Origin of the sequence: Geobacter sulfurreducens PCA (assembly GCF_000007985.2) — a bacterium.
GTDB classification, from domain to species: Bacteria; Desulfobacterota; Desulfuromonadia; order Geobacterales; family Geobacteraceae; genus Geobacter; species Geobacter sulfurreducens.
The window spans coordinates 1,864,385-1,979,727 of sequence record NC_002939.5 but is presented as its reverse complement, the minus strand read 5'-3'; the positions used below and the strand labels follow the sequence as shown (position 1 = coordinate 1,979,727).

At 56.9% G+C, this 115,343-nt stretch carries 111 protein-coding genes, 9 tRNA genes, 1 other RNA gene and 1 riboswitch (2 of these 122 running past the window's edge); of the genes, 90 read left to right on the top strand and 31 right to left on the bottom strand.

Annotation, left to right across the window (positions count from 1 at the left end):
• The 53 genes from argS to GS_RS08835 all read left to right on the top strand — a co-directional run.
• A protein-coding gene (gene argS / locus GS_RS09095; RefSeq protein ID WP_200858945.1) for an arginine--tRNA ligase crosses the window boundary here: on the top strand, positions 1–1,448 show its 3' portion. 238 nt of this gene lie to the left of the window's left edge; only the last 1,448 of its 1,686 coding nucleotides appear in the window; the start codon falls outside the window, past its left edge; it ends in the stop codon at positions 1,446–1,448.
• A 14-nt stretch (positions 1,449–1,462) separates the two neighbouring features.
• Positions 1,463–2,245, top strand: coding sequence for an SPOR domain-containing protein (locus GS_RS09090; RefSeq protein ID WP_010942456.1), 783 nt, complete (start codon positions 1,463–1,465; stop codon positions 2,243–2,245).
• 62 nt (positions 2,246–2,307) lie between these two features.
• Positions 2,308–2,384, top strand: a tRNA-Met gene (locus GS_RS09085).
• A 52-nt stretch (positions 2,385–2,436) separates the two neighbouring features.
• Positions 2,437–2,513, top strand: a tRNA-Met gene (locus GS_RS09080).
• Between the two features lie 75 nt (positions 2,514–2,588).
• Positions 2,589–4,004, top strand: a complete 1,416-nt coding sequence (tilS, locus tag GS_RS09075; RefSeq protein ID WP_010942455.1) for a tRNA lysidine(34) synthetase TilS — start codon at positions 2,589–2,591, stop codon at positions 4,002–4,004.
• A gap of 123 nt (positions 4,005–4,127) precedes the next feature.
• Positions 4,128–5,960 (top strand): ATP-dependent zinc metalloprotease FtsH, encoded by a 1,833-nt coding sequence (ftsH, locus tag GS_RS09070; RefSeq protein WP_010942454.1) that lies wholly within the window; start codon positions 4,128–4,130, stop codon positions 5,958–5,960.
• Positions 5,961–6,082: 122 nt separating this feature from the next.
• Complete coding sequence (folP, locus tag GS_RS09065) at positions 6,083–6,868, top strand: dihydropteroate synthase (RefSeq protein WP_235044855.1); 786 nt, start codon at positions 6,083–6,085, stop codon at positions 6,866–6,868.
• Positions 6,869–6,919: 51 nt separating this feature from the next.
• Positions 6,920–7,705: a diadenylate cyclase CdaA gene (gene cdaA, locus GS_RS09060; protein ID WP_010942452.1), complete on the top strand. Its 786-nt coding sequence runs from the start codon at positions 6,920–6,922 to the stop codon at positions 7,703–7,705.
• Positions 7,702–8,118: a CdaR family protein gene (locus GS_RS09055; RefSeq protein ID WP_010942451.1), complete on the top strand. Its 417-nt coding sequence runs from the start codon at positions 7,702–7,704 to the stop codon at positions 8,116–8,118. The genes cdaA and GS_RS09055 overlap by 4 nt, the downstream gene beginning before the upstream one ends.
• 4 nt (positions 8,119–8,122) lie before the next feature.
• The gene (glmM, locus tag GS_RS09050; protein ID WP_010942450.1) at positions 8,123–9,478 is read left to right on the top strand and encodes a phosphoglucosamine mutase; all 1,356 of its coding nucleotides are present in this window, start codon (positions 8,123–8,125) and stop codon (positions 9,476–9,478) included.
• Positions 9,479–10,198: a pyridoxine 5'-phosphate synthase gene (locus GS_RS09045; RefSeq protein ID WP_010942449.1), complete on the top strand. Its 720-nt coding sequence runs from the start codon at positions 9,479–9,481 to the stop codon at positions 10,196–10,198.
• Positions 10,195–10,575 (top strand): holo-[acyl-carrier-protein] synthase, encoded by a 381-nt coding sequence (locus tag GS_RS09040; protein ID WP_010942448.1) that lies wholly within the window; start codon positions 10,195–10,197, stop codon positions 10,573–10,575. Before GS_RS09045 ends, GS_RS09040 begins: the two co-directional genes overlap by 4 nt.
• On the top strand, positions 10,572–12,131 hold the full coding sequence (locus GS_RS09035) for a bifunctional ADP-dependent NAD(P)H-hydrate dehydratase/NAD(P)H-hydrate epimerase (protein WP_010942447.1): 1,560 nt from the start codon (positions 10,572–10,574) through the stop codon (positions 12,129–12,131). Before GS_RS09040 ends, GS_RS09035 begins: the two co-directional genes overlap by 4 nt.
• Entirely contained in the window at positions 12,131–12,580 is a 450-nt protein-coding gene (locus GS_RS09030; RefSeq protein WP_010942446.1) for a CBS domain-containing protein, read from the top strand. Before GS_RS09035 ends, GS_RS09030 begins: the two co-directional genes overlap by 1 nt.
• Positions 12,581–12,585: 5 nt before the next feature.
• On the top strand, positions 12,586–13,071 hold the full coding sequence (tsaE, locus tag GS_RS09025; RefSeq protein WP_010942445.1) for a tRNA (adenosine(37)-N6)-threonylcarbamoyltransferase complex ATPase subunit type 1 TsaE: 486 nt from the start codon (positions 12,586–12,588) through the stop codon (positions 13,069–13,071).
• A gap of 76 nt (positions 13,072–13,147) precedes the next feature.
• Positions 13,148–14,365, top strand: coding sequence for an aspartate kinase (locus GS_RS09020; protein WP_010942444.1), 1,218 nt, complete (start codon positions 13,148–13,150; stop codon positions 14,363–14,365).
• A gap of 116 nt (positions 14,366–14,481) precedes the next feature.
• Positions 14,482–16,068, top strand: coding sequence for a citramalate synthase (gene cimA, locus GS_RS09015; RefSeq protein ID WP_010942443.1), 1,587 nt, complete (start codon positions 14,482–14,484; stop codon positions 16,066–16,068).
• The gene (locus GS_RS09010; protein ID WP_010942442.1) at positions 16,065–16,634 is read left to right on the top strand and encodes a ComEA family DNA-binding protein; all 570 of its coding nucleotides are present in this window, start codon (positions 16,065–16,067) and stop codon (positions 16,632–16,634) included. The genes cimA and GS_RS09010 overlap by 4 nt, the downstream gene beginning before the upstream one ends.
• Positions 16,635–17,090: 456 nt before the next feature.
• Entirely contained in the window at positions 17,091–18,191 is a 1,101-nt protein-coding gene (locus tag GS_RS09005; RefSeq protein WP_010942440.1) for a DHH family phosphoesterase, read from the top strand.
• Positions 18,192–18,224: 33 nt separating this feature from the next.
• Positions 18,225–18,941 (top strand): ribonuclease PH, encoded by a 717-nt coding sequence (rph, locus tag GS_RS09000; protein WP_010942439.1) that lies wholly within the window; start codon positions 18,225–18,227, stop codon positions 18,939–18,941.
• On the top strand, positions 18,938–19,537 hold the full coding sequence (locus tag GS_RS08995) for an XTP/dITP diphosphatase (RefSeq protein ID WP_010942438.1): 600 nt from the start codon (positions 18,938–18,940) through the stop codon (positions 19,535–19,537). The genes rph and GS_RS08995 overlap by 4 nt, the downstream gene beginning before the upstream one ends.
• 47 nt (positions 19,538–19,584) lie before the next feature.
• Positions 19,585–19,662, top strand: a tRNA-Pro gene (locus GS_RS08990).
• Positions 19,663–19,667: 5 nt separating this feature from the next.
• Positions 19,668–19,744: transfer RNA gene (locus tag GS_RS08985), tRNA-Arg, on the top strand.
• 25 nt (positions 19,745–19,769) lie between these two features.
• Positions 19,770–19,846 (top strand) — tRNA-His (locus GS_RS08980).
• A 62-nt stretch (positions 19,847–19,908) separates the two neighbouring features.
• Positions 19,909–19,991: transfer RNA gene (locus GS_RS08975), tRNA-Leu, on the top strand.
• 115 nt (positions 19,992–20,106) lie between these two features.
• On the top strand, positions 20,107–21,402 hold the full coding sequence (gene tig / locus GS_RS08970) for a trigger factor (protein ID WP_010942437.1): 1,296 nt from the start codon (positions 20,107–20,109) through the stop codon (positions 21,400–21,402).
• A gap of 21 nt (positions 21,403–21,423) precedes the next feature.
• On the top strand, positions 21,424–22,023 hold the full coding sequence (gene clpP, locus GS_RS08965; RefSeq protein ID WP_010942436.1) for an ATP-dependent Clp endopeptidase proteolytic subunit ClpP: 600 nt from the start codon (positions 21,424–21,426) through the stop codon (positions 22,021–22,023).
• Positions 22,020–23,273 carry an ATP-dependent Clp protease ATP-binding subunit ClpX gene (clpX, locus tag GS_RS08960; protein ID WP_010942435.1) on the top strand — a complete coding sequence of 418 codons (1,254 nt, stop codon included), beginning with the start codon at positions 22,020–22,022 and terminating at the stop codon, positions 23,271–23,273. Before clpP ends, clpX begins: the two co-directional genes overlap by 4 nt.
• A 14-nt stretch (positions 23,274–23,287) precedes the next feature.
• Complete coding sequence (gene lon, locus GS_RS08955) at positions 23,288–25,711, top strand: endopeptidase La (protein WP_010942434.1); 2,424 nt, start codon at positions 23,288–23,290, stop codon at positions 25,709–25,711.
• A gap of 139 nt (positions 25,712–25,850) precedes the next feature.
• Positions 25,851–25,927: transfer RNA gene (locus GS_RS08950), tRNA-Asp, on the top strand.
• A gap of 11 nt (positions 25,928–25,938) precedes the next feature.
• Positions 25,939–26,014, top strand: a tRNA-Val gene (locus GS_RS08945).
• Positions 26,015–26,073: 59 nt separating this feature from the next.
• Positions 26,074–26,150 (top strand) — tRNA-Asp (locus tag GS_RS08940).
• A gap of 225 nt (positions 26,151–26,375) precedes the next feature.
• Positions 26,376–27,095, top strand: coding sequence for a polyprenol monophosphomannose synthase (locus GS_RS08935; RefSeq protein WP_010942433.1), 720 nt, complete (start codon positions 26,376–26,378; stop codon positions 27,093–27,095).
• Between the two features lie 191 nt (positions 27,096–27,286).
• Positions 27,287–28,351, top strand: a complete 1,065-nt coding sequence (locus GS_RS08930) for a 6-bladed beta-propeller (protein WP_010942432.1) — start codon at positions 27,287–27,289, stop codon at positions 28,349–28,351.
• Positions 28,348–29,187 (top strand): cytochrome c, encoded by an 840-nt coding sequence (locus tag GS_RS08925; protein WP_010942431.1) that lies wholly within the window; start codon positions 28,348–28,350, stop codon positions 29,185–29,187. The genes GS_RS08930 and GS_RS08925 overlap by 4 nt, the downstream gene beginning before the upstream one ends.
• A gap of 8 nt (positions 29,188–29,195) precedes the next feature.
• A complete protein-coding gene (locus tag GS_RS08920; RefSeq protein ID WP_010942430.1) occupies positions 29,196–30,287 on the top strand; it encodes a multiheme c-type cytochrome in 1,092 nt (363 codons plus the stop codon).
• Between the two features lie 3 nt (positions 30,288–30,290).
• Entirely contained in the window at positions 30,291–30,734 is a 444-nt protein-coding gene (locus tag GS_RS08915) for a cytochrome c3 family protein (RefSeq protein WP_010942429.1), read from the top strand.
• 102 nt (positions 30,735–30,836) lie between these two features.
• Positions 30,837–32,045 (top strand): type II secretion system F family protein, encoded by a 1,209-nt coding sequence (locus tag GS_RS08910; protein WP_010942428.1) that lies wholly within the window; start codon positions 30,837–30,839, stop codon positions 32,043–32,045.
• 45 nt (positions 32,046–32,090) lie between these two features.
• Positions 32,091–33,815: a GspE/PulE family protein gene (locus GS_RS08905; RefSeq protein ID WP_010942427.1), complete on the top strand. Its 1,725-nt coding sequence runs from the start codon at positions 32,091–32,093 to the stop codon at positions 33,813–33,815.
• Positions 33,816–33,817: 2 nt separating this feature from the next.
• Positions 33,818–34,741, top strand: coding sequence for a type IV pilus biogenesis protein PilM (pilM, locus tag GS_RS08900; RefSeq protein WP_010942426.1), 924 nt, complete (start codon positions 33,818–33,820; stop codon positions 34,739–34,741).
• Complete coding sequence (locus tag GS_RS08895) at positions 34,741–35,280, top strand: PilN domain-containing protein (protein ID WP_010942425.1); 540 nt, start codon at positions 34,741–34,743, stop codon at positions 35,278–35,280. Before pilM ends, GS_RS08895 begins: the two co-directional genes overlap by 1 nt.
• Positions 35,277–35,822, top strand: coding sequence for a type 4a pilus biogenesis protein PilO (pilO, locus tag GS_RS08890; protein WP_010942424.1), 546 nt, complete (start codon positions 35,277–35,279; stop codon positions 35,820–35,822). The genes GS_RS08895 and pilO overlap by 4 nt, the downstream gene beginning before the upstream one ends.
• Positions 35,822–36,442 carry a type II secretion system protein PulP gene (locus GS_RS08885; protein ID WP_010942423.1) on the top strand — a complete coding sequence of 207 codons (621 nt, stop codon included), beginning with the start codon at positions 35,822–35,824 and terminating at the stop codon, positions 36,440–36,442. The genes pilO and GS_RS08885 overlap by 1 nt, the downstream gene beginning before the upstream one ends.
• Before the next feature lie 28 nt (positions 36,443–36,470).
• Positions 36,471–38,939 carry a tetratricopeptide repeat protein gene (locus GS_RS08880; protein ID WP_010942422.1) on the top strand — a complete coding sequence of 823 codons (2,469 nt, stop codon included), beginning with the start codon at positions 36,471–36,473 and terminating at the stop codon, positions 38,937–38,939.
• A 16-nt stretch (positions 38,940–38,955) separates the two neighbouring features.
• Positions 38,956–39,459, top strand: coding sequence for a type II secretion system protein (locus GS_RS08875; RefSeq protein WP_010942421.1), 504 nt, complete (start codon positions 38,956–38,958; stop codon positions 39,457–39,459).
• 6 nt (positions 39,460–39,465) lie between these two features.
• Positions 39,466–39,879 carry a type IV pilin protein gene (locus GS_RS08870; protein ID WP_010942420.1) on the top strand — a complete coding sequence of 138 codons (414 nt, stop codon included), beginning with the start codon at positions 39,466–39,468 and terminating at the stop codon, positions 39,877–39,879.
• Positions 39,880–39,933: 54 nt separating this feature from the next.
• Positions 39,934–40,614: a cell division ATP-binding protein FtsE gene (ftsE, locus tag GS_RS08865; protein ID WP_010942419.1), complete on the top strand. Its 681-nt coding sequence runs from the start codon at positions 39,934–39,936 to the stop codon at positions 40,612–40,614.
• A complete protein-coding gene (gene ftsX, locus GS_RS08860) occupies positions 40,592–41,542 on the top strand; it encodes a permease-like cell division protein FtsX (RefSeq protein ID WP_010942418.1) in 951 nt (316 codons plus the stop codon). Before ftsE ends, ftsX begins: the two co-directional genes overlap by 23 nt.
• Positions 41,539–42,714 carry a murein hydrolase activator EnvC family protein gene (locus GS_RS08855; RefSeq protein ID WP_010942417.1) on the top strand — a complete coding sequence of 392 codons (1,176 nt, stop codon included), beginning with the start codon at positions 41,539–41,541 and terminating at the stop codon, positions 42,712–42,714. The genes ftsX and GS_RS08855 overlap by 4 nt, the downstream gene beginning before the upstream one ends.
• A 26-nt stretch (positions 42,715–42,740) precedes the next feature.
• Positions 42,741–44,072 carry a S41 family peptidase gene (locus tag GS_RS08850; protein WP_010942416.1) on the top strand — a complete coding sequence of 444 codons (1,332 nt, stop codon included), beginning with the start codon at positions 42,741–42,743 and terminating at the stop codon, positions 44,070–44,072.
• Positions 44,073–44,217: 145 nt separating this feature from the next.
• Positions 44,218–44,865 (top strand): AfsR/SARP family transcriptional regulator, encoded by a 648-nt coding sequence (locus tag GS_RS08845; RefSeq protein ID WP_010942415.1) that lies wholly within the window; start codon positions 44,218–44,220, stop codon positions 44,863–44,865.
• Between the two features lie 380 nt (positions 44,866–45,245).
• The gene (locus GS_RS08840) at positions 45,246–46,604 is read left to right on the top strand and encodes a hypothetical protein (protein ID WP_010942414.1); all 1,359 of its coding nucleotides are present in this window, start codon (positions 45,246–45,248) and stop codon (positions 46,602–46,604) included.
• A gap of 206 nt (positions 46,605–46,810) precedes the next feature.
• Positions 46,811–47,683 carry a divergent polysaccharide deacetylase family protein gene (locus tag GS_RS08835; protein ID WP_316445018.1) on the top strand — a complete coding sequence of 291 codons (873 nt, stop codon included), beginning with the start codon at positions 46,811–46,813 and terminating at the stop codon, positions 47,681–47,683.
• Positions 47,684–47,691: 8 nt separating this feature from the next.
• Here GS_RS08835 and GS_RS08830 read toward each other — a convergent pair whose 3' ends face one another.
• The gene (locus GS_RS08830) at positions 47,692–49,092 is read right to left on the bottom strand and encodes a ParA family protein (protein ID WP_010942412.1); all 1,401 of its coding nucleotides are present in this window, start codon (positions 49,090–49,092) and stop codon (positions 47,692–47,694) included.
• Positions 49,093–49,190: 98 nt separating this feature from the next.
• Here GS_RS08830 and xseA point away from each other — a divergent pair, with 98 nt between their 5' ends.
• The 6 genes from xseA (at position 49,191) to GS_RS08800 (ending at position 55,303) form a co-directional block, all read left to right on the top strand.
• The gene (gene xseA, locus GS_RS08825; protein WP_010942411.1) at positions 49,191–50,534 is read left to right on the top strand and encodes an exodeoxyribonuclease VII large subunit; all 1,344 of its coding nucleotides are present in this window, start codon (positions 49,191–49,193) and stop codon (positions 50,532–50,534) included.
• 66 nt (positions 50,535–50,600) lie between these two features.
• Entirely contained in the window at positions 50,601–50,831 is a 231-nt protein-coding gene (locus GS_RS08820) for an exodeoxyribonuclease VII small subunit (RefSeq protein ID WP_010942410.1), read from the top strand.
• Between the two features lie 43 nt (positions 50,832–50,874).
• Positions 50,875–51,768, top strand: a complete 894-nt coding sequence (locus GS_RS08815; RefSeq protein WP_010942409.1) for a polyprenyl synthetase family protein — start codon at positions 50,875–50,877, stop codon at positions 51,766–51,768.
• Positions 51,768–53,648: a 1-deoxy-D-xylulose-5-phosphate synthase gene (gene dxs / locus GS_RS08810; RefSeq protein ID WP_010942408.1), complete on the top strand. Its 1,881-nt coding sequence runs from the start codon at positions 51,768–51,770 to the stop codon at positions 53,646–53,648. Before GS_RS08815 ends, dxs begins: the two co-directional genes overlap by 1 nt.
• 78 nt (positions 53,649–53,726) lie before the next feature.
• Positions 53,727–54,017 (top strand): J domain-containing protein, encoded by a 291-nt coding sequence (locus tag GS_RS08805; protein WP_010942407.1) that lies wholly within the window; start codon positions 53,727–53,729, stop codon positions 54,015–54,017.
• A 23-nt stretch (positions 54,018–54,040) separates the two neighbouring features.
• Positions 54,041–55,303: a peptidase MA family metallohydrolase gene (locus GS_RS08800; protein WP_235044853.1), complete on the top strand. Its 1,263-nt coding sequence runs from the start codon at positions 54,041–54,043 to the stop codon at positions 55,301–55,303.
• A 68-nt stretch (positions 55,304–55,371) separates the two neighbouring features.
• On the opposite strand, the gene GS_RS08795 is transcribed toward GS_RS08800, so the two are convergent.
• The 4 genes from GS_RS08795 to purM form a co-directional block, all read right to left on the bottom strand.
• Complete coding sequence (locus GS_RS08795; RefSeq protein ID WP_010942405.1) at positions 55,372–56,907, bottom strand: c-type cytochrome; 1,536 nt, start codon at positions 56,905–56,907, stop codon at positions 55,372–55,374.
• 94 nt (positions 56,908–57,001) lie between these two features.
• Positions 57,002–57,077, bottom strand: a riboswitch (cyclic di-GMP riboswitch).
• A gap of 237 nt (positions 57,078–57,314) precedes the next feature.
• On the bottom strand, positions 57,315–57,587 hold the full coding sequence (locus tag GS_RS08790) for a cytochrome c7 (protein ID WP_010942404.1): 273 nt from the start codon (positions 57,585–57,587) through the stop codon (positions 57,315–57,317).
• A 46-nt stretch (positions 57,588–57,633) separates the two neighbouring features.
• Positions 57,634–58,254 carry a phosphoribosylglycinamide formyltransferase gene (purN, locus tag GS_RS08785; protein WP_010942403.1) on the bottom strand — a complete coding sequence of 207 codons (621 nt, stop codon included), beginning with the start codon at positions 58,252–58,254 and terminating at the stop codon, positions 57,634–57,636.
• A 27-nt stretch (positions 58,255–58,281) separates the two neighbouring features.
• Positions 58,282–59,328, bottom strand: coding sequence for a phosphoribosylformylglycinamidine cyclo-ligase (gene purM / locus GS_RS08780; protein WP_010942402.1), 1,047 nt, complete (start codon positions 59,326–59,328; stop codon positions 58,282–58,284).
• A gap of 133 nt (positions 59,329–59,461) precedes the next feature.
• Here purM and rimI point away from each other — a divergent pair, with 133 nt between their 5' ends.
• The 4 genes from rimI (at position 59,462) to GS_RS08760 (ending at position 62,834) form a co-directional block, all read left to right on the top strand.
• Entirely contained in the window at positions 59,462–59,944 is a 483-nt protein-coding gene (rimI, locus tag GS_RS08775) for a ribosomal protein S18-alanine N-acetyltransferase (protein ID WP_010942401.1), read from the top strand.
• Positions 59,934–60,749, top strand: a complete 816-nt coding sequence (locus GS_RS08770) for a dihydroorotate dehydrogenase electron transfer subunit (protein WP_010942400.1) — start codon at positions 59,934–59,936, stop codon at positions 60,747–60,749. The genes rimI and GS_RS08770 overlap by 11 nt, the downstream gene beginning before the upstream one ends.
• A 22-nt stretch (positions 60,750–60,771) precedes the next feature.
• Entirely contained in the window at positions 60,772–61,689 is a 918-nt protein-coding gene (locus GS_RS08765; protein WP_010942399.1) for a dihydroorotate dehydrogenase, read from the top strand.
• Positions 61,690–61,772: 83 nt separating this feature from the next.
• The gene (locus GS_RS08760; protein WP_010942398.1) at positions 61,773–62,834 is read left to right on the top strand and encodes a KamA family radical SAM protein; all 1,062 of its coding nucleotides are present in this window, start codon (positions 61,773–61,775) and stop codon (positions 62,832–62,834) included.
• Here GS_RS08760 and epmA read toward each other — a convergent pair.
• From epmA to infA, 3 genes are all read right to left on the bottom strand, one after another.
• A complete protein-coding gene (epmA, locus tag GS_RS08755) occupies positions 62,815–63,738 on the bottom strand; it encodes an EF-P lysine aminoacylase EpmA (protein WP_010942397.1) in 924 nt (307 codons plus the stop codon). The genes GS_RS08760 and epmA overlap by 20 nt on opposite strands.
• Before the next feature lie 5 nt (positions 63,739–63,743).
• Positions 63,744–64,307, bottom strand: coding sequence for an elongation factor P (gene efp, locus GS_RS08750; protein ID WP_010942396.1), 564 nt, complete (start codon positions 64,305–64,307; stop codon positions 63,744–63,746).
• Positions 64,308–64,594: 287 nt separating this feature from the next.
• On the bottom strand, positions 64,595–64,813 hold the full coding sequence (gene infA / locus GS_RS08745) for a translation initiation factor IF-1 (protein WP_010942395.1): 219 nt from the start codon (positions 64,811–64,813) through the stop codon (positions 64,595–64,597).
• A gap of 281 nt (positions 64,814–65,094) precedes the next feature.
• Between infA and GS_RS08740 the strand changes: the two genes are divergently transcribed.
• From GS_RS08740 to GS_RS08700, 9 genes are all read left to right on the top strand, one after another.
• Positions 65,095–65,493 carry a hypothetical protein gene (locus GS_RS08740; RefSeq protein WP_010942394.1) on the top strand — a complete coding sequence of 133 codons (399 nt, stop codon included), beginning with the start codon at positions 65,095–65,097 and terminating at the stop codon, positions 65,491–65,493.
• A complete protein-coding gene (rlmD, locus tag GS_RS08735) occupies positions 65,486–66,802 on the top strand; it encodes a 23S rRNA (uracil(1939)-C(5))-methyltransferase RlmD (protein WP_010942393.1) in 1,317 nt (438 codons plus the stop codon). The genes GS_RS08740 and rlmD overlap by 8 nt, the downstream gene beginning before the upstream one ends.
• A 91-nt stretch (positions 66,803–66,893) precedes the next feature.
• Positions 66,894–67,919, top strand: a complete 1,026-nt coding sequence (locus GS_RS08730; RefSeq protein WP_010942392.1) for a hypothetical protein — start codon at positions 66,894–66,896, stop codon at positions 67,917–67,919.
• 121 nt (positions 67,920–68,040) lie between these two features.
• Positions 68,041–68,319, top strand: a complete 279-nt coding sequence (locus tag GS_RS08725) for an HU family DNA-binding protein (protein WP_010942391.1) — start codon at positions 68,041–68,043, stop codon at positions 68,317–68,319.
• 72 nt (positions 68,320–68,391) lie between these two features.
• Positions 68,392–69,966, top strand: a complete 1,575-nt coding sequence (locus tag GS_RS08720; protein WP_010942390.1) for an OmpA family protein — start codon at positions 68,392–68,394, stop codon at positions 69,964–69,966.
• A gap of 4 nt (positions 69,967–69,970) precedes the next feature.
• Complete coding sequence (locus GS_RS08715) at positions 69,971–70,414, top strand: hypothetical protein (protein ID WP_010942389.1); 444 nt, start codon at positions 69,971–69,973, stop codon at positions 70,412–70,414.
• A gap of 109 nt (positions 70,415–70,523) precedes the next feature.
• Positions 70,524–71,165 carry a lipoprotein gene (locus GS_RS08710; RefSeq protein ID WP_010942388.1) on the top strand — a complete coding sequence of 214 codons (642 nt, stop codon included), beginning with the start codon at positions 70,524–70,526 and terminating at the stop codon, positions 71,163–71,165.
• Between the two features lie 17 nt (positions 71,166–71,182).
• Complete coding sequence (locus GS_RS08705) at positions 71,183–72,814, top strand: Na/Pi cotransporter family protein (RefSeq protein ID WP_010942387.1); 1,632 nt, start codon at positions 71,183–71,185, stop codon at positions 72,812–72,814.
• Entirely contained in the window at positions 72,814–73,737 is a 924-nt protein-coding gene (locus GS_RS08700) for an exopolyphosphatase (RefSeq protein WP_010942386.1), read from the top strand. Before GS_RS08705 ends, GS_RS08700 begins: the two co-directional genes overlap by 1 nt.
• Position 73,738: 1 nt before the next feature.
• On the opposite strand, the gene GS_RS08695 is transcribed toward GS_RS08700, so the two are convergent.
• On the bottom strand, positions 73,739–74,062 hold the full coding sequence (locus GS_RS08695) for a c-type cytochrome (RefSeq protein WP_010942385.1): 324 nt from the start codon (positions 74,060–74,062) through the stop codon (positions 73,739–73,741).
• A gap of 219 nt (positions 74,063–74,281) precedes the next feature.
• On the opposite strand from GS_RS08695, the gene iorA reads away from it, so the two are divergent.
• The 11 genes from iorA to GS_RS08640 all read left to right on the top strand — a co-directional run bounded on the left by iorA (position 74,282) and on the right by GS_RS08640 (position 85,512).
• Positions 74,282–76,039 (top strand): indolepyruvate ferredoxin oxidoreductase subunit alpha, encoded by a 1,758-nt coding sequence (gene iorA, locus GS_RS08690; protein WP_010942384.1) that lies wholly within the window; start codon positions 74,282–74,284, stop codon positions 76,037–76,039.
• Complete coding sequence (locus GS_RS08685; RefSeq protein ID WP_010942383.1) at positions 76,036–76,614, top strand: indolepyruvate oxidoreductase subunit beta; 579 nt, start codon at positions 76,036–76,038, stop codon at positions 76,612–76,614. The genes iorA and GS_RS08685 overlap by 4 nt, the downstream gene beginning before the upstream one ends.
• A gap of 15 nt (positions 76,615–76,629) precedes the next feature.
• On the top strand, positions 76,630–77,937 hold the full coding sequence (locus GS_RS08680; protein ID WP_010942382.1) for a phenylacetate--CoA ligase: 1,308 nt from the start codon (positions 76,630–76,632) through the stop codon (positions 77,935–77,937).
• Between the two features lie 41 nt (positions 77,938–77,978).
• The gene (locus GS_RS08675) at positions 77,979–78,410 is read left to right on the top strand and encodes an ACT domain-containing protein (protein WP_010942381.1); all 432 of its coding nucleotides are present in this window, start codon (positions 77,979–77,981) and stop codon (positions 78,408–78,410) included.
• Between the two features lie 21 nt (positions 78,411–78,431).
• Positions 78,432–79,568 (top strand): ABC transporter substrate-binding protein, encoded by a 1,137-nt coding sequence (locus GS_RS08670; protein ID WP_010942380.1) that lies wholly within the window; start codon positions 78,432–78,434, stop codon positions 79,566–79,568.
• Between the two features lie 18 nt (positions 79,569–79,586).
• A complete protein-coding gene (locus GS_RS08665) occupies positions 79,587–80,729 on the top strand; it encodes an ABC transporter substrate-binding protein (protein WP_010942379.1) in 1,143 nt (380 codons plus the stop codon).
• Between the two features lie 86 nt (positions 80,730–80,815).
• Complete coding sequence (locus GS_RS08660; protein ID WP_010942378.1) at positions 80,816–81,700, top strand: branched-chain amino acid ABC transporter permease; 885 nt, start codon at positions 80,816–80,818, stop codon at positions 81,698–81,700.
• A gap of 20 nt (positions 81,701–81,720) precedes the next feature.
• On the top strand, positions 81,721–82,701 hold the full coding sequence (locus tag GS_RS08655) for a branched-chain amino acid ABC transporter permease (protein ID WP_010942377.1): 981 nt from the start codon (positions 81,721–81,723) through the stop codon (positions 82,699–82,701).
• A complete protein-coding gene (locus GS_RS08650) occupies positions 82,694–83,446 on the top strand; it encodes an ABC transporter ATP-binding protein (RefSeq protein WP_010942376.1) in 753 nt (250 codons plus the stop codon). The genes GS_RS08655 and GS_RS08650 overlap by 8 nt, the downstream gene beginning before the upstream one ends.
• A 16-nt stretch (positions 83,447–83,462) precedes the next feature.
• On the top strand, positions 83,463–84,206 hold the full coding sequence (locus tag GS_RS08645; protein WP_010942375.1) for an ABC transporter ATP-binding protein: 744 nt from the start codon (positions 83,463–83,465) through the stop codon (positions 84,204–84,206).
• Positions 84,207–84,210: 4 nt separating this feature from the next.
• Entirely contained in the window at positions 84,211–85,512 is a 1,302-nt protein-coding gene (locus tag GS_RS08640; RefSeq protein WP_010942374.1) for a phenylacetate--CoA ligase, read from the top strand.
• Positions 85,513–85,518: 6 nt separating this feature from the next.
• On the opposite strand, the gene amrS is transcribed toward GS_RS08640, so the two are convergent.
• Positions 85,519–86,529 (bottom strand): AmmeMemoRadiSam system radical SAM enzyme, encoded by a 1,011-nt coding sequence (gene amrS, locus GS_RS08635; RefSeq protein ID WP_010942373.1) that lies wholly within the window; start codon positions 86,527–86,529, stop codon positions 85,519–85,521.
• Between the two features lie 23 nt (positions 86,530–86,552).
• Positions 86,553–86,945, bottom strand: a complete 393-nt coding sequence (locus tag GS_RS08630) for a TraR/DksA family transcriptional regulator (protein WP_010942372.1) — start codon at positions 86,943–86,945, stop codon at positions 86,553–86,555.
• Positions 86,946–87,141: 196 nt separating this feature from the next.
• Here GS_RS08630 and GS_RS08625 point away from each other — a divergent pair, with 196 nt between their 5' ends.
• Positions 87,142–87,759 carry a hypothetical protein gene (locus GS_RS08625; RefSeq protein WP_010942371.1) on the top strand — a complete coding sequence of 206 codons (618 nt, stop codon included), beginning with the start codon at positions 87,142–87,144 and terminating at the stop codon, positions 87,757–87,759.
• Between the two features lie 252 nt (positions 87,760–88,011).
• Here GS_RS08625 and GS_RS08620 read toward each other — a convergent pair whose 3' ends face one another.
• Both GS_RS08620 and GS_RS08615 read right to left on the bottom strand, forming a co-directional pair.
• A complete protein-coding gene (locus GS_RS08620; protein WP_010942370.1) occupies positions 88,012–90,453 on the bottom strand; it encodes an AAA family ATPase in 2,442 nt (813 codons plus the stop codon).
• The gene (locus GS_RS08615; RefSeq protein ID WP_010942369.1) at positions 90,453–91,709 is read right to left on the bottom strand and encodes a metallophosphoesterase family protein; all 1,257 of its coding nucleotides are present in this window, start codon (positions 91,707–91,709) and stop codon (positions 90,453–90,455) included. The genes GS_RS08620 and GS_RS08615 overlap by 1 nt, the downstream gene beginning before the upstream one ends.
• Positions 91,710–92,022: 313 nt before the next feature.
• Here GS_RS08615 and GS_RS08610 point away from each other — a divergent pair, with 313 nt between their 5' ends.
• Positions 92,023–93,660, top strand: coding sequence for a mechanosensitive ion channel family protein (locus GS_RS08610; protein WP_010942368.1), 1,638 nt, complete (start codon positions 92,023–92,025; stop codon positions 93,658–93,660).
• Positions 93,661–93,712: 52 nt separating this feature from the next.
• On the opposite strand, the gene GS_RS08605 is transcribed toward GS_RS08610, so the two are convergent.
• From GS_RS08605 to queD, 3 genes are read right to left on the bottom strand one after another with little or no spacing between them, the layout of a single operon-like run.
• Complete coding sequence (locus tag GS_RS08605) at positions 93,713–94,432, bottom strand: creatininase family protein (RefSeq protein ID WP_010942367.1); 720 nt, start codon at positions 94,430–94,432, stop codon at positions 93,713–93,715.
• A gap of 22 nt (positions 94,433–94,454) precedes the next feature.
• Entirely contained in the window at positions 94,455–95,207 is a 753-nt protein-coding gene (locus GS_RS08600; RefSeq protein WP_010942366.1) for a 7-carboxy-7-deazaguanine synthase QueE, read from the bottom strand.
• Positions 95,200–95,568, bottom strand: coding sequence for a 6-carboxytetrahydropterin synthase QueD (gene queD, locus GS_RS08595; RefSeq protein WP_010942365.1), 369 nt, complete (start codon positions 95,566–95,568; stop codon positions 95,200–95,202). The genes GS_RS08600 and queD overlap by 8 nt, the downstream gene beginning before the upstream one ends.
• Positions 95,569–95,744: 176 nt before the next feature.
• On the opposite strand from queD, the gene GS_RS08590 reads away from it, so the two are divergent.
• The gene (locus GS_RS08590) at positions 95,745–96,119 is read left to right on the top strand and encodes a plasmid partition protein ParG (protein ID WP_010942364.1); all 375 of its coding nucleotides are present in this window, start codon (positions 95,745–95,747) and stop codon (positions 96,117–96,119) included.
• A gap of 53 nt (positions 96,120–96,172) precedes the next feature.
• On the opposite strand, the gene GS_RS08585 is transcribed toward GS_RS08590, so the two are convergent.
• Genes GS_RS08585 through GS_RS08575 form a run of 3 tightly spaced genes read right to left on the bottom strand, consistent with a single transcriptional unit; the run spans position 96,173 to position 99,296 of the window.
• The gene (locus GS_RS08585; protein ID WP_010942363.1) at positions 96,173–97,723 is read right to left on the bottom strand and encodes a sulfate adenylyltransferase subunit 1; all 1,551 of its coding nucleotides are present in this window, start codon (positions 97,721–97,723) and stop codon (positions 96,173–96,175) included.
• Between the two features lie 27 nt (positions 97,724–97,750).
• On the bottom strand, positions 97,751–98,554 hold the full coding sequence (gene cysD, locus GS_RS08580; RefSeq protein ID WP_010942362.1) for a sulfate adenylyltransferase subunit CysD: 804 nt from the start codon (positions 98,552–98,554) through the stop codon (positions 97,751–97,753).
• Between the two features lie 34 nt (positions 98,555–98,588).
• Positions 98,589–99,296 carry a phosphoadenylyl-sulfate reductase gene (locus GS_RS08575; protein WP_010942361.1) on the bottom strand — a complete coding sequence of 236 codons (708 nt, stop codon included), beginning with the start codon at positions 99,294–99,296 and terminating at the stop codon, positions 98,589–98,591.
• Between the two features lie 984 nt (positions 99,297–100,280).
• On the opposite strand from GS_RS08575, the gene GS_RS08565 reads away from it, so the two are divergent.
• The 3 genes from GS_RS08565 to GS_RS08555 all read left to right on the top strand — a co-directional run bounded on the left by GS_RS08565 (position 100,281) and on the right by GS_RS08555 (position 101,597).
• On the top strand, positions 100,281–100,529 hold the full coding sequence (locus tag GS_RS08565; protein WP_010942358.1) for a hypothetical protein: 249 nt from the start codon (positions 100,281–100,283) through the stop codon (positions 100,527–100,529).
• Between the two features lie 196 nt (positions 100,530–100,725).
• Entirely contained in the window at positions 100,726–101,031 is a 306-nt protein-coding gene (locus GS_RS08560) for a BRO-N domain-containing protein (RefSeq protein WP_262421267.1), read from the top strand.
• A 155-nt stretch (positions 101,032–101,186) separates the two neighbouring features.
• Positions 101,187–101,597 (top strand): antA/AntB antirepressor family protein, encoded by a 411-nt coding sequence (locus GS_RS08555; RefSeq protein WP_010942357.1) that lies wholly within the window; start codon positions 101,187–101,189, stop codon positions 101,595–101,597.
• A 61-nt stretch (positions 101,598–101,658) separates the two neighbouring features.
• On the opposite strand, the gene GS_RS08550 is transcribed toward GS_RS08555, so the two are convergent.
• Entirely contained in the window at positions 101,659–101,910 is a 252-nt protein-coding gene (locus GS_RS08550; protein ID WP_010942356.1) for a hypothetical protein, read from the bottom strand.
• Between the two features lie 339 nt (positions 101,911–102,249).
• Between GS_RS08550 and GS_RS08545 the strand changes: the two genes are divergently transcribed.
• A complete protein-coding gene (locus tag GS_RS08545) occupies positions 102,250–102,822 on the top strand; it encodes a recombinase family protein (RefSeq protein WP_010942355.1) in 573 nt (190 codons plus the stop codon).
• Positions 102,823–103,486: 664 nt separating this feature from the next.
• Here GS_RS08545 and GS_RS08540 read toward each other — a convergent pair.
• From GS_RS08540 to GS_RS08490, 11 genes are all read right to left on the bottom strand, one after another.
• A complete protein-coding gene (locus GS_RS08540; RefSeq protein WP_010942354.1) occupies positions 103,487–105,157 on the bottom strand; it encodes a site-specific integrase in 1,671 nt (556 codons plus the stop codon).
• Positions 105,158–105,241: 84 nt separating this feature from the next.
• Positions 105,242–105,597: a transfer-messenger RNA gene (gene ssrA, locus GS_RS08535) on the bottom strand.
• A gap of 13 nt (positions 105,598–105,610) precedes the next feature.
• Entirely contained in the window at positions 105,611–106,072 is a 462-nt protein-coding gene (smpB, locus tag GS_RS08530; RefSeq protein ID WP_010942353.1) for an SsrA-binding protein SmpB, read from the bottom strand.
• 78 nt (positions 106,073–106,150) lie between these two features.
• Positions 106,151–107,413: an amidohydrolase family protein gene (locus GS_RS08525; protein ID WP_010942352.1), complete on the bottom strand. Its 1,263-nt coding sequence runs from the start codon at positions 107,411–107,413 to the stop codon at positions 106,151–106,153.
• A 60-nt stretch (positions 107,414–107,473) separates the two neighbouring features.
• Positions 107,474–109,132 carry a pyridoxal-dependent aspartate 1-decarboxylase PanP gene (gene panP / locus GS_RS08520; protein ID WP_010942351.1) on the bottom strand — a complete coding sequence of 553 codons (1,659 nt, stop codon included), beginning with the start codon at positions 109,130–109,132 and terminating at the stop codon, positions 107,474–107,476.
• A 55-nt stretch (positions 109,133–109,187) separates the two neighbouring features.
• Positions 109,188–110,039 carry a pantoate--beta-alanine ligase gene (panC, locus tag GS_RS08515; RefSeq protein ID WP_010942350.1) on the bottom strand — a complete coding sequence of 284 codons (852 nt, stop codon included), beginning with the start codon at positions 110,037–110,039 and terminating at the stop codon, positions 109,188–109,190.
• A 1-nt stretch (position 110,040) separates the two neighbouring features.
• Entirely contained in the window at positions 110,041–110,844 is an 804-nt protein-coding gene (gene panB, locus GS_RS08510) for a 3-methyl-2-oxobutanoate hydroxymethyltransferase (RefSeq protein WP_010942349.1), read from the bottom strand.
• 245 nt (positions 110,845–111,089) lie between these two features.
• Positions 111,090–113,081 carry a methyl-accepting chemotaxis protein gene (locus GS_RS08505; RefSeq protein ID WP_010942348.1) on the bottom strand — a complete coding sequence of 664 codons (1,992 nt, stop codon included), beginning with the start codon at positions 113,079–113,081 and terminating at the stop codon, positions 111,090–111,092.
• 162 nt (positions 113,082–113,243) lie between these two features.
• The gene (locus GS_RS08500; protein WP_010942347.1) at positions 113,244–114,335 is read right to left on the bottom strand and encodes a 6-phosphofructokinase; all 1,092 of its coding nucleotides are present in this window, start codon (positions 114,333–114,335) and stop codon (positions 113,244–113,246) included.
• Positions 114,336–114,380: 45 nt separating this feature from the next.
• Positions 114,381–115,337, bottom strand: coding sequence for an ROK family protein (locus tag GS_RS08495; RefSeq protein WP_010942346.1), 957 nt, complete (start codon positions 115,335–115,337; stop codon positions 114,381–114,383).
• Positions 115,334–115,343, bottom strand: partial view of an HIT family protein gene (locus GS_RS08490; RefSeq protein WP_010942345.1) — the 3' end only. The gene runs 479 nt beyond the window's last position; 10 of the gene's 489 nt are visible here — the last part of the coding sequence; the start codon falls outside the window, past its right edge; it ends in the stop codon at positions 115,334–115,336. Before GS_RS08490 ends, GS_RS08495 begins: the two co-directional genes overlap by 4 nt.

The following is a 115,343-nucleotide window of genomic DNA, read 5'->3' as shown; positions in this document are numbered from 1 at the left end:
TTGAAATTGCCGGCCCCGGTTTTATTAATTTCAGAATGCGCACCAGTGCCTGGTGTCGGGTACTTCGCAGAATCGAACGCGAAGGCGGGGACTACGGCAAAAGTGAGGCCGGCGCAGGGAAGAAAGTACAGGTGGAGTTCGTCAGTGCCAATCCCACCGGGCCTCTGCATATCGGGCACGGTCGCGGCGCTGCCATCGGCGACACCATCTGTCGTCTTCTTGCCGCAATCGGCTGGGATGTGACCCGCGAGTTCTACTACAACGATGCCGGTCAGCAGATCGCCAACCTGGCGCTGTCGGTGCAGGCCCGCTGCCTCGGTGTTGAGCCGGGAGGTCCCTTGTGGCCCACGGACGGCTACCAGGGTGAGTATATAAAGGACGTGGCCCGCTCCTATCTGAACCGCGAAACCGTTGATGCCGGCGACCAGCATGTAACAGCGGCCGGAGACCCCCACGACGTGGAGGCGATCCGCCGCTTTGCCGTCGCATATCTGCGGCGGGAGCAGGACCAGGATCTGCGGGCATTCGACGTGGGATTCGACGTCTACTTCCTCGAGTCGAGCCTCTATGCCGAGGGACGGGTTGACGACGTGGTGCAGCGCATCATTGCCAAGGGCCATGCCTACGAGCAGGACGGCGCTCTCTGGCTGAGGACCACCGAGTTCGGCGACGACAAGGACCGCGTCATGCGCAAGTCGGACGGCAGCTACACCTACTTCGTGCCTGACGTGGCCTACCACCTCAACAAGTGGGAACGGGGATTCATCCGGGTCGTCAACGAGCAGGGGGCCGATCACCACAGCACCATCACCCGGGTGAGGGCCGGCCTCCAGGCCCTTGACGCGGGGATCCCCAAGGGATGGCCCGAGTACGTTCTCCACCAGATGGTCACGGTCATGCGTGGTGGCGAAGAGGTCAAGATCTCCAAACGGGCCGGAAGCTATGTTACTCTGCGCGATCTCGTCGACGAGGTGGGTCGTGACGCCACGCGGTTCTTCTTTCTCATGCGCAAGCCCGATTCCCAGTTGGTGTTCGATATCGATCTAGCCAAGCAGCAGACCCTCGAAAACCCCGTTTACTATGTGCAGTATGCCCATGCGCGCATCTGCAGCATCTTCGAGAACGCGGCCGACAAGGGTGTTGTCCCGCCAACCGTTGATCAGGCCAGCCTGGAAAGCTTGGGGACTCCCGAAGAGCTGACACTCGTGAAGCTGCTGAGTTCGTTCCCCGAGATCGTGGAAGGAAGTGCGCTTAATTTCGAACCCCACCGGATCACCTACTACTTGCAGGAACTTGCCGGTGCCTTCCACTCGTTCTATAACAAGAACCGGGTCATTACCGAAGATGCAGACCTGACCGGTGCGCGCCTGCTTCTGCTGCACAGCACGGCAACCGTGATCAGAAACGGCCTCGGGCTACTGGGTGTGTCTGCTCCCGAGAAGATGTAGCGGAGCGCGGTCAGATGGTTCTGGATTATCGCGAACGAAAGACGGTCAGTAAGAACCGTCCCAAATCAAAGCCGATTGGGCTCCTTGCGTGTGCCTTCCTGCTCGTGGCACTGATCTCCTTTGCGCTCGGAGTGCTGGTCGATCGCTTTCTTCTCCCCCCTCGGGGAGGGCAGAAAGAAGCGTTGTCGGCACCTCCTCAGAATGCGATTACACCGAAGGCGTCCGCTACTCAAGCTCAGCCCGGTGAAGGAAACCCTCCTGTGGTTCCCACTCCTCCTCGCCCTGCGGGAGAGCCTTCGCTTACGTTCTACGAGACACTGCCCAAGGGAGGAAAGGCCATTCTGGGAAGCGGCATCAATCTTAGAAAAGATGAGTCGGCGCCCAAGAGTCCCGCTGTACCCCCTGCGGTTAAGGAGCAGGGGGGAGGAGCCCAGAAGCCCACTGCCAATCTTCCCGAAGCAAAGGGCGTGGAGGCGCGGCGAAGTGACGAGCCGTCAACCGCTGCGGGTGCCTCAGTAAAGAATGCCGCCCCTGCAGTTAAGGTTCAGCCTTCTCAGTCTGCATCCGCGGCGAAGGAAACCTATTCTGTCCAGGTCGCCTCTTCCAAGGAACGCAAAGACGCTGATGCAATCAGGGCCAAGCTGGCTGAAAAGGGGTTTTCGGCCTACGTCACCGAATCGACCATTCCCGGCAAAGGTACCTGGTACCGCGTTAGGGTTGGCCGGAAGCTGGACCAGCCGGCCGCAAGCAACCTTGCCGAAATGCTCGGAAAGGGAGCAATTCTTATTCCGGAATGATTAAAATTAAAATTTGCGATTGACAGTCTTGAATCGGCTGTGGTACATATTGGTTCTCACGACGCGGGGTGGAGCAGTCTGGTAGCTCGTCGGGCTCATAACCCGAAGGTCAGAGGTTCAAATCCTCTCCCCGCAACCAAACAAAACAAAGGCGAATCGCTTGAATGGCGATTCGCCTTTTACTACCATAAGGCGGTGTAGCTCAGCTGGTTAGAGCATACGGCTCATATCCGTAGTGTCCGGGGTTCAAGTCCCTGCACCGCCACCATTAACAATAACCCCTCCGGTCAGGAGGGGTTTTTTGTTTTGTGTCCCTACACGGCTTTGACGCGAGACTCACTTCATGAAAACGCTATCCCCGGTTGATGCGGTCTTGAAAAAAGTACGAGCCTTTAACGCTGAACACGGGATGTTCCGCCCGGGGGACAGGGTTGTCGTTGCCGTATCGGGCGGTGCCGACTCGGTTGCGCTGGTGGATATCCTTGTTTCGCTTAACGAGTTGCGGCTTGATCTGGTTGTTGCACATCTGAACCATAAGCTGCGTGGAGCGGCGTCTGACGAGGATGAGCGATTCGTGGAGCAGTGCGCTCAGACATACGCCCTTCCGTTCGTAAGTCGGGGCGAGCAGGTAAAAGCACTAGCCGAATGGGAACGACTGTCCCTCGAAGATGCCGGCCGACGGGCGAGGTATGCATTTTTTGATGACGTTGCCGCCGCGTGCGGAGCTCGAACCGTCGCTCTGGCCCACCATGCCGACGACCAGGCTGAAACGCTGCTCATGCGGCTTGTGAGAGGGGCGGGAGGCCTGGGGTTGTCTGCCATGCAACCCGTCGGGGCCGGCGGGAAGTATGTGAGACCCCTTCTTGCGCTGGGTCGACAGGAAATCGAGGCTTATCTCGATGCGCGCGGACTGGCGTTCCGTCAGGATCAGAGCAATACCGACGTGGCCTTTCTGCGTAATCGTATCCGGCACGAACTCGTTCCGTATCTGGGGCGGCTGAATCCGGGCGCCGCTTCCCGACTTGCCAGAACAGCCGAATTGCTTGCTGACGACGAAGCGTTACTGAGCCGACTCGTCGAAGAGGCATTGAGGCGGCATGTTATGGTAACGGAGCAGGGGGGGGCGATTTGCTCTGTCGACACCCTGCGCAGAGAACCGCGTGGACTTCGGCGTCGGCTGTACCGCAAGGCGATCGCGCTGGCCAAGGGTGATCTGGCGCGGATAAGCTTTGACCATGTGGATGCGATAGATCGGCTCGTGTTGTCAGAGAACCCATCCGGACGGCTCCATCTGCCCGAAGAAATTCTGGTAACCCGTTCCTACAATGAGGTTGCCTTTGCCCGGAGAATGGCTGACATCCCATCGCTTCAAGAACTGTGGATCGACGGTCCCGGCTGTTGGCCGCTGTCCGGCGGAGGGGAGCTCGTTGTCGAAATTGCTACGGGTCCTCCACCGTGGGGTGAGCTTTCGACTACCGAGTCCTGGTTCGACCTGGAGCTGGCCCCGTTTCCCTGGCTTATCCGCGGTTGGAGGCCCGGCGACCGCATGATTCCCCTTGGCATGACCGGAGAGAAGAAGGTGAAGGACATCTTTATCGACCAAAAGGTTCCCCGCGAACTCCGTCGAAGTATCCCGCTCTTATTCAGGGGAGATTCCCTTCTTTGGGTATGCGGCTGTCGTCGAGGAGAGTCTGCAAGGATAACAGCCGGCAGTCGGGCGATGGCTGTTGTGCGGATACGCGGCAGGCGCCTGAAATGACCTGAAATCGCTTGTCAACCCGTTCCTTCTATGATAGTTTTTTTCAATTAGTGGTCTGAAACCAGTAACCATCAGCGTTCGCGGGCGTTCGTCCATTGCCCGAACCACATCATGGGGGTACCCTTGAACCAGTTCTACAAGAACCTTGCGCTCTGGCTCGTCATAAGCCTTATGATGATCCTCCTCTTCAACCTCTTCAACAAGCCGCGCACCACCCAGGAACGGCTCGGCTACAGCGACTTCATTGCTGCGGTTGATGCGGGGAAGGTCAGCACGGTTACGGTCCAGGGGAACGAGATCATCGGCAAGTATTCCGACGGCAAGGAATTCCGCAGCTACAAGCCGACAGATGCCATGCTCTCCGAAAAGCTTCTGGAGAAGAAGATCAATGTCTCTGCCAAGCCCGAGGAAGAGAAGGTCTCGTGGTTCTCCATCTTCATCTCCTGGTTCCCGCTCCTTTTTCTGGTGGGGGTCTGGATTTTCTTCATGCGCCAGATGCAGGGAGGGGGTGGCAAGGCCATGGCATTCGGCAAGAGCCGCGCGAAGCTTCTGACAGAAGCCCAGGGGCGCGTGACCTTCGAAGACGTGGCCGGTGTAGACGAAGCAAAGGAAGAACTGGAAGAAATCATCCAGTTTCTGAAGGATCCCAAGAAATTCACCAAGCTAGGAGGCCGTATCCCCAAAGGTGTTCTGCTCGTGGGCCCTCCCGGCACGGGCAAGACGCTCCTGGCACGGGCCGTAGCCGGAGAGGCGGGAGTTCCTTTCTTCTCCATTTCGGGATCCGACTTTGTCGAAATGTTTGTTGGGGTCGGCGCGAGCCGGGTCCGCGATCTTTTCGTGCAGGGAAAGAAGAATGCGCCCTGCATTATCTTCATCGATGAGATCGATGCGGTTGGACGCCATCGGGGTGCGGGACTCGGCGGCGGCCATGACGAGCGGGAACAGACACTGAACCAGCTGCTGGTTGAGATGGACGGCTTCGAATCCAACGAAGGGGTCATTCTTATCGCGGCCACAAACCGGCCCGATGTCCTCGATCCGGCACTCCTACGGCCGGGACGGTTCGACCGCCAGGTGGTCGTTCCCCAGCCCGACGTGAAGGGGCGGGAGATGATTCTGAAGGTCCACACCAAAAAGACCCCGCTTGCTTCCGATGTGGACCTGGGAGTAATCGCCCGCGGCACGCCCGGCTTCTCGGGAGCGGACCTGTCCAACGTGGTGAACGAGGCTGCTCTGCTGGCGGCGCGTAAGGACAAGAGCTTTGTCGAAATGAAGGACTTTGACGACGCCAAGGACAAAGTCCTCATGGGTGTCGAGCGTCGCAGTATGGTGATTTCGGAGGAAGAGAAGAAAAATACCGCCTATCACGAAGCCGGCCATACCCTTGTTGCCAAACTGATCCCGGGCACCGATCCGGTGCACAAGGTTTCCATTATTCCGCGGGGACGGGCGCTTGGCGTTACCATGCAACTGCCTATCGAGGACAAGCACAGCTATAACAAGGAGTCGCTCCTGAACCGGATCGCGGTGCTCATGGGAGGCCGGGCTGCCGAAGAGATCATCTTCAATGAGCTTACCACGGGCGCCGGTAACGACATTGAACGTGCAACGGAGATCGCACGCAAGATGGTGTGCGAATGGGGTATGAGCGAAAAGATGGGGCCGGTCACCTTCGGTAAGAAGGAGGAGTCGATCTTCCTTGGCCGTGACATGTCCATGCACAAGAACTACAGTGAAGCGACGGCGGTGGAAATCGACGAGGAGATTCGTAAAATCATCGACGGCAGCTACTCGCGGGTCAAGCAGCTCCTGAATGAGAATCTGAGCGTGCTCCACTGTCTGGCAACACAGCTTATCGAGAAAGAGAACCTGACCGGCGACGAAGTTGACCGGATCATCAAGGATGACTGCGCGGCCAGCCGCGCTGCAGTCGAAGAGGCCCCCGTGGCTCCATGACTCCATTGACTGCCCAATGCTCCGGAACCTTACTTTGCGCGGAGCACGCCACCGGACAGCACCATGCCGGGGTATGGCGACTGCGTAGCCGGCGCATTGACCTTACATCCCGTCCTTGTATCATGGGGGTCCTTAACGTGACCCCCGATTCATTTTCTGACGGCAATTGCTACCTGGACCCCGCTGCGGCGGAAGATCGGGCTCTTGCCATGGTGGCTGAAGGGGCAGATATTGTTGATATCGGCGGTGAAAGCACCCGCCCAGGTGCACCTTCGGTCAGCGAAGCTGAAGAAATGCAACGGGTGGTGCCTCTTGTGGAGCGCCTTGCCGCAAAACTGCCGGTTCCTCTTTCCGTCGATACCTACAAGGCTGCTGTAGCCCGCGAGGCTCTTGCCGCCGGCGCAGAGGTCATCAACGATATCAGCGGCCTGACCTTTGACCCGGGCATGGCGACCACCGTGGCCGAGGCCCGGGCGGGACTCGTGGTCATGCACACACGCGGCACCCCGGCGATGATGCAGCGCGATACGGCCTATGACGATCTGATTGCCGAAGTGCTCGGATCGCTGCGCTACTCTATGGGTCGCGCACAGGCGGCGGGAATCCCCAATGAGCAGATCGTAGTGGATCCGGGCATCGGTTTCGGCAAAAGCGTTGACGGGAATCTGGAAATTCTCCGGCGTCTTGCGGAGTTTGCCAGCCTGGGACGGCCCATACTCGTCGGTACTTCCCGCAAGTCGTTCATAGGCGCCGTTCTTGACAGGGAGGTAGCAGATCGCCTGTTCGGAACCGCCGCCACGGTGGCGGTGGCCGTGGCAAACGGCGCCTCCATACTGAGAGTTCATGATGTTCGGGCCATGCGGGATGTGGCCCTGATGACCCGGGCGATTCTTGCTCCGCGACGCTGATCACACCCCATTTACCGTACTGATTCAGCCCACCCCTGTCAGGTGACGACGATGACCGAGCCACTCCAGATCTTCGGTTGGCGCGACGCAATCGATATCGCGATTGTGGCATGGATCATTTATCGCCTGATCATCATGCTCAGGGGACGGGTCGCCAACCGTCTTCTGCTAGTCCTGGCCTTTCTCGCGGCGCTGTACTCCCTGTCGCGGCTCGCGGGATTCGAGGCGTTTCACTGGATCGTCGGATCCCTGTTCAGCTCACTAATCCTTATTCTCGTCATCCTCTTCCAGCATGACATCCGGAGGGCGTTGGTGACGCACGGCAAGCATCGCCATGCCCTCACGGAAGACCGGGACGAGCAGGAGGAGCGAGACCATGCCTCACTGATTGTCGGTGAATTGATCGCCGCCGCTACATCGCTTTCCTCCCGCCGGATAGGAGCCCTGATCGTCATCGAACGCGAAATGGGTGTCATGAGTCATGTTGAAACCGGCACCGAAGTTGATGCCAAGATTACGAGCGAAATTCTTACATCCATTTTTCTTCCCTATTCTCCTATTCACGATGGTGCAGTGATCATCCGGCGCGGCAAGCTGACGCGGGCCGGGTGTTTTCTGCCCCTTTCGCAGGACCCGACCATCAACAAAAACCTGGGGACCCGCCACCGGGCCGCTCTTGGTCTCACAGAATTGGTGGACTGCGTCGTTCTGGTAGTTTCCGAGGAAACGGGAACCATATCCGTGGCTGTGGGGGGAAGAATCATTTCTGTCAGCGATGCTGCGAGTCTGCGGAAAATTCTTAAAAAGCTCCTTGAACCCAGGTGGCTTACTGAATGAACGTGACGGATCTTGTGAAAAACTGGGATGTCAAGCTCCTCTCGCTAGTCCTCGCCGTCAGCCTCTGGCTCGGTGTTGCCGGGGGGAGGGAAGGGGAGCTTGTCATGCGGGTCCCACTTGAGCTTCGCAACGTTGCCACCGGCTATACCGTGGCAGATAAAGGCCCCGGGGAGTTGGTCGTCACCCTTAACGGACCGAATATTCTTTTGTTGAAGCTCCGTGACGAAAAGATTATCATGCCGCTCGACATGACGGGGGTCGGGGCGGGTACTGTCCTGTTCACCGGTTTTGAGGCCCGCCTGTCTGTTCCCTCCAAAGTTCGGGTGACGCGAGTATACCCAGCTGAAATTTCGGTCCGGGTGGAGCAGTCGCCCGCACGGCCTGAATCCCCCAAGACACATGAAAGCAGGTGAAGCGATGAAGAAATTATTCGGAACGGACGGTGTCCGCGGTGTTGCCAATGTCTACCCAATGACCACGGAAATGGCCATGCAGATCGGCCGGGCTGCAGCCTATCTGTTCAAGGACGGTAATCGCCGTCATCGTATCGTGATCGGCAAAGACACGCGCCTGTCCGGTTACATGCTGGAAAATGCCCTGGTGGCCGGCATCTGCTCCATGGGGGTCGACGTCCTTGTGGTCGGCCCTCTTCCCACGCCGGGAATTGCAAATATCACCTCCTCCATGCGGGCCGATGCAGGGGTTGTCATTTCTGCTTCACACAACCCCTTTCAGGATAACGGCATCAAGTTTTTTTCCCGCGATGGGTTCAAATTGCCCGACGAAATGGAGCTCAAAATCGAGGATCTCATTTTTTCCGGGAAAATCGACTCGCTCCGTCCGGTGGCCACCGAGGTGGGCAAGGCCTACCGGATCGATGACGCAGTGGGGCGGTATGTGGTGTTTCTGAAGAACAGCTTTCCCAAGGACCTCGATCTTGCGGGGATGAAGATCGTCCTCGACTGTGCCAATGGTGCCGCCTACAAGGTTGCGCCGGCCGTTCTTGAGGAGCTGGGCGCCGAGGTCATCCCTTATGGCGTCAAGCCTAACGGAACCAATATCAATGCCGGTTGCGGCTCCCTCTATCCGCAGGTCATCAGCGAAGCGGTCAAAGAGCACCGGGCAGACCTCGGCATTGCCCTTGACGGTGACGCCGACCGGGTCATCTTCGTGGACGAGTTCGGCAACGAGGTGGACGGCGATCACATCATGGCCATCTGCGCTACTCAGATGTTGAAACAGAAAAAACTGCGCAAGAACACACTGGTAGCAACGGTCATGAGCAATATGGGCCTCGATATCGCAGTGAAGCGGGCCGGCGGAAAAGTAGTCAAAACTGCGGTTGGAGATCGCTACGTGGTGGAGGAGATGATCAAGGGGGGGTACAATCTTGGCGGGGAGCAGTCGGGGCACATGATTTTCCTCGACCCCAACACCACCGGCGACGGCGTCCTGTCTGCCCTCCAGGTGTTGGCCACCATGCGCCGGGCCGACAAGAGTCTCTCCGAACTGGCGGAGGTCATGATTCCGTTGCCCCAGGTGCTGGTCAACGTGCGGGTCAAGGAGAAGAAGGACATAACAACCATTCCGGAAGTGGCGTTGCTCATCGGAGATATAGAGAAAAAGCTCGGCGACGAGGGACGCATCCTTATCCGCTATTCGGGTACCGAACCGCTGTTGCGTATTATGCTCGAAGGCCAGGACAAATATCAGATAACCGGGTGGGCAAAGGAAATTGCCGATCTGGTCGAGAAGAAGATCGGAGGGAAGTAGGTGGCAAAGCTCGGAGTCAACATTGATCATGTAGCAACAATCCGCCAAGCCCGGGGCGGCGTTGAGCCCGACCCGGTGGCGGCCGCCGCCATTGCCGAGTTCGCCGGTGCCGACGGGATAACGGTGCACCTGCGCGAGGACCGGCGGCATATTCAGGACCGGGACCTGCGTCTGCTCCGTCAGACCGTTAAGACGAAGCTCAATCTGGAAATGGCCGCCACCGACGAGATGGTGGGTATAGCTTTGTCGGTCAAACCCGACATGTGCACCCTGGTACCGGAGCGACGCCAGGAGCTTACCACTGAGGGGGGGCTTGATGTGAGAGTCGGCATGCAGGCGCTTGCCGATGCCATTGGACGCCTTCAGGACGGCGGCATTGTAGTGAGTTTGTTCATTGATCCCGATGCGGATCAGGTCAAGGCATCCAGCAAGGTGGGGGCCGACTACATCGAAATCCACACCGGAACCTTTGCCGAGGCACGGGAGTGGAAAAAGGAGCAGGCCGAACTTGAGCGCATCGAAAACGCCATCAAGCTCGGCACAAAGCTCGGGCTCGGCATCAATGCCGGGCATGGCCTCAATTATACCAATGTTCGCAAAGTCGCGGCCCTCGGAGGTATCGAGGAATTCAACATCGGACATTCCATAATCTCACGCGCAGTGTTTACCGGGCTCGACCGTGCCGTGCGGGACATGGTAGACCTCGTCAAGTACGCATGATTTTCGGTACCGGCATCGATATCGTCGACATTACCCGTTTCGACCGCCTGGTCGAAGAAGGGAACGTGCGTCTCTTCGAGCGGCTCTTTACGCCTCATGAAATGGAGTACTGTGCCGGCAAGGCCCGGAGCTCCCAGCACTATGCCCTGCGGTTCGCGGCCAAGGAGGCGTTTCTCAAGGCCTGCGGTCTCGGCCTGCGTGAAGGGATGACCTGGCATGACGTGGAGGTCGTCAATGATACTCTCGGTAAGCCCGAGCTCAAGCTCCACGGCAAAGCCCTGAAGCTGGCCACCGACCTGAGCCTCAGTCGGACTTTCGTTTCCCTTTCCCACGACGGAGCATACGCCGTCGCCCTAGTTGTGCTGGAGCGCCCATGAAGGTGGTGAGCGGCGAAACCATGCAGCGGATGGACCGTCGCGCCATCGACGAGTTCGGTATCCCCGGCCTTGTCCTCATGGAAAACGCCGGCCGCGGATGTGCCGACGCCATCAGAGAGATGTTCGGCCGCGACGGCTGCATACCGGTCCTTGTGGTCGCGGGCAAGGGTAACAACGGCGGCGACGGCTATGTGATCGCTCGACTGCTGGCTGGGGAAGGGTGGCCGGTGCATACGGTTGTGCTTGCCCGTAAGGACGAAATTGGCGGTGATGCCCGCGAGAATCTGGACCGCCTCGACCCGTCGACGGTTTCTTACCTCCCTGCAGGGGGAACTCTTTCGTCCCTTACGGCTAGGCTCGACGCTGCGGCATTGGTGGTGGATGCCCTGCTGGGGACAGGGCTGAAGAACGAGGTGCAGGGCGCGTATGCCGAAGCGATCAGGCACATCGCAGCTTCAGCTCGGCCGGTTGTCTCGGTCGACATCCCGTCGGGTATCGACGCCGCAACGGGCAAGGTGCTCGGGGTTGCGGTCACGGCCAGTCTGACGGTAACCTTCGCCCTTGCAAAATACGGACACGTTCTTTATCCGGGGGCGCTGCACTGCGGCCGGCTGAGAGTTGTCAATATCGGTATTCCGGAGTCAGTCGCCCGGGAAGCGGACGGCATTCTCTACGTTGACGCGGCTGAGGCGGCAGCAGTGGTTAAGCGGCGGGACCCATGCTCCCACAAGGGGAGCTTCGGGCACAGCCTCGTTATAGCCGGGTCTGTCGGGAAGACGGGAGCCGCGGCAATGGCCGCGAACAGCGCCGTTCGAAGCGGAGCAGGCCTCGTTTCGCTGGCAGTTCCGGCAAGCCTTAATGCAATTCTCGAGTTAAAGACCACCGAGGCTATGACAATCCCGCTGGCTGACGGTGGGGTCGGTTTCCTCGGGGATGAGTCACTTGTTCCGCTGAGGGACGCGATTCGAGGCCGGGATGCGATAGCCCTTGGTCCCGGCCTGTCGTGGCAGCCAGCTACTGCCGCCCTTGTGCGGCACCTGCTGGCTGATATTATGGTGCCCCTCGTCCTTGACGCCGATGGCCTCAATGCAATTTCCGAGCAGACCGAACTCTTGAAGGGCGCGCGCCCCGACACCGTTGTCCTCACGCCCCATCCTGGGGAGATGGCGCGTCTTGCGGGAACCACCACTGCGGCGGTCGAAGCGGACCGTATCGGCGTTGCGCGAGACTTTGCCGCACAGTTCGGCGTCTATCTTATCCTCAAGGGCGCACGGTCCGTCATCGCGGCGCCCGATGGGCGCATCGCCCTCAACGGCAGCGGCAATCCGGGCATGGCCTCGGGGGGGATGGGGGATGTGCTCACTGGTGTTGTCACGGCACTCCTTGGACAGGGGTACGAACCATTCGACGCCTGCATACTGGGTGCTTTCGTTCACGGTCATGCCGCTGACCTGGTTGCTGCGGACAAGGGCGAGACAGGCATGTCCGCTCTCGATGTCCAGGAGCGGCTACCCTATGCATTCAATTCACTGATCCGTTTGAAGGGAGAACAATAATGAAGACTGTGCGCGACATAATGACAACCAACGTTGTTACAGCCAGGCGTGAGACCACCATACGGGAGCTTGCCGAGCTTTTTTCGAAATACCGGATCGGGAGTATCCCCGTTGTCGACGAAGCGGGCAACCTGGCGGGCATCGTCACCGAGTCCGACTTGATTGAGCAGGACAAAAGCCTGCACATTCCGACGGTCATATCGCTTTTCGATTGGGTTATCTATCTGGAAAGTGCCAAGAAGTTTGAACGGGAGATCCAGAAGGTAACCGGCCAGACCGCCGGAGATATCTATACCACCGAGGTTGAGAGCGTGACGCCGGAAACCCCGGTGAGCACGGTCGCTGATATCATGGCCAACAAAAAGCTCCACACGCTTCCGGTGGTTGAAGGGAAGAAGCTCGTGGGAATTGTCTCCCGTATTGATCTCATCAGAACCATGGTGGGGTAGGACGCGTGGTGTTTAATGTCACTTCGCGGTGCGAGGAGGAGACCGAGCGACTCGGGGAACTTCTGGGCAGAGAGCTGTCAGCCGGGGCATTCGTTGCCCTGGCGGGGGAGTTGGGAAGCGGAAAAACCCGGTTTGCCCGCGGAGTGGCGCGCGGACTCGGCGTTGCTGAAACGGTCCCCATAACCAGCCCGACCTTTACCCTCCTCAATGAATACCGAGGCCGTATTCCCCTCTACCATTTCGATCTGTACCGGCTGGGCGGCGTTGACGACGCAGCGGCTCTCGGTTTCGACGAATACTTCCATGGAACAGGTGTTTGTCTCGTGGAATGGGCCGAACGTCTGGGTGATGATCTGCCTGTGGAGCGGATTGACATCACCTTTCGACACGAGGATGAAACCATCCGTCTTCTGGAGTTCGTTCCTTACGGCATAACCTATGAAGCTTTATTAAAAAAATGTTTTGACCACTGGTCTGATTCCTGCTATTAAGTGACGACCTGCGGTCGTGTCCTGTATACAAACTGCAGTATGACACATATGATCCAGAGCAAAGGAGGAACGGTAGATGGCACTGGTGGTCCAGAAATACGGCGGCACCTCGATGGGGTCCATCGAGCGCATCCGCAATGTTGCCAAACGGGTCGCCAAGACCTATGACGCCGGAAACGATATGGTTGTTGTCGTTTCCGCCATGTCGGGAGAAACCAACAAGCTCGTGGCCCTCGCCAATGAGATTTGCGAATTCCCGGATACCCGCGAATATGATGTGCTGGTGGCGTCGGGCGAGCAGGTCTCCATAGCTCTCCTTGCCATGTGCCTCAAGTCGATGGGCTACAAGGCCAAGTCATATCATGGCTGGCAGATACCCATTATCACTGACAGCGCTTTCAGCAAGGCTCGAATCGAGAGCATCGACGACACCAAGGTGCGCGCTGACCTTAAAGACGGCTCCATTGTCATTGTCGCCGGTTTCCAGGGCGTCGACAAAGATGGCAATATCACTACTCTGGGCCGTGGTGGCTCCGATACCTCGGCGGTTGCCGTAGCTGCCGCCTTCAAAGCGGATGTGTGCGAGATTTTCACCGACGTGGACGGCGTTTATACCACTGATCCGAATATTTGCCAGGATGCCCGGAAAATTGAGAAGGTATCCTATGATGAGATGCTGGAACTCGCCTCGCTCGGGGCGAAGGTTCTTCAGATCCGTTCCGTAGAATTTGCGAAGAAGTACAATGTGGACGTTCATGTCCGCTCCAGCTTCAATGAAAATCCAGGGACCATGGTTACCAAGGAGGATAAGGATATGGAAGCAGTTCTCGTTTCGGGAATCGCCTACGACAAGAACGAAGCAAAAATTGCCGTGATGGGGGTACCCGACAAACCGGGAATCGCCGCCAAAATTCTGTCGCCCCTTTCCGACGCCAATATATCGGTCGATATGATTGTCCAGAATGTAAGCGGGGGTGACCTGACCGATTTCACCTTCACTGTTACCAAGGCAGATTTCAAGAAAGCCCTCGCCATCACCAAGGAAGTGGCCAAGGAGATCAGTGCCAAAGAGGTGGCAGAGGACGAAAACATTTCAAAAATATCCATCGTTGGTGTCGGCATGCGGAGCCATGCGGGGGTTGCCACCAAAATGTTCCAGACCCTTGCCAAGGAAGGGATCAACATCCAGATGATCTCCACTTCTGAAATCAAGGTTTCGGTCATTGTTGACGCAAAATACACCGAACTGGCCGTTCGGGTGCTTCACGAAGCGTTCGGACTCTCCGGCAAATAAAGAAACTTCCAGAGCGGAAGCGCGGAATTTCGAAGGCGCGGGGGAGAAAATCGATCATTTGATTTTTTCTTCCGCGCTTTCGTACATGCGCCTCGCCGTTCCCGAAAGGTGAAAGCATGAGCCTTGTAAAACTCTACGATACGACTCTCCGCGACGGAACCCAGGCGGAGGATATTTCCTTCCTCGTGGAGGACAAAATCCGGATCGCCCATAAACTCGATGAGATAGGCATTCACTACATCGAGGGTGGGTGGCCCGGCAGCAATCCGAAGGATGTTGCCTTTTTCAAGGACATCAAGAAAGAGAAACTCTCCCAGGCGAAGATCGCTGCGTTCGGTTCCACCCGTCGTGCCAAGGTAACCCCCGACAAGGACCATAACCTCAAGACCCTCATTCAGGCGGAACCAGATGTCTGCACCATATTCGGCAAGACATGGGATTTTCACGTGCATGAGGCACTGCGGATATCGCTCGAGGAAAATCTTGAGTTGATTTTCGACTCGCTGGAATACCTTAAGGCGAATGTTCCCGAGGTCTTCTACGACGCCGAGCACTTTTTCGACGGCTACAAGGCGAACCCGGACTACGCCATCAAGACCCTCAAGGCCGCTCAGGACGCAAAGGCCGACTGCATTGTTCTCTGCGACACCAACGGCGGTACCATGCCCTTCGAGCTTGTCGAGATTATCCGCGAGGTGCGCAAGCACATCACGGCCCCTCTCGGCATCCACACGCACAACGATTCAGAGTGCGCCGTTGCCAACTCCCTCCATGCGGTCAGCGAAGGAATTGTCCAAGTCCAGGGTACCATCAACGGTTTCGGCGAGCGCTGTGGCAATGCCAACCTCTGCTCGATCATCCCTGCCCTGAAACTCAAGATGAAGCGCGAGTGCATTGGGGACGACCAGCTTAGAAAACTTCGCGATCTTTCACGATTCGTCTACGAATTGGCCAACCTTTCGCCCAACAAGCATCAGGCATATGTGGGCAACTCGGCATTTGCCCACAAGGGCGGCGTCCACGTATCGGCCATCCAGCGCCATCCTGAAACCTATGAGCACCTGCGGCCGGAGCTGGTCGGCAACATGACGCGGGTACTCGTTTCCGACCTGTCTGGTCGCTCCAATATCCTTGCTAAGGCAGAAGAGTTCAATATCAAGATGGATAGCAAGGACCCCGTTACGCTCGAAATTCTCGAAAATATAAAGGAAATGGAGAACCGGGGTTACCAGTTCGAAGGGGCGGAAGCGTCGTTCGAGCTCCTCATGAAAAGAGCCCTCGGCACCCACCGCAAGTTTTTCTCGGTGATCGGTTTCCGGGTAATCGACGAAAAGCGCCATGAGGACCAGAAGCCTCTTTCTGAAGCTACAATCATGGTCAAGGTGGGGGGCAAAATCGAGCACACCGCAGCTGAGGGAAATGGTCCGGTGAATGCATTGGACAATGCTCTCCGCAAAGCCTTGGAGAAGTTTTATCCGCGCCTCAAGGAAGTAAAGCTGCTGGACTACAAGGTGCGCGTATTGCCGGCGGGGCAGGGGACGGCCTCGTCTATCAGGGTGCTCATCGAGTCTGGCGATAAAGAGAGCCGCTGGGGTACGGTCGGTGTTTCGGAAAACATTGTCGATGCATCCTACCAGGCTCTTCTGGACAGTGTGGAGTACAAGCTCCACAAAAGCGAAGAGATCGAAGGCTCCAAGAAGTGAAACCCCGCACCGGGCATGCGGTGTATCTCACCCTTGCCTTAGCGGTCATGACATTACCACTACTTTTCAAAGGCCATGGCACATCCCCTTTGGAGATTCCTGCTGTGGCCTTTGTGCGTTCGCGCTCCGATGACCGCCCCGTGAGCATCATGATAACCGGCGTACCGGAGAAGTCAGGCGTTTATCGGGTTGCCCGGGGATCCACATGCCAGAGCGTCATAAATATGGCGCTTCCCAACTCGTCGGTTAATTATCTTCCTCCTGCTACTGTGGGCCGTATCCTCTGCGATGGTGATGTCGTGATCGTGCGTAATAAGAACAGAGCAACCAGCGACGTTTCCTTGGGAAAACTGGCCGTTTCTCAGTTGATGCTGATGAGAATCCCTCTAGATCCAAATCGGATGGACATAAAGGATTGGGAGCTTTTGCCCGGCATCGGGCCTGAGCTTGCGAGACGGATAGTATGTGACCGTCAAGATAATGGCGATTTTTCGTCTTTTGAGGCATTGGAAAGGGTTCCGGGAATCGGTCCGAAGACGCTGATGTCACTAAAAGAATTTTTTTGATATTTGTAACTTCTTGAAAAATAGAAATTTATTTAAGAATAATGTCTCCTGGCACATTGTGCCACAAGTGGTAACCCAGTTTGGCACACATGGTGAAATATTTAGGACACTCACGGTTATAATTCTACATGGGGGGGATGACCTATGAAATGTCCTAAATGCAGAGGCCGCATGTTCGCTGAGAAGTTCTATGATTTCGTTAGGTCATTTGATGCCTGGAAGTGCACGTGCTGCGGAGAAGTAATTGACCCGACGATCCTGGCGAACAGGGCGAGAAATCAAAATATCGTCCTCGGCTAAACGATTCTGTCAGCCTTTGGGCGACGATAAAGGAGGGGAAAGCATGCTTTCCCCTCCTTTTGTTTTTGGGCATAGACTGGTCCTTGTAAATAGTTTGTGCTGGTGTTTATTGTATGAAGGGAGATTGTCAGGTCTATGTTTGCCGGGAGGGGGGCAATGGGAGAAGGTTGTTCGCTTGCAAAGACGAAGAGTTACACGGACGAAATGCTCAACTGGGTGAGGGGCAAGGGCAAGATCCTAATCGTTGTTCACGACAATCCGGACCCCGATTGTCTCGCCTCTGCCATAGCGCTGCGGCATCTGTTCGTTATGAAGCTGAACAGGGATGCCACAATTGCTTTTTCCGGCATGATCGGCAGGAGCGAGAACATCGCCATGGCCAAGCAACTGCAAATCCCCCTGACCCCGCTGGCCCTCATCGATTATCAGGATTTTTCCGTTACGTGCATGCTCGATACCCAGCCGGGGGCGGGCAATAATTCACTCCCCCCTGACAAGCGGGTTGATATTCTTATTGATCATCACCCCAGACGGGAAGCCGGCTTGAGATGCCGATGGGATGATATCCGCGAAGAATACGGCGTAACTGCAACCATCGTCTATGAATATCTGCAGGCCCAGGATGTCCCTATTGGCAGCAATCTCGCCACGGCGCTGTTTTATGCGATTAAGTCGGAAACACAGGATCTTGGTCGCGAGGCCGCCCGACCCGATAGAGATGCCTATCTGAAGCTTTTCCCCCTGGCCAACAAAAAACTGCTCTATGAAATCACCTATCCAAAGCTTCATGTGGAATATTACCTCACGATCAACCGCGCTATTGAACATTCACGTATCTATGGAAATCTGCTGGCAACAAATCTTCAAGAAGTAAGTTTTCCGGAAATTGTCGCCGAGATGGCGGATTTTTTTCTCCGGCTTGAAGGGGTCGATGTTGTGCTGGCGATTGGCCGATTTCACAACGAAATCATTCTTTCAGTGCGCACCTCCCGGCACGACGTTAATGCAGGAACGTTGATCAAGCGGCTCGTCGAGGGCAGAGGCGCCGCTGGAGGCCATGGCATGATGGCGGGGGGGAAAATCGAAGGACTTTCCGATTCCGCTGCGGAACTGGAGGATATCGAGCAACTCCTCGTCCGTCGTTTTATCGATATCTTCGCGCTGGGGCACATTCGGTCGCTGTCGTTGAGTGCTCTCAGGCGTACGGCTCTGCCGGCCCTTGCCGCCGAGATTGACAACCTGCATCACATCGTTTAATGTACGCTTTTTTCCAACTGCCAGAGGTATCTCATGCGCTCAGACGGTCGCAACCCAGCATCACTCAGAAACATACGGATTACACGAAAGTATCTCAAACACGCCGAAGGCTCTGTTCTTGTTGAATTCGGTGACACAAAAGTTTTGTGCACCGCCTCAGTGGAGGAGTCGGTGCCCCCCTTTCTGCGCGGCAAGGGTGGGGGATGGGTAACGGCAGAGTATTCCATGTTGCCGCGTGCCACCCATACGCGATCCCCTCGTGAAGCCGCCAAGGGGAAGCTGGGGGGAAGGACCCATGAGATCCAGCGTCTCATCGGCCGTTCTTTGCGGGCCGTCACAGATTTGACGCTTCTTGGCGAACGAAGCGTACTGATTGATTGCGATGTGCTTCAGGCTGATGGAGGGACCCGGACAGCTTCTATTACAGGTGCCTACGTCGCACTGGTCGACGCGTTTCAATGGCTCGTATCGCAGGGGACTATTGCGACTCTGCCGGTCCGAGAGGCGGTCGCCGCTGTCAGTGTTGGGATAGTCGGCGGGGAAGTGTTGCTCGATCTGAACTACATTGAGGACTCGCGAGCCGATGTTGATATGAATTTTGTCATGACTTCGTCGGGACGTTTCGTGGAAGTGCAGGGAACCGCAGAGGCTGAACCTTTTACCTGCGCCCAGATGGATGATATGCGCTCCCTTGCCATGATCGGCATCGAACGTCTCATGGCCATTCAACAAGAGGTGCTTGAGCAGTGACCCGGCTGGTGGTAGCAACCCGCAACAAGGGTAAACTGCGAGAGATTGCTGCGATTCTGGACGGGTTGCCTTTCACGTTGTTGTCGCTCGAGGATTTCCCGGATTTCCCCGAAGTGGAAGAGGACGGCAAGACATTTGAAGAGAACGCCTTGAAAAAGGCTTCAGTTGCCGCCAATATTACAGGACTTCCTGCGCTCGCCGATGACTCGGGGCTCGTCGTTGACGCACTTGATGGAAAGCCGGGTGTTTACTCTGCCCGCTACTCGGGTGAGAACGCCAGCGACGAAGCAAATAATGCGAAGCTGTTGAGTGAGTTGGAATCAGTGCCTTACGAAGAACGCACGGCCGCTTTCCGGTGCACCATCGCCCTGTGTTCGCCCGGAGGAAAGAGATACACCTTCAGCGGGGAACTGCATGGGGTAATCCTTGATTCGCCGCGCGGTACCGGAGGGTTCGGCTATGATCCTCTCTTTTTCGTTTCCGAAAAAGGTGCAACCATGGCAGAACTCCCTCTTGAGGCCAAAAATGCCGTGAGTCACCGCGGCAGAGCCCTGGCTCTTCTGAAAGATCATCTTGGCTGGCAGGGGATTGAATAAAAATACTTGCATGTCAGTACGGCATGTGTTAGTTATACAAATTCCAACGGGGTGTAGCGCAGCCTGGCTAGCGCACCTGCCTTGGGAGCAGGGGGTCGGAGGTTCGAATCCTCTCACCCCGACCAAGCCTGCGCCTGTAGCTCAGCTGGATAGAGCAACGGACTTCTAATCCGTAGGTCAGAGGTTCGAATCCTCTCAGGCGTGCCAACTAATTAACGGTAAATCACATATGGTGGCTATGGTGAAGGGGTCTAACACACATGACTGTGACTCATGCATTCGTGGGTTCAAATCCCACTAGCCACCCCATTTAAGAAAGAGCCCCGTGATGAACGGGGCTTATTCGTATGTGTAGTTGGTTGCGACAATCTGCGAGAGTGGCGGAACTGGCAGACGCACTGGACTTAGGATCCAGCGGGCAACCGTAGGGGTTCGACTCCCCTCTCTCGCACCAATTCAAACATGTGTGGCTTTCTTAATTACCCGCCCGGAGATTGTTGTTTTCTTGCCCACTATCCCGTCCGATTAATAATCATATTAACACTACCCCAATGGAGAGAGGTTGAACGATGACCAGCACTGTCGAGTCGCTCAGCAGCGTCAAAAAGAAAATTTCCTTTGAGATTCCGGCGGACCGCGTTACGTCCGAGATAGACAAGGTTTTTGAAAAGATCCGCAAGCGCGCGGCCATTAAGGGCTTCCGTAAAGGCAAAGCCCCCCAGTCACTCATTGAAAAGCATTATGCAGACGTCATGGAAGGTGACGTGCTGAAGAATCTGTTCGAGGAGACGTATTTCAAGGCGCTTGCCGAGCACAAAATCTTTCCCGTTTCCCATCCAGTAATTGACAGCGACGAAATAAAGCGCGGAACTCCGTTTACCTACTCCGCTACGGTCGAAGTTCTCCCCGAAATCGACGTAAAGGACTACAACGGACTTGAGGTTGCCAAGGAAACCTTCACGCCCGATGAGTCGATTGTTGAGAAGAGACTGCAGGAAATGCGTGAGAACATGTCTCACCTGAGGTCTCTGGAAGAGGGATCAGTGGCTGAAGATGGGCACTTCGCCGTCATTGACTTTACCGGTTACGTCGACGGTGTTCCGTTTGAAGGCGGCTCTGCCGAGAGTTACCAGCTTGAACTCGGTTCCGGCCGATTTATTCCCGGTTTTGAAGAACAGATCGTGGGTATGAAGACCGGCGAGTCGAAATCAATGTCGCTGAACTTTCCTGAGGACTACTGGAACAAAGATCTTGCCGGCAAAGAGGCCCGATTTGACGTGATCCTGAGTGAGATCAAGGTCAAAGAGCTCCCTGAGCTGAATGATGAGTTTGCCGCTCAGATGGGAGAGTTCGATACCATCACCCAACTGAGGGACAAGATTGCTGAACTGTACGAGAAGCAGGAAAACGACCGGATTAAAGCAGACCTTCAGGATCGGGTCGTGCAGGCGCTCATTGAGAAAAACGAAATAGAGGTTCCTTCGACGCTTGTGGACCGGCAACTGCAGACCATGCTGGCCAACGCACAGAACAGGCTTGCCCAGCAGCGGCTTACCTTCGAAATGATGGGAATGAACGAGGAGTCGTTCAAGGCCCAGTACCGTACCGTTGCTGAGAACCAGGTCAAGGGTTCGCTTCTTCTTGAAGCCGTTGCCAAAAAAGAAGGAATTTCGGTCGAAGAGGCTGACATCGAGAAAAAACTGCTGGAAATTGCAGGAGGCAACGAGGAGGAGCTCGGCCGCGTAAAGAGCTTTTACGAGCAGAATCGTGCGGCACGGGAAAATCTTGTAGCGCACTTGGCCGAGGAGAAGGTCATGTCGTTTCTTCTGGGTAGCGCAGTAATCAGCGAGAAGACGAAAGAGTAACCTGTGGAGCGAGGAGGCAACATGCTTGTACCGATAGTGGTCGAACAAACGGGTAGGGGTGAACGTTCCTACGATATTTATTCGAGGCTCCTGAAGGATCGCATTATCTTTCTTGGCGGCCCCGTTGACGACCACGTTGCGAATCTGGTCATAGCCCAGATGCTTTTTCTCGAGGCCGAGGATCCGGACAAGGATATCCATCTGTACATCAACTCGCCGGGCGGCGTTGTAACATCGGGTATGGCCATCTACGACACCATGCAGTACATAAAAGCACCCGTGTCGACAATTTGCGTGGGGCAGGCCGCTTCAATGGGGGCGTTGCTTTTGTCGGGCGGGGAGAAGGGAAAGCGTTTCAGCTTGAAGCATTCCCGGATTATGATCCATCAGCCTTTAGGTGGATTCCAGGGTCAGGCAACGGATATTCATATTCATGCCCAGGAAATTCTGAAGCTTAAAAAACGGCTGAACGAGATTCTTGCCGAAAATACAGGGCAGCAACTGGCCAAGGTTGAAGCCGATACCGAGCGCGACTATTTTATGTCTGGAGCGGAGGCGAAGGACTATGGTATCATTGATAACATAATTGAGCGCAATACTCCCAGCGGAGGTACTCGGTGAGTAGGAGAAACGACGGCAGCGACAATCTCACCTGCTCCTTTTGTGGTAAGAGCCAGGATGAAGTAAAAAAGCTCATTGCCGGACCAACGGTATATATTTGCGACGAGTGCATCGAACTCTGTAATGATATTATTGCCGAGGAGTCGAAGCTTGAAGAGGCCATGGGGCCCGATGTCAAGAAGCTTCCCAAACCCCGTGAAATCAAGGATGTTCTCGACGAATACGTGATTGGCCAGGACCAAGCGAAAAAAGTCCTCGCCGTCGCTGTTTACAATCACTACAAGCGCATAGAGTCCATGGGCAAGCCGAGCGATGTAGAGATGCAGAAGAGCAACATTCTTCTGCTTGGACCTACTGGCTCCGGCAAGACCCTGTTGGCTCAGACCCTGGCCCGGATACTGAAAGTTCCGTTCGCCATGGCGGATGCTACAAACCTCACTGAAGCCGGCTATGTGGGGGAAGATGTCGAGAATATCATTCTCAATCTTCTTCAGGCTGCCGACTATGATGTAGAACGGGCCCAGAAGGGTATCATCTATATCGACGAAATTGACAAGATAGCCCGTAAATCCGATTCTCCATCCATCACCCGGGATGTGTCGGGGGAAGGGGTGCAGCAGGCGCTGTTGAAAATTATTGAAGGAACCGTCGCCAGCGTTCCTCCCAAGGGAGGACGCAAGCACCCGCAGCAAGAGTTTTTGAAGGTCGATACCACGAATATTCTGTTTATCTGCGGCGGCGCGTTCGCGGGGCTCGACAGCATTATTCAGCAGCGTATCGGTGTGAAAAAGCTCGGTTTCGGTGCTGACGTAAAGAGCAAAGTCGAGAAGAGAGCAGGAGAGCTTCTCACGGAAGTTACCCCTGAAGACCTTCTCAAGTTCGGTTTCATCCCAGAATTCATCGGTCGTCTGCCCGTCCTCGCTACCCTGCGCGAACTGGATGAAACCGCTATGGTCCAGATCCTGAAGGAGCCGAAAAACGCGCTTATCAAGCAATACCAGAAGCTGTTCGAAATGGAGCATGTGAAGCTCAAGTTTACCGACGGTTCTCTGGTCGCCATATCCCGGGAAGCGCTCAAGCGTAAGACGGGCGCCCGCGGACTCCGGTCGATCCTTGAGAACGCCATGCTTGACATCATGTATGAAATTCCATCGCAAACCATGGTTAAAGAAGTGGTCATCAACGAAGATGTCATCTACAACAAGGAAAAGCCGATCATTGTTTATGAAAATGTGGCTGAGTCAGCCTGACTGCAAAGGACCCAATGAGCGTCGACCATAGTATAGAAAGCCTGGAAAGAGGGGATCTGCAAAGATTCCCTCTTTTACCGTTAAGGGACATTGTTGTTTTTCCGCACATGGTAGTTCCTCTTTTTGTGGGGCGAGAGCGTTCGATCTCTGCCCTTGAGGCGGCCATGAACGGCAACAGGATGATTTTTCTCGCCGCACAGAGAAATGCCAAAACGGAAGATCCCCGCCAGGAGGATATCTACACAACTGGTACCATCTCACAGATCATACAACTGCTGAAGCTCCCCGACGGTACAGTCAAGGTGTTGGTGGAGGGCAAGCAGCGGGGCAGTCTTGTCTCCTTTCTACCTAACCCCGACTACTTCATGGCTGAAATACAGCCGTATCTTGAGTCTCTTGAAGCAAACCCCGAACTTGAAGCCCTTATTCGGAGCACCAAATCGGTGTTTGAAGGCTATGTGAAGCTGACCAAGGGCATTCCGCAGGAAGTGGTCAGTGCTGTTGGGGGAATTGTTGAGCCCGGCAAGCTTGCCGATACGCTGGCACCCCATCTTAATCTCAAGCTTTCCGACAAGCAGCTGCTACTTGGTATAATGACTCCCCATGAGCGACTGGAGAAGCTCTTGTCTTTCATGGAGGCCGAATTGGAGATTCTCCAACTGGAGAATAAAATCCGGACCCGTGTCAAGAAGCAGATGGAGAAGAACCAGAAAGAATATTATCTGAACGAGCAGATGCGAGCCATCCAGAAGGAGTTGGGAACCAAAGACGACTTCAGGCAGGAACTCCTTGAACTGGAGAACAAGGCAACCAAAGGGAAGTTGTCCAAGGAAGCCCGACAAAAGGCCCTTGCAGAACTCAAAAAACTGAAGCTCATGTCGCCTGCGTCTGCCGAAGCTGCTGTGGTGAGAAACTACGTCGACTGGCTTGTATCACTTCCGTGGGCGAAGATGACTCGCGAAAAGCATGACATCATCGGCGCTGAAGAGGTTTTGAACGCTGACCATTACGGTCTTGAAAAGGTCAAGGAGCGTATATTGGAGTATCTCTCCGTCCAGGCGCTCGTTAAGAAGTTGAAGGGACCTATTCTCTGTCTGGTTGGTCCCCCCGGGGTGGGTAAAACTTCACTTGCCCGATCAATCGCCACGGCAACCGGTCGTCATTTTGTCAAAATGTCGCTCGGTGGAATGCGTGACGAAGCGGAGATCCGGGGCCACCGCCGTACCTATGTTGGAGCCATGCCCGGCAAGATCATCCAGAACCTCAAAAAGGCGGGAAGTAACAACCCTGTATTTTTGCTGGACGAGATTGACAAAATGAGCTCCGATTTCAGGGGTGATCCGGCGTCGGCACTGCTTGAGGTTCTCGACCCGGAGCAGAATGCCCATTTCAGCGATCATTTTCTTGATGTGGAGTATGATCTTTCCCACGTCATGTTCATTGCCACGGCCAACTCGACGCATTCGATTCCCCGTCCCCTGCTCGACCGGATGGAGGTGATTCGCCTTGAGGGCTACACCGAGCATGAAAAACTTGCTATTGCCGAGCGCTATCTCGTTGGTAAACAGATGGCAGCCAATGGGCTTTCTGAACAACAGATCAGCATCTCCGGAAAGGCGGTCAGTGAAATAATTCGCTATTACACCCGCGAGGCTGGCGTGCGCAATCTGGAGCGCGATATTGCGACGCTCTGTCGCAAGGCGGCTCATCGTGTGGTCAAGGGCGAGAAAAAGAAGATTGTAATTCAGCCCAAGAATCTGTCTGGGTTCCTGGGGCCTCGCAAGTACCGGATCGGGACGGCAGAGGACAAAGATGCTCCCGGCTACGCAACGGGTCTTGCCTGGACCGAAGTCGGCGGGGACCTGCTTACCATTGAGGTGGCGATTGTGCCCGGCACCGGAAAGCTCCTCATTACCGGGAAGCTGGGGGAGGTCATGCAGGAGTCGGCACAGGCGGCCATGACCTATGTGCGTTCGCGGGCGCAGATCCTGGGTATTGATAAAGAGTTTCACAAGAAGGCGGACATACATATTCACGTGCCGGAAGGAGCAATCCCCAAGGATGGCCCCTCGGCCGGCATTACCATGGCTACGGCGATAGTGTCTGCTCTAACTGGCCGGCCGGTTCGGCACGATCTTGCCATGACGGGTGAGATTACTCTCCGCGGTAATGTGCTTGCCATCGGGGGCCTCAAGGAAAAACTCCTGGCCGCGGGGCGAGGTGGAATTTCCACGGTTGTCATCCCAGAGGAAAATAAAAAGGATCTGGCGGAAATCCCACGGGAGGTTACGGTGGGGCTTACTATCGTTCCAGCCCGTCATATGGACGAAGTGCTTTCCCGGGCGCTCTTGGCTGAAGGCGTTTCAAGTGGAGCTCCCTACCTCGCCTCGGAGGGGCATCCGGCGATATCTGAACAGGAAACCGTTACTGCCCACTGACGCGTGGAAAAAAGCGCTTGACACCTCTGTGAGGTCTCTGTTATAAGTTATGTCTCGTTTCGAGGCGGCAATAAGTCAATATTTGGCTGTAAAATTGATAAGTTGCTGTCCATTTATACCTACAATTTATGCTGAAAACGGGGTCGTAGTTAAGTTGGTTATAACGCCGGCCTGTCACGCCGGAGGCCGCGGGTTCGAGCCCCGTCGACCCCGCCATTAATTAAGAAGGGCGAATAGCTCAGCTGGGAGAGCGCCAGCCTTACAAGCTGGATGTCGGGGGTTCGATCCCCTCTTCGCCCACCATATATGCTTCAAGGTAGTCGTTGTCGAAGTAGTGGCTACTCTAACTGAATATAACGAATGGGGTCGTAGTTAAGTTGGTTATAACGCCGGCCTGTCACGCCGGAGGCCGCGGGTTCGAGCCCCGTCGACCCCGCCATTAACAAAAAGGTCATGCTTTGCATGGCCTTTTTGTTTTGAATCGCAGTAAGATCTGGGATGGTTCGCGGCAGGTAGTACTTCGGAAGGGTGTTTTCCTTGACGGGCGTGTGAATTGGCCGCTATTATCCATTAATTATTAAGAAGATGTGAGCGCGCCGTTTATGGAGGTCGATGACGCGCGTTTGCCTCACCTGGTTTTCATTCAATTATCTGGAGGCACAACTTGAGAACCGTTGTCGTCATTCCGACGTACAATGAGCGTGATACGATCGAGCGACTGATCAACGACGTGCTGGCGCAGGACAAGGACATTCACGTGCTGGTCGTGGACGACAACTCCCCGGACGGCACTGGAGAGATTGTAGACCGGTTGTCCGAGGGGAAGGGACGGGTTCATGTGCTGCACCGTCCAGGCAAGATGGGCCTTGGCTCGGCGTATCGCCAGGGCTTCGCCGCGGCACTTGCCATGGACGCCGACTTCATTGTCGAAATGGATGCCGATTATTCTCATGACCCGGCAACACTGCCACGGTTCCTGGAGGCCATGGAGGGGTGTGACCTGGTCATCGGCTCTCGATATCTGAACGGCATCAGCGTGGTCAACTGGCCTCTCCGTCGGCTCATGCTGAGTTATTTCGCTAACTGGTACACGAGATTGATCACCGGCTTGCGCATCATGGATTGCACAAGCGGGTTCAAATGTTTTCGCCGTAGGGTGATCGAATCGATCGATATGAGCACTATTCGCTCTGACGGTTACTCGTTTCAGATTGAAATGAACTATCGGTGCGTGGAAAAAGGTTTTCAGGTTAGGGAAATCCCAATCATCTTCATCGACCGGCGTTCGGGCAGCTCAAAAATGTCCAAGAAAATTGTACGTGAAGCCGTGTTCATGGTGTGGAAACTCAAGCTCGGCTCTGTTTTCGGGGCGTTGTTCCGCTAGGAGGACGATATGCTCGACGTAACATGGGCGTTTGCCGCTCAGGTCGGTTTATGGGGATGGATTTGTTCCATGATAGGGTTCATTATGCGGGCCTTTCCCGCGGAAGGCGTTTTTGATCGCAGGGCTGCGAGTATCTGGGGGGGGAGCGTAGTGCTCCTCTTTGCGTTATGGGTAGCAGGGATGATAATGGCATGAGACTAAGCCGTGGCGTATTCCTTCTTCTATTGTTGCTCGCGCTAGCATCACCATTGATGATCGTTGGGTGCGGCGGTCCGTCGTTCTTGCCCGCCGCCTCATTGCGAGACCCATCGGTGGATATGGCTTGGCCTCCTGCTCCTAATCCGGCCCGGATACGATTTCTTCGTGAAATTTCCGGGCCGGAGCAGGTTAAGGCTGAACCAGGAGCAATAGCCCGTTTTCTTGAGTTTGTTACCGGCGAGCAGTTCAAGCATGTTCCCTTTGTAACTCCCTACGGGGTTGTCTCGGATGGCGGAACGCTTTTGTTTGTTTCCGATTCCTCGTCTGGTGTCGTTCATCGCATCGATCTGGCGCGGCAAAAGGTTTCCTATATTGTTCGGGCTGGCGATGAGTTCCTCTCAAGCCCGGTCGGACTCGCCCTCTCCCCTTCAGGTGATCTGTACGTCAGCGATTCGGTCAATGCCAAAGTGTACGTTTTTTCCCGTGACGGAGAGTTTTTGCGTGTCCTGGCTGATGGCCAGGTCGACTTCAAGAGACCGGCCGGTTTGGCCGTGAACAGTAAAGGCGTTCTTTTTGTTGTTGATGTGTTGGCACATAAATTGAAAGTTTTTAACGTGAGTGGGCGTTTCTTGGGAGATTTCCCCCCTGATGATATTGGGGGTAAATTAAACCTTCCCTCCCATGTGGCCGTTGATAAGGACGATAAAGTCTATGTTACCGATGCCTTGAATTTTACGGTCAAGGTGTATGATTCAGCCGGTCGCTATCTCCGAAGTATCGGTGAAATAGGAGATGCTCCCGGTTCTTTCGCGAGGCCCCGTGGCGTTGCAGTCGACAGTGACCTCAATGTGTACGTGATCGATGCCGCGTTTGACAATTTTCAGATTTTTAATCAGGAGGGGCAATTGCTCCTTTTCGTTGGAAAACCCGGCAAGAAAAGCGGTGAGTTTTACATGCCGAGCGGCATTCATATCGATCGCAACGATCGAATCTTCATCTCTGATTCGTACAACCGGCGGGTCCAGGTATTCGAATACCTGAAAGAGGAAAATCGATGATGACGAGGATCTTTTGGGTCATGTTCGTGACAGCGCTCGTCATGGGCAGTGCCCGCCTGAATTACGGGGCACCCGGGCCCAAATTTACCGATTCAGGTGGCGGAAACAAGCATAACCTTTCCTATTCCAACACAAACGTTAATTTCAAAGCTACCAATTCAACCGATATGCGGGCCAGGCAGATCTGTATCTTTTGTCACACGCCCCATAATGCACGCCCGCAGACCACGCTCTGGAACCGCAGCGACACAACCCAGAGTTTCGGCCACTATTCATCGAGCAGCTTGTCTCTCCACCTGGATGCAACCGCCCGCACGGCCAGCGATTATGCTGCGGAGCCCAATGGCTCATCCAGACTTTGCCTCAGCTGCCACGACGGGGTCACGGCTCTTGGGGCCGTGCTTGCCGGGGTACCGATCGAGGTCAACGGCAGCATGTACACGAAGATGACCGGCGACCATGTCTTTGATCGCGCCAAGATAACCAATTCACATCACCCGGTTTCATTCAAGTACACCGCAGAAGTGGTTGCACGCCTAAAAACTCTGGAAAATCCGGTATCAGATTACTGGTTGCCGGCCGACGCTCCGTCCCAGGAAAGCCCGGGCGCGCCCGGTACCAACAAGGCCAGGCAATTCGTCAGACTTGACAAGGAAAAGCGCATGCAGTGCACCACCTGTCATGATCCTCATCAGAGTCAGTTTTACGACACAAATACCCCCCCGTTGACACCGTTTTGGGCCTATGACGGACGGGGGCTATCAACCGTGAATGCCGATACCGTTCACGATGAAGTCTGCTACGCATGCCACAGTTTCAAGACGCCAAATCCTTAGGAGATGCAATGCCGGTAGCCGCAGTTCTCATTTGCTTGGTGCTGCTCTCGGTCATGCCGGCCTTTGCTGCCGATTACACGGGGGGAGTCCATCTCGATCGAAGTAAAGTGCCCCGAGGGTGTTCAACCTGCCACCTCAAGTTCAATTTCAAAGACGGAGGTGGACCCGAGACCTGCATTGTCTGTCATGGTGATCCTTCCCGGCTGACCCGTCAATATGCCGGCATGCCCAGAGGTTTCGCTCCCCGTGAATCCGATATGAAGAACATTGAGGATGAATTCCGCAAGCCTTTCCGGCACCCAACGTTTGATGTCCGTGGGGTCCACCGGGGTGGGGAGACCCTGCCGGAGGCGGACCCGCGAATGCCTCGCCACGCCGTCTGCGTGGATTGCCACAACCCTCATCATGTTTCTCCCGCCAATAAATTTGCAGGAATCAAAGGGCGCAGGGTGGGCAATCTGATCTCGACCGTCACGGCGGAGTTCGAACTTTGCTACAGATGCCACGCTGAAAGTGCTAATCTTCCCGGCCGTTTTAATAATAAGAGGGCCGAGCTTGCTTCCACCAACCCGTCGTTTCATCCGGTGGAAGCTGAGGGGAAAAACACGGCGGTTGTCAGTCTCATCCATCCATATAAGGAAAGGAAGGTAACTCCGGGTGACGTCTCAATTATTTCCTGTGGCGACTGCCACGGCAGCGAGTCTTCTTCCGGGCCCCGGGGACCTCACGGCTCACTTAACGAGCACATCCTCGTCGAGAACTACTCGACACGCGACAACCAACCGGAAAGCCCTCATGTATATGCCCTCTGTTACCGGTGCCACGATCGCAGCAGTATCCTCGGCAATGAAAGCTTCAAATTTCATGCAAAGCATATTCAGGGTACTGGCGGAATTGCCGGCTCGAACGGCACCTCCTGCTATACCTGCCACAATTCCCACGGCAGCGTCGAGTACAAATACCTGATCCGGTTTAACAGGTCGGTGGTTTCTCCTAATTCGCAGGGCCAGCTCAAGTTTGTCGAAAAGGGGATATCCACGTTCAGGGGGGAGTGCTATCTTTCCTGCCACGGTGTGGACCATAATCCGAGGGTATACTGAGCCATGAGCCTGTACGCGCCGGGCAGCCGGAAACTAGTATTTTTCAATGCGTTTGTGGCTGTGTCGCTGTGGGCAACACTAAACGCGCAGTCCGTTTCGGCGGCTGAACGTGTATCGCCGCACGATGCACAGGGGGCGTGTCTTTCATGTCACATTGCCACGGAACGGGATCTGAGATCCGACCGCTTGTCTGGTGATGGGAAAAGTCAGCTAAAATCAGATGCTAACGGGGTATGTCTTCAGTGTCACGGCATTGATTTCGGACATGGTGTCGGCAAAAAGCCGGAAATGAACCGCAAGGGGCTGCCGCTCGATGGAGACGGATTGATTGCCTGTGCCATCACATGTCACGACATGCATGTGGTTGCCGCGGAAAACCCTCACCAGAAAGCGTACCATCTTCGCATCCCTGTGGAGGATCTCTGCTTTTCCTGCCACGACCGATAGCAGTGACTATTGTGTTGTGGTGGGTGTGTTGTGATGGTGTTGCGGTCATGTTTCTGCTTGTTTTTATTTTTAATTTTACCCATTTTGTGCTAAGAAAATCTAATGGCCCTATACCACTGTAAGCTCGGCTCCTCGGAGGGGCGAATCATCACCAGGGAACTGGAAGCAGCAAACCCTGAAATGCTTCGCACCAGTTTGGAAGAGCAGGGTTTTTTTGTTTTCGAGATAAAAAAAAAGCCCCTGCAGTTTCTCTGGGACAAAGGGGGAGGGCGACGCAAGGTAGACAACAAGGCCCTCCTTACCCTCAACCAGGAGCTTCTCGTTCTGATCAAGGCCGGCTTGCCGATTATCCAGGCGCTTGACACGGTACTGGAGCGGGTTGAGCGGGGAACTCTATTTGACGTGCTGGCGGTTGTTCGCGAGGACGTAAAGGGTGGGATGGCTCTCTCCGATGCCCTGGAAAAGCACACCAAGGTCTTTCCCCATCTCTACGTAGCTTCGGTGCGAGCTGGCGAGCGGACCGGGGACCTGCAGCTCACCATCCGGCGCTACATCGCGTTTCTCAAACGGGTGGAAGAAGTACGGAAACGATTCATTTCCGCGCTGGTCTATCCCGCAATCCTTGTTACCGTTGCAACGTTGGCCATCACTTTTCTCCTGGTCTACGTGGTTCCGACCTTCAGCCAGGTTTATGCGGATGCCGGTTCCCAGCTTCCACTTCCCACCAGGATACTCATAGCGTTTTCCACATCATTGAAGCAGCTTTTCCCCCTGATTATAGCGGCAGTTATCGGTGCTGTATTCTTTTTCAGGCGATGGGCCGCTACCGAGAGCGGGCGGTATCGGGTTGATGATATAAAGATACGAATACCCTTTATCGGTGATGTCTTTTCCAAATTCGCCGTCAGCTCGTTTACACGGACATTGGCAACAGTCATCGGTAGCGGCATACCTATTGTCGAATCGCTCAAGATGTCGGTGGGCACATTGAATAATCGCGTGCTCGAAAGACGGATGCTCGAAGCCGTGGTCAAGATCGAGGAGGGAATGAGTCTGTCGGGTGCCATCGAGTCGGCGAGGATCATGCCGCCTCTCGCGCTCCGGATGCTCGGCGTGGGGGAGTCGACCGGTTCCCTTGAGGAGATGCTGAGTGATATTGCCGAATACTTCGAGGGGGAAATCGATGCCCGCCTCCACCTGCTGACAACTGCCATTGAACCCGCGATCATGATCGTCATGGGGCTGGTTGTTGGCGTTATTATCGTAACCATGTACCTGCCGGTGTTCAAAATTGCCGGCACTGTAGGATGATTGTCGCGGCGCAGCCCATTCAACGGCCCGGCTTGGAACGAAGCAATGGAAAAGCAATCTTTCAAACGAAAAACCATCGGCCAGATCCTTGTTCAACAGGGAAGCCTCAATCCTGATCAGATCCCCTATCTGGTCGAGAAGAGAAATGCGTCCACAAAGCGTTTCGGGGAGGTCTGCGTTGGGGACGGACTCATTACCGAGGAGAACCTGGCACGGGCTCTTGCCGAGCAGTTCGGCCTCGACTATGTTGATGCCCGCGGCGTGCGGCTCAATGAGTCGCTCCTGGCTACACTGCCACCGGATGCGATCTATCGCTACCAGTTCGTCCCGTTGGAAGAGGAAGACGGGACCCTGGTCGTTCTTATTGCCGATCCGACAGATGTTCTGAAGCTGGACGAGTTGGAGCTTCTGCTGGACCGGCCTTTTATCGTCAAACTGGCGACGGAAACGGCCATTGCCACTATCCTCAAGAAAGGGGAGGCCACCAGTAGGGTCCTCAAGGAAGTTTCCGAGGACTTCATGCTGCAACTGGTCAAGGAGAATGAAAAAGGCGAAGAGATACTCTCCATGGAGAAGATCTCGGCCGACACGAGCCCCATCATCAAGCTCGTCAACTCAACCGTCATGGACGCGCTGACCCGTCGGGCAAGCGATATTCACATCGAAACCGCCCTGGAAGGGGTTATCATCAAATACCGGATCGACGGGGTGCTATACCGGGCCACCGAACCCCTCGATATTCACTTTCAGGCTCCTATCATTTCTCGCCTCAAGGTCATGAGTGAGCTCGACATTTCCGAGCGACGCATCCCTCAGGACGGTCGCTTCAAGGTCAGGCTCAATGACAAGGCCATTGATTTTCGCGTATCGATCATGCCGAGCGCCTTTGGAGAGGACGCGGTTATCCGTATCCTTGACAAGGAGAGCATCGCTTCCGACCTGAAGGGGCTTACGCTTGAGACGCTCGGCATGCATCCGCGGGAAATGAAGCGTCTGAGAAGGAAAATTCGCGAGCCTTACGGCATGGTCCTCGTAACGGGGCCGACCGGTTCGGGCAAGACGACTACCCTCTACGCCGCTCTCACCGAGATTCATACGGGCGAAGAGAAGATCATTACCATTGAAGACCCGGTCGAATACGTGTTGCGCGGTATCGTCCAGATACCGGTGAACGAGAAAAAGGGCCTCACCTTTGCCCGCGGTCTCCGGTCGATTCTTCGGCACGACCCGGACAAGATCATGGTCGGCGAGATCCGGGACCCTGAAACGGCACAAATCGCCGTCCAATCGGCCCTCACCGGGCACTTGGTCTTTACGACGGTTCACGCGAACAACGCTTTTGACGTTCTTGGCCGCTTCATTCACATGGGGATCGATCCCTACAACTTCGTTTCGTGTCTCAACTGTGTCATGGCCCAGCGTCTGGTACGCAAGGCGTGTCCGCACTGCAAATATCCGGTGGAGCATTCGGATTCGGTCCTTATCGAATCGGGACTTGACCCGGAGGAGTGTCGCGACGTAACGTTCTATGAGAGTCGTGGCTGCGAGGAGTGCAATGGGACGGGATATCGCGGACGATCAGCCATCATTGAACTTCTTGATCTGAATGACCAGATGCGGGAGCTGATCATGGCGAAGGCTCCTGCAGCCCAGCTCAAGGCGGCCGCCCGTGAGTCCGGCACGGTATTCCTGCGCGAATCTGCCATTGAAAAGGTCTTTGCAGGGGAAACGACCTTGCGTGAAATCAACCGGGTCACCTTCGTGGAGTGAGCATGCTTTTCGCCCAGAACGCCATAGGTATGGAAGTGTCGCAGCACGGGGTCCGCTTTGTCGTGCTGGGTGGCGGCAAGGGTGCGCCGCGTCTCGTGACGCACGGTGGTGCCTCCTTTGCACCGGGGATAGTGCGGATTCTCCACCGCGAGCCCAATGTCGTAGATCCCAAGGCCTTTGTCGGCACGGTGCGCGAGGAGTATTGCAAGCTGCTCGTTCGGACGGACCTCGTATCGGTTACGCTACCCGACGCAGTTGGCCGTGTAATGATCATGGATTTTGATACGCGCTTCAAAAACAGGGAAGAGGGGCGCGACATGATCCGCTGGAAGCTCAAGAAGAGCTTGCCATTTGATGCAGGGGACATGCATCTGGACTACCAGACTCTGCGTGAGCGTGATAATGGGAGCCTTTCGGTGCTGATTGCCGTTGTGGCGCGACAGGTCGTGACCCAGTACGAGGACTTGCTCCTAGAGGCGGGAATTCAGCCGAACCGGATCGATTTCAACACATTTAACCTCTATCGCGTGGCGGCCAAACGTATTCCGTCTGAGGATACCTCGCTCTTTGTGGCCTTCCACGGGGGCGTGCTGAGTATGCTCGCTCTAACCGACGGACTCATCGATTTCTATCGCGTCAAAGAGATGGGCAGAGAAGTCGTTGATCCGAACCGGATTTTCATGGAGATCAATAGTTCACTCCTTGTCTACCGTGACAAAAACCCCGGCCGCGAGGTCAAGAGCGTGTTCTGTCTGGCGCCTCCGGATGGGGGGGAGTCCTTCGCCGGCATCGTTGCGGAGGCGAGCGGCATTGACCCGGTCATGTTCAATCCGCAGGCGGTCATGGGCAATAACGGGACAGCGACCGACCCAGCGTTACTCCATGACTTGGCGGCAGCCATTGGCGCGGCCACGAGGAATCTTTGATGGATATCCGGATAAACCTTGCCACCCGCTATTTCTATAACACAAGGAAGGTGAACACGGCGATTGCCGCAGTGATCCTGGGGCTTCTTCTTCTACTGGCGTACAACATCGCATCGCTTGTGGCGAATGTTTCCACGGAGCGGGCGCTCAAGAAGGACATGGGGATTTTGCAGGCCCGTTTTGATGAGTCTGCCAAAGGAATTACCGAAAAGCAGTATCGGGATCTGCTCAAGAAGATTGCCGAAGTCAACGCCGTAATCGGCAAAAAGGCCTTTGACTGGTTGCTTCTTCTGAACCGCCTTGAAGAAGTAGTGCCCGAGGGGGTTGCACTCGGGGCCATAGATCCCAGCCTGAAGGACGGAACCCTTAAACTTTCCGGTGCTGCCCGCTCGTTCGGCGCACTCAGGTCGCTGATGGAGAACCTGGAGTCATCAACCCACTTTACCGATGTTCTCCTGTTGAATCAGGGACAGCTCAGTGTCGGAGAAAAGCAGAAGGGTATTTCCTTTACCGTCACCTGCAAGGTCGACTTTACATGACGAAGCAGCAACTCATACAACTTATTACGTCCAGGAAGCGGACTGTGGTCGTCCTTCTTGCCTTGGCAACGGTGAATATCATCCTGGCGGTGTTCAAAGGCGTGTATCAAGAGCCGCGCATTGCCGAGCTGAGGGATGAGTGGACATCCAAGAGGTCGCTCAATACGGGTGCCAGGCGTGATGTATCCTCCATCTACCGGCAAGGGACAGAAGATCTGAAGGTGTACCGCGAGCGCCTTACCCCCAAACGGGGGTTCACCGCCCTCATGATGGAAGTTTTTGAAACCGCTGCTGACAACGGGCTCACGGTCAAGGGCGTCACATACAAGCCGAAGCAGGTGCCGGATCAAAAACTCGTGGTATATGATGTGGTCCTCTCTCTTGGAGGTACCTACGCCGGTATCAAGAGCTTCCTCTCTGATCTCCAGTGTCACAGGTCAATGCTTGTGGTTGAATCTCTTTCCCTCAACAGCGGCAGTGCCGTGGAGGAGGCGGTTGCACTGAAAGTTCAGCTTACTGCCTACCTCCGGACGGAGGAGTGATGAACCGTCAACGGCTCATACTGGCAATTCTCCTGGTCGTACTGGGTCTGTCCCTGATTTACAGCTACGTCAGGTCGCCCCGCCAGCAAACCGTTACCTCATTGCCTTCGACGACCAGTACCAAGGCTCCATCCCGCGACAGGAAAGCGGCTCCCGCCAAGCCTGTGACCGATGAGACGCGCGTGAGGCTTGATCTCCTAGAGTGTAGCAAGGGGCGTTTTGCCGGTTTCCGAAGAAATATCTTCCGACCCATTTTCCACGACGAAACTAAAGTGCCTCCCGCACCGCCAGTTCTGCCGAGGCCCATACCGCCGCCATTGCCGCCCCGGCCGGTTCTGCCGTCACCGCCTCCGTCCGTGGTGCCTCCCCAGCCGCCACCGGTAGTTCGTGACATGGCCCGTTTTACCTTCCTGGGTTTTCTCAAAAAGGAGAACCGGAAAACTATTTTTCTGGCCAAGGACAAAGAGATTATTCTCGTACGCCAGGGCGACAAGATCGCCGGGATTTACGAGGCTGTCAACATAACGGATGAAGCCTTGTCGATTCGTTCGACCACCGACGGCAGTGAGATCGTCATCCCGCTTGTTGAAAATCGCCCGCTGAGCGGGCAGATCCGCTGAACGCAACGATAACTCGAGGAGCAGTTCCATGAGAACCATAGCGAACATGGCCATTGCCGCGGTAGTACTGACTTTTCTCGCCGGGTGCACTGCCGGCCTGACCGCGTTCAACAAGGCTGAAAAGCTTGAAGAGGAAGGTAAGCTTGACGAGGCGGTCATGAAGTTTGCCGAGGCTGCTTCAACCAATCCTCAACAGACCGAGTACCGCATGAGACTCCTCAAGGCGAGCGAAAAAGCCGCGTTCGAGCACCTCAAAAATGGGGATACGGCCTATGAGCAGCAGCTGCTAGACGAAGCTCTGCGGGAATATCAGTCGGCAGTTTCGCTCAACCCTGCTCTGGCGCGGGCAAAGCAGCGCAGCGACGAGTTGATCCGGGTGCGTAATTCACTGACCTACTATCGCGAAGGACTCGAGTTTGAAAAATCGAACAAGCCTCGCGAAGCCCTTCAGGCCTATCGCAAGGCTCTGGATCTCAATCCCGGGAACAAGGAAATAAAAGAAGCCCTTGAAAAGCTGCTCCAGACCAGACGCACCAAGCTGGAAGGCTTTGAACTCAATCTCAAATCGACCAAGCCGATAACCCTTAAGTTCAAGGAAGCTAAGCTCAAGGACGTTTTCTATATTCTGTCCCAACTTTCAGGGATTAATTTCATCTTTGACGAGGGCGTTAAGGAACAAAACGTCACCGTTTTCCTTGAAAATGCAACTTTCAATCAAGCTCTCGATCTACTTACGAGCATGAACAAGCTGGGACGCAAAGTCCTCAATGAGAGCACTATTCTCATTTTCCCCAAGACACCGGAAAAGGCCAAACAGTATGAAGATCTGATGGTGAAGACGTTCTATCTGAACAGCCTTGATGCCAAGAAGGCCGTCAACCTTTTGCGGACGATGCTTCAGGTCAAGAAGATCTACGTGAACGAGGAACTGAATGCCCTCGTCATCAGGGATAACCCGGAACTGATCGATGTGGCGGGGAAGATTCTCGAAGCCAACGATGTGCCCGATGCCGAAGTGTTGCTGGAAGTTGAGGTTATTCAGGTTTCGAAAAACAATTCAGAGTTGTTCGGCCTGGGACTGAGCCGGTATGCCGTATCCCTCAACGCCCGCACTCCCGGGTCGGGTGGCGATTTCTTTTCTGATACCTTTGATCCGAAGGTAACCACAACGTCGAACGATACGACCACGGTGACCACTACCCAGGTGAAGAACCTCCTCAATCTCTTCAACTGGAATGGTTACCAGGGGTTCCTGACCGTTCCCAGCGCCACGTACAATTTCAGCAAACAGTTGTCCAACGCTGAGGTCCTGTCGAATCCGAAGATTCGCGTCAAAAACCGGGAAAAGTCCAAGTTTACCGTGGGCACGAGGGTGCCTATCACCACTACGTCCAGTACCGGTTCCGTCGGCGGGGTTACCGTGAACGTCCAGTACGTGGACGTCGGGGTCAAACTCAATGCGGAGCCGGTGATTCAGTTGAACAACGAGGTCACCATAAAGCTTGGGGTCGAGGTCAGTTCCATTATCGGCGAGAAGACAGTCGGCAGCGGCGATGCCATTAGTTCGGTCGTGACCATCGGCACCCGCAACGTGGATACGGTTCTCAACTTGAAAGACGGGGAAACCAGCATCATCGGCGGTCTCATCGAGGACACAAAAAGCAAGAGCAAGCAGAAGATCTGGCTCCTGGGCGATATTCCCCTCATTGGCAGCCTGCTGTCCAGCCACAATGACAGGTATGATAAGAGTGAGCTGGTGCTTGCCATTACGCCGCGCATTGTCCGGGCAGTATCCGTCCCCGAGGCTGATGTAGCGGCCTTCTGGTCGGGCAAGGAAGATGACCCGACAGCCGTTAAGCCGTTTTCTTCCTTTGAACTGGAACCCGACTTCGCAGCCCAACCGGCCGGCGCGCCGGCCAAAGGCGCGCCCGCAGTGCCTTCGGCCAAGCCCGGCAGCGCGGCTCCTGCCGGGCAGCCGGCGACAGCGGCCGACGCACCGGCCGCTGTGGTGCAACCGGCTGCGACACCGGCTGCCGCATCAGCAGCAGGAGTTCAAGCTAGCGTGGCACCTGTTCAGCCCGCCATGCGCGGAAGCCTCAATATCGCCGCACCGGCCGGCGTTGATCTTGGCGGTCAGTTCAAGGTTGAAGTCAAGGTGACTGACGTCAAAGGGCTTGCCAAGGCACCGTTCACTCTGCTCTATGACCCCATTTTCATCGAGTATGTCGGGGCGGCGGAAGGGAACTTTCTAAATCGGGATGGCAAGCCGACGATCTTCAACGCACTGGCGGACAAAGCGGCTGGGCGAGTAGTCATCACGATGGATCGCAGTGCTGCCGGTGAGGGGGTCGACGGCTCGGGAACGCTCCTAAGTGCCACCTTCAAGGCAAAAAACAAGGGACCGGCCAGCCTCGGCCTCCAGAATGTAAAGTTCGTTGACCAAGCGAACAGGCCTCTGGATATAATTCCTTACAACACGGTGGTTGAAGTCAAGTAGTGTGACGGCTCTGATCTTGCGCATCGACAGACGGTTCCGGGGTGACAGCCGGGGGCTGAGTCTCATTGAACTCGTTTTTACCGTGGCAATCCTCGGGATTCTGGCCATGGCCGTTGTCCCGTTTACCCAAATGGCGGCCAAACGGAGCAAAGAGATTGAACTGAGACGTAATTTGAGGGTAATACGCACTGCCATCGACGACTACAAGAAGGATTACGACAAGGCGATCAAAGACAAGAAAATCATGGATGTTGCCAACAGGTCCGGTTATCCCGAATCATTCGAAAAACTGATCGAGGGAGAGGATTTCGGCGGCCTCTATGCCTACAAGAAAAAGTACCTTCGTCGGATTCCCGTTGACCCGTTTCATCCTCCCGAAGTGGGTGAGCCGCCCAAGTGGGGAATGCGTTCTTCTGTGGACGATCCCGAGAGCGATCTCTGGGGTGGTGAAGACCTCTACGACGTGTATTCCTTGAGTGACGGGATTGCCATTGACGGAAGCAAATACAAGGACTGGTAGAAGCGGATGCTGAAACGTTTTCGTAACCGCAAGGGGTTTACCCTCATTGAGCTGATGATCGTCGTGACCATCATCGGCATTCTCGCGGCAATTGCCGTCCCCAACTACAGGTGGGGGCTCATCAGGGCTCGTGAGGCTGTCCTGCAGGAAAACCTCTACACCATGCGCAGTGCCATAGATCAGTACTATGCGGATCAGGGGAAATATCCCGACACCCTTGACGAGTTGGCGGAAAAACGGTATGTCAAATCAATCCCCAATGACCCGTTTACCGGTAAGAATGACACATGGGTTACCGTAAAGCCTATTGAGCCCACCGGCGAAATTCATACTACCGAGGAGATCAAGGGTAATGTGGCGGATGTGCACAGCGGCTCAGACCTTGTCAGTTCAAAAGGTACTCCGTACAAGGACTGGTGACAGGGGATAGGGACAATATCAAGCGGGTATCAGCCGGTAGGAAGAAGGGACACAATGATCCAGTTCCACAATGTATCCATGTCATACCAGCGCGACATGGCTGCCCTTAACGACGTAACTCTCAAGGTCCCCAAAGGGGACTTTGTTTTTGTTACCGGCCCGTCAGGGGCGGGGAAGTCGACCCTCCTGAAACTTGTCTACGCAGCCCTCAGCCCGAGCAAGGGCCAGGTGATCGTCGACGGCCAGAACGTCACGCGAATGACTCGTTCGCAGATCCCCTTACTGAGGCGCTCCGTCGGGGTGGTTTTCCAGGATTTCAAGCTGCTTCCGAACCGAACGGTGCTCGAAAACGTGGCAATTACCCTTGAGGTTCTCGGTTGGGGGAAACGGGATATCGGCAAGAAAGTTCACCATATTCTCAGGCTCATGGGGATGGAGCACAAGATTAACGCTACCCCCCTCAGGCTGTCGGGCGGCGAACAGCAACGGGTTGCCCTTGCCCGGGCTTTGGTGAACGATCCGAAAATTCTGCTGGCCGACGAGCCGACGGGAAACCTCGATGATGAGAACAAGGAGCAGATCTTGGCCATTTTCCGGGAAGCCAACATCCGCGGTACGACCGTCATGGTTGCGACTCACGACCGGCGAGTGATCGAAAACAGCCACAAGCGGGTGATCATCCTGGATAAGGGGCGCCTGGTGGAGGATAACGATGTCCCGAAACAAGAACTCTAAGCGGCCCACCCTTTCCGGCGATGCTCCCGGGGGGCGGCTCGGCTATTTTCTCGGCAGGGCGATCCTCAATCTTCGTCAGAATGTCATGGTGAACGTGTTGACAATCGGCACCATATCGCTGGCTCTGCTTATCGTCTCACTGTTTCTGCTGGTGTTCGTAAACCTCGAGTCAACTGCCGAGGAGTGGAGCGGCAAGATCCAGGTTACCGCCTATTTCGACCAGGAACTGCCCCCCCAGGAGCTAAACCAGCTCATGAATCGCATCAAAGCGATTGAAGGGACTTCACGCGTTTCCTACGTGAATAAGAACGAGGCGATGAAGCGGTTCAGATCCAGACTGAAGGGGCAGGAAACCCTCCTGGACGGCGTACCTGCCGACGTGTTGCCTGCTTCGGTGGAGATTGCCCTTAAACGGTCCAGCCGCCAGGAAGGTGCAATTGAACACTACGTTGCCCAGCTTAAAAAGGTCCCCGGAATCAATGAGGTGCAATATGGGGAAGAATGGGTCCGCCGTTTCAATGCCTTTATGAATTTTCTCCGTTTTCTCGGAGCGCTTTTAGGGGCGTTCCTTGTGCTGGCGGTACTGTTCATCGTTTCCAATACGATCAGACTTACCATCTACGCCCGGAAGGATGAACTGGAGGTTATGGAACTGGTAGGTGCCACGCGGTTTTTTATCAAGGCGCCGTTTCTCGTGGAAGGGATGATTCAGGGCGCTGCCGGTTCAATTTGCACACTTATCATTCTTGTTGCCGCCTACTTTGGCTTCTTGCACGGTGTACCTAACTTTATCCCCATATCAGGTACCTTTACCGGGTTCTCTTTCCTGCCCCCGGTACATATTGCCGGTATTTTCATCGGCGGCATCGTGCTCGGGCTTCTTGGCAGTCTCACCTCGCTCAGGCGTTTCAGCGACAATCAGTCATGATGCGAAGTTTTTGGGTACCCATAGTATTTCTGACGATCTGCGTTTCCGTAGCGCTTGCCGCTGATGTGCACGATCAACTCAAGGGCGTGAAGAAGGAAATCAGCGAGAAAAAGCGCCTTCTTCGAAAAACCGCAAAGGTTGAAAAGCAGGTCACCGGTGAATTGCTGGTGATCGATCAGAGCCTGAAGGAGAAGCAGACCCAGCTTGCGTCATTGAACAACGAACTCCATGGCGTCGAACGGGATCTATCCAGCACGACCAACGAGATTGATCGTGTCAAGGGCGAAACCGAACGGAAGAAACAGGAGATTCAGAAGCGGCTTGTTTCGGTGTATAAAGCTGGCGAGATCGGTAATCTTCGGGTCGTATTCTCCTCCGAATCATTTCCCCAAATGGTTGAAAGCCTGCGTTACATGAGTGCTGTCATCGGGAACGATCGCCGCCTTTTCAACGAGTACTCGGACAAGATTGTTGAATTATCAAACCTCAAGCGAAAACTGGAAAATGAGGTGCAGCGAAAAGAACGGATCGTGGCCGGGATAGCGAACAAGAAACGTGAAATCGAGGCCGAAAAAGACAAAAAAGCGGCCTATCTCACCAAGGTTAAGCAGGACAAGAAGGAATATCTCTCCTCTCTCAGGGACCTCCAGGCCAATGCGCGCAGGTTGCAGTCCATGGTGGAAAAACTTGAAGCACAGAGTAGAAAGAGCTATACTCAGTCACGCGAAAAGAAAGGACTTCCGCCAGGTCTCCCGCCTTTGCCTGACTCAGGATTCGGCTCCCAGCGGGGGAGGCTATCCCTGCCGACTTCCGGTGATATTGTTGGAAGATTCGGACGGCACAAGCATCCCGAGTTCAACTCTTATACAGTCAGCAACGGTATTTCCATCGCAGCACCGGCTGGTTCGGATATCAGGTCGGTCTATGAGGGCAAGGTCCTCTTTGCGGACTATTTCAAAGGTTACGGCAATATGATCATTATTGATCATGGAGGTGGTTTTTTCAGCCTCTATGCCCACGCGTCACGCATCTCCAAACGGGTTGGCGCGCAGGTTAACCGCAATGAGGTGGTCGCCACTGTCGGCGATGTTGATTCACCTCGCGGCCCGATGTTGTACTTCGAGATTCGGTATCAGGGACGGCCGGTTGATCCGTCTCCATGGTTCAGGTAGTCTGTTTCTCAACTCTGGGAGGAGTAATGTTCAAGACCATCAAAGGTAAACGCGTCGCACTGTTGCTTGCCTCGCTTTGTGTTGTTGCCGTGCTCGGTGCCGGTGCCGTTCAGAAGCGGTGCGCAGCTGAGGGAGGGAACGATTACGAGTCCATCGAGCTCTTCACTGATGTGTTGGCGATCGTCAAGAAAAGCTATGTTGAAGAGGTGGACACCAAGAAGCTCATCTACGGAGCCATCAACGGTATGCTTGCTTCACTTGATCCACACAGCTCCTTCATGCCTCCCGACATGTACAAGGAGATGAAGATCGATACGAAGGGGTCTTTCGGCGGCCTGGGTATCGAGATTACGATCAAGGATGGACTCCTCACGGTAATATCCCCCATAGAGGACACTCCTGCCTTCAAGGCCGGCATCAAGGCGGGAGATCAAATCTTGAAAATCGAAGACCGCTTTACCAAGGACATGACCATCATGGATGCGGTCAAGAGAATGCGGGGCCCCAAGGGGACGAAAGTAACCCTTACCATTATGCGTGAAGGTTTCGACAAACCGAAGGAATTTACGCTCGTTCGCGATACCATTCAGGTCAAGAGCGTGCGGTTCAAATCGATGGATCAGGGGTATGGTTACATAAGAATCGCACAGTTCCAGGAAAAGACGGACGATGACCTGGTCAAGGCGCTCAAGGCACTCAAGGAAGAGAATGGCGGAGATTTGAGGGGACTCGTCCTCGACCTCCGTAACGATCCGGGCGGACTTCTCGATCAGGCTGTCAAGGTTGCCGATCACTTTGTCGAAGATGGACTCATTGTGTACACGGAGGGGCGTGAGAAGGAGTCGCGGATGCAGTTTACCGCCCGCAAGTCCGGCACTGAACCCAACTACCCGATGGTTGTGCTGATCAACAGCGGAAGCGCCAGTGCTTCTGAAATTGTCGCTGGTGCGCTGCAGGATCATAAGCGTGCCGTTGTCATGGGGACCCAGAGTTTCGGGAAAGGCTCGGTCCAGACAATCATCCCCCTCTCCGATGAGTCTGGTCTCCGACTCACCACGGCACGGTATTTCACGCCGAGCGGTCGTTCCATCCAAGCCAAGGGCATAACGCCGGACATCGTTGTGGAGCGCGCGGAAATCCAGTCTACAGAGAAGATGGAAGGCCATATCCGCGAGAAAGACCTTGAGAATCATTTCGATTCCGACTCGAAGGACGGATCGGACAACAAACAAAAAGGAACAGATAAAGGTGCTTCGGCAGCATCCAAGGTCGATGAGCAGTTGAAGAGCGATTATCAGGTGATGCGCGCGCTGGATCTCCTGAAAGGGTGGGAAATCCTGAAAACAATAAGCAAATGAGAGGATGACTTACGCCAAAAGGGGGGGCTCGGGCCCCCCCTTTTTTTATGTAAATCCGATAAGTTCTATATTTGTATTGACACTCCCGTAACGATGTAGTATTCAGTAGGTAAATTAATCACAGTTAAGGTAAGGGTGTATCGCGATGGTTGCACATAGAAAAATAACGACGACAGATGAGAGGGGAGAAGAGGGGCCTGCTTTACATATCAACTCGTTTGGCGGTCTTTCCATTTCTTACCACGGCGCTCCCATAAGCATTGTCTGGGAAAGCCAGAAAGCCAGGATACTTTTCTGTTATCTCCTTATCTCTTATGATCAGTGGCTGCACAGGGACAAACTGATTGAAATGATTTGGCCCGGATGTGATCTTTCCTCCGGTGCCAAGAACTTCAAGACTACCCTGAGCAGGCTGCGCAAGTCATTTTCCGGTCCTCGCACCGTGAATCCCGTGTTGAGCTTGGGAGAGGCCATTCGGCTCGATTACTCCGTTTTCTCGCTTGATTCCAGCCAGTTTAAATATCATGCCTCTTCAGGGATAAAAATGCTGGCCCGCGGCGAGATTTCCGTGGCAAGAAAGTATCTGGAAACTGCCCAGGATCTTTACAGTGGGCCCTTTTTGCCTGAAGAACCATTTGATCCCTATATTACCGCGGAACGCAATGAACTGGAGAAACTTCACGCGTCCGTTCTGTCTTCACTTGAAAAGGTATATCAAATTGAAGGGAATCAGGATGCCGTCGAGGCTATAACTCTCCTGAAGAATGTTGCGGGGATGGCTCATCAATCTTGATGAGCCGTCTCATGCAGTATATCTGTAAGTATTGACTGAATATTCAACACTCAACAGGTCTCGCCGACTCCGTTCCCCTCGTCTCATTTTGCAACTGTTGTGCCTTTTTATTCCCCATTCGTACGGACTTTCTTCCGATTCCCTTTGATGACACATCTAACCGTATCGTTGCATCTTTCGACAGCATCCACAGTTTGATGTTTTCAACATCCCGGCGCTTGGCCAGCCCGTGAGGGAAGGCGACGCGTCCCACCGGGATGTCGAGCAGCCGTGACACCCCTGTGTACTGGACTGTGCAGATTTTATGGAAAGCTGTTGGGCTGTTTTGTGGTACGATGACACATATATATGACCTTACCTCCTGATTATGAGGAATCGCAATGAAGAAGCCCGCAATTCTCGGCGTTCTTACCAGTGCGTTTTTCGTCCTTGTTGTCAATACGTTTGCGTTCGGCGCCGGCGGCAGCCTTTCAGCGTATCCATCGGGAAACGATGTGCTGATCTCCGCCACAGGGTTGTCCAATGTAGATGCAATAGACATAACCGTGACCTATGACCCACAAGCGTTGAGTAACGCCCAAGCAATGCAGCTCAGCGGATTCCGCTGGGCTATGTTTCTCCCCAATGCAGCCACTGCCGGCACCATTCGTCTTGCCATGCTTAACACTGCGCCATTGTCCGGTTCAGGTCCGCTCGCAAAGATAAGCTTTTCACAGGGGGGGAAGGGGGCAACCGGGGTAACTATCGTTTACCAGATTATTAGTGGGGATACTTCCCAGAAGGGGAACCTCAGAGTTACCCTCAATAGCGGGACAACCCAATCCACTGAGCCCTCCACGTCGCAACCGACAGAGTCTCCCGTAAATACGGGTCAGGGAGAGAACCTTGCAGACGGTTCAGGTGCTTCCGCAATGGATGGAACTGCTCAGACGCCTTCAGCCGGCGCAACGTCGGGTGACGCTACCCATCGAGGAACCGTCGTATTGCCAGGGATGATAACGTCTGGGGCTGTTGATAACGATGCGAGTGTTTCAGCAGGGAAGCCGCCTGTCGCGGAGCAGACCGCGTCGGCTGAAGAGTCTCCACAGTCGCAAGCGAACGGCGCGAACGAGACCGAAGAACAGCACGCTCCGCTCCCGGAAGCCGAGCGGCCGGTTTCTGAGCCGGAAGAGAAACCCGCACCTGTGACGCAGGAAGGGTATGCCGTCCTTGGCGGCGTGGCTGCCCGGTTCCGCGACTACACGGGGGCCAAAACCCCCAAGGCACTCATGGCACTGTTCAAGAAACCCGTGGCGGATAGCATCAGCCAGGACCCGGCTATCTGCCTTACTGACGGCAAAACAGCCGTTCGCATCACCGTGAATCTTGCCGAAGGAGGGAAGACCGCGCCCAACTTCGCACTGAGAGGCGCGGCGCTCAAGTCGCTTAAAAAGGGGGAGGGAAACCGCTGGCTGGTGGAAGCGCTGCCGGAGGCCGGTGCCGTGGAAGCAACCCTCATTATCGTAACCGGCCGGAAAATCATGGAGTATCCGCTCACCGTCGCACCGCGGGCAGACGTCAACGTGGACGGCAAGGGACGCGTGACAGAGGCAGATTTCCTGCTTTTCCTCGCCCGGAAATCGGTTGGACCGGCCCGCCCATTTGATCTGAACGGCGACGGCAAGGTCGACTATCTCGATGATTACATTTATACGGCTAACTATCTTACGGCCGCGGATGAGAAAAAAACGCGGAACTAGAGCGTAATCCCCATGCTTCAGCAAAGCCCGTCGTGAGCTGTCCGACGGGCTTTGCTCGTTCGTCAGGATACGGTTTGCCCCCCGACTGAGCTATGGTACTATGAAGGACCGAATCTCTCAAACAAGGAGCCTCTGTGGCCTCACCACGTAAAACTGTCAGAACGAACCGCAGAAAACGGAATTCTTCCCGCGTGCCACTCATTGGCATGGCTCTGGTCGTCATAGCGGTAATCGCCGCTGTTTTTTTTCTTGATCGCGCGTACCGCAAACAACCGGTCGTGCAGCAGACCCCACCTCCCGTGGTGGAGCGTCACAAGCTTCCTCCCCGAGAGCCGGAACAACCAGTTGCCCACGAAGACTACACGGGGGTTATCCACCACCCGGCCGAACCACAGCGCGCGCAGCGTCCAACGGGGCCGGGAACCCTTGCCGTCATCATCGACGACATGGGGAAGGGGCTTCCTGAGGCGCGTGCCCTGATGGATATCGGTATTCCGCTCACCTTTGCCATCATTCCGGGACTGCCGAAGGTCAGACGGGTTGCCGAGGAGGCCCGGCAGCGGGGAATTGAGGTAATGGTACATCTGCCCATGGAGCCCAAAGGATATCCCGAAAGGCGGCTTGAGGCGAACGGACTCCTCCTCTCACAGGGCGACGATGAGATTGCCGGCCGGGTAAACGGTTACCTGAACGAGATTCCCCAGGCAGTCGGGGCGAACAATCACATGGGCTCCGGGTTTACCGAGAACCGTCAGAAAATGGCTGTGGTGATGGGGGTACTGAAGGAAAGGGGGCTGTTCTTTGTAGACAGTAAGACATCCCCTGTCTCGGTGGGTGATGCCGTGGCGCGGGAAATGGGGGTGCGCACGGCGGTGCGGAACGTCTTCCTCGACAATATCCAGGAATCGGGCTACATCACGAACCAACTCCGTCAGGCCGCTTCGATCGCCCGAAAGCGGGGCAATGCCATAGCGATTTGCCACCCGCATCCTGCCACCATCCAGACCCTTGCCGTCGAGTTACCGCGTCTGCGGGACGAGGGGATCACCTTTGTGACGGTGTCGAGGCTGGTCAGGTAGCAGGGGCGTTACGATGAAGCAATCTGGGCCGCGATGTGCTGTTTGAGCTTGGTGAGACCCCGGTAGCTCTCGTCCCGCAGAATCCCCTGGGGATTGTCCCGCGTTACCGGGTGAACAAGGATGAAACGATCGGAGCTTCCGGCGCCCGCTGTTCCCAGAGCTTCGGTCATGAGGGTGTAAAGCCTGCTGCGTTCCCGTCGCAGCAGCCCTCCTTCGTATTCTCTGAGGGGGTAATTCTTCTTGATCAGGAGCGTACCGTCGAGACTGAACCGATGGAACTCCACGGCACCGCCGTTCGACGCCGGCCGGAAGACAAAGGCCGACTCTCTGGACGAATCGCGCATGAGATGAACCGTCGGGGCGTCATCCACCATACTCACGTCCATGTTGTAGATGTTGGTCATGAGCATGGTGAGGAAGCACTCTTCCTCAAAGAAACCGGCCGCGCTGCCGTCGGACACCTCGAAGTAGAACGAGTGACGGCCGTCTCCATCATCGCTCACCGGTTTGCCGCAAAGCAGGCACTGGCTCTTGATCCCTGAAAGCCGAGCGAAAAACTCTTCCTTCTTGCGGCTTTCCTCGGTCTGAAGCCACTTATGGAAGAGGAGTGAGCGAGGCTCCGTGGTGGCGTTGTACTCATTGATGAGAATCTGGGCCAACTGCGCGAACTGACCATGGACTTCAGTCCACTTGGCATGGGTCAGAATCGGATAAATTTTCCCGTCGGGGTTGGTATTGAGGCTCTCTACCTTGGGACTCTTGGAGATATACACATCGAGGCAACGGTAGCCGCGATTTATGGCGTAAGCTTTGAGCAGTGTTTTCTGGTCGTTGAAGGGGCCGTCGAACTTGATTCGTTCGTCCACGAGGCAGGGAATGAGGCTGAGACTCTTGCGGTCGAGACCCCGCTGTTCGAACAACGCGAAAATGTTGCGGCAATTCTCCAGACTCGGCATGTCCTTGACTGGGATGATGGCCCGATCTGCCGCGAACAGGGCATTCTGGGTGAGCATGTCCAAGTCGGGCCTCGTGTCGATGATGAGAACTCCGGGAATACGTGAGGCGGCCAGAAGCCGTGCCAGGACCATGGGCCCACGAATGGATCCTTTGAGGTCGTTGAGGCTGGCGGACGAAGGGATGTAGCCGACTCCGTACTGACCGGTGTGGATCAGGTCGCGGGGCGGAGATTCCATGAGCAGGTCGGCCACGCTGCCGGTCAGCCTCTGCCCCCTGATCTCGAACATCCGGTCCACGGTGAAGTGGTTGTCGAAGGAAAAGATGGTAACCGGCAGATTCTCGTCGAGGGCCTTCAGATAGATTGCCAGGTTGGTGGCGAGAGTGGTCTTGCCGACCCCTCCCTTTTCCGAGGAGACAGTGATAACATAAGGGTAATTCTGCATGGGGCACATACTACACTGTCCGCCTGACAGCGGTCAACCCGGTTTGACAGGCCGTTGCCCCTGAATTATATCTATTTGATACTAAATAACTTTAACCCGGGGTTCCCGTGGATATCTTTTCTGAAAAACGAATCCTGACCGTGTCCCAGCTCACCTCGCTGATTCGCGGGGTGCTTGAGGAAAACTTCGAGCACGTGTGGGTGGAAGGGGAGGTGTCGAACCTGGCCACGCCGGCCTCCGGCCACCTCTACTTCACGCTGAAGGACGGAGCGGCCCAGATCCGTTGCGTCATGTTCAGGGCATCATCCAGGGCACTGAAATTTCGTCCCCGCGACGGGATGGGCCTCATCGTCCGCGGGAGAGTCACGGTGTACGATCAGCGGGGTGAGTACCAACTGCTGGTGGAATACCTCGAGCCCCGCGGGATCGGAGCCTTGCAACTGGCCTTCATTCAGCTGAAGGAGCAATTGGCCCGGGAAGGGCTGTTCGCTGACGAGCACAAGAAACCTATTCCACCGTTGCCTCAGAAGATTGGAGTGGTCACCTCGGCCACGGGGGCGGCAATTCACGACATCCTTACCGTGCTGAACCGCCGCTTCGCCAACGTGGAGATCCTCATCCGGCCGGTAAAAGTCCAGGGTGAGGGGGCTGCGGAGGAAATCGCCGCGGCGATTGACGACTTCAACCGCTACGGCGTCATCGACGTGATGATCGTCGGGCGGGGGGGCGGATCGCTCGAGGATCTATGGGCATTCAACGAGGAAATGGTTGCTCGGGCAATCCATCGTTCGCGCATCCCGGTGATTTCTGCTGTTGGGCACGAAGTGGACTTCACCATTGCTGATTTTGTTGCCGACCTGCGGGCTCCTACGCCGTCGGCAGCGGCCGAACTGGTGGTGAAGAGCAAAGAGGAACTAGCCGCCCGTCTTGAATTTCTCAGGCATCGGCTGGTTCAGGGGGGACGGCAGGTCCTGGCCGAGAGGAGGGGCGAGCTCGACAGTCTCAACCGTTCCCTTCGTGATCCGTCCATGCTGGTGGGGCACCTGTCACAGCGGGTCGATGACCTCTCGGCCCGGTTGGAGCGAGGGACAGCGAACAGTGTCCGACGTCATCGCGGTAGCCTTGATCTGCTGACCACCAATTTGCGCCTTACCAATCCCGCCGTCAGGCTCGAGCGAGCCAGGGAAAGGGTCATAGCCCTTGCCGGGCGCAACGAGACGCTGCTCCGCCGTTTCCTGGACCACCTCAGAGAGAAAACGCTCGTGGCCGCAGCGCGGCTCGATACGCTTTCGCCGCTGGCCACCATGGCCCGGGGATACAGCATCGTGCTGAAGCTTCCCGAGCGGTGTCTCGTTACCGACAGCGCCCGACTCGCGCCGGGAGACCGGGTGGAGTTGTGCCTTCGTCGCGGCCGGGCCGGCTGTTGCGTGGAATCCAGCAGCGACACGTGACAAACCTTGACTCACCCTGTCCGGGCGCTATAATGACCCCTTCATTTTCATATTCGGGATAAATCTATGGCTGTTGAAAAATTTGAAACCGCACTGAAAAAGCTGGAAGACGTGGTCAGAAAGCTGGAGGGGGGAGATCTTTCCCTCGACGATTCGCTCAAGGCCTTTGAAGAGGGGGTCAAGATGGCCTCTTTCTGCACAAAGAAACTGGACGAGGCGGAGAAAAAGGTCGAACTCCTTCTCAAAAAGAAGGACGGCACGTTCGTGCGCGAAGACTTCCGGCTGGATGACGAATAGTCCGGTTCCGCGTGCGTGCATTTTTACGTGAAAGGATGGTCCGATGGATCTGAAAGGTTATCTTAAAGAACGCTGTGCCTTGGTGGACGAGGCTCTGGAGCGCCATCTGCCGGCTGAAGACGAGCTCCCGTCTTCGGTGCACCGCGCCATGCGTTATTCGGTATTTGCCGGTGGGAAACGGGTCCGCCCGATCCTGATGCTGGCAGCCTGCGATGCCGTGGGCGGCGATACGGCGCTGGCCCTGCCGGCGGCCTGCGCCATGGAGATGATCCATACCTACTCTCTCATCCACGATGACCTGCCGGCAATGGATGACGATGATTTCCGCCGCGGGCGGCCGACGAACCACAAGGTATTCGGCGAAGCCATTGCCATCCTTGCCGGCGATGCCCTGCTTACCGAGGCGTTCATCCTCATCAGCTCTCCCTCCTATGCTGCCGCGGTTGGAAGCGATCGACTCCTGCCGGTTATTCACGAGATCGCCCTCTGTGCCGGTTCGCGGGGAATGGTCGGCGGGCAGGTGGTCGACATGGAGAGCGAGGGGAACAAAGAGATCGATCTGGCAACAGTCCAATATATCCACACCCGCAAGACCGGTGCGCTGATCAAGGCCTCCATCAAGGCGGGAGCAGTACTGGGGGGAGCCAACGCGGACGCGGTCAAGGCCGTGACACGCTACGGCGAAGCCATTGGCCTGGCGTTCCAGATCGCCGACGATATCCTCGATATCGAGGGAACAACCGAGCAGATCGGCAAGGACGCGGGCAGTGATGAAGCTCGGGGGAAAGCCACCTATCCGGCCGTGCTGGGCCTGGCTGAATCCAAGCGGCGCGCCCAGGAACTTCTCGATCTCGCCATTGAGGCCCTTTCGCCCTTTGACCACCGGGCTGACCCCCTTCGGGAAATCGCCCGGTACATCGTGTCACGGAAATCATGATGTCTCGTATTCTCGACAGGGTAGATTCTCCCTCTGACCTGAAGGGGCTCACTACGGCCGAGTTGGGCATCCTTGCAGAGGAGATACGGCAGGAAATCATAACCGTCTGCTCCCGCAACGGCGGTCACCTGGCGCCGAGTCTCGGCGTGGTGGAGCTTACTCTGGCCCTGCATAGGGTATTCACCTCGCCTGAGGATAAAATCGTCTGGGACGTGGGACACCAAGCCTATGCCCACAAACTCGTGACCGGCCGCCGGGACCGGTTCGCAACCCTGCGGACCCTTGGAGGGATCAGCGGCTTCCTCAAGCGGGCCGAGTCGCCCCACGACGTGTTTGACGCCGGCCATGCCTCCACTTCCATATCCGCCGCCCTGGGGCTTGCGGCGGCCCGTGACCTCGCCGGCAGGAACAACAAGGTAGTGGCGGTCATCGGCGACGGCTCCATGACCGGCGGTATCGCCTATGAAGGGCTCAACCACGCGGGGCACCTGAACCGTGATCTGGTCGTGGTTCTGAACGACAACGAGATGTCCATCGCCGAGAACGTGGGCGCTCTGTCCAATTTTCTGAGCCGTACCGTTACCAGCGAGTTCGTTCATACCCTGAAGAAGGATGTGGAAACCTTTCTCGGGGGGCTCGACCGGATCGGCCGGAACGTCCTCAAGGTGGCCAAACGGGCGGAAGAGTCTCTCAAGGGACTCTTTACGCCGGGAATGCTCTTCGAAGCCTTCGGGTTCGAGTATATCGGCCCCATCGACGGACACGACATCGGCCGCCTCACGGAAACCTTCGAAAAGGTCAAGCGGTTCGATGATGCGGTCCTGATCCACGTTCTGACCAAAAAGGGAAAGGGGTTTGCCCCGGCCGAAGCCAAACCGTCGCTTTTCCACGGGGTCGGCCCCTTTGACCCTGTCAGCGGCGAAATCGTAAAAGGAAAGGGCGGGGCCACCTCCTACACGGGAGTCTTCGGCCAGGCCCTGACGCGGATTGCCGATGAAGACGAGCGGGTAGTCGCCATCACTGCGGCCATGCCCGACGGTACGGGCCTCGGCTCCTTCTCGGCTCGCCACCCCGGTCGCTTCTTCGATGTGGGGATCGCGGAGCAGCATGGCGTAACCTTTGCCGCCGGCCTCGCGGCCGAGGGGTACCGGCCGGTTTTCGCCATTTACTCTTCGTTCCTGCAGCGGGCCTATGACCAGCTTTTCCACGATGTCTGCCTCATGAACCTGCCGGTGACCTTTGCCATTGACCGGTCCGGGGTCGTGGGAAGCGATGGTCCGACCCACCACGGGCTCTTTGACCTGTCCTACCTGCGTACCCTGCCCAACATGGTCGTAATGGCCCCCAAGGATGAAAACGAGCTGCAACACATGCTCAAGACCGCCATCGACCATAATGGCCCCGCAGCGGTCCGCTATCCCCGCGGCAATGGGCTCGGCGTGCCCCTTGACCAGTCGCTGGCTCCGATCCCCCTGGGCACGTCGGAAGTGCTGCGTGCCGGCAGCGGCACCTGTGTGGTTCTGGCGGTCGGCGCCATGGTCGGGCCCGCCCTCGAAGCGGCTAACACCCTTGAAGGCGAGGGCATTGACCTGACCGTGGTCAACGTCCGTTTTGTGAAACCCCTCGACCGGGAGCTTATCCTGTCGTACGTCGGCCGGGCCGGAACGCTGGTGACTATTGAGGAAAACGTCCTTCAAGGGGGCTTTGGTTCAGCCGTGCTCGAACTGCTTGCCGATGAAGGAGTAGGAGGCGTTGCCGTGCACCGGTTCGGCTACCCCGACCGGTATGTGGAGCAGGGTGAACAACATGAACTGCGGTCACGCTACGGCCTCGATGCCGAGGGGATTGCCGGACGGATCAGGACGTTGTCCGCGCGCTAGATGCGGATCAATTTCTCCTACCGGGAACAACGGTTGGGCTGACCATGCGTTTAGGGCCACCATCTATGGGGGCAGCCGATGAAATACGTAGATCTCGTCAAATCTCTTGAAATATTTGGATTGTCAGACCGGGTGACACTACGGGAGATCAAGGCCCGCCACCGGGAACTCGTGCGGCGCCATCATCCCGACACCGGAGAAGAGGGCGACCCGGAGCGAATCCGACTCATCAATGCAGCCTATGCCCTGCTTCGCGAGTACACCGACGCCTATCGCCTCTCCTTCTCCGAAGAGGAGTTCTATGAGCAGAACCCCGACGAGCGGCTGCGGATGCAGTTCGAAGATGCTCCTCTCTGGGGTATGCGTTGAACGTCTTCCTGAAACGCCCTCTGTTGTTTACCCTTCCCCTGCTGCTCGGCTGCCTCGTGGTTGCCGCCCCGCCGGCAACCGGCGCCGACCCGGTCGCCCAGAAAAAATACGGTGTCCAGTCCATTGATCTCGGCGAGTTGGAAAAGGGCATAGAGCAGCTGGAGCAGGCGTTCTCTCTGTTTTCCCTGGACCCGACGCTGAGGGATAATCTCGCCACAGCCCATGCCCTTCTCGGGCGGAAACTGCTGGAGAGCAAATCCTACGAGGAGGCGGCAAAGCACTTCGGGCGCGGCAGCGAACTCTATCCCGACGAACCCCGTTTTCATCTTTTGAGAGGGATCGCCTTTTCTTTGGCCAAGAATGAAGAAATGGCCCGTCACGAGCTTTCCCTGGCCCGGTCCCTCGGTGGAGATACGGCCGAAGGCCTGTATTTCCTGGGCAAGACATATTACGACGCGGGTGAGACCGACCAGGCCATGGCCCTTTGGGAAAAGGCTGCGACCCTTGCCCCCTCCGAGTCCTCCCTGGCCGGACTGCTGGAAAAGGTGCGGCGTGAGCAGTCGGTCGAGGAGAGGATGGAACGCGGGCATAGTTCGCGCTTCATTGTTTCGTACGACAGCGGGACGAAGACTGACAATGCCCTGGCAATTCTTGATCTGCTTGAGGAGTTCTATAATTCGGTCGGCACCGACTTAGGATTCTTCCCCGCCTCACGAATCCCGGTCATACTCTACACTCGCCAGGACTACCGGGAGGTAACCCGATCGCCCCACTGGTCGGGCGGATTGTATGACGGCAAAATCCGCCTCCCTGTCGGCGGCATAACAGAGATCACGCCGGATATCAGGGCAACTTTGCGCCATGAATATGTCCACGCCGTTGTCATCGACCTGACTCGCGGTAATTGCCCCACCTGGCTGAACGAGGGGATTGCCGAAATACAGGGGCGCCTGGAGTACAATCCCCCTCTCGGTGAGTTGGAAAAAGCGGCTAAACGTGGTGAGTTCTTGCCGTTGAAACGCCTTGAAGGATCATTCGCCGGGCTCGAAGGAGGTGAGGTTCGTCTTGCCTATGAGCAAAGCTACTCCCTCGTCGATTTTATCGTTTCCGCCCATGGATGGCACCGGCTTCGGATGGTCCTCGAAGATCTGGGAAGTGGCCTGTCGCTCGGCGAGGCAATGAACCGGGCGTTCGCCGATGTGGGCCTCGATTATGACGGCCTGTTCGGCCGATGGCGCGATCATGTACTGAGAGAGGTGGGTGGCGGAGGCACGCCGGAACGATAATCCGAGTTCGGGGAAAATAGAAAACGGCCTGCAAAAGCAGGCCGTTTTCCGTTGGAGATCAGAGTTGATCAGTTTGCGTTGACAAAGGTCTTAAGATTTGCAAGATCCGCGGCGGTGAGCGTAATTCCCTTGTGCCCCGAAACGCCGGCGGTGAACTTTCCGTCAATCTTCGTCCCGGCCCGGGAGAGGTTCGGAGCACTGCCGGAGGCGTCATAGGTGCCTAGGCGGTGACACGATGCGCACCGGCTGTCGTAGACGGTCTTGCCCGGGTCGACGGTGGGAGTCGGCGTCGGAGTCGGTGTAGGAGTCGGTGTAGGAGTCGGTGTAGGAGTCGGTGTAGGAGTCGGTGTAGGAGTCGGTGTGACAGCCGATGCCAGCGAGGTGGCTATCGCCTGAATTTCAGCGGACGTGAGGGTTGAAAGGAACCCCATGCCGCCACGGTTGCCGGAGATTGCCGATTGGATTGCCGATACAGTCCTGGTCTGGATGTCGGAATTCGTGATCGAGCCATGGCATGCCTGACAGTTATTCCCGTAGAGTGCCGACCCGTTGGGCGTAGGAGTGGGCGTAGGAGTGGGCGTAGGAGTGGGCGTAGGAGTGGGCGTAGGAGTGGGCGTAGGAGTAGGAGTAGGAGTAGGAGCCACTGCCAAGACGTCAACGATTGCCTGCAACTGAGCTGAGGTCAGCGAGGAGAGGAATCCCATGCCGCCGGCGTTCGCGCTTACGGCACTCTGGAGACGCGCAAGCGTTGTCCCTTTTTTCTCAGAAGTGGCCAAAGCACCATGGCAGGCCGCGCAATTGGCTGCGTACAATCCTTGTCCGTCTGTTGCCGGGGTCGGGGGAGTCGGCATATTGCCCATGGTGAAGGTCCCGCCGTTAATGTTCATCAGGGGAGCACTGAAGATCGGCGCATTAGTTGCTCTGTTGGCGACTACCATGGTGCCGGCACCAAGTTGAACCCGGATTACGTCCAGAACGGCGTCGAGACCAGTGTGGTTGGCCGTGAAGGGAGCGGTGATCGGGTGCACGTTGGCACCGTATTGGTCGAGCAGGGGCTTGAGTTGGGTGCGCAGGGCAGCTACGGCGGCCGGCAGGTTCGCGCTAATGGTTTCGAGCATTGCGGGGGAGGGGGATGCATAGACTGCTGCAGCCGGATCACTTACACCGGCGGCGCTGGCCAGTGCTGCATTGGATAGCGGGTTGATGTTTGCGGTCCCGGGGCCGGCCGCGAAAGAGCAGATGGTAACGGCAGTGCCGCCTGACGTGCCGTCAGCTTTCAATATGTACGGCGGCGTCAAACCGGTAACATCAACTGTGAAGGAGCCGTCTGTGGCGGAAGAGGTTGTTTTTTCAACTGCCGGCGACGAAGAATCCTTGAGCCGGATCGTGCCCACAAGGGGGGCTCCGGTGGCTGCCACCCCTGATACTGCCGCGGTAGTCGGCGTGCCCGTTGAAGTTGCAGCCGTAGAACCACCGCCTCCACCGCCACAGCCGGCCAATGTCATAAGTGCCGTGATCATAAGCATGATCAGGCTGGTGAAGGTTTTACGGGGCAGCGTGCCCTGTTGTGTCTGGAGCGAAATTAGCCCTTTACGTGCGGTCATTAAGTTTCCTCCCTGAGCGCGTGGTAGTGTACCGGATCAGAACGATCCGGCAGCCCGGGCACAAAAAAGCCGGGGCCTGATATCGTTCAGATATTTCGGCGACCCGGCTGTCTCAGGGAGACCCTTAGGCTTTCCGCCCCATCCTCGCGGATGGTTTAGTATTGTCGTGTATCTGATTTGTTTGGTGAATTGCTGACTATAGAACTAACAAACCTTGTATCTGAATGTCAACACAAAATGTTTTACGGGTGTTACCATTTTGAAATAGTTAATTGTTGCAGCATGTTGTGGGCTGCATTTTGGTTTAGGTTTGTCGGAGACAACCCTGAGTTTTCCTCTTTAGCAACAAAAAAGCCGGTCATCCGAAGGGTAACCGGCTTCGCGTCTGAATTGTTTTGCGCGCTGTGCTAGCCCGTGTGGCAGAGCTTGCATTTTGTAGGTCCAGCGCCCCGCACTTCGTGGCACCCCTTGCAGGTCTTGTGGGCGTAATCCTTGCCGAAATTTCTTATTTTACCAGGGGTTTTCTCGTGACAGCTCCTGCATTCCCTTACAAATTCAGAGTGTCGTTTGTGGGTGAAGGTGACGGCACCGTTTTTGGACGGGAACAGGATAACATCAGCTGCAAGGCCGACAGAGGCGGTTAGAATCATGGCAGCGAATAAAATGACCGTTCGTTTCATGGCACCGTTCCTCGATCGCGGAATAACCGGAGAGCATGTTGCGTGGTCATGCCCCCTGAAGTATGGATACCTTTCTTCCTTCGATCCTGAGGCGTTTCGCGGCAAACAGCCGGATAGCCTCGGGATAGGCCCGGTGCTCTTCTCTCTGGATACGGGCCGAAAGGGAGGCTTCATCGTCATCATCCATGACCGGGACGGCTGCCTGGATGATGATCGGTCCTGTGTCGGTCCCTTCATCAACAAAGTGGACAGTGCAACCGGAGAACTTGACTCCGTACCGGAGCGCCTGAGCCTGGGCGTGGAGCCCGGGAAAGGCGGGCAGGAGGGCGGGATGGATATTCATGACCGCATTGGGGAAGGCGTCAAGCAACACCGGCGTAACGATGCGCATGAAGCCTGCCAGGACGACGAGTTGCACCCCGTGGGAGCGCAGGGTTTCCACTAGGGCCGCATCGTAGGATTCACGGCCGCCGTGGGCCCTGTGATCGATATGGATGGCGGGTACGCCGTGCTTTCTAGCGCGCTCAAGGCCAAAGGCATCAGCTTTGTTGCTGATCACGCAGACTATTCTCGCCGGGAGCGAGCCATCCTCGATCCGGTCGATGATCGCCTGGAGATTCGAGCCATTGCCCGAAACGAGAACACCAACTGCAAGCGGTTGAATCATAGGGGCTCCCATGGTGCCACGTCCCGTTTATACGAGTTCGACCATCTCGGCGCCGGGCTCGCACTTGGCGATTTCGCCGATGATGAAGGCCTTCTCCTGAAGTCCCGAAAGGCGGATAAGTATCTCGTCGGCCTCGTTTTCGGGTACTGCCAGCACCATGCCGATTCCACAGTTGAACGTGCGGTACATTTCGTCCCGCTCAACGGATCCTGCCTCTTGAAGCAGGGAGAAGAGGGGCGGAAGCGGGCAGCTGTCCAGATGCACCAAAGCCTTGCAGCCGTTGGGCAAGACGCGGGGGACGTTTTCCAGCAGGCCGCCGCCGGTAATGTGCGCGATGCCGTTCACGTGGAAGTCCCTCAGCAGGTTGAGAATGGTCTTGACGTAGATTTTGGTAGGGGTAAGCAGGGCGTCTGCCGCGGACATGCCGAGTCCTGGCAGAATGGAGTCTATGCCGAGTCCCATGGATTCAAAGATAATCTTGCGGGCGAGCGAATAGCCGTTACTGTGGAGGCCGCTGGAGGCGATGCCCACGAGACGGTTTCCCACGGTGATGGATGATCCGTCGATGATGTTGTCGCGCTCGACTACGCCTACAGTGAACCCGGCAAGGTCGTATTCACCAGGCTGATAGAAGCCGGGCATCTCCGCCGTCTCGCCACCGATAAGGGCACAGCCGGCCTGGACGCATCCCTCCGAGATACCTTTAACCACGGCAGCTCCCCGCTGGGGGTCCAGTTTGCCCGTGGCGAAATAGTCGAGGAAAAAGAGCGGCTCGGCACCCTGGACGATGATGTCGTTGACGCACATGGCCACCAAGTCGATGCCGACGGTATCATGCCGGTCGGCCATCATGGCGATCTTGAGCTTGGTGCCGACGCCGTCGGTTCCCGAAACCAGGACGGGGTTGCGGTACTTGTTGGTGTTCAGGGAAAAGAGCCCGCCGAAGCCGCCGATGTCCGAGATGACCTCGGGCCTGGAAGTGGCTTTCACGAACGGTTTGATGAGCCCCACAAACGTGTTGCCGGCATCGATGTCGACACCGGCGTCCTTATAGGTAAAACCTCTCTTTGTCACTACGTTTCCTCCCGTTAAAAGAAGTGAAAATTTATCGCATGAACCGGTAAATGTCAAACCCTATCTGGCGCGGTTTGAGGCCTGAAAAAAGGGTTTACAAGGGGGTGTCCTTCGCCTATGATGCGTACGCTCGATGAATACCGCAGATTGCCCGACAATAATGCCCATGACCGAAGGCGACCTGGACGAGGTTCTGCAGATCGAATCCGACTCGTTCCCCCGCCCCTGGACCAGGGATCACTTCGTCGCAGAACTCGCATCCCCCCGTTCTTTCCCCGTTGTTGCCCGGTCGCCGGGCGGACTCATCGTGGGGTATATCTGTCCGACACTCCTTTTCGACGAGGGCGAGATACTCGACGTGGCCGTGCGCCGGGATTTCCGCGGGCAGGGCATCGGTGCGCTGCTGGTAACCCATGCCGTAGCGGAACTCGCCGGGCGAGGCGCCCGGACCGTCCACCTGGAGGTACGCGTGTCGAATACCTCCGCCAGGACGCTTTACCGCCGCCTCGGATTTGCCGAGACCGGCCGGCGTCCTCGATACTACGAAAACGGCGAGGATGCCGTGCTGATGACTTACTCAACTGATGAAGGAGAGGGCTCCCCCCATGCAGTTTAAGGCGATGATCATCTCGAACCACGAGGTTTCTCCCGGCTACTTCCGCATGAGAATGTCTGCGCCTCCCGAACTGGCCGATGCCAGACCGGGACAGTTCATCATGGTGCGGGTCCGGGACGCTATCGATCCCCTGCTGCGTCGTCCCTTCGGCATCTTCGACGTGGGTACCGTGGCTTCCGAGTTCTCCGGATGCGGCCCGCAGACCTACGTGGAAATGCTGTACAAGGTGGTGGGGAAGGGGACCGAAACACTTTCGACCTACCACCATGGCGACCACGTGGACCTTCTGGCTCCTCTCGGCACCGGCTTCGACCTGGGCGATCCGGACGAAGAGAAGATTCTCGTGGGCGGGGGCATCGGCATCGCCCCGCTCTACTATCTGGCCAAAAAACTGGTGGAGCGCTCACGGGTCCGCTTCTTCCTGGGGGGCAGGACCAGGGACGACATCCTTTGCGTGACCGAATTCGAGCGGCTTGGTGTGGAAACCTACGTTGCGACCGACGACGGCACCCTCGGCGATCGGGGCTTCGTGACGGACGTCATGGAGCGCCACATCCGGGGCGCGGCGGGCAAGAGAACCATCTATGCCTGCGGCCCCATGCCCATGCTTCAGGCCGTGGCCGGCATCGCCGAGCGAACCGGCGTCCCCTGTCAGGTTTCTCTTGAGGCCTATATGGCGTGCGGCATGGGGGCGTGCCTTGGTTGCGTGGTGAAGGGGAAGGAGCATTCAGACGAGTCGCCGGACTACCGTTGCGTGTGCAAGGATGGGCCGGTTTTCGCCTTTGATCAGTTGAAATGGGTGTAGCGCCCCGGAGCGAGGAGCACTAATGCAGAAACCTGACCTTTCCGTTGAGATTGCTGGCATCACGCTGAGAAACCCGGTCATGACCGCCTCGGGCACCTTCGGCTACGGCGAGGAGTTCTCGGAGTACGTGAACCTGGAGGCGATCGGCGCCATCATCACCAAAGGGCTGTCCTTGAAGCCCAAGGCCGGCAATCCGACCCCGCGTATCGTCGAAACCACCGGTGGAATGCTGAACGCCATCGGTCTGCAAAATGTGGGCATTGATGCCTTTGTCGAGAAAAAGGTACCGTTTCTCCGCACGGTTGCCACGCCGGTGATCGTTAATTTTTTCGGAAACACCCTCGAAGAATATGCCGAACTCGCCGAGCGCCTGGACCTGATACCCGAAGTGGCTGCCGTGGAGATCAATATTTCCTGCCCGAACGTCAAACATGGCGGGATCGTTTTCGGTACAGACCCCAAGGCCGCCTATTCGGTGGTAAAGGCAGTGCGGGAGGCCACCATCAAGCCGGTGATCGTCAAGCTGTCGCCCAATGTGACCGATATTGTGGAGATGGCCTGGGCCTGTGCCGATGCGGAAGCCGACGCCCTTTCCCTCATTAATACCCTCACCGGCATGGCCATTGATCTGGACAAGCGCCGTCCAATCCTGGCCAACGTGACCGGCGGCCTCTCCGGACCGGCGGTGAAGCCGATCGCGCTACGCATGGTCTGGCAGGTTGCCAGGGCGGTGAAGATTCCGGTTATCGGCATAGGGGGCATCATGACCGGCATCGATGCTCTGGAGTTCATGCTTGCCGGCGCAACGGCCGTGCAGGTTGGCACCGCCAACTTCCTGGATCCGGGCGCCGCGGGCCGGATTGCTGCGGAAATGGAGCGATATCTGGCGGATAACGGTATCGCCGATGTTAAGGAGATGATCGGCGCCCTGGAGGTCTAGCGCCGGCAGCCAGCATGCATGCCGATGCCAGAGGCGGGGACCGGTGTCTCCGCCTCTGTCCGTTTGCGGGAGGAGCAGAACGTATGGAAACCTGGCGGCGGCTGCTCGCCGATGCAGTCACCACAGCCGATGAGATTACCGAGCGGTTCGGGATCGACGCCGGGCAGCTCGCGCCGGTTATACGCCGCTATCCGATGCGGATCACTCCCGGCTACCTGCGTCTTGTGGAAGCGCCGGGAGATCCGATCTGGCGACAATGCATTCCCGATCCGGCCGAACTGTGCGACGACCAGCAGTCCGACCCCCTGCACGAGGAGCGTCTCTCGCCGGTGCCGGGGCTCATCCATCGTTATCCTGATCGCGTCGTTTGGGTTGTGTCGGGGGAGTGCGCGGTCTACTGCCGTTTCTGCATGCGGAAGCGACAGGTGGGGTGTATGACCTCCCGCCACTGTGAAGATCCTTTCGGCGAACCGCTGCGCTACATTGCCGAAACGCCGGCGATTCGCGACGTGATCCTGTCGGGCGGAGATCCGCTTCTGCTGGACGATGAGCGGCTGGAGGAAATCCTTGCCCGACTTGCTGCCATTCCGCACGTGGAAATGGTCCGCATCGGGACCCGAACCCCCGTTACGCTGCCCGAGCGAATCACGGCAAGGCTCTGTCGCATGCTCAAACGGTACCATCCCCTCTATGTGAACACCCATTTCAATCATCCCCGGGAGATCACCGCCGAGGCGGCCAAGGCATGTGCACGGCTTGCCGACGCAGGCATCCCCTTGGGCAACCAGTCCGTGCTCCTGGCCGACGTTAATGATGACCCGGCTGTGATGACACGGCTCATGCAACTGCTTCTTTCCATCCGGGTCCGCCCTTACTACATCCATCAGATGGACCTTGTTCGGGGCACAGGACACTTCCGGACGCCGGTGGCAACAGGGCTGGAGATTCTCACGGCATTGCGGGGAAACACGTCGGGCATGGCCACGCCCCACTACGTAATCGACGCACCAGGGGGCAAGGGGAAGATTCCGTTGCTTCCGGACTGCATAAGCCGTCGGGGTGACCTGTGGCTGTTACGCACCTACACGGGGGAAACCATCGAATACCGTGATGTGGGGCAGCCGGCTACAGTTCTTCCGGGGTGAAGGCGACTACGTCGTCAATGGAATCAAGATCGAGGAGCAGCATCACCATGCGGTCAATGCCGAGGGCGATGCCGGCGGTGGGCGGCAGGTGGTGGAGTTCCGCGAGAAAGGGCTCGGGCAGGGGAATGGCGCTTTTGCCGCGGGACTCCCGGAACAGTTTCTCCTGTTCGAAGCGGCTTCTCTGCTCAACGGGGTCGGTCAGCTCCGAAAAGGCGTTGGCGAGCTCGACGCCTGCGATGTATAACTCGAAGCGTTCGGCGCGCGACGGCTCATCCTGTTTCAGGCGGGCGAGGGCACCGCGGTCGGCGGGATAATCGCAGATGAAGGTTGGGGTCGCGAAGCCGAGGCGCGGCTCAATGTCGTTAACCATGCACTCGTCGAAGGTGTCGTTGGCCAGGGCCTCCTCCATGGTGCGGTCGCAGTAGCGTTCAAAGGCCTCTGCCACGGAGAGACGCTCCCACGGGGCTCCCAGACGGATGTTTCTTCCCTTGACGTTCAGCACTTCCCCCATGCCGAGGGCTGCAGCCACGGCGCCGACGAGTTCTTCGCACTCATTCATGAGCCCACGGTAGTCTGTTCCGGCCCGATACCATTCGAGCATAGTGAACTCGGGCAGGTGCATGTTTCCCCGTTCGCCATCGCGCCAACACCGCGAAATCTGGAAAACCCTCTCGTACCCTGCTGCCACCAACCGTTTCATGCACAGTTCGGGCGAAGTCTGAAGGAACCACGGACCGGACGGCACCGGATCGATGTGGGACTCGGGCGCAGGTGCCGGAATGCGAAGGGGGGTCTCGACTTCGAGATACCCCCCTTCAACAAAAAAACGTCTGATTTCTGCAAGGATGCGGGCCCTGGCCCAGAGCGCGGAGCGCCTGCGGGCCAGGTTCCAGTTACCGGTCATGGAGTCTATCCTTTGACCCGTGTTGAATATTCACCGGAACGGGTATCGATGACAATCATCTCGCCCTCCTCGATGAACGGGGGAACGCGGAGGATGTAGCCCGTCTCAACGGTGGCGGGCTTGGAATCGCTGCCCGAGGTGTCGCCCTTGACCCACGGATCGGTCTGGACAACGCGGAGATTGACGAAGTTGGGAAGCGTTACGCCGATGGCTTTCTCGCCGAAGAGGAGGATATCCACTTCAAGATTGTCGATGAGGAAGTTTTTTGCATCGCCAACGGCATCTTCGTCCATCTGAACCTGCTCGAAAGTCTGGTTGTCCATGAAGGTGTAGTGGGTGTCTTCCTTGTACAGGTACTGCATCCGGCGCTCTTCGAGGCGTGCCGGCTCGAAGGTTTCCCCGGAGCGATAGGTGCGGTCGAGAATGACGCCGGTAATCATGTTCCGCATCTTGGTGCGATAGAGGGCCTGGCCCTTGCCCGGCTTGGAGAACTCGAACGCAATGACCAGGTAGGGGGCTCCGTCGAGGGTAAGCTTGAGCCCCTTTTTCAGATCGGCGACAGTGTACATAGATACTATCCTCTTTTCGTGGTGGGTATGTAGTCCAAAATGGTACTTTTTATCCTAAAATCCAACGGTTGTTAAGAAAAAAATACAGTTCCCGGCACCTGTCCATCGACTTTGAGCATTGATTCCCGTTATGAGGACGAACAGAACAGATAGCGACAGGACGGGAGAGGGAGCTCTGTTATCCGACACCTGGGATACCACCGTGGCAGGAGGTCATCGGGGATACGGCGCAATGAAGGGTGAGCTGACACGTGAGGGGGCCTGACGCCCCCCGGGGCGGGCTGTTGCTATTTGGCGCGATAGGTTATGCGACCACGTGTAAGGTCATAGGGTGAAAGCTCTACCGTGACCTTGTCGCCCGGAAGTATCTTGATGAAGTACTTGCGCATCTTTCCCGAAATGTGGGCAAGCACCACGTGTCCATTTTCGAGCTCTACCCTGAACATGGCGTTCGGGAGGGGTTCGATGACGGTGCCTTCTACTTCAATTGCTTCTTCTTTGCTCATGGGGTGACCACTGCTCCTTGGCGCGGATGATGGATTCGTTTCAAACTTTGTTAGAGTACCCGCTGCTGTATTAAAATGCAAGCCGTTTTTCAAGCCGGTGCGGGCTTTGCGGCATCGCCAACCGGCCGGAAAGCCGATTCGAAGCCCTGTCCTGATCTGCGGCCGGAATGGTGCTGCCGAGGTGGCCTTGCGTCGGATTATCACCTTTACTTCAATGGGTCAGGCGTATTATGCTCAATGCGTCATCACGAGATCTCCAACGAAGGTCAGTTTCATACACTATGGCTACGATATTACGCGAAGTTCCCCTCCAGAATGGTCTCACGGTTCGCTTTCTGGACCATACACGTCATTATTTCGGTGATTTTCACTTGGTGCGGCTGGAAATCCTCTGTGAAATCCGGCTCGATGTCTCTCATTTTCAGGATTTTACTGCTTTCGAAGACGCACGCCGCCTTCTGGGCGATGACGTAAGTTACCGCCGTTTCGTTGAGCAGATGGGGGTTCCCACTTCTTTGGCGGACGACGTGAAGCAGCAGCTGATGGCGCATTTTATGAACCATTCGCTTGGATATGTTTCATCTTCTGCTTTTCCGATACGGTTCGTTCAATCGGAGCTGGAACGCGCCCGCAGCAAACGGCTGAAGGCGCCAGGGTTCCTTGTTTCCGGCCATGACTGAGGCGCGTATCCGCATTGAATCCCTCGCCTTCGGCGGGGCAGGTTTCGGGCGACTTGAGGGCAAAGCCTGCTTCGTGCCGTTTACCGCTCCGGGCGACCTCGTCCGCATCCGGGTTGCTGTTGACAAACCGTCTTATCTTGAGGGCGAGACACTTGAGATTCTTGAGCCCTCACCCGACCGCATCGCACCGCCGTGCCCGGTCTTCGGGATCTGTGGCGGGTGTTCATGGCAGCACCTGCGCTACGATGCCCAGGCGGAAGCCAAAGAGCGCATCTTCGTCGATACTCTGTGGCGTTTCGGACGGGTCGAACGGGACGCCGTCGCCCCCTTTGCCGTTGCGGATAATCCCTTTGGCTATCGGTGCCGGGCTCAGTTCAAGATACGGTGGAGCGGCGGGCGCCTGCACATGGGCTTTTATCGCAGGGGATCTCACTATGTGATCGATGCGCCCGCGGAATGCGTCATCTGTGACCCCGCCATCAATCTGACCCTGCGGGACCTGAGATTGGTTCTGCCGGATTTCTCCGAACCGGACAAGATTCCCCAGATTGACGCTGCAACCGGCGAAGACGGACACGTTCTTCTGGTCGTACACTATATCGGAGACAATCCCGGTCGAGCCGCCGACTTTTTTCGCTCGATCCAGCCTCATCTGGCTTCGGTGACCGGCATTCATCTCCAGTGCGGGCGCAAGGATTCCATCATGCACGTCTGGGGAGTCGATTCACTGTCGTATACCGTTCCTGGGCTGGGCGATCAGGGGCGCCCCCTGTCCCTGTCGTTCAGGAGGGGAGGGTTCTCCCAGGTAAATTATCGCCAGAACCGGGTGCTGGTGAGCAAAGCTTTGCACCTGGCCGGAGTGGGGCCCGGCCGACGGGTGCTCGATCTGTTTTGCGGCAACGGTAATTTTTCGCTTCCCCTGGCGTCCGGCGGAGCTCAGCTCGTTGGAGTCGAGGACTACGGGCCGTCAATTGACGACGCGCGGAAAAACGCGGACTTCAATGGGATCGGTGATGTGGAGTTTATCGCCATCGACGCCGCCGACGGCACCCGCCGCCTGAGAGCTGCGGGTGAGCATTTCGATACGGTCATCCTGGATCCCCCCCGGACCGGTGCCCGGGATGCGGTCGGCGAGGTGGCGATACTGGCTCCGGAACGTATCGTGTACGTCTCCTGTGATCCGCCGACGCTCGGACGCGATCTCGGAGTGCTGCGCAAGGCTGGATACCGCGTAGTCGGCAGCCATGGCGTCGATATGTTTCCTCAGACCTACCACATAGAGAGCGTAACGCTCCTGATACGCTCCTGACGTTACACGTTACACAGTAACGGCTCGACTCCGGTCGGTCAGCTATTTTCTTTTAGGTACGACATCAAAGAAGATTTTTCGGGAGGTAGTCATGTTTTTCAAGAAGCTGTTTCGCAAAGATCCCGCCAGCTGTATGGAAAAGGGGGACAAGTTTCTCGCTGCCGGACGTTACGCCGATGCACGGGTAGCATTTGATGATGCGCTGGAGGCTCTCGACGCATCCGATCCGTCATCCGCCGCCCTATCGACGGCCATCAGAGAAAAGATGGCCATAGCCGGCAACCGGCTGGCAGAAGCCAACATCGCGGAGGCCGAGGCTTGCATCCGGGGGGGTGACATGCACAAGGCCGAGGATCACCTTAATTTGTCACTTGAGTTGGCAGATGACGTAACCATACGGGAAAAGACGGAAAAACTTCTCTCCTCGTTGCTCTCCTCACAGGAATCGACTCCCCAGCCGGCCAAGCATGTCCACTCAAAGGGCTGTGGCGGGGGATGCTCATCCTCGAGTTGCCATCCCAGTGATTCTGCGGAGATTTCTGAAGACGGTCTCTCAGAGTCTGACCGGTTTGAGCTCTTGGTTCGCCCCTTGCCGGGCGATTTGCCGGAGCGTTATCTCAGTTTGGGAAAGGAATTTGCAAAGGGCTATTTGGCTGCACACGAAGGAGACCTCGGCACGGCATGGGTCATCTTTGAGCGTCTTCTGGCCCAGGGCGAAAACGATGTGCTCCTCTACGAACTATCTCTTCTCTCGCACCGCGAGGGAGACCGCAGACGGTGTGAAGCGCTGTTGCGCCGTTGTTTGCAGCTCAATGAGGAAAATCCTCTCGGCAACCTGGGGCTTGTCCAGTTTCTGGCCGAGAGCAGCCGCTTTGATGAGGCGATTGCGCTGTTGGAGAGTATGCTCCAACGGGGCATCCTCCCCGAACAGTCTGAATTGTTCCTGGGAGATCTTCGTCAGGCCCGGGGAGAGCATGATGCGGCCATTGAGCATTACTCCCGTCTCCTTGGCGGCGCACTGAAAAAGGAGGCCGCGCAACGGCTTGTACCAATGCTCGAGGCGAGCGGACGTCACGCTGACGCAGCGTACGTGGCGAAACAACTGCGATGTTGCTGAAATTATTTCGACTTCATCGGTAAAGTTTCGTTCCCGCCCGCCGAAGAGATAGTAACGGATACTGTTCTCGCTTTCATGCGATGCAGATCGTAGTTTATTCACTTTATTGAGGAGGACGGGAATGAACAAATCCGAACTGATTGAGGCGTTGGCGGCGGAGAAGGGCCTTACCTACAAAAAGGCCGAAGAAGTCGTCAATATCGTATTCGATTCAATGAGCAGTGCGATGATCCGCAATGAGCGAATCGAGATTCGCGGTTTCGGGAGTTTTGTCGTCAAGGATTACAAGTCCTATACGGGGCGTAACCCCAAGACCGGCGAACCCATTGAGGTCAAACCCAAGAAACTTCCATTTTTCAAGGTCGGCAAGGAGCTGAAGGAGCGCGTTGACGGCAAGTGATTGCAGCTTCTCCTTTTTGGCGAGCAGGTGATCATAACCTCTACTGGTCAGCGTTCCGGATGACACCTCTTAATGCAGAGACTTCGGGTAATTCTTACAATCTTCCTCTCGCTGCTCGCCTCGGAGGTTTTTGCTAATCCGTCCACCAGCGGCGAGACGGGACTCATCACGGTCCCGTCGGCCGAAACCCTCGACGCGGGCAACATCTGCGTCGGTCTGTGGGGGATAGGCACCGGTACGCAGGCGGATAACGCCCTGACCCTCCCCGCGTCGCTCACGCTCGGCATAGGCTCGTTCTGGGAAATATACGGCAACTATCCGAACCTGCTGTTCAACGGCGATGAGGACAAGACCGATCGGGGCTACGCCGAAATAGGAACCAAACTTCGCTTTCTCGGCAAGAGAAGCTCCCCCCTGAAGGCTGCAGTCGATCTCTTCGTACAGCGGCAGATCTCCGAAGACCCCGACGTGGATGGAACAACCCACGGCGGCGGCCGACTCATCACCTCCTATTCCTCCGAACAACTCGGCGTGCACGGCAATCTGGGCTACCTCTTCGCTGGCTCTTATGCCAACAGGTCGGTTGATGATGAAATCCTCTACGGTTTCGGCATCGACTATACGCCCGCAACCCGCCTGAGGCTTACGGCAGAGTTGACGGGAAGCACCGGACGCTTCGCAGATCAAGACGCTCCCCTGGAGGGGCTCCTCGGATTCCAGTACTACATCTCGCCGCATCTCACCCTCAATCTTGCCGGCGGGCTCGGTCTTTCCGATGCCAGCCCCGACTGGCGCGCCGTGGCCGGGCTCACGGCATGTCAAGGCGTCGGTACCTACATCAAGCCGGTCCCTCGACTGGGAGGCGGTGATTTCGAGGAAGAAAAGCAAAAGAAGCAAGAACCAGTGAAGATCAGAAAGATCATTCCGATTTCCCCCCTCCTGATCAGCTCCCTTTCCCAGCCTGCTCCGGTCAGCAAGCTTGAGGTCCCCCTTGGTCAGGACAAGGAAGATGTTGTTATCAAGCCGTACGGGAAGGTGACTCTTGCCGCCCAGGCCGCCAATGCGCCCGTTGCGGTGGCTGCCGCATCCGAAGAGGTTGCACTGGGGCAGGGGGGAGAAGAGGTGCGCCTGGCCACCCGGTCCGTGGACGGGTACGAGAATGTGGCCCTTGAATACACGCTGAGCAGACTGGAAGGCGTTACCCCGCTGTACAGTGTCGACGTCAAGGGACAGAATTTCCAGGTGGCATCAGCCGTGCACGAGAATATTCCGGAAGCAATGACCGTCTACCGCAAGTTCCGCTTTCCGGACGTATCCTTCGATTTCGATCAGTGGAGCCTTTCCGCCGAAGGGAAAAAGGCCCTTTCCGAGGTTGCCGAGCAGATTCGCAGGGACAAACGGTGGGTTTATCTCCGAATCGACGGGCATGCGGACAACATCGGCTCGGTCGGCTACAACATGGATTTATCGCTCAAACGTGCCATTTCAGTGGCCAGCTATCTCATTGCCCGCGAAGGGATCGACCCGTCCCGCCTCTTTGTCAAGGGGCTCGGCAAGTCAAAGCCCATTGGCGACAACAAGACTGCCGAAGGGAGAAAACTCAATCGCCGGGGCGAGATACTGTTTCTGATCCCCAAGGACGAGTAAATCCATGAGACGACTCATACCTGCATGTTTGGTTATAGCCCTCGGTGTGCTCACCGGCGCCCCCGCTTTTGCGGCTGAGAAGCAGCCGAGAGAAGAGGTCGCATTCATACGTTCCTCGGGCGAGACGTTCAGCCTGGACCGCTCCGTCCGCAAACAGCTGGACGCTGCGGCAGCCCGGGTAGCTGCCCGGGATGGCCGGCGCATCATCATGATCGAAGGGGGCGCACGCCGGGGAGGCAGTGACGAGGAGCGGGCGCGTAATTCCCTCAACCTCGCCATGATGGCTGAAAAATACCTCCGCCGCAGTCACTCCCTCTCCCGGGATATACTTCTTGCCGCGGCACCCGAACCAACGGGCAAAGGACGTGAATTCATCCGTATCCTGACGCTTCCCGATGATTTTACGGCAGTGCATGTGTCGCGGGCCGGTACTTCGTCCCAACCGTAAACCGCACGGACAATCGGGTATCCATTCTCAGCCGGCAATCTCGCAGGGACAGCCGGGCCGAAACATGCTACACTCTTTCCTGTTCGCCAGCCATTCAGGGGGTCCTGCCATGAAAGCCCACGTTTACGCGTTGCTCATTACCATAGTGTTTCTTGCCGGCTGCAGCGGCATCAAAGTCGTTCCCCTGCAGGTCCCGCAGGGAGTCGTGAACCTCTCCGACAACTCCCAGACCGTCACCAAAGACGGCGTATCCATTACTGTGGCAAATTCCAACACGGAAATGGTCTCCTACAATCTTGACGGCACAGTGACCGCCTTCGTGGTCACCATTGATAACCAATCCTCGCGGGAAATCGGTTTCGACACGGGTTCCTTCCTGTTGCTGGACGGAGAGAATCGCCAGTACCTCCCTCTGACGCCCGAGCAGGTCAAGGAGCTGATGAGCCGAGATTCCTACTACCTCATCCCATATCCCTACGTCGGGTTCTATTACCTGGAAGACTACGAAAGGACCTCCTTCTACAACACCACTGAGTCGCAGCTTCCCTACTACTACGAAGTCTATCCCCAGGACATCCAGACTCGCGCGCTGGCGGCCAACCCGGTGATCCCCGGAGCAAAGTCGACCGGTCTCGTCTATTTCCGGATCGATCTCGGGGCGGTTAAGGAAGTTAAACTCCTTATCTACCGCAGCGGCAGCTCGAAGTCGGTAGCGCCCGATTTTCTCTTCCCCTTCGCGGTCGGCAAGTAGCCTCCGCCATCGGACCAATGCAGTACCTCTCCATCCTAGAAGCCCTGGGCGGGCTCGGCGTTTTCATCCTCGGCATGAAGACCATGTCCGAGGGACTCCAGAAGATTGCCGGCGACCGGTTTAGGCGCCACCTGGAGCGCATTGCCGGAAACCGACTGACCGCAGCCCTTCTCGGCAGCACCCTGTCGTCGCTCCTCCAGTCGTCCAGCGCCGCGTGCATCATCACGGTCGGCTTCATCAACGCGGGGCTCATTTCTCTCTACCAGGCCCTGGGCATTCTCCTGGGAACCGGCATCGGCACGACCCTGGCCGTCCAGTTCATTGCCTTCAAGATCAGCTCCTTTGCCCTTCCGGCCGTTTTCGTCGGAGTCTGCCTGCGTTGCTTTCTCCGCAGGCGGAGGTGGGTGAACGCCGGTGAGCTCATCCTGGGCGCCGGCCTCCTGTTCCTCGGGCTTCGCATCATGGAGTCGAATCTCCAGCCCCTTCAGGAATACGCCATTGTGTTCACCCACCAGGACATGTTCGTTTCCAAGCGGATTGCCGCTGTTCTGTTCGGTGCGACGCTCACCTTGCTCGTTCAGTCTGGTAGTACCGCCATCGCCGTGATCATGGCACTGGCGGGGAGCAGCCTGGTATCCTTTGAAACCGGAGCCGCCATGGTGATCGGTGAACTCCTCGGCACCTCTGTCATCACCGCCTTTGCCTCGATCGGGGGAACGCTTGAAGCGAAGCGGACGGTCTTTTTCTACTTCATGGTGAACCTTCTTGCCGTCGTGGTCGTGATGCTGGTGTTCCCCTCCTACCTTTCCTTTGTCACCTACATTTCTCCGGAGGATATCGCATCGTCCGCCGGCATCTCCCGGGTCCTGGCCAATACCCACACCCTGTTCAGCATCATGAGCGCGGTGATTTTCCTGCCGCTTATCGGCTTTTTCGCGCGCACCGCCCCGCGCATCATTCCCGGCAGCGAGAGGGCTTCCAGCGTGGAGGCGCGCACCGTGTTCATCGACCCGCGAGTGCTCAATACACCTCCGATTGCGTTGCTGCAGGCACGCAGCGAGTTGAGGCGCATGGCTGGCATCTCCCTGACCATGTATTCTGAAATGGTCGAGCAGTTTTTCCGTTATGATGCCCGAAAGGCTGTGGGCATCCGCCAGAAGGAGAACGCGGTCGATATCCTTCAGCGGGATCTGACCGATTTTCTCGTGTCGTTGTCGCGGCGTGAACTCGCGCCCGAGGCATCAATGGAAATCCCGGTCATGCTCCAGTTGATCGGTGAACTGGAACATGTGGCGGACCAGAGCGAGGCGGTCCTTGACTATCTGAGGCGCAAAAAGGAGGAAAAGCTCCTCTTTTCCAACGCCGCCATGACCGAGATCAGGCACCTTGCCCGGACGGTGGAAAAGCTCGTTGACCTTGCGGTCGAGACCATGGATAATCCGCCGCCCGATGCCGTTGAGCAGGGCCGGTCGCTGCGCGATGACGTGGGTCGGCAGCGTGAGGCAATGCTCGACGGACACATCAAGCGCCTCTCTGCAGGCAAATGCTCCGTTCGTGCAGGAATCATCTACGCTGATATGATTACGGCCTTTGTCAAAATCGCCGATTCAAGTGTCACCATCATTGAAACCAGGAAGGAGTTCACCTGATGTCGTTCCCTGCAGCCTCCATCGATCTTGGCACCAATACGGCCCGGCTTCTGATCGGATCAGTAGAGGCGGGCCGGATCGAGCACCTGCTCGTAAAGCGCCACATCACCCGGTTGGGTGGAGGGTTTACAAAGGAACGGGGGATTTCGCCGGAGGCGTGGAGCCGCTCACTGGCCGCTCTTGTCGACTTTGCGGATGAAATGAACCGCGCGGGAGTCGTCCGTGTGCGGGCCGTAGCGACCAGCGCGGTTCGGGACGCCGTGAACGGCGGGGATTTTTGCGCCGACGTGGCCGAGCGGACCGGCATCAGTCTGGAAGTGATCGACGGCGAAGAGGAGGCTCTTCTGACTCTGGCGGGGGTCCTGTCGGGCCTTGACCGGAAGGAGGGCCGCTTCTTCGTTTTTGACGTGGGGGGAGGGAGCACTGAATACACCCTTGCCAGCGGGAACGCTCCTCTGTACACCGAGAGTCTTCCCCTGGGGGTGGTGAGATTGACGGAAGGCAAGTCCGACCTGCCGGCCATGGAGGAGAAAGTCGGGCGCGAACTCGCCGGGCTCAGGGAACGGCTGGCCGGCAGGGCACTCGATGGACAGCTTGCGGGAGCGACGCTCGTGGGCACCGCCGGCACGGCAACGACCCTGGCAGCCATCAGTCTGGGAATGACCGATTACGATTATCGGCGAGTCAACAACCACCTGTTGTCCCGTGATGAAATCGCGCGTATTCTGGCCCTGCTTCTTCCCCTTTCCCCGGCCGAACGCCTGGCGGTGCCCGGCCTGGAAAAGGGGAGGGAGGATCTGATCGTGGCCGGAACGCTCATAACACTCGCCACGATGGACCTGTTCGGCTTCGAATCCATGACCGTCAGCGACTTCGGCTTGCTGGAAGGTGCCCTGATCGGCCTTGCCCGCACGGATGAATAGATTAGCCCCCGGGATTCCCAAAGCTCCTGATGTGCTGCATAAGGGCCTTCATGTCTTCTCCGCCCGGGTCGAGCGGTTTCCCCTTGAGGGCCTTTTCGATGCAACGGTTTACGATGGCGGCAAGCTTCGCGTCGTCGTAGCTGGAGCCGGCCCATTCGAGCTTCTTCCCGCCCGGATGACAGCTGCTGCAGCTTTTGCCGCTCGTTCCCAGTTGCGTACTTCCAAAAAGCTCTCTGCCCCTGTCCGCCTGCCCGGCAGCATCCGCAGGCAATGCAAGCACACATAGACCCAGTCCCACTACCGCTCCCTTGACAACCCGCTTCATAGTGCCCTCCCGGTTACTGAATTACTTCGTTTTCTTCACATGGTACGAGAGTATGCCACACTGTCAACCGGCCGGGCGAGTTTGGCCTGATCAAACAGTTCTTTGGCAGTAAAAACCCGTTCTACAAAGCAGTTGACTTACAATCCCCTTATTTGTATAGTCTTTGCACCTTTTTAGGGGGGCATGCCCCTTATTTTATTTTTCAGGAACCAGACAACCATGAAGGAAATTCTATCAGGCAACGAAGCCATCGCCCGAGGAGCCTTCGAGGCGGGGGTAAAGGTTGCCAGTGCCTATCCCGGTACCCCCTCCACCGAAATCCTCGAGAACATTGTCAACTACAAGGAGATAGACGCTTCATGGGCACCCAACGAAAAGGTTGCCCTTGAGGTCGCGATCGGCGCCTCGTTCGGCGGCGGCCGTTCCATCGCCTGCATGAAGCACGTGGGAGTCAACGTCGCGGCCGACCCGCTCTTCACCCTGTCGTACACCGGGGTGGGTGGCGGATTGGTGCTGGTCGTGGCGGATGACCCCGAGATGCATTCGTCCCAGGACGAGCAGGACAGCCGCAACTATGCACGGTTCGCCAAGGTCCCGATGCTGGAGCCGGCTGATTCCCAGGAGTGCAAGGATTTCACCAGGCTTGCATTCGAAATTTCGGAGCAGTTCGATACCCCGGTTATGCTCCGCAGTTGCACCCGGATATCCCACGGCAAATCGATCGTGGAGCTGGGTGAACCGGCAACCGGACTCCCCACGCCGAAGCTCGTCAAGAATCCCGCCAAGCTCGTCATGCTCCCTGGCAATGCCCGGGTGCGGCACCCCTTCGTGGAAGAGCGGCTCCTGAAACTTGCGGACTATGGTCGTACCGCTGCCGTCAACCGGGTGGAGATGCGCGACACGGAACTCGGTATCGTCACCGCGGGGGTGTCTTACCAGTATGTCCGCGAGGTGTTCCCCAACGCCTCGGTGCTCAAGCTCGGCATGGTGTATCCTCTCCCGATGGATCTCATCAGGGAGTTTGCCTCGAAGGTCACGAAGCTTATCGTGGTGGAGGAGCTGGACGCGTTTATCGAGGATCAGGTGAAGGCTGCCGGCATTAGCGTCACCGGCAAGGAGGCAATTCCGCTGTGCGGAGAACTGACACCGGGCCGGCTGCGTGCCGCCTTCGGCATCCCCGGGGCACCTCAGGTGACGGTGGAGAATCTTCCGGGTCGTCCGCCGAACATGTGCCCCGGCTGCCCCCATCGCGGCGTCTTTTTCACGCTCAACCAGCTGAAGGCTTATGTGACCGGTGACATCGGCTGCTACACCCTCGGTTTCATGCCCCCCCTCAACGCTATGGATACCTGTGTCTGCATGGGGGCGAGCATCAGCAGCGCTAGTGGCATCGTGCGCGTCCTTTCGGACGAAGAGAAGAAAAAGGTTGTGGCAGTGATCGGCGACTCGACCTTCCTCCACACGGGCGTCAACAGCCTCATGGAGATGGCCTACAACAAAGCCCCTGCAACGGTGGTGATTCTCGACAACAGGATCACGGCCATGACGGGGCGCCAGGACAATCCGGCGTCCGGCTGGACCCTTATGGATGATTCCACCAACGCGGTGGATCTGGTCCAGCTTTGCACTGCCCTCGGCATTCGACACGTGCGGGTGGTGGACCCCCTGGACCTCGACCAGACCCGCGCGGCTCTTCAGGAAGAGATGAACCGTCCCGAGCCGTCGGTAATCATCACCAACCGTCCCTGCGTGCTGGTGAAACGGGAGGGGGTCTTCCAGAAGGGGCTTGTGCTCTCCGTCGACCAGGATCACTGCACCGGCTGCAAGGCGTGCCTGAAGATCGGTTGTCCGGCAATCGAGTGGATCCCTGCTCCGGATGGCAAAAAGGGAAAAGCAAAGATCGACCCACTGCTCTGCAATGGCTGCGATGTCTGCCGCCAGCTCTGTAAGTTCAATGCCATCGGGAGGGCCCAATGAGCGACACCATCACCAACATCCTCCTGGTGGGCGTGGGCGGGCAGGGAATACTGCTCGCGTCTGAAATCCTCTCCGAGGCATTCATGCTGGCCGGGTTCGACGTGAAAAAGAGCGAAATCCACGGCATGTCCCAGCGGGGAGGGAGTGTTGTCTCCCATGTCCGCTACGGCAAGGAAGTCCATTCACCCATCGTGCCCGAAGGGGAGGGGGACATCCTCTTCGGCTTCGAGCTGATGGAAACCTATCGCTACCTGCCCCTGCTCAGGAAGGGGGGGACGGTGGTGGCCAACGATCTGCGCATTTCGCCACCGTCGGTTCTCCTGGGGCAGGCGAGCTACCCCGATGATCTGCCGGACAGGATTCGGGCGCTGTTCCCCGATTTCCTCCTGGTGGACGGACAGCATCTCGCCGCCGAGGCCGGCAATGTCAGGGCCGCCAATACGGTGCTCCTGGGCGCCGTGGCCAAGCAGCTCGATATCCCTGACGAGTGCTGGCACAAGGCCCTGGAGCGGATGGTTCCCCCAAAGGCGCTCGATGTGAACCGTAAGGCTTTCCAGTTGGGCAGAGCCCTGTAACAATCGAGGTTGTACATGAGTTACCACAACGAAGAGTTTGAAACGCTTCCCCGCCAGGCACTGGAAGCTCTGCAGCTCAAGCGCCTCCAGGCGACCGTGGCCCGCGTTCAGGCGTCCGTGCCGTTCTACCGCCAAAGCTTCGAGCGCGCCGGCATTATCTCCGGCTGCATCAAATCCCTCGACGATCTCCGGCGGCTTCCCTTTACCGTGAAGCAGGACATGCGCGACAGCTACCCCTATGGCCTGTTTGCCGCCCCCATGGACGACATCGTTCGGATCCATGCGTCGAGCGGGACCACCGGCAAGCCGACCGTGGTCGGTTACACACGGAAAGACATCGAAATCTGGTCGGAGCTCATGGCGCGCTCCTTTGCCGCCGCCGGCGTCCACAAGGGCGACATTATCCATAATGCCTACGGCTACGGACTGTTCACCGGCGGCCTCGGCGCCCACTACGGTGCCGAGCGGCTGGGAGCCTCGGTCATTCCCATGTCCGGCGGCAACACCAAGAAGCAGATCATGATCATGAAGGACTTCGGTTCGACGGTCCTCACCTGCACCCCTTCCTACTCCCTGTTCATGGCAGAAGCCGCCCGGGAGGAAGGGGTGGACTTCCGCCAGCTCAAGCTTCACGTGGGCATCTTCGGTGCCGAGCCGTGGTCCGAATCAATGCGCGCCGAAATCGAGCAGAAGCTCAACCTCTGCGCCATCGACATCTACGGCCTGTCAGAGATCATGGGGCCCGGCGTGGCCATCGAGTGCCGCGAAGCCAAGAAGGGCCTCCATATCTGGGAGGACCATTTCATTCCCGAAATCATCAATCCTGAGACGGGTGAGGTCCTGCCCGAAGGCGAGAGGGGCGAACTGGTCATCACCACCATCACCAAGGAAGGCATCCCTCTTATTCGCTACCGCACCAGGGACATCACGAGCCTCACCTACGAGCCGTGCAGCTGCGGACGCACCCATGCCCGCCTTTCGCGCATGACGGGACGCAGCGACGATATGCTCATCATCCGCGGAGTCAACGTCTTCCCGTCCCAGATCGAATCGATCCTCATGCGGATCGAAGGGGTCGAGCCTCACTATCTCCTCATCATCGATCGCAAGGACAACCTCGACACTCTTGAGGTGCAGGTCGAGGTGGACGAGCAGCTCTTCTCGGATGAGATCAAGGTGCTCCAGGCCCTTTCGCACAGGATCGAGAAGGAGATCAAGGACCTGCTCGGCGTCACCTGCAAGGTGAGGCTGGTGGAGCCCCAGACCATCGCCCGGAGCGAGGGTAAGGCAAAGAGGGTCATCGACAACCGGCTGATCAGCTGACGGAACATCACGCAACCATTCCGGCCTCACGGGAGGAAGCCATGAAAGTAGAGCAGATTTCGATCTTCATAGAAAACAAGTCGGGCCGCCTGGCGGAAGTGACGCGCATTCTCGGCGAGGCAGGGGTCAACATCAGGGCTCTCTCCCTGGCCGATACCTCGGATTTCGGCATTCTGCGACTTATCGTCAATGAGCGGGAGAAGGCCAAGCAGGTACTCAAGGACAGGGGGTTCACGGTCAGCAAAACCGAGGTTGTGGCCGTTGAGGTCCCGGACCGGCCCGGTGGACTGTCCCAGATTCTCCAGTCGCTGGACCGCGAGAGCATCAATGTGGAATACATGTATGCTTTCGTGGAGCGGTGCGGTGAGAACGCGGTGATCATCTTCCGTTTTGATGAGACAGAGAAGGCCATCACAGCCCTTATCAACAACGGATTTACTGTCCTCGAGGGCGAACGCCTGTACGCAATGTAGCCACTTCAGGGAGGGGGGAGCATGAACAGAATCTTCGCTGTTATCGTCGGTATCGTCGGTCTGTTGGTGGCCGGCATCGCCTCGGCAGCAGAACCGTTCAGGATCGGAGCGCTTTTTTCCATAACCGGTCCCGCGTCATTTCTGGGAGAGCCCGAGAAGAATACCCTGGAGATGCTGGTGAAGGACGCCAACGCCAGGGGTGGGATTGGCGGCCGCAAACTTGAGCTGGTGGTCTACGACACCCAGGGGGACGTGACCAAGGCGGTTCAACTGGCCAACAAACTGATCAAGAACGACAAAGTGAGTGTCATCGTCGGACCGAGTACCACCGGCGAAACCATGGCGGTAATTCCCTTGGCGGAAAAGGAGAAAATCCCGCTCATTTCCTGCGCTGCGGGCATCAAGATTACCGATCCGGTCAAAAAGTGGGTATTCAAAACCCCGGCCAATGACCATGTGGCTGCCGAAAAGATCCTGATCCAGGCGGCCAGGCTGAAGCAGAAGTCTCTTGCCATTATCACCGTTTCCGACGGGTTCGGCTCCTCTGGGCGTGAACAGCTCAAGGCCCTGGCCGGCCAGAAGGGCTTCAGAATTGTGGCCGATGAGGTGTACGGTCCCAAGGACACCGACATGACCGCCCAACTCACCAAGATCAAGGCGGCCAAGCCCGACGCGGTCATCTGCTGGGGAACAAATCCCGGTCCTGCACTCATTGCCCGCAACATGAAACAACTCGGGATCAAGGTCCCGCTCTACATGAGCCACGGTGTGGCGTCCAAAAAGTTCATCGAACTGGCCGGGGCCGATGCCGCCGAAGGGATTATGTTGCCGGCGGGCAAGCTTGCCATTTTCGACAAGCTCCCCAAGAACGATCCCCAGTACAAGTTGCTCAAATCGTATGATGAATCCTATCGCAAGGCATACGGCGTGGAGGCTTCGACCTTCGGTGGTTACGCCTATGATTCCTTCCTCCTGATTTCCGGCGCCATGAAAAAGGGAACCTCTCCCCAGCAGATCAGGGACGGCCTTGAGCAGACCCGGAAGCTCGTCAGCGTCTCGGGGATTTTCACCATGTCCCCCTCGGATCATAACGGTCTGGATCTTTCGGCATTCGAGATGGTCCGCGTGACCAAAGGCGATTGGGAACTGATCAAATAACTCATGGGGAGGGGTGTGATGCTGAAAAGAGGATCCTTTATCCTGACGCTCGCCGCATCGTTCATGATGCTGGCTGCCAACGTATTTGCCGCGTCACCCATCCGGATAGGCGCACTCTTCGCCGTAACCGGACCGGCGTCGTTCCTGGGGGAACCGGAACGTAACACCGCCCAGATGATGGTCAACAAGATCAACGCCGCCGGCGGTATCAAGGGAAGAAAAGTCGAACTGATCGTCTATGACACGCAAGGCGACGCCACCAAGGCCGTGCAGGCGGCCAACCGGCTCATCAAGGACGACAAGGTGGTTGCCATCATCGGCCCCAGCACGACCGGGGACACCATGGCGGTCATCCCTATCGTGGAAAAGGCCCAGATTCCCCTCGTTTCCTGTGCTGCCGGCAGCAAGATCACCGAACCGGTGAAAAAATGGGTCTTCAAGACTGCCCAGAACGACGGGCTTGCAGTGGCAAAGATCTATGAACAACTCAACCGCCTCAGGATGAGCAAAGTGGCGATCCTGACGGTATCCGACGGGTTCGGCTCTTCCGGGCGCGAGCAACTCAAGGCCCAGGCGGCGCAACACGGCATCCAGATCGTTTCCGATGACACGTATGGGCCCAAGGACACGGATATGACGGCGCAGCTTACCAAGATCCGCAGCAGCGGCGCCCAGGCCGTGATCTGCTGGGGCACCAACCCCGGCCCTGCCGTCATTGCCCGCAACGCCAAGCAACTCGGGCTCGCCATTCCCATCTACATGAGTCATGGCGTGTCATCCAAGAAGTTCATCGAGCTTGCCGGCGATGCAGCCGAAGGAATCATTCTGCCGTCGGGCCGGGTCATCGTCGCCGACCTGCTTCCCGCCGCGGACAAGCAGAAGAAGTCGCTCATGGCATACGTCAAGGATTACCAGAAGCAGTTCAAGGCCGAGGGTGACCATTTTGGCGGCCATGCCTGGGATGCGGTGATGTTGCTGAAAGGTGCCCTGGAGCGTGGGGGTGACAGGCCTGCCGCCATCCGCGACCAGTTGGAGAAGACCAGAAACTTCGCGGGTATTGGAGGCATCTTCAACTACTCCGCCGCCGACCATGCCGGCCTCGGCAAGGATGCCTTCGTCCTCGTGACGATCCACAACAAGGACTTTGCTCTCGTCAAGTAAGGTCCTTGCCGCACCATTGCGATCGAACCTTGGGAGCGCAGGCTGTCCCGGCCGCGCTCCCTCATTGTGAACCGGATGTATACAGCATGAATTTAGGCCAGCAGATAGCGCAATATCTTCTCTCCGGACTTTCGACGGGAGCCATCTATTCCCTGATCGGGGTCGGGTTTGCCATCATTCACAATGCCACAGGCATTATCAATTTCGCCCAAGGCGAACTCGTGATGCTTGGCGGCATGTTCACGCTCTTTTTTCTGACAGCCCTGAATCTGCCGCTGCTGGTAGCCATAATCCTGGCAATCGGCGCCACCACCCTCGTGGGCGTAGTGTTCGAACGTCTCGCCATCCGTCCCATGAAGAATGCCTCGCCTATCAGCCTCGTCATCATCACGATCGGCGGCAGCATTCTCATCCGCGGCATTGCCATGATCGTCTGGGGCAAGGACACTCACGCCATTCCCACATTCTCGGGCAATGAGCCGATCCATCTGGGCGAGGCAACCATCCTTCCACAGCACCTCTGGATATTTGCGGTGACCATTGTGGTCATGATCTGCAGCAAACTCTACTTCAACTACACCATCAGCGGCAAGGCCATGCGTGCCTGCGCCTACAACCGTCGGGCCGCCGGTCTCGTGGGGATCGACGTGCGGCGCATGGTGCTTTTTTCCTTTGCCATCAGCTCTGCCATGGGTTCCCTGGCCGGTATCATCATCGCTCCGCTCACCATGACCTCCTATGATGTTGGCATCATGCTCGGCCTCAAAGGATTCTGCGCCGCCATCATCGGCGGCATGAGCAGCGGCCTCGGCACCATCCTGGGCGGCATTCTCCTCGGCATCCTGGAATCGCTTGGCGCTGGACTTTTCTCATCCGGCTATAAGGACGCCATTGCCTTTATCATCCTGTTGCTGATTCTCTTTGTACGTCCCCAGGGATTGTTCCGCAAGGGCGAGACCGAGCGTGTCTAAATGAACGGAAAATCAACGCAATGAACGTATTATCTCTTGTAAAGCTTCAAAGCGTGAGATTCATCTGCTTCTCCCTGCTGATTCTGGCGCTGCCGACATTCATAGCAGAAGGCTATCTGCTTAACGTCTTTGTCTTTGTCGGGATTCATACCATGCTCGCCGTTGCCCTCAACCTGCTGCTTGGCTACGCGGGGCAAATCTCCTTGGGACAGGCGGCCTTTTTCGGGCTCGGGGCCTATGCCTCGGGCATCCTCACCGCAACCCACGAGTGGAATCCTTGGCTCGCCATGGTGGTGGTCGCCGCCGCGGTCGGCACTCTTGCATTTGCCATTGGCTTCCCGATCCTGAAGCTCAAGGGGCACTACCTGGCCATGGCCACCCTCGGCTTCGGGATTATCGTCTATATCCTCTTCAACGAAGCAGTGGAGTTGACGGGCGGGCCATCGGGGTTTCCCGGCATCCCGAATCTGGCGGTCGGCTCCGTGACCTTTGATTCGGACCTGAAAAACTACTATCTTATCTGGGGCATCGCCCTGGTAACCATTCTTCTCTCCGTCAACCTGGTTAATTCGCGTATCGGCAGGGGGCTGCGCGCCATTCACGACTCCGAAGTGGCCGCCCGGGTCATGGGGGTCAACGTGCGCCTCCTGAAGGTGCAGGTATTCGCCCTGTCGGCAGTCATCTCCTCGGTGGCCGGGAGCCTCTATGCCCATACCATGACCTTTGTCTCGCCCACATCGTTCGGGTTCAATTTTTCAGTGGAATTGGTCACCATGGTGATCATCGGCGGGCTCGGAAGCATCTACGGCTCATTCCTGGGCGCCACGCTCCTGACCCTCCTTCCAGAACTGCTCAGGGCGTTCCAGGACTACGATATCGTGGTGTACGGCCTGCTCCTCATCTTCATGACCATGTTCATGCCCGGCGGGCTCGTGCGCGGCATCCCGGATCTGTTCCAGCGGTTTCGTTCCCGCGAGGGTAGGGGAGCCGCCGATGCTTGAGGTTCAGGGAATCACCCAGCGCTTCGGCGGTGTTACGGCCCTTGATGACGTTTCCTTTACCGTTCAGGGTGGAGGTATCACCGGCATCATTGGTCCCAACGGTGCCGGCAAGACCACGCTGTTCAACATCGTGACCGGCATCTACACCCCCACTGCCGGAACGGTTCTGCTCGACGGCCGAAACGTGACCCGGCTGGCGCCGGAGAAACTCGCCCCCCTCGGCATGGTCCGCACCTTTCAGAATATCGAGCTCTTCGGCAAGATGACGGTGCTTGAAAACGTCATGGTGGGGCTCCATACGAAAGGGAAAAGCGGCATCTTCGCCTCGGCGTTTCGTGCCCCCTGGCAGGTGGCCGAAGAGCGGCGCCTGCGCGAACGGGCGCTGCACTGGCTCGAATTCACCGGTATTGTCGACCTGGCCGATGTGGAGGCCGCCAATCTTCCCTTTGGCAAGGGGCGGCTCCTTGAAATTGCACGCTCCATGGCGCTGGAGCCGAAACTTATCCTCATGGATGAGCCTGCCGCGGGCCTCAACAGTCGCGAGACACTGGAGCTGGCGCGCCTGATCCAGAAGATCTGCGAGTCGGGCGTTACCGTGGCCCTGGTCGAACACGACATGGAGCTTGTGATGGACATCTGTGAGGCGATCGTTGTACTGAACCTGGGACGCACTCTTGCCCAAGGGACGCCGCGTGAAATCCAGGAAAATCCCGAAGTCATAGCGGCCTATCTGGGCGAAGGCTAGGCATATCCGGTCACCTATGCTAACGATCAAGAACATCAATACCTACTACGGTAAGGTCCATGCGCTCAAAAACATCTCCCTGCATCTCAACAAGGGGGAGATCGTTACGTTGATCGGCGCCAACGGTGCCGGCAAGACCACCATGCTCAACTCCATTTCCGCGGTCACGCCGCCGTCCGTAGGCAAGATCCTTTTTGAGGGCCAGGATCTTGCCGGACTCGGACCGGACCGGATAGTGAAGCTCGGCATCTGCCAGGTTCCAGAGGGTCGTCAGGTGTTCAAGCCCCTGTCGGTGGAGGACAACCTTGAGCTCGGGGCCTATCTCCGGTATCGTGGCAGGGAAGGGCGGGGCGACATCCGTAAAGACCTGGATGACATTTACGCGCTGTTCCCCCGCCTACGTGAACGCCGCAAACAGGCTGCCGGAACCCTTTCCGGCGGCGAACAGCAGATGCTCGCCATGGGCCGTGCTCTCATGGCGCGGCCAAAGCTGCTGCTGCTCGATGAACCCTCCATGGGGCTGGCACCGCTGGTGGTTCAGGAGATTTTCAAGGTTATCGAGCAGTTGCGCCGCGATCGGGGAACAACCGTGCTCCTGGTCGAGCAGAACGCCAAGGCAGCCCTCAAGATGGCCGACAGGGGCTACGTCATAGAAACAGGTAAAGTGATACTTGAGGGAATAGCCTCTGAATTGCTTGAAAATAAAGAAGTTCAGCGCGCATACCTTGGTAAGGACAAAAAGGAGATCTGGGAGAGATAACCGTATGCAGATCTGGGATCAACAGTACGAATGCATGCAGAGAGAGGAGCTGGAACAGCTCCAGCTTGAACGGCTCCAGGCAACACTCAACAGGGCGTTCAAGAACGTTACCTGTTACCGCAACAAATTCACCGAACGAGGCATTGTTCCCGAAGACATCCAGTCGCTGGACGACCTGAAGAAACTCCCGTTCACCACCAAGGAAGATCTGCGCCTGAACTACCCTTACGGCATGTTCGCGGTCCCACTGCGGGAAGTGGTGCGGATTCATTCGTCATCCGGCACCACCGGCAAGCCGACTGTGGTCGGCTATACCAAGCACGACATCAAGGTCTGGTCCAACTTGGTGGCCCGCTTCATGACCGCTGCGGGTGTCACCCACGATGACGTGGTCCAGATCGCCTTCGGCTACGGCTTGTTCACCGGCGCCTTCGGTCTTCACTACGGCGCGGAGGCCATTGGCGCATCGGTCATCCCCATGAGTGCCGGCAACACCGAAAAGCAGATCATGATCATGCAGGACTACAAGACCACGGCCCTCGTCTGCACCCCCAGCTATGCCATCACCATTGCCGACCGGATGGAAAAGATGGGGGTCGATCCGAAAAGCCTTTCGCTGAAGGTCGGTCTCTTTGGGGCCGAGCCCTGGTCTGAGGCAATGCGCAAGGAGATCGAGAACCGCCTCTTCGTCAGCGCCACCGACAACTATGGCCTGTCCGAAATCATCGGCCCGGGCGTGGCCGGCGACTGCGAGTACAAGTGCGGCATGCACATCTCAGAGGATGCTTTTATCGCGGAAATCATCGACCCTGAAACCGGGGAGGTGCTGCCGCCGGGAAGCGTCGGAGAGCTGGTGCTGACCACCCTCACCAAAGAAGCGTTTCCCATGATCCGTTACCGGACCCGCGACATTACGAGTCTGGACTACTCGCCGTGCGCATGCGGCAGAACCAATGTGCGGATGAAGAAGACCATGGGCCGCAGCGACGACATGCTTATCGTCAAGGGGGTTAATGTCTTCCCCTCCCAGATCGAAGAGATCCTCTTCGCCATCGAGGGGTGCGAGCCCCATTACCAGATCGTTCTGGAGCGTCACGGAGCGCTGGATGTGCTCGAAGTGCACATCGAAGTGACCGAGAACATTTTCTTCGACGAGATGAAGAAGCAGAAGGCCTTCCTGGAGATGGTGGAAAAGCGGATAGACTCGGTCCTCGGCGTGGGGGCAACAGTGAAGCTCGTGGAGCCCAACAGCATTCCGCGCCACGAGGGCAAGGCCCAGCGGGTCATAGACAACCGGAAAATCTGACGGCGGTCACATGCCGATGCCCGCTATGGCGACGCCACAGTCGGGACAGGCTCCGTTTTCGATCCTGTTCCTTTCAATGAGATACCCGTGGCGGCCGATCAGCAGGGCGGCACAGGAAGGGCAAAAAGTATTCTCCCCCCCCTCACCGGGGACATTTCCTTCGTACACATAGCGCAACCCTGCCGCCTTGCCGATGTCCCGTGCCCGGCGCAGGGTTGCCACCGGGGTCCGGGGCCGGTCGGTCAACTGGTAGGTGGGATAGAACTGGGTCACATGCCAGGGGGTATCCACCCCCAGATTGCCCGCTATGAACGAGGCGATTCCCTGCAGTTCCTCATCTGAATCATTCAATCCCGGGATGATGAGCGTGGTCAGCTCAAGCCAGATGTCGAGCTTCCGGTGCTCCACGATCGAGTCGAGCACTTCGGAAAGTCGGGCATGGATGTAGTCGCGGTAAAATCCCTCACTGAATCCCTTCAGGTCGATATTCGCCGCATCCAGGTACGGCGCCGCTGTAGCCAGCGCCTTTTTCGAGATATAACCGTTGGTGACGAACACGTTCAGAAGCCCGGCCTCCTTGGCGAGGCGGGCGGTATCGTAGGCAAACTCGAAGAAAATGGTCGGTTCGGTGTAGGTGTAGGCAATGGAGCGGCAGCCTGTGGCCTGAGCCTTCCGAATCACCGATTGGGGCGAGTGGTCCTCACCCACGATGGGGGCTTTGGGGGGTACCTGCGATATCGAATAGTTCTGGCAATGACGGCAACGGAAATTGCACCCCACCGTGGCTATGGAAAAGGACCTGCTTGCCGGCAGCACGTGGAACAGGGGCTTTTTCTCGATGGGGTCAACGTTTTCCGCCACCAGCTTGCCGTAGACGAGAGAATAGAGAGTTCCTCCCCGATTTTCCCGCACTGCGCAGATGCCACGGGCACCGTCACCGATCTGGCAATGATGTCGGCACAGACCGCAACGGACAAGGTTATCATTCAGCCGCTCGTAGAACATCGCTTCCCGCATGGTCGCCTCCCGCGCCGTACTCGTCAGAGGGTCACGCCCGACCCATGAGGCGGACCTTCCTGCCGGGCCTGACAACTGACGCAATGCGTCGCGTACGGAACCACCCGCAGCCGCTCCTCCCCGATCTCAGCACCACACTCCTCGCAAACTCCGTAGACACCCTCCGCCAGTCTACCCATGGCATCTTCCATTCGGGTCAACTCCTGGCGCCGGATATCGGCCACGACCAATCCCGTATCGGCCAGGACGTCGATAAGGCTCCGCTCCCCGACATCCTGCGGCAGATCGTACTGACTGCGCAACTCCTGCCCGAGAGTTTCGAACAGCTCCCTCCTGACTTCGGTCCACAGCCTGGTCTTCTCAGCCATGAGCAGCTTTTCAAGACGCTCATGGCGCTCTCGTGACAACCGCACCATGATAACCTCCGGCAATCGCACCGCCCCACCCTGTTCTGGCTGAATAAGGGGAGGGCGGCAAATGGGGGGGAAACATTATGAATGCGTGGCTACACTAGAGTATACCACCATCCCACATCGACTCCGGGTTTGGTAAACCGAATCGTGGCGTGACCGCATGTAACTCTGCCAATGCCTTGATATACTGTAAAATTATATGAGAGGAGACAGGATTCGACAGCTCATTGCGCAGGAAGCGGCGCGCCTCATGTATGTCGAGGGGGTGAGCGAATACCGAGACGCCAAACGAAAGGCGGCGAGACGCTTCGGGCTGGAAAAAAGTCTCTCGCTCGGTTCGCATCTGCCCAGCAATGCTGAGATCCATAGGGAGCTCCAGCGACTCATCGCAATCCATGAAGAGAAAGCACACCCGGAGCGGTTGCACAAGATGCGCTGCGCGGCCCTGCGCTGTATGGAAATGCTGGCGCCGTTCCGTCCATATCTGGTCGGGTCGGTGCTCACCGGGGCAGTAACCGCTGCAAGCGACATCGACCTCCATCTGTTTGCCGGGTCAAGCGAAGAGGTGGAGGAGTATCTGCGTAGCAGGAACATTCCATACGAATCAGATGTCGTAACAATTCGACAAGGAGGAGAGTTTATCGAATATTCACATATCTACCTGGAAGAAGATGAAGTAATAATCGAATGTACCGTTTATGCACCTGACGACATTTACCGCGTACCCAAAAGCAGTATCACCGGTAAACCAATGGAGCGTGCATCCATAACTAAGCTGAGAAAGCTGATTGCCGAAGCCGATCCAGCCAATGTCTAGGACGTCTGCCACCGACAGAGGGGATGGCCAACGGGGGTGGAGCTCTGGTGCTTTTCATGGAGTCACCTCCATATATTTAACGTCCCATAAGATATATTATGTAAAGTTCATGGTGTCAGTGAAGGATAGAAGTTCAGAAGGCCTGGCTTTCGCCCTTTTGCCGGCGCCGGACTAAAGGCATTGATCGGAGCCGGGTTCAGTAGCCATATGCCGTTACACTGGTATGTGGTTGTGTTCGCGTGATCACCGAGATCACTCGCCCAGTTGAATCATCTGATCCGTAATCTCGGTGAAGGCTACATCATGGCTGATGAGGAACAGTTGGTCGTACCAGTGTTCGGTGACCTCTTCCCGGCCTACATCGATGGCGCGGAATGCGGTGGCCAGGTTTTCCCGCCGCGAGGCATCAAGGTTGGATGTCGGTTCGTCAAAAAATGCGATCCGGGCGCCGATGGTCTGAAGCAGTGCCAGCCGCAGGGCCACTACGGCGCTCATGGTCTGGCCGCCGGAGAGCTGGTCGTCGCTCCGTTCGCGAACAACGCCGTCCGTCATGTCTCGCAGCACGATCTGGTAGTTCTCGGACCAGACCAGTTCCTCATCGGCCTCGGCAATGGTGCGGTAGATCCGGTCGGCGCGGAGGCTGATTTCCTCCCGGAACCGCTCCGAGAGTTGGGCTGAGACGTTCTTGAAGACCTGGTTGCGGAGGAATTTGACGAGTTTCTCCTTCTGTTCGAAGGAGTTCCTCTCGGCCTGCTTCCGCCCAATCTCGTCTTTAAGCAGCTTCAGTTTGCCGATTTCATCCTCAAGGCGCTTCCGGTCCTTCTCCAGATTTTCGATCTGCTGGCCTAGCGAGGCGACTTGCGCTACCAGCCGGTCTTTCTGGTCACGGGCTTCCTTGTGCTGGCCCGGTTTATAGGTTTCCTGAAGCCGGATAAGTTCCTCTTTCTTCCCGATGAGTTGCTTCTGCAACTCATCCAGGAGCCGGAGCATCTTCTCCAGGGTCTGGCGCCGGTTATCCAGATCCAGGGCATCCTTTTCGTGGGCATGGTAGGCATCGCGGTCGGCCTGGAACCGGCCCCGCTCTGCGGTTGCACGTTCAATCTCATGGTCAAGGCCGGCAAAGACCTGAAGATCGTCCCTGCGCGCTTTAGCCCGGGTGGCCGCTTCGATCTGTTGCGTTGACAATGTCTGCAACGTAGCGACGCGTTTTTCATTTCTGGCGCGGCGTTCAACCAAGCCCATCGTCTGTTTGTGCAGTTCCTGGCTCCGGACTGTCAGGGCGGCAAGCTGTTTCTCGGCCGCCTCGGCGTCAGCCACCTCTACGGATAGTTTGCCCAAGGCCTCGGTGAGTGCCTGCATCTTCCGGTCAAGCTCGGCAATCCTCGTGGTGAACACGTCTTTCGGCGTGGTTCCGGCCACGTTCCGGCAGGGCTCCTTGAAAAAGGGGCATGTCCCTTCGCCAAGCTTCTCCTGCCCCTCCAGAAGTCCGATGCGGCGCCCTTCCAGGAGTCCCTTTTCCGAGCGAACGCGATTGATCTCGTCGCGAAGTCCTGGCAGCCGGCCAGCCGTGTCCACCACCTTCCGGTCCGGCTCTAGTTCGTTCCGGGCTTTGGCAAGGGCGTCCTCTTCCTCTCTGAGGCGGCGCCCCTCCCCTTCAATCTCCTTCTGTTCATGCTCGACTGCCTGCGTCAGGCGCTGGGTCTCATTTTCAAGGCGGGTAACGTCCTTCTCGACCTCTCGACGCTGTTTGTCTTTACTCACCAACTCCGCCAGCCGCGATTCGGCCCGTTCGAAAGCCTCCTTGCCCGCCCGCGTCTGCTCCAGAACCCCGCCGGCCTTCTCCGCCTCCCCTACCCTTTGCCCCTGATCCTTGATCTTGCCTTCGCCATCAGTGATGCGGTTAACGAGGATCTGGATCTCGGCCTGGAGCGCGGCTATTCCCTTTTCCTGGTCATCGAGCTCGACCAGCTGCTTCTCCACGTCCCGCAGGGCATCCGCTTGTGATGAAAGGACTTTCCGGAGCGCCTCGGCATCGGTTTTTATCTTTGCCAGTTCATCCTCACGCTCGGGCAGGACCGCAACCTGGGCTTCTTTCGCCTCAATCTCCACGGCGATAATCTTGATTTTTTCCTGCACAGCGGAGAGGAGCGAGCTGGTGCTCTTGTAGGTCTTGCGCCAGGCATCGATGCCGAGGATCTCGTCGAAGGCCTCCTGGCGTTTGGTGGGCTGCTTGATGACGAATGGGCCGAGGAATTCGTTCTGGAAGGGGCCGATCACCAGTTTGAACTGCTCCGCCAGGGGACGGCCGTTGTCGAGACCGAGGAGTTCGGCGATGCGGGCCTCGGTTTCTTCGATTCGGGCGTGCTCCTCCACCTCGAAGGCCCCACCCTGCTCCCTGGCCAGGAGCCACTTGGCCGGGGTGCCGACGGTTCGGGTCACCCGCCAGGTTTCTCCGGCATCCGTGCAGAAGGCGACGGCGATCTCTCCCTTCTTGGTGCCGATGGAGAGAAACCGGTCCACGTTGGAGACGAAGTCCCGGGCGTCCACCCCGAACAGAGCGTAGCCGATCGCCTCGAACACCGTGCTCTTGCCGACGCCGTTGGGGCCGGAAAGGACATTGATACCGGCGGAGAAGGTCAGCTCCGTGTCGCGGTGGGATTTTATGTTCTTCAGATGGATGGAGAGTATCCGCATCAGGCAGGCTCCCGCATCAGAAGTCCCAGCAACTCTTCGCCGTCCGTCTCCCCCTTGAGCACCTGGTCGCGGATCGCCAGGGAGAGCCGCACCAGTTCATCCTCCCGCCCCTTGTACTCGCTCTTGGCGGATATCAACTCCCTGAGCACCTCCCGCTCGATCTCGGCGAGGCTCTTCTTTTCGGATTCTGCGCCCCCCCCGGCAGTGACCAGGGAGAGGTGGTTCTTGATCTCCACATGGAGAGGGTTGCAGATCTCCTCAAGGGCCAGGCGAAGCCGTTCCCGCCCCAGCTCAAAGGGGTGGAAGCCGACCCGGCCGGTGAGCTTGATCTCCAGGAGCGGCTGACGGTCATCGCTGAACGATGCGATCTTTGCGGCAACCACGTTGCGGAACCGCGTCAGAGCCGTTTCCGCATCTCCGGCGCCATCCAGGTCAATGGTGGTCACCAGCATGGGGCGGGGATTGGTCGGCCGAAACTCATGGGTATAGACTCCGTCATTGACAGTAACGAGGTAATACCCCTTGTCGTACTTTTCCTCGCCAAAGTTGACGCATTCGGGGGAGCCGGGATTGAAGGCGTAAGCGCGGCCTTCCGGGGTGGCGATGATGTAGGGCTTGTGGCCGTGGCCCAAGGCCACGTAGTCGAAGACATCGGCCAGGGGGAGCGCCTCCTCCGGCTTCATGTTGCCGATCTCAACCGGTGAGTAGGTCCAGACACCCACATGGAAGAGGAGGATGTTATTCGTGGTGGTGATAGCCTCGCAGATGCGCGCTACGTGGGCGCCCGCCTGGGTGCCGATGTAGCCGAGGCCGTAGATGTTGACTCCGTTGACCTCGATGTGGCCGCCCATGCCCTGTTCGTAATCAAAGGGACTGAAGCGGTAGCCGCCGGTCTCAGTACGGCTGGGGCGCAGCAGGTGGATATAACCCATCTGCGACAGCGCTTCCATCCACGAGATGCTGTCGCGGCGGTGTATCCAGTCGTGGTTCCCTTCCACGGCAATGCAGGGGATGCCGGCGTTCTTGAGCGGCTGAAGTGTCTCGATGGTCCGGGCGAAGGTACGGGGGAGAATCTGCCCGGTGTGGAAGAGGTCGCCAGCAATCAGAACGAAATCGACCCTTGCCGCAATGGCGTCGGACACAATGCTGCCGAGCATGCGGAAGAAGTCTTCGTAGCGTTCAGCCTCACCGGTGGATGTGCGGTAGGTTTTGCCGAGGTGGATGTCGGCGGTGTGGAAAAAACGGTATCTCGTCATGCTGCTTGTGTCCTTTTAGCGTCAACATACAGTTAACCGACGGCATTGTTCAAGGGCAAAGTCGGGTTGAGTCTACCCGGCTCTGAAGCCGCTCCCTTGAGCATTGAACCAGGCTTCGTTGATCGACTGCCGCTCCAGCTTAGGACACGAATCAGGCAGGAGGCGGTACGGATAGCTCTCGCAGCTTATGGTAAGCTTAAAATGATTCACTCCAGCTTCAGGTCCTGAACTCCGACTCGTACCGGCACCTGAAATTGCTCAATACAATTAACAGATGCCCTGGTTACAACCTCTACCCCGTCCGGGAGGAACAATGCGCTTCGTGATCGTGATAGTCGCCCTGCTGGCTGGCTTGCTGGCGACCCCGCTGTGTTCGGCAGACATGCCGGTGGTGAGCGAGAATTCCCTGGCCCAGGCTCCGGCGGCAGTTACCTTGGGCGGCAAGCCTCTCTTTTACGTGCGGCATCGCGCCCTTTCGCTGATGCCCCGGGAGCGGGCCGCTCTCATCTCCGAGCGGTTGGTGCGCCTTGCGCGTTCGCCTCTGGTGTCTCCGGCAGATGTTCATGCCGTTGAGGCCGAGACGGTTACCGATATCATCGCGGGTGACACGCTGATCCTGACCGTAACCGATGACGATGCCCGTGCCGAAGGGAAGACAAGGCACGAACTGGTGCAATCGTATAGTGACGTTATTCGCAAGGCGTTGGAGGACTATCACAACGACTATTCGGTCCACAGCCTGATCAAGGGAGCCGGCTTAACCATTGCTGTCACGATCCTGCTGGCTCTGCTGCTCCTGATCATCAAGCGGTCGTACCCCGTGGTGCGAAACACCATCGAGTCATGGAGCGGTACCAGGATCCGGGATCTGAAAATCCAGTCTTTCGAAATTGTCTCGGCCGGTCGGATAACTCAGGTCATCCTCAGCGCGGTCCGGTGGATCAGGATCCTGGCTGTTTTCCTGCTCGTGTGCGTCTATCTCCTGTCGGTGCTGAGCTTTTTCCCTTGGACCAGGCGTTTTGCCCCCCTGCTCCTGCATTACCTGACCAATCCGTTGGCAATCACGGTAAAGGCCGTGGCCGATTATCTGCCCAACCTGTTCTTCATCGCGGTCATTGTTGTGATTGCCTACTTTATCAGCCGATTGTTGAAGGTCGTGATCGGTGAAATCGGCAAGGGCACCATAACCATTCCCGGATTTTTCCCAGAATGGGCGGAACCGACCTACAAGATCTGCCGTTTTCTGGTGATTGCATTCGCGGTTACCGTGGCGTTCCCCTATCTTCCCGGCTCGGAATCGCCCGCGTTCAAGGGGATCTCCATCTTTCTCGGGGTCCTCTTTTCACTGGGGTCGACGTCGGCGGTAGCCAACGTAGTGGCGGGAATCATCATTACCTACATGCGTGCGTACCGCATTGGGGATCGGATCAAGGTGGGGGAGACGGTGGGAGACGTTGTTGAGAAAAACCTGCTCATTACGAGGCTGAGAACGATCAAGAACGTGGACGTGACCATACCCAACTCGTTGCTGCTTTCCAGCCACGTGGTCAACTACAGTTCTTCGGCCCAGGAATACGGGCTGATCCTCAATACCAGCGTCACCATCGGGTATGACACGCCTTGGCGGCAGGTCCACGAGCTGTTGATCAGTGCCGCCCGCCGTACCGAGCACGTGCTTGAGCTGCCCGAACCGTTCATTCTCCAGACAGCGCTCAACGATTTCTACGTGACCTATGAACTGAACGCTTACACGGACAAGCCGAACCGGATGGCAAACCTGTATTCGCAGCTTCACCAGAATATTCAGGATGCGTTCAATGAGGCCGGGGTCGAGATCATGTCGCCCCACTACTCCCAGCTGCGCGACGGCAACACGGTTACGGTTCCGGAGCAGTTCCGGCCGGCCGGCTACGTGCCGCCATCGTTCCGGGTGAGCAAGACGGATGACTGACGGGCGGGATGCCCGATTTGATGGGAGGGTGCCAGGGCTGCGGCTGGAAAAGCTATTCCTTGAACGCTTCCAGGGTGCGGGCGAGCTGGACGATTTTGGCAACCACCAAATCTTCGATCAGGCGGCCTTTTTCCACGCTGGCTTTGGAAGGATCGCCCCACACGCCGCCGGGCCAGTATTTCCGCTTGTTGCGCACCAGCAGGCCCGGCGGAAAGCTGGGAAATTCCCGCTCGGCACAGCCCTTCACGAGGTCCGGGTGGGAGTGCATGATGCGCGAGGTTTCGATCTCGCCGGCATGGGAGTCGCCCTCGGTTTCGATGATGCTTTTCCCCTCGTGGTACGCCAGCTCGTATTCGGTGACAACGGCGATGTTCAGCTCCGGCAGTTCGGGCAGGAGTTCCTCACCCGCATCCTGGAGGGCCATCCGATGAGAACCGCCGGCATGGCCGGTGAGGATGATGACATTGCGCAGCCCCTGCTGGTAGAGCGACCGGACGATGTCCTTCATGAGGGATTTCAGGGTGCCGGTAGTGATGGAAATGGTGCCTGGATGGCATGAGGTTGAACGGCACGAGCCATAGTGAACCGGCGGGGCCACGAACAGCGGGATGAGCCGTGCAGCTTTTTTGCCCACTTCATAGGCCTGGATGGTGTCCGTGGAAAGCGGCAGGTGCGAACCGTGTTCCTCCACCGAGCCGAACGGGACCAGCACGGTCCGGGTGGCCCGGAGCCCTTCTTCGAATTCGACCATGGTCATGGTTTCGATGATCATGTGCCGCTCCTCCCGCGCAGACTTACAGCTGCCCCATGAACCGGTGGGTCTGGGGGATGATCCGGACCTCGGCCAGGTACCGGCAGGCCAGCTCCTGCAACTCCAGCGCCTTGACCGGCTTGATGCCGAGGGTGTCGCCGGCCCGGGTGACCGGCTGGAGGATCAGGGGAATGTCCCGATTCACGCCGGCTATGATCTCGCTGGCCCGGGTGATTTCCCAGTCTTCCGTTTCCTCCCCCACGACGATTTTGATGAACGCCCGGCGGGTGTTCGCTATTTCGAGGAATTGGCGGTGGTCGTCCCAGAGGTCGGTGCAGCCCGAGGTGGACGGAATTTTGATGTCCATGCCGATGATGTCGACATGGTTGATCACCAGTCCCAGGGCCGCGTGCATGACGCCGTTGGTTTCCAGGTAGACGGGAAGATGTTCTCTCAGGACCGGCAGCCACTGCATGAGAATATCGTGCCTCAGGAGCGGTTCGCCGCCGGTGATGCTGATGGAATCGTGCACGCCGGGCCAGCCCCGCTGCCACCCTTCCACCAGCGCCGCCACCCGATCGAGGGAGACCGGGTTGTCCGCGGGAACGAAGTCGCGCCGGCCCGGGGTCTGCTCGATGCGACACGGCTCGGCCGGCGTACCCGCCGGGGTGTCGCAGTAGTCGCAGGTCAGGTTGCACCCCCGGAATCGGATGAATACCTGGCGCAGGCCAATGAGCATCCCCTCCCCCTGGACCGAGGAGAAAACCTCCTCAAGTTCGGCTCCGGGTTTACTCATAGTAGGTGGCCGCTGCGTTGTCCGATTCCCAGACAGTGATGCTCTCAACTGTCACGTTGCCGTCATTGAGGCGGCGGGACAGCTCGTGGTAGAGGTAGCGGGAGATGTTTTCGGACGACGGCGATATCTCTTTGAACGGCTCCAGTTCATTGAGGTACTTGTGGTCCAGGGTCCGCAGCAGGCCGTTGGTTTCCTGCTTGAGCACCTTGAAATCGATACCCAGTCCGGCCTTGTCCAGTTCGCGGGCCGTGACCGATACTTCTACGCGCCAGTTGTGGCCGTGCAGATTCTCGCAGTCTCCCTGATAATTGATGAGGCAGTGTGCCGCGGCGAACGAGGTGTGAATCGTCAGTCTATACATGGCGCAATCCTTGATTCTGAAGTTGTCAACGCTGCGAATAGTACCACGGGGATGCATAAAATGCAAAAGCGACTGCCGCGCCGCACTGTTTAGATATTTACTTAGGTAAGTATGAACGTGTATGATTCCGGCTTGCCGGTACGGCTCACAAACCATGTGCACAAAGGAGACCATGGATGAGTGCGGAGCTTCTCGAAGGCCAGATGCCCCTGTTCGACGTCCCTGCCCCTGCTGAAAAAAGTGAAGCGCCCGCTGCCGAACCGGCAGTGAAGGAAGCGCGAAAGTCGACAAAGAAGAAGGCGGCGCCGGAGCCGGTAACGACTGCGCGGCGTGCCAAGGAAAAAACGAAAAAAGCGCCGGCCAAGGGCAGTGCGAAGGCGGTTGGCCCCCGGGGAGGCAGAGGACTGTCGGGGCTCGTGCCCGAAGGGGACGTGCGGCTTACGGCCAACATGAGAGAGGACATCCACCTGAAGCTCAAGATAGCCGCGGCCCGTCAACGGACGACCATTGGCGAGATACTTGAAGAATTGGTGGAGAAGTATATTAAATAACAGCGGTTTCCTCCGGCTGGCCATGGTCTGCCAAAGGAAACCGCCCAGCCCTCTCAGGCGGCGGCACGCGCCTCCGCACCCCCGTCACGTTCCCGGTACAGCACCACGTTCACCCGGTCGCGATCGCGACTGAACACGAAGCCGAGGTTATGCTCATAGGCCAGAAGGGCCACCGGCTCGATCTGAACGGGGTCCCTCAACCTCACGATCAGCCGGTTGCCGGCGGAGAGGTGATCAAGGAAGCCCGGCGTCACATCCAGTTCAACACCGTTTCGCTCAAGAGAGAGATCCACCACGCGCGCGCCGTCTGCGCCGACCTGGAAGTCGTCCAGGCTGAAGCGCCGGACCGCGCGGTCCGCGTCACCCTCCACAGTCTGAATAGTTCCGCCCCCGCCGATCTGGAGGCTGTCCTGAATAACGAAGCGACCCGTTCGGACGTTCTCGCCGTACCGGTCCACTGCCAGCGGTGTCTTGAGGCTGAACAGGACGGTTCCCACCTCGGTTGGCTGCAGCTCGGGCTCATGGCGGCCGATCACCTCCAGGGTCGAGGAATCGAGTCGTTCCTCGATGTCTACCGCCACTGCCTGCACCTCGGCTGTCGCGAGCTTTATGGTGTAGGTGGCTCCTGCCCTGAACGGCGTATCGGCGAGCCAGAAGATGCTGGCCCGGAATTCCCGGGTGCGGATGGGCGCTTGCTGCAGGCGGGCTATGATCTCTCCCCGTTCCACGAACAGCTCATCCTCGGTGGTGATGCCGACGCACTCACCGGCCCCGGCCCGCTCCAGCCCCGGCTCGCGCCACTTTTCCACACTCTTGACCCGGGTAACCTTTCCCGAAGGCTGAAAGATCACCTCATCTCCCTGCCGTATCTCGCCGGTCTCGACCCGCCCCGCGTAGATCCTGCGGCCATCCCACGTGTAGACATCCTGAACCGGCAGACGAAGGGGCAGCGTTGCGTCCCCCCGCACGTCGCCAAAGGCATCCAGTGCCTCCAGGATCGTGGGGCCCGCGTACCAGGGAGTGTGACCCTGGCGGCCGGCCATGTTCTCCCCTTCCCTTGCGGAGATGGGGATGACGTGGGCCGGCACGATGTGGAGCGAATGGAGGAAGGCCCGGATGTCGTTCTCCACCTCCTGGAACCGTTGCCGGTCATAGTCGATCATGTCCAGCTTATTGACCGCCACCACCACCTGGCGGATGCCGAGGAGCGATAGGACATGGGCGTGGCGCTTGGTCTGCTCGCGGACCCCCTCGGTGCCGTCCACCAGCAGGATTGCCGCGTCCGCGCTGGCTGCGCCGGTGATCATATTCTTGAGGAACTGCTTGTGGCCGGGTGCATCGATAATCACGTACCGGCGGCGGGATGTGGAAAAGAAACTGGATGCCGTATCGATGGTGATGTTCTGGACCCGTTCCTCTTCCAACGCATCCATGAGGTAAGCGAACTCGAACGGGCGCCCCTGGGCCTTGCAGGTTGCGGCGATCTCCTGGCGGCGGGCTTCGGGAATGCTGCCGGTGTCGTAGAAAAGGCGGCCGATCAGGGTTGACTTGCCGTGGTCAACATGCCCCACAATAACTATCTTCAGTGTTTCAGACTGGCTCATATCGTATCTCCTTACCCGGTTACCCGCTTACATGTAGCCCTTGGCCCGCAGCTTCTGCATGGCATAGGTGTTTTCCTGGTCCTGGGCCCGGCCGGCCCGCTCCGGTGTCTTGATGGCGCGGAGCTCCTCGATGATCTCCTCCACCGTGACGGCGTTCGACTGGATGGGGCCGGTGCAGGGCATGCAGCCGAGGGAGCGGAACCGTTTGCCGTCCCGGGCGAAGTACAGGGGGCAGAGTTCGATCCCTTCCCGCTGGATGTAGAGCCAGATGTCCAGTTCGGTCCAGTGCAGGATCGGGTGGACCCGGATGTGGGTGCCCGGCGCAAAGGTCGTGTTGAACTGGTCCCACAGTTCGGGCGGCTGGTCCTTGTAGGACCACTCGAAGTTCTTGTCGCGGGGCGAAAAAACCCGTTCCTTGGCCCGGCTTCCCTCCTCGTCCCGGCGGATGCCGAGAAAGAGGCCGTTGAAACCGTGACGCTCGATGGTCTGACTCAGGCCGTCGGTCTTGAGCTTGGCGCAGCAGTCGAGTCTCCCCTGTTCGGGCCCCGTGCCGGCGGCAATGGCCGATTCGTTGCGCCCGACGATCAGGTCCGCGCCCCACTCCCGTGCCATGCGGTCCCGATATTCGATCATTTCCGGATATTTGTAGGTGGTGTCGATGTGCACCAGCGGAAAGGGAATTCGTCCGAAAAAGGCCTTGCGGGCCAAATGGATCATGGTGGTGGAGTCTTTGCCCACCGAATAGAGCATGGCGAGATTCTCGAACTTCCGGTATGCCTCGCGAAAGATGTAGATGGATTGCGCTTCGAGTTCGTCAAGATGGCTGTTCATGGTTCATTCTCTCCGATTGGATGTCTTGTTAGCGTCAGCGCCGGTGCAGCCCGCATTCCTTGTGCTCAGGATCTTCCCACCACCAGCGCCCCGACCGGGGGGGCTGGCCTGGGGTAACGGCCCGGGTGCAGGGGGCGCAGCCGATGGACGGATACCCCTGGTGATGGAGGCGATTCACCGGTAGCCGCCGTGCCTCCGCATACGCCCATACCTGGGAGTCGGTCCAGTCCAGGAGGGGATTGATCTTCACGATACCGCCGTTGGTGTCATCAATCTCAAGAGGAGCGAGATTAGCCCGTGTCACACCGTGGGCCCGCCGCACGCCCGTCACCCAGCCGGCCAGCCCCGCCAGGGCACGCCCCAGCGGCTCCACTTTGCGGATATGACAACACTGGTGGCGATTGACAAGGCTTTCACGGAACGAAAACGGCCCTTTCCCCCGCAGCAGCCGCTCCACCTCGTCGTTGCGGGGGAAATACCAGTCAATGCCCACTCCGTACCTGGAGACGATAGCCTCGGCGACCTCATGGGTCTCCTCGGGAAGCCGCCCGGTGTCTATGGCGAAGATTCCCACCGGAAGATCATGGGACGTGATCAGGTCGATGATGATTACGTCTTCGACTGAAAAGGAGCAGGCAAGGCTCACGGCACCGCCCGCCGCTTCGATACCAATTCTGAGTATCTCCAGTGGAGTGGCATTTTCAGGGATCTGGGGCAGTGATGAATGCTTCTCTATGGCCATGGGCTATTCCCCTTCTTGATCTCGAGCGTGGCTAAATACGTATAATTAAGTGTACAAATTCAATATTGCCAACAATCAAACTTGATATAAGTGATAATGAATTCTCCATATAAAGTCAACTATCAAAATAATAAATATTGACAATAATGACGCATAATGCTTGATAAAATATGCATGCTTAGTGCGCAAAATAGATGTAATAATAAGAAATTGCTGAACATTTATACAAATTGGGCGAAGTGTTGGATACAGACAGGCATTGAGGAGGGGCTTATTGGTACTTCCATGGATTTACATGATATTTCGTCTCAGTTATCCACTTCTCTTCGGCCATGAAACATAGACCGATTCCACCAGATTCGGTATACCGTTGAAAATAGTTATTGACACGTATATTCAGATGGTTACAACCTGTGCTTATTAGTTATGCATGATGTAAAAGTACCCAATGATACGTAACAATTTTGTGACTTATCCACAGATGCACCGGGGTTATCCACATCACTCGTGGATAGCTGCTGGCGCCTGTGGAAACCGCCTGCACACCGCCTGTGCAACCGGATGAAGCACAAAAGAAAAGGCCACGATTTCTCGTGGCCTTTCGCTCCTGTCCGGCCAAGGTCGGACATTAAATTGGTGGAGGTGGCGGGAATCGAGGGAATCGAACCCAAATCCGAAACTGAACCACCTAACCTATTGAAAACACAAGGGTGCCGCTCAGGCGTTTTCGTGCTTGTGTAACACCTTTGTGTAACAGTTTTTGCCCCGTTTCACAAGGGATATTCTACCCTTTCAGCAGGTATCCGAGAAGCTGTGGAACACTTCAAGAACGTTGCCCCTCCTCTAGCCTGTTTCCTCCTGAAATAGTTTCTCAATCGAAACCATAACTATCTGATTTATATGCACTTTCCTCTTGACACACTCCTTTCAGTTCTGGTAAACCCATGGCCATGCAGTCATTAATCTTTCAATGGAGGGCATGGCATGAGCGGTTTTGTACTGAAAATTGATTCTTGTGGCGGTATGGATTACATCACAGGTATTGACGTTGACGATCATTCTGTCTGGATGAAACAAGGGAACGTCTGCCGTTACATTGAAATGGCCAACCTTCCGGAAACAACAAGGAACACTATGGCCGGTTTCAATCATAGGATAAAGCTGTTGGTTGAACGGAAGTATACCGAATTACTCAAAGACATTGAACCTGAAATACACATTCCAAAACCTTAAACTCCAGACCTAGAGGCGGCCTAAGATACCACGGGGGCTTGGTGACGATACCGGCCCCCTTTTCATATCTTCCTTGTAACTTTCCACACGTCCTACTAACGATTTTTCAAGGAACAGTCCTAGACCCATAACTACCCCTTCCCAAACAGACCCCCTTTGTTTTCCACTAGCGTATTCAGAGTACCAGTCCCGCCAAGTGCGGGTCGTAATGATCGACAATGAACCGTGGTTTGTGGCGGCCGATGTTTGCAAGGTGCTGGAGATTCAAAACGTTTCAAAGGCGGTCAGCGCATTGGACCCTGACGAGAAGGGTCTAACTACAAGTTATACCCCCGGTGGACCGCAGAAGGTTACGGTCATTAACGAACCCGGCCTTTACTCCCTCATCATGACAAGCCGCAAGCCTTCAGCGAAGCAGTTCAAACGGTGGGGTGGACTACGTTTCTCACGCCAACGTGAAAAACCCCAAAGGTGGACTACACCTCGTTTAACGAAAATGTGAAACGAGAAAAGGCTCTTCTGTTCGCACCGAATACCTCATCTCTTTAGACGCGCCAAGCAGTAGAGACGCCTAAAATAAGCCGCCTTATTTGGTAATAGGATGACTAGGGTTAGCCAATGAAAACCGCTCAGAAGCCAAATACGGAAGCCTGAGAGGTGAAAGTACTCAGTGCCGGGACAGTCAACGCAGTAGACGCAAGGGAGCTACATAAGGCCCTTGGGGTGCGCAAAGACTTCTCCTCTTGGATTAAGGAACAGATCGTTAAGGCTATGTTGGTCGATGGGGTGGACTATATCACCGCTCAAGGTTTGAGCTCCCCGAAATCGGGGAGCACAAAAGCGCGTCCTCAAAAGACCATCGAATACCTCATCTCTTTAGACGCCGCCAAGCAGATTTGCGTGATGGGGTGGACTATGAGGGTTTTCACCGAAAAAGGGAGAAACCCCAAAGGTGGTCGCCCAACGGTGGACTATTGTTCATTTCACGAAAATGTGAAGCAAACGAAGCATGGCGGCCACAACCGTCTTGACTATGAGGTTTTCCGGGTTTTCCCGATAAACCCCTAAAGGTGGCCTATTTGCTCACCGAAAAGGGCAAGCAAACTGGAAGAGGCGGTCACATCCGTCTCTATCTTGTCGCTTTCTTCTGTTTTTCGACCTGTTCTTTAAGCTCCCAATACTGGATAACAAGTTTCTTTAAGAGGGCCTCGTGTTCCTCCTGGAGTTCCTTTAGGCGGTTGATCGTGGAGCGTTGACTATTTATGGTGTACTCAAGAGTGCTCACTTGTAGCTTGAGTTCCTCAACCTCTCCGTTCAAGTCTTTCGCAAGGGCTGGAGTAGCCAGCAGGAGGAACAGAAGGGCGAGTCTTAGGGCGGACATTGGGGCCTCCTCTACGTGAAGTTTTCGGCCCAAAATACCACAAAATTGTGAAAGGCCATATGTGATTCGCGGATTGGTGAATTACCCCCCGTGGGGTGCCTTATGGTGCTACTGCGAGGACTCTTCGGCGGTACCTTTCGTTTCACCCCGTTGTCCTTCTCTGTGGTGGCTGGGTGACATGGCAGTGACTTTACTCGCCTGCTGACCTGCCTCTCAATAGGGCATGCCCTTGTGATAGGTATGGGTATGGTTGAAATAGTCTATCATAAGGGTTGACATTGGGTTTTTGATAGAATATTATCGAAACATCTTTAACTCTATTGATAGGAGGTGTGGGCCATGGCAATGATAGGTTATGCAAGGGTGAGCACTGAGGATCAAGACCTGACAGCACAGGTGAAGCAACTAACTGAGGCCGGTTGTGATCGTCTCTACCGGGAAAAGGTGTCAGGTGTGAAGCGTGATCGACCTGAACTGGTGGCGATGTTGGATTACGTGCGTGAGGGTGACGTTGTGGTGGTCTGCAAGCTGGACAGGATCGCCAGGAGTACGGCACACCTTCTTGAGATAACCGAGACGCTAGAGAGGAAGGGCGTAGCCTTTCGGGTGTTGAACCTGAACCTTGATACCACAACGCCCACAGGCAAGCTCATGTTGACAATGTTGGGGGCAATCGCCACGTTTGAACGGGAGATGATGCTTGAGAGGCAACGGGAAGGGATCGCCACGGCGAAGGCAGAGGGACGCTACACAGGGCGGAAGGCCACGGCGAAGGCAAAGGCGGGGGAAGTGTTGAGCCTCATTGCACAAGGCAAGGGAAAGCAGACCGTAGCGGATGAACTTGGGATCGGGGTAGCATCGGTTTACCGGATCATTCAGGAGCACAAGGGTTCGGTTGGCAATGCCTGTTGACTGGAGAACGTAAAGAGGGAGATTCTTTAACCCTGGCCCGTGTGTTGCCCTCACATTGTCGGACAAGCGGCCTGGAGATTCTCCCTTATGTTTCCTTATGGCATGGGTACCCGGTAAGTACCAGTAATCAGGAGTATTTTCATGTGCCCACTTATAGAAGGAACCTATCAGATGTTTACGCTTAAGTGTAGGTAATCACATAGAAATTTTTCATCTCACCACTTTAAGAAGAGAATACCGCCTGTGATTGGTGTATGTTTTAGAAATGGAGTACTATGTTCTATAAAATCCAATTTTCTATCGGTCTAAATCAGATACTTAAGGGTGAAACTCTGGGGATAATCAGAGACTTAAGGGATACTCTTACTACTCCTTACCCCTGTAAATTCCCATACTCTAGGGTAACACTGGTGTAAACTCTGGTGTAATACTCTAGTAGCCGCTACAGTTCTACTCTAAGGGACTACTGTAGAGTTATTACCTACTACGGCGTAGCCGGTAAAACCCTTACACTGGTGAAAGACTCTGGTGTAAAACATAAGGTATCTACTATAGGGGGGGGCATTATTGCAACTATAGTGCCAATATCTATATTTTCTCAATGGTCAACCTATGTATCCCTTATGGTTAACAATAGTCTCCCCTGTGTTCCTATCTGTTTTTTTCACTTCCTTGGGCGGTAATTCAGCCCCGTGTTAGCCTTCTCCCTCAGTTCCCCAATGTCAACCCCATAGTCCAGCTTCAAGAGTGCCTCAAGTAACGGTCTCGGGTAATAGCCCTTTCCATATAGGCTGTATGTCATGTTTGAGTTTTCATGCCCTAAGACTTCAGCCGCTACAGTTTCAAGAACCCCTGATTGCTTCATAGCCGTGGCTACGGTGTGCCTGAAGGAGTGAAACACCTTCTTCTTGTGGGATGTGATATACCTACGGTTGAACCGCTGATACCACTTCCCGAAGTCTTGACCGTAGCCGTCACGCTTCAACTTCAGGTTTTCCCATAGGCGCTTCGCTCCCTTCTCGCGGAGCATTTGCACATATCGCATGAAACCAAGTTCAATCAATACGGGGTGAACGGGGACAACCCTTTTGCCAGCCACGGTTTTTACCTTCTTTGACCCCTCCTCCTCAATACGGAAGCAAGGGACGCCATCAATATCTTGCACGTCCTCAAGGTGTAACTGGCATATCTCATTCAGCCGTGCCCCTGAATAGAGGGAGATCAACGGTATCCAAAAGCGTTCAGGTTTATTTGGGGCGTACTCAAGGGCACGGAATAGCCGTTGAATATCCTCACTATCGTAGGTGTCTCGTGCTGCTGAAGCCTTCACCTTCTTCTTTTCCTTTATGGTCAACCCCTCAGCTTCATTGGTGGTGACGTACTTGTGTAGCTTCGCCCACTTGAAGAAAGAAGCAATCCGTATAAGGTACTTTCTCACGGTGGTTAGACTCATCGGGGGAAGGCCCATTTCTAGGACTTCTTTCAGGGGCTTCCCTTCCTTTGCCCTCCCCTTCTTCGGATTAGCTGGCAGCTTCACCAGTGTATCCCTGAAGCTCATGAGGTCTTGATGGGTGATGGTTGTAATATCACGGTCCCCTATCAGCTCAAGGAATACAGCAAGGATACTTGTGTTCTCCTGTTCCGTCTTTGGTGTCCACTTCTTACAGGTGAGATGGTCCTTTACATACGCCTGAATCACCTCGGAGAGTAGCAACCCCGCCTGTTTCTCTTCCGCGGCCTCTTGTTGCCGATACAGGCGGCTTCTGTCGTAATCATTAGAGTAGTCCCCCATAATCCGAGACGCTTCAACGGTGCACACCTCTAGCGCCCTCTTGAGCAGTTCCCGTGCAAGGATTGCGTATTCCTCTGAATCCTTCGGCAGCGTAAGCCCTCTTTCCTTCAGGACAGAATCCACCAGCTCCCCGGCCCTCTTCAGCCCTCTGGCCCTTGTCTCTTGAACGTCCAAGTCAGACAGCGCCCCCTTGTAACGATCAGCTAGATCACCATACGCAAGTAGCTTGCCCTCTTTCTCATCATGTGTCCTTGGGAGAAAGCCCCCTTCCCTGTGCCCTTCGCAGTATTCCAAGGTTGAATGAAGGTACTCTTCAGCAATCTTTCTTAGCTGGTCTCTGGTCAACTCTCTGTTCCTCATCTTCTCGAAGGTGATTTCGGCTTTGGCTGCCTCAAGTTTCCCCAAGGTCCGGGCCTTCTTATGGTCTGCCGTCTTGAGAGACCGCCATACCTCTAGCCTTCCGAAAGGCTCTCTAAGGTCAACAGGTATCCGAACCCTGAAATAGAACCTTGCCCCTCTTCTTACCAAAAAAGGAAAACCCATGGAACCCCCTTGTGTAACAGTAATGCGTTACACCCGAGCAGCACCTTGGGTTTTCGTCCCAAAACCTTAATGATTTCAGGTAATTGGTGGAGGTGGCGGGAGTCGAACCCGCGTCCGAAGATCATACACCGAAGGCGTCTACATGCTTATACCAGGATTTGATTTAGCCGCCCGACTCTCCCCTGGCAGGGATTTCCGGGAAGCGATTCCACTAAGGTTTCGCCTTGGGGCCGTGGACCCTCCCCGCAACTATCCCACTAAAATGACGATCCATCTTCACCCGTGGGAGAGGCTCAGCGGATCGGTAGCAGGTTATTAAGCTGCTACAGCGTAGTCGTAATTATCGGCGTGTAATTCGCCCCGGGCTTTTTAACGAGGCCAGCCCGGACCTCGGCATGCAACCATCAGCTTCCTATCCCCGTCGAAACCTGTACACCCCCTTGTAAACTCTGTTCAGTGACTCTTGCTCTTTTCTCTGAGGGCCTGGGCCATCTCCCTCGACTGGTCTTTCTTCTTCATGTCTTCCCGCTTGTCGTAGAGCTTCTTGCCCTTGGCAAGTCCCAACTCGACCTTGGCGAGGCCATTCTTGAAGTAGAGGCGCAACGGCACAACCGAGTATCCCTTTTCGCGGATCTTGCCGAAGAGCTTTTCGATCTCTTTCTTATGCATCAGGAGCTTGCGCAGCCTGTCAGGATCGTGGTTCTCCCGGTTGCCGAACGCGTAGGGATTGATGTGGAGATTGTGCAGAAAGATTTCACCGTTACGGATCAAGGCAAAGGAATCATTGAGGTTTGCCTTGCCGTCGCGAAGGGATTTCACCTCGGTCCCCTTCAGCACCATTCCCGCTTCAAAACGCTCTTCTATGAAGAAATCGTGAAACGCTTTCTTGTTGTTGCAGATCAGCTTTTCTCCCATGCAAATGATACTAACAGATATGGTGAAATCATTGCAAGGAGTAAAAAAGACTATGGTTGTCCGCTATTTGAGGGGGAATTAGCGGGGTTCTGTCCGGTCGGTGAACCTGCCGGACAGAATCACATGGAGAAGTTCTCCGCTGCCGATAACGGCTTCGTGGAGTCCTTCGCCGGTGCTCTGCGGACCAGGTAGTTTCATGACAAGCAGATCGGCGCGTTTGCCCTTCTCGATGGACCCTACCCGATCGGCGAGAGCGAGCTGTCGTGCCGAACCGATGGTTGCCATGGCAAGGGCCTCTGACGGGGTGAAGACGCCCGGGAAGAGATCGAGGAGGTAACGCATTTCATCCCAGAGTGAGAGGGAATCGTTGCTGGCCAGCGAGTCGGTGCCCAAGGCAAGGGGAATACCAAGTTTCTTCAAATAGGCGACAGGTGCGCGCCCCACAGCAAGCTTTTCGTTGCTCCGGGGGCAAAGCACAATGCCGACTCCGCGTTTGGCCAGGGTTTCGGCATCCGACGGCGTAAGATGAACGCAGTGGACCGCCGAGATGGCACCGTTGAGGACGCCGAGTCCGTCAAGCCAGGCGGTTGCGGTAGCACGTCTCGGGGCGGGAAGGTACGACTCCCACCTGACGTGGGAATAGAGAAGCTCAGCAATTTTTCCGGTCGAATCGAAGAAGAAATCACTCTCTTCCCGGGATTCGGCCAGATGGATGATTCGCGGCACGTTGTACTCTTCCGCCAGCCGGCGAACATTCTGATGGAGCTGCTCAGAAACAGTGTGGGGGGCATGGGGCGAGAGGCCCGGCAGTAAGTCTCCAGCAGGGAAAGAAGCTACGGCGGCACCAAGCTCCGAGATGAGCTCGGCGCTGCGGACCGGGTCGTGGCCTATGGCCTCGAGAAAAAGCCGCCCCCCCAGGCCGGAATCGGCATACAGAGGGAGGAGCGACCGGTCGGTGAGAATTTCGCCGATGGACGTGGTCCCCGCTTCAAGGCAGATGCGCAGCCCTTCCCGTACGGAAAGTTCCTGTTCCTGCCGCGTCAGGGCCCGGCGGATCTTTATTACCTGGATGATCCAATCAACGTACGTCCGGGGTGAGTAATCGATTCCCTTGCGGATTTTCCATGACGGGAAATGGGTAAGCTCCAGGTGCGTGTGGGCGTTGACGAGGCCGGGAAGAATGGTGCAGCCCGGAAAGTCGTGAACGGGACAGCCGTACCGGGCACGAAGCTCGGCAAACGTACCCGTATCGACTATCCGGCCATTGTCGACGGCTAGTGCGCCGCCGGCGACAGGGGGCGATGAAATGGGAACAAGGTATGAGGCGGCGTAGAGCTCCATCGTACTGATCCTCGCTTAGTCAATCATCCCGCTCGTTAGCACAAACAGAACGTCATGCTTCTACCATGAAGCTGCTTTTGCCAAGCCGGTACAGAGCTCTTCCACCTGCTGCAGCACTGCCTGAATCTCCGGCAGTTGCACGAGTTCACACTGCTCCGCCAGTACGGACTCCAGAATCTCGTCAGTTGTCAGCGGGTTGGCCAGGACGACGCGCAGCACGGTGAGTTCCCGATCATGGCGCGCCACATGCAGCCGTGTCCGGGAGACAAATGTTTTCCCGGCTTCGCGCTGGAATTTCTGCAGCAACTGGCAGACCAGATCGAGGAGTGCATTGATATCGGCGCGTTCCCGGTCCGTCACGTCGTGCAAGGTCTGCTGAACGGCGGCCGGGCAGTAGCGATAAGTAAGGATATTCAGTTCCGGTTCGCTGATCAGTTCGAAATCGGGATGCTGCTTGATCATGTCGGCAAAGGTGCGAGCACGTTCGATCCCCATGTCGATCAGCAGTTCGTACCCTTTGCGTCCAATGATCGAGAAACCGGCATGTACCAACATCGCCTTCCCCGGCCGTGATCCCTCCAGGGTATGGCTGCCCAGGTCCTTGGAACCGTGGCGCAGGATATAGTTGGCGTGATGCTCGATGGCCGACAGGGCGGTGGGATCCTTGAAGACGACCATTCCCGCCCCCATCGGCACATAGAGCTGCTTATGCCCGTCAATGGTGACCGAGTCGGCTCGCTCGATACCCTTAAGCAGAGAGCGGTGGCGATCCGAAAAGAGGGTCGGTCCACCCCACGCGGCATCCACATGGAAATGGCAGCCAAGTTCCTGAGCAAGATCGGCCATCGCCTCCAGAGGGTCCACGTTGCCGGTTTCGGTGGTTCCGGCGATGCCGACCAGTGCCAGCGGGAGCGTGTTCCGGTCCTGGAAGCGCCGGCACTCTTCTCTCAGTGCCTTGAGGTCAATGCGGTTGTTCGCGTCGGTTTTCACCTTGACCAGATCGTCCCGGCCAATGCCGAGCAGGTCGGTCGCCTTTCCCAGGGAGTAGTGCCCCCGTTCGGAGACGAGCACGGCAATGCCGTCCGCGCCGCGATGCTTAAGCGCACGGGCCAGCCCCTCCTGGGCAATGCCGCGAAATGCTCCGTTCGGGGCAAACAGGCGGTTGCGTGCCACCCACAGGGCCGTAATATTGGCGATGGTACCGCCGGAACAAAAGGCCCCCAGAGCATGCCGGCTGTTATGAATCCATGATGGGTAGAAGTCCTCGTCGCGGCGATAGACCAAGTGGTGAAGCATGGCAAGGACCTGCCGTTCCATCGGTGTAAAGGCCTTGGATGTCTCCACCTTGACCACGTTCTGGTTGAGGGCGGTCATGAGACGCGCCAGCGGCAGCATGAAGTACGGGAGCGCCGAGGTCATGTGACCGACGAACGCCGGCGAAGCGGTATGGACCGAGTGGGCGACGAGGTTCTCTTTGACGAATTCGGTGTATTCGGAAACGTAGGTCGGTTCTTCCGGAATGGAGAAGGAAGAGAAATTTGCTTCGATATCTTCCAGATCACGCTCGATGGCGACGATATGGGTCTGCAGGAAACCGGTAACATCGCCGGAAATCGCCTGATCGATAGCGCCGAGGGTCGAGTCGGGTGCTTCAGGCACGGTGAAGATCCGGTAGAGGTTCTCAAGGCTGGCACGAGCTGCGTCACGATTTTTCGGCATGGTTCGCTTCATCCTCTGGGCAGGCAGTCGTCAGGCTGCCCGCGGGCACAGACAACTACTGCTCCTCACCCAGGACGCAGTTGTCGATCAGCCTCGTTGTTCCTATCTTGACGGCCAGGGCGAGGAGAGTCTTTTCATTGGCCGCTTCCACCGGCTCAAGTGTTTCGCTGTCACGGAAATCAGCATAGTCGATGGCGGCGCCGGGCACTTCGGTAAGTATCCGCAACACCGTGTCGCGCAGGCGTGCGACGCTTCGCTCACCATCGGTGAACAGGGTTCGTGCGGCGGCAAGGGACCGATTGAGGCAGAGGGCGTTAGTGCGCTCCTGCGGCCCCAGGTAGGCGTTGCGGGAGCTCATTGCCAATCCGTCCGGCTCGCGGATAATGGGCATGCCCACGATGCTCAGATCCATGTTCAGATCCGCAACCATCCGACGGATTACGGCCAGTTGCTGGAAGTCCTTCTTGCCGAAAAACGCCGTGTGGGGCATGACGATATTGAAGAGCTTGGCCACAACGGTGGTTACTCCGCGGAAATGTCCAGGCCGGCTCGCTCCGCAGAGAGGAAGCGTCACCTTTTCCACATCGACATAGGTCTGGAATCCGGCAGGATACATGTCATCGGCCCGGGGGGCGAAGATCACGTCCGCCCCGGCTGCTTCGGCAACCTGCAGGTCTCGCTCCAGGTCGCGTGGGTACGTGGTGAAATCCTCGTTGGGGCCGAACTGGGTCGGGTTGACAAAAATGCTCACCACCAGGATGTCCGCCCGGGTGCGCCCCTCGCGCATGAGCGAGGCGTGTCCGTCGTGGAGATAGCCCATGGTGGGGACCAAGGCAATGGTTTTCCCCGAACGCCTGGCATCGCGGGAAAATGCCTGCATGTCGGCAACAGAATCTATGATGCGCATGTCAGCTGAACGAATGCCCCTCGGTGGGGAATTCTCCTTTCTTGACTTCTGAGATGTAGGACGCTACCGCGTCGGAAATGAGCGTACGAGCATCGCCGTAGCGCTTGACGAATTTGGGAGAGTACTTCTCGCACAGGCCGAGGATGTCGTGGATAACGAGAACCTGGCCGTCGCAGTGGGGACCGGCACCGATGCCAATGGTGGGAATGGAGAGTTCTGCGGTGATGCGGCCGGCAAGCTTGAGCGGAATCCCTTCCAGGACCACGGCAAAGGCTCCCGCCTCCTGGACCGCGAGGGCATCCTCCAGCAACCGCTGAGCCTGCTCGTCCTTTTTGCCCTGCACCTTGTAGCCCCCCATCCGGTGGATCGATTGGGGGGTAAGTCCGATGTGGGCCATGACCGGGATGTCCATATCGACGATGGCCCTGATGGTGTCCGTCACGTGGGCTCCCCCCTCCAGCTTCACCGCTTCGGCTCCACCCTCCTTGACCAGGCGTCCGGCGTTGATGCGGGCATCGCGCAAATCGGTCTGGTAGGAAAGAAACGGCATGTCCGTAACCACCAGAGCCTTTGGTCTGGCCCGGGTAACGGCGCGGGTGTGATAGAGCATATCGTCCACGGTAACCGGCAGGGTGTTGTCGTGACCGGCAAAGACAACACCGACCGAGTCTCCGACCAGAATCATGTCGATGCCGCATTCATCCATAATGCGGGTAAAGGGATAGTCGTAGCTGGTAAGGACGGTTATCTTCTCGCCCGTCGCCTTCATTTTCTGGATATCGAGGATGGTTTTCGCGCGGTTCACCGTGGTTGTCCCCTGTCAAATAACAAATGCGCCACCGGGGTCCGGAGGCGCACGAAAACGACCATGGAAGGGAAAGCTCATCCTATCCTCGTCGGTGCGGCTATTGCCTTCCGTCCCGGTTCAGTCGTGAATCCAGGCAGTATATCCGAAAAAAAGGATGACGGCTCCACCTGGGTTGCGGGCCGTCATTAGAATACGTGCATGAATACCACAAATATCGTGGTTTTGTCCAGAACTAATTTAAATCAGCTGGCTATCTTCTTCATCAGTTCGAGCTCTTTTACCACCTCACCGCTCTCCTCGCGCCGAACTTCCATATCCTCGAAGATCCGCGTTACCATCTCGCCCACCGCTTCCACCGACTTCTTGATTTCCGATCCGTCCTCGACTTGTTTGACGGTTGCCCTTACCATCTCCTGGGCCATCTCCTTGATGGTGTCAACGGAGCGGACAATGCTCATGGCGGCGTCGGATTGCTCCTTTGAGGCCTTGTAGATCTGCGTGCTCATGCTGCTCACGTTCTCGATGGAGTTGGTGACCAGCTGGACGCTGCGCGCCTGCTCCTCGGTCGCGGTCTTGATCTCATGGGTCATGTCCATGGAGCGGGTGGAGCTCTCGTGAATGACCTGGAGCGACTGACCCATGATGCCGCCCAGTTCAACCCCTCGCTGGACCAGATCCTTGGAGGCGGTTATGTTCTGGGCCGCTGAGCGGGATTCCCGCATGATCTCCTCGATAATGCCGGTTATCTCGCCGGTGGACTGGCCGGTCTGGAGCGACAGGTTGCGGATCTCGTCGGCCACGACGCCGAAGCTCTTGCCGTACTCTCCCGCCTGGGCCGCAATGATGGACGCGTTCAGCGCCAGGAGGTTGGTTCGCTTGGTGATGTCGTTGATCACGCCGACAATGCTCTCGATCTTGCCGCTGTTCTCGGAAAGGCGTTTCATGGCCTCGAAGGACTGGTCAACCGAACGCTGGATCTCGTCCAGGGCCTGGATGGTTTCATCCACCACGGCCCGGCCGCTGTCGGCCTTTTCCTTGACCGTACTCGATACCTGGTGCGAGATGGCGGCGCTCTGCTCAACGTTCTTGATGGAAGAGTTCAGCTCCTCCATGGCAGACACCGACTTGTCGATGGACTCCGACAGGTAGTCGATGTTCCGCGTCACCTGCTCGATGGCCACATAGATGTTGCTTACGGCGGAACTCGTCTCATCCACCGCCGAGAGAACGCTCTCTGATGCTGACGCGATGTGGGCGGTGCCGTCGGCCACGGAGTTGACCGCATCCTTCAGATTGACCACGTAGCGGGAATAATGGTCGCGGTTCTTGAGCAGATCGGCAAAGGTGGTCTCCAGTTCCGAGGTGAGGGTTCCAATGGCCTTGAGCAGATTGATGCGGACGATCGCCGACGAAGCCTGGTCGGCAAAGAGCTTGATGGTGTCCACGTCCGTATCGTTGAGCGACCGGCGGCTCGAACGGTTGTCCACGGCAAACACACCGATGGCCTCTCCCTTGACGACAATGGGGCAGATCACGAAGCTTTTTGATCTCAGGGCCCGGATGGCATCATAGGGTGATTGGAGCCGGAAATCGGTCGGATAGGCACTGACATCATCGATCATGTAGACCTGGCGGTCGGTAAAGCACTTAGTGATTACGCCCCCCCGCTGATCCAGGGGCAGCACCACGCCGGCCGGGTTGAAGTCGGCGGTGCCCACGGCGGCCACAAAGGAAAGTGAGGTCCGCGCAGTATCCGCCATGAGTATATTTACCCGCTCGTAGCCAAGAACATCGTGAAGCCCCTCGGCGCACAGCCGGAGGACCTCGTCCACATCGATCGATTTCTGAATCCTGCTGCTGATCTGGTGGAAATTCTTGATGTTGTTGTCAAGGATCCGGTAGCGGTTTTCAAAAATCTCCTTTTGGGATGCAACTTCCTGATGCAACAGGTTCAACTCGGCGGCGCGCTTGTGGAGTTCGTCGCTCGTCTTGCCGATGTGGTGCCCCACCACGGCCAGGACCAGGGCAGTGCCCATGCCCATATATGTATAGAGGGCTACTTGGTAGGTTGAGCGGGTTATATCGGAGAATACCTGCCCAAGAAGGGGCTGACCGGGGTCGGAAAAGAAAACGAGACGGATAAAAGTCCACGCGATGGGAGCGCCGATTCCCAACGCACAGCCGAGAACCCCGTACAGACTGCTCCTGTTTTTGAATACAGCACCGGATTCCATGCGGATATCCCTCCATTGTGCGCATTACCCGGCAACGGGCGGCACCGACCCGGCCACACCGGCAGTTCGGCTCATATGCACTATGTATAACATCGGCGGCGGAAAGAATTTCTTAAGAAAAAACGAGAGCACTCTAGCTCGTGGGCCATTCCATGTCAACTCTCACCGCCGCCCCACCACGATGCCGAGCTCTTCCGCCGCCGTCACCATCTGACCGCCGGGGTTCACCAGTTTCAGCTTCCGCACCGCCCGCTCGATGGATACCGATTTGATGTCGCGGCCGCGCAGACAGACCATGCGTCCATACTGTTCCTGTTCAATGAGGTCTATTGCGGCAACGCCGAAGCGGCTGCCTAGGCAACGGTCAAAGGTCGATGGTGAACCGCCCCGTTGAAGGTGGCCCAGGACCATGACGCGAACATCCATGTCGAGGCAGTCTCCCAGCTGCCGGGCCACGTATTGACCGATCCCCCCAAGCCGCTCGATGGTGTTCGTTTCATCGGCCCGCTTCTGCACGACCCGGTTGCCGCCGCGCGGGAACGCCCCCTCCGCCACCACGATGATACTGAAGGAGCTTCCCCGTCTTCGCCGCTCGTCGACCGCGCGGCAGACGGCACTGATATCGTAGGGAATCTCGGGGATGAGAATGACGTCCGCACCGCCGCTGATGCCCGATTCGAGAGCGATCCAACCGGCATAGCGCCCCATGACCTCCATGATCATGACCCGGTGGTGACTCTCGGCCGTGGAGTGAAGCTTGTCCAGGGCATCGGTTGCGGTTTCCAGGGCGGTGTTGTAGCCAAAGGTGACATCGGTCTCCATCAGATCGTTGTCAATGGTCTTCGGCACGCCCACAACGGGAATCCCCTTGTTCATGAGCTCAAGCGCGATCTTGAGCGAGCCGTCCCCTCCCACTGCCACGAGCGCGTCGATTCCCTGTTTTTTGATGTTCGCGACGACCTCGTCGGACACATCGGTTAAAACGGTTTTGCCATCCGCTTCAACAGGGTATGAGAAGGGATTGCCGCGATTGGACGTACCGAGGATGGTTCCGCCGCGGGGGAGTATTCCACGTACTTCATTGAGACCGAGCGGTACGATTCTGTTGTTGTAGAGCAGGCCGTCGAACCCGTCCCTGATGCCGACCACTTCCCAGCCGCGCCGGATGATGGAGCTTTTGACAACTCCCCTGATCACCGCATTGAGTCCCGGGCAGTCTCCCCCCCCGGTCAGTATGCCTACTTTACGCGCCATGATTCCTCCCCGTCGTTGATAACTATGAAAATACTCTCTACTCTCTTAGATGTCGAACTCATCACGGGCCAGCGCAGCGCTTCCCAGGAGTCCTCCGTCGTCGCCCAATGCGCCACGGACCACCACCAGCCGCTGGGCCGGAATCGGGAAAGCTCGGGCACGAACCTCTCGCTCTATGGAACTCCTGATCAGATCAAAGCTTGCAGCGACGCCCCCACCAACGATCAGTGCTTCCAGATTGAGTACGTTGGCCAGTGATGCCGTTGCCATGCCCAGATAACGTCCCGCCTCGGCGAAAAATGTCGCCGCCGCACCATCCCCTTCCCGGGCGAGACGGGCCAGATCCTGGGTAGTGAGAGGTATCGCAGACCCGTCAGCCGGTACGTATCGCCCCGTCATCATGGCCTCTCGCGCGGCTGAGGCTATGGCCGTGGCAGAGGCATATTGCTCAAGACAACCCCGGTTGCCGCAGGGACAGGACGTCCCCTGGGGCTCGACCGTCACATGACCGAACTCGCCGGCTACGCCGTCGATTCCGGTCCACAGCCGCCCGTTCAGGATGAGCCCTCCTCCGACGCCGGTGCCGAGTGTAACCATCAGGAACGAGTCGAACTCGCGTCCGGCACCGAAGGATTTCTCGCCGTACGCGGTGGCGTTGACATCGTTGGCCACCGTCGCCGGCAGACCACTGATGCGTTCCAGGTCATGGCGGAGGTTGATGCTGTCAATGGCCGGAAGATTCACCGATACGTGGATATGTCCGTCATTTGCCACAAGCCCCGGAACGCCGGCACCAACTGCCACGATGCGGAATCCCGCCTGCTCTGCGTGCTCTTTGAGAATGCCTATCCCCTCGGCGAGCTTTTCGTAAAAGGCGGCTCTCCCCTCATGAATATCGGTTTTCTGCCTGAAGCGGAAAAGGATCGTTCCCGCCTCGTCGACGAGTCCCATCCGCAGATTGGTCCCACCGATATCCATGCCGATGAACGCCGGGCGGATCATGGGGTC

Bases quoted from the DNA above. Each gene is read 5' to 3' on its own strand.
- pilM (WP_010942426.1), top strand. From the start codon at position 33,818: ATGCTTTTCGCCCAGAACGCCATAGGTATGGAAGTGTCGCAGCACGGG.
- GS_RS08600 (WP_010942366.1), bottom strand. From the start codon at position 95,207: ATGAGTAAACCCGGAGCCGAACTTGAGGAGGTTTTCTCCTCGGTCCAG.
- clpP (WP_010942436.1), top strand. From the start codon at position 21,424: ATGCTTGTACCGATAGTGGTCGAACAAACGGGTAGGGGTGAACGTTCC.
- queD (WP_010942365.1), bottom strand. From the start codon at position 95,568: ATGTATAGACTGACGATTCACACCTCGTTCGCCGCGGCACACTGCCTC.
- GS_RS08880 (WP_010942422.1), top strand. From the start codon at position 36,471: ATGAGAACCATAGCGAACATGGCCATTGCCGCGGTAGTACTGACTTTT.
- GS_RS08870 (WP_010942420.1), top strand. From the start codon at position 39,466: ATGCTGAAACGTTTTCGTAACCGCAAGGGGTTTACCCTCATTGAGCTG.
- tilS (WP_010942455.1), top strand. From the start codon at position 2,589: ATGAAAACGCTATCCCCGGTTGATGCGGTCTTGAAAAAAGTACGAGCC.
- GS_RS08765 (WP_010942399.1), top strand. From the start codon at position 60,772: ATGCAGAAACCTGACCTTTCCGTTGAGATTGCTGGCATCACGCTGAGA.
- GS_RS08685 (WP_010942383.1), top strand. From the start codon at position 76,036: ATGAGCGACACCATCACCAACATCCTCCTGGTGGGCGTGGGCGGGCAG.
- GS_RS08575 (WP_010942361.1), bottom strand. From the start codon at position 99,296: ATGGCCATAGAGAAGCATTCATCACTGCCCCAGATCCCTGAAAATGCC.
- panP (WP_010942351.1), bottom strand. From the start codon at position 109,132: ATGCCGAAAAATCGTGACGCAGCTCGTGCCAGCCTTGAGAACCTCTAC.
- GS_RS08730 (WP_010942392.1), top strand. From the start codon at position 66,894: ATGTTTTTCAAGAAGCTGTTTCGCAAAGATCCCGCCAGCTGTATGGAA.
- GS_RS08795 (WP_010942405.1), bottom strand. From the start codon at position 56,907: ATGACCGCACGTAAAGGGCTAATTTCGCTCCAGACACAACAGGGCACG.
- GS_RS08615 (WP_010942369.1), bottom strand. From the start codon at position 91,709: ATGACGAGATACCGTTTTTTCCACACCGCCGACATCCACCTCGGCAAA.
- GS_RS08525 (WP_010942352.1), bottom strand. From the start codon at position 107,413: ATGGAGCTCTACGCCGCCTCATACCTTGTTCCCATTTCATCGCCCCCT.
- glmM (WP_010942450.1), top strand. From the start codon at position 8,123: ATGAAGAAATTATTCGGAACGGACGGTGTCCGCGGTGTTGCCAATGTC.
- ftsE (WP_010942419.1), top strand. From the start codon at position 39,934: ATGATCCAGTTCCACAATGTATCCATGTCATACCAGCGCGACATGGCT.
- GS_RS08725 (WP_010942391.1), top strand. From the start codon at position 68,041: ATGAACAAATCCGAACTGATTGAGGCGTTGGCGGCGGAGAAGGGCCTT.
- GS_RS08665 (WP_010942379.1), top strand. From the start codon at position 79,587: ATGCTGAAAAGAGGATCCTTTATCCTGACGCTCGCCGCATCGTTCATG.
- GS_RS08845 (WP_010942415.1), top strand. From the start codon at position 44,218: ATGGTTGCACATAGAAAAATAACGACGACAGATGAGAGGGGAGAAGAG.
- GS_RS08660 (WP_010942378.1), top strand. From the start codon at position 80,816: ATGAATTTAGGCCAGCAGATAGCGCAATATCTTCTCTCCGGACTTTCG.
- GS_RS09005 (WP_010942440.1), top strand. From the start codon at position 17,091: ATGGGAGAAGGTTGTTCGCTTGCAAAGACGAAGAGTTACACGGACGAA.
- pilO (WP_010942424.1), top strand. From the start codon at position 35,277: ATGACGAAGCAGCAACTCATACAACTTATTACGTCCAGGAAGCGGACT.
- purN (WP_010942403.1), bottom strand. From the start codon at position 58,254: ATGATTCAACCGCTTGCAGTTGGTGTTCTCGTTTCGGGCAATGGCTCG.
- cysD (WP_010942362.1), bottom strand. From the start codon at position 98,554: ATGAACAGCCATCTTGACGAACTCGAAGCGCAATCCATCTACATCTTT.
- GS_RS08495 (WP_010942346.1), bottom strand. From the start codon at position 115,337: ATGATCCGCCCGGCGTTCATCGGCATGGATATCGGTGGGACCAATCTG.
- panC (WP_010942350.1), bottom strand. From the start codon at position 110,039: ATGCGCATCATAGATTCTGTTGCCGACATGCAGGCATTTTCCCGCGAT.
- amrS (WP_010942373.1), bottom strand. From the start codon at position 86,529: ATGCGGGAAGCGATGTTCTACGAGCGGCTGAATGATAACCTTGTCCGT.
- GS_RS08905 (WP_010942427.1), top strand. From the start codon at position 32,091: ATGGAAAAGCAATCTTTCAAACGAAAAACCATCGGCCAGATCCTTGTT.
- GS_RS09030 (WP_010942446.1), top strand. From the start codon at position 12,131: ATGAAGACTGTGCGCGACATAATGACAACCAACGTTGTTACAGCCAGG.
- GS_RS08620 (WP_010942370.1), bottom strand. From the start codon at position 90,453: ATGCGGATACTCTCCATCCATCTGAAGAACATAAAATCCCACCGCGAC.
- GS_RS09055 (WP_010942451.1), top strand. From the start codon at position 7,702: ATGAACGTGACGGATCTTGTGAAAAACTGGGATGTCAAGCTCCTCTCG.
- epmA (WP_010942397.1), bottom strand. From the start codon at position 63,738: ATGACCGGTAACTGGAACCTGGCCCGCAGGCGCTCCGCGCTCTGGGCC.
- GS_RS08650 (WP_010942376.1), top strand. From the start codon at position 82,694: ATGCTTGAGGTTCAGGGAATCACCCAGCGCTTCGGCGGTGTTACGGCC.
- GS_RS08700 (WP_010942386.1), top strand. From the start codon at position 72,814: ATGTCGTTCCCTGCAGCCTCCATCGATCTTGGCACCAATACGGCCCGG.
- GS_RS08830 (WP_010942412.1), bottom strand. From the start codon at position 49,092: ATGTGCCCCATGCAGAATTACCCTTATGTTATCACTGTCTCCTCGGAA.
- GS_RS08850 (WP_010942416.1), top strand. From the start codon at position 42,741: ATGTTCAAGACCATCAAAGGTAAACGCGTCGCACTGTTGCTTGCCTCG.
- GS_RS08705 (WP_010942387.1), top strand. From the start codon at position 71,183: ATGCAGTACCTCTCCATCCTAGAAGCCCTGGGCGGGCTCGGCGTTTTC.
- efp (WP_010942396.1), bottom strand. From the start codon at position 64,307: ATGTACACTGTCGCCGATCTGAAAAAGGGGCTCAAGCTTACCCTCGAC.
- GS_RS08550 (WP_010942356.1), bottom strand. From the start codon at position 101,910: ATGTCCGCCCTAAGACTCGCCCTTCTGTTCCTCCTGCTGGCTACTCCA.
- lon (WP_010942434.1), top strand. From the start codon at position 23,288: ATGAGCGTCGACCATAGTATAGAAAGCCTGGAAAGAGGGGATCTGCAA.
- GS_RS08675 (WP_010942381.1), top strand. From the start codon at position 77,979: ATGAAAGTAGAGCAGATTTCGATCTTCATAGAAAACAAGTCGGGCCGC.
- GS_RS09090 (WP_010942456.1), top strand. From the start codon at position 1,463: ATGGTTCTGGATTATCGCGAACGAAAGACGGTCAGTAAGAACCGTCCC.
- GS_RS08790 (WP_010942404.1), bottom strand. From the start codon at position 57,587: ATGAAACGAACGGTCATTTTATTCGCTGCCATGATTCTAACCGCCTCT.
- GS_RS08805 (WP_010942407.1), top strand. From the start codon at position 53,727: ATGAAATACGTAGATCTCGTCAAATCTCTTGAAATATTTGGATTGTCA.
- rph (WP_010942439.1), top strand. From the start codon at position 18,225: ATGCGCTCAGACGGTCGCAACCCAGCATCACTCAGAAACATACGGATT.
- iorA (WP_010942384.1), top strand. From the start codon at position 74,282: ATGAAGGAAATTCTATCAGGCAACGAAGCCATCGCCCGAGGAGCCTTC.
- GS_RS08605 (WP_010942367.1), bottom strand. From the start codon at position 94,432: ATGATCATCGAAACCATGACCATGGTCGAATTCGAAGAAGGGCTCCGG.
- ftsX (WP_010942418.1), top strand. From the start codon at position 40,592: ATGTCCCGAAACAAGAACTCTAAGCGGCCCACCCTTTCCGGCGATGCT.
- GS_RS08835 (WP_316445018.1), top strand. From the start codon at position 46,811: ATGGCTCTGGTCGTCATAGCGGTAATCGCCGCTGTTTTTTTTCTTGAT.
- GS_RS08565 (WP_010942358.1), top strand. From the start codon at position 100,281: ATGAGCGGTTTTGTACTGAAAATTGATTCTTGTGGCGGTATGGATTAC.
- dxs (WP_010942408.1), top strand. From the start codon at position 51,768: ATGTCTCGTATTCTCGACAGGGTAGATTCTCCCTCTGACCTGAAGGGG.
- cimA (WP_010942443.1), top strand. From the start codon at position 14,482: ATGAGCCTTGTAAAACTCTACGATACGACTCTCCGCGACGGAACCCAG.
- GS_RS08540 (WP_010942354.1), bottom strand. From the start codon at position 105,157: ATGGGTTTTCCTTTTTTGGTAAGAAGAGGGGCAAGGTTCTATTTCAGG.
- GS_RS08680 (WP_010942382.1), top strand. From the start codon at position 76,630: ATGAGTTACCACAACGAAGAGTTTGAAACGCTTCCCCGCCAGGCACTG.
- GS_RS08645 (WP_010942375.1), top strand. From the start codon at position 83,463: ATGCTAACGATCAAGAACATCAATACCTACTACGGTAAGGTCCATGCG.
- GS_RS08855 (WP_010942417.1), top strand. From the start codon at position 41,539: ATGATGCGAAGTTTTTGGGTACCCATAGTATTTCTGACGATCTGCGTT.
- GS_RS08585 (WP_010942363.1), bottom strand. From the start codon at position 97,723: ATGAGCCAGTCTGAAACACTGAAGATAGTTATTGTGGGGCATGTTGAC.
- tig (WP_010942437.1), top strand. From the start codon at position 20,107: ATGACCAGCACTGTCGAGTCGCTCAGCAGCGTCAAAAAGAAAATTTCC.
- folP (WP_235044855.1), top strand. From the start codon at position 6,083: ATGGGGGTCCTTAACGTGACCCCCGATTCATTTTCTGACGGCAATTGC.
- GS_RS08670 (WP_010942380.1), top strand. From the start codon at position 78,432: ATGAACAGAATCTTCGCTGTTATCGTCGGTATCGTCGGTCTGTTGGTG.
- GS_RS08610 (WP_010942368.1), top strand. From the start codon at position 92,023: ATGCGCTTCGTGATCGTGATAGTCGCCCTGCTGGCTGGCTTGCTGGCG.
- GS_RS08820 (WP_010942410.1), top strand. From the start codon at position 50,601: ATGGCTGTTGAAAAATTTGAAACCGCACTGAAAAAGCTGGAAGACGTG.
- GS_RS08505 (WP_010942348.1), bottom strand. From the start codon at position 113,081: ATGGAATCCGGTGCTGTATTCAAAAACAGGAGCAGTCTGTACGGGGTT.
- GS_RS08545 (WP_010942355.1), top strand. From the start codon at position 102,250: ATGGCAATGATAGGTTATGCAAGGGTGAGCACTGAGGATCAAGACCTG.
- GS_RS08625 (WP_010942371.1), top strand. From the start codon at position 87,142: ATGAGAGGAGACAGGATTCGACAGCTCATTGCGCAGGAAGCGGCGCGC.
- GS_RS08500 (WP_010942347.1), bottom strand. From the start codon at position 114,335: ATGGCGCGTAAAGTAGGCATACTGACCGGGGGGGGAGACTGCCCGGGA.
- cdaA (WP_010942452.1), top strand. From the start codon at position 6,920: ATGACCGAGCCACTCCAGATCTTCGGTTGGCGCGACGCAATCGATATC.
- GS_RS08630 (WP_010942372.1), bottom strand. From the start codon at position 86,945: ATGGTGCGGTTGTCACGAGAGCGCCATGAGCGTCTTGAAAAGCTGCTC.
- GS_RS08920 (WP_010942430.1), top strand. From the start codon at position 29,196: ATGCCGGTAGCCGCAGTTCTCATTTGCTTGGTGCTGCTCTCGGTCATG.
- GS_RS09035 (WP_010942447.1), top strand. From the start codon at position 10,572: ATGAAGGTGGTGAGCGGCGAAACCATGCAGCGGATGGACCGTCGCGCC.
- GS_RS08895 (WP_010942425.1), top strand. From the start codon at position 34,741: ATGGATATCCGGATAAACCTTGCCACCCGCTATTTCTATAACACAAGG.
- GS_RS08930 (WP_010942432.1), top strand. From the start codon at position 27,287: ATGAGACTAAGCCGTGGCGTATTCCTTCTTCTATTGTTGCTCGCGCTA.
- GS_RS09020 (WP_010942444.1), top strand. From the start codon at position 13,148: ATGGCACTGGTGGTCCAGAAATACGGCGGCACCTCGATGGGGTCCATC.
- GS_RS08815 (WP_010942409.1), top strand. From the start codon at position 50,875: ATGGATCTGAAAGGTTATCTTAAAGAACGCTGTGCCTTGGTGGACGAG.
- GS_RS08910 (WP_010942428.1), top strand. From the start codon at position 30,837: ATGGCCCTATACCACTGTAAGCTCGGCTCCTCGGAGGGGCGAATCATC.
- GS_RS08925 (WP_010942431.1), top strand. From the start codon at position 28,348: ATGATGACGAGGATCTTTTGGGTCATGTTCGTGACAGCGCTCGTCATG.
- GS_RS08770 (WP_010942400.1), top strand. From the start codon at position 59,934: ATGCAGTTTAAGGCGATGATCATCTCGAACCACGAGGTTTCTCCCGGC.
- GS_RS08740 (WP_010942394.1), top strand. From the start codon at position 65,095: ATGGCTACGATATTACGCGAAGTTCCCCTCCAGAATGGTCTCACGGTT.
- rlmD (WP_010942393.1), top strand. From the start codon at position 65,486: ATGACTGAGGCGCGTATCCGCATTGAATCCCTCGCCTTCGGCGGGGCA.
- GS_RS08885 (WP_010942423.1), top strand. From the start codon at position 35,822: ATGAACCGTCAACGGCTCATACTGGCAATTCTCCTGGTCGTACTGGGT.
- GS_RS08640 (WP_010942374.1), top strand. From the start codon at position 84,211: ATGCAGATCTGGGATCAACAGTACGAATGCATGCAGAGAGAGGAGCTG.
- GS_RS08590 (WP_010942364.1), top strand. From the start codon at position 95,745: ATGAGTGCGGAGCTTCTCGAAGGCCAGATGCCCCTGTTCGACGTCCCT.
- rimI (WP_010942401.1), top strand. From the start codon at position 59,462: ATGAATACCGCAGATTGCCCGACAATAATGCCCATGACCGAAGGCGAC.
- GS_RS08915 (WP_010942429.1), top strand. From the start codon at position 30,291: ATGAGCCTGTACGCGCCGGGCAGCCGGAAACTAGTATTTTTCAATGCG.
- GS_RS08720 (WP_010942390.1), top strand. From the start codon at position 68,392: ATGCAGAGACTTCGGGTAATTCTTACAATCTTCCTCTCGCTGCTCGCC.
- GS_RS08840 (WP_010942414.1), top strand. From the start codon at position 45,246: ATGAAGAAGCCCGCAATTCTCGGCGTTCTTACCAGTGCGTTTTTCGTC.
- GS_RS08715 (WP_010942389.1), top strand. From the start codon at position 69,971: ATGAGACGACTCATACCTGCATGTTTGGTTATAGCCCTCGGTGTGCTC.
- GS_RS08760 (WP_010942398.1), top strand. From the start codon at position 61,773: ATGGAAACCTGGCGGCGGCTGCTCGCCGATGCAGTCACCACAGCCGAT.
- GS_RS08695 (WP_010942385.1), bottom strand. From the start codon at position 74,062: ATGAAGCGGGTTGTCAAGGGAGCGGTAGTGGGACTGGGTCTATGTGTG.
- smpB (WP_010942353.1), bottom strand. From the start codon at position 106,072: ATGGGAGAAAAGCTGATCTGCAACAACAAGAAAGCGTTTCACGATTTC.
- GS_RS09040 (WP_010942448.1), top strand. From the start codon at position 10,195: ATGATTTTCGGTACCGGCATCGATATCGTCGACATTACCCGTTTCGAC.
- GS_RS08710 (WP_010942388.1), top strand. From the start codon at position 70,524: ATGAAAGCCCACGTTTACGCGTTGCTCATTACCATAGTGTTTCTTGCC.
- infA (WP_010942395.1), bottom strand. From the start codon at position 64,813: ATGAGCAAAGAAGAAGCAATTGAAGTAGAAGGCACCGTCATCGAACCC.
- GS_RS08655 (WP_010942377.1), top strand. From the start codon at position 81,721: ATGAACGTATTATCTCTTGTAAAGCTTCAAAGCGTGAGATTCATCTGC.